This window comes from Alteromonas sp. IB21, from assembly GCF_016405965.1.
GTDB lineage: Bacteria > Pseudomonadota > Gammaproteobacteria > Enterobacterales > Alteromonadaceae > Alteromonas.
Window position 1 is genome coordinate 34,624 of record NZ_JAEFCD010000007.1, and the last position, 115,343, is coordinate 149,966.

The following is a 115,343-nucleotide window of genomic DNA, read 5'->3' on the forward strand; positions in this document are numbered from 1 at the left end:
GCACGCGCTAAAGCCGAGGCGGAAGCCCAAGCGAAGGCGCAAGCGGAAGAAGAAGCACGCGCTAAAGCCGAGGCGGAAGCCCAAGCGAAGGCGCAAGCGGAAGAAGAAGCGCGCGCTAAAGCCGAGGCAGAGGCACAAGCCAAGGCGCAAGCCGAAGAAGAGGCTCGCGCTAAAGCCGAGGCGGAAAACAAGCCAAAAGAAAAGAAATCCCTTTTTGCCCGCCTAAAGGAAAGTTTATCGCGCACGAAAGAAAATTTAGGCAGCGGGATTGTTAGCCTATTCAAAGGTAAGGCGATAGATGACGAGCTTTATGAAGATCTTGAAACGCAGCTTTTAGTGGCAGATGTGGGTATGGACACGACCCAGAAGATCATAAATCATCTTACCGACAGTGCCTCTCGAAAAGATCTCAAAGACGCGGAAGCCTTGTTAGAGATAATGAAGCAACAGATGTCAGGCATGTTGTCACAAGTCAATCAGCCCTTACCTGATGTAATGAAGGCCCATGATGCCAGTGAAGGCCCTTTTGTTATTTTAATGGTCGGGGTAAACGGTGTGGGTAAAACCACCACCATTGGAAAACTGGCTAAGCAGTTCCAGCAGGACGGTAAAAAGGTCATGCTTGCTGCAGGTGACACGTTCAGAGCGGCAGCGGTTGAGCAACTTCAAGTATGGGGTGAGCGTAACGATATCCCGGTTATTGCGCAGCACACAGGTGCTGACAGTGCATCGGTTCTTTATGACGCGCTTGAGGCTGCTAAATCTCGCGGTACCGATATATTAATTGCAGATACAGCAGGGCGCTTGCAGAATAAAAATAACTTGATGGAAGAGCTTAAGAAAGTGGTTCGCGTAATGAAAAAGATTAATCCAAACGCGCCTCACGAAGTTATGCTTACGTTAGATGCGGGTACCGGTCAAAACGCCATTAGCCAAGCCAAGTTGTTTAACGAAGCGGTAGGCTTGACGGGTATTACTCTAACTAAGTTAGACGGTACTGCTAAGGGTGGCGTTATCTTCTCTATTGCGGATAAATTTAATATTCCTATCAGGTATATCGGAGTGGGTGAGAGCATCGACGATTTGCGCCAGTTCGACGGACAAGAATTTATTGATGCACTGTTTAGCGAAATGGAAACACCGGAAAGCTAAAGCCAGTAAAGCGTTAGGGAAAAAGAATGATAAAGTTTGAGCAGGTAAGCAAAACCTATCCGGGCGGTCAGCGCGCGCTTAGCAAAGTGAACTTTCATATTGCGCCAGGCGAAATGGCCTTTTTAACCGGGCACTCCGGCGCAGGGAAAAGTACGCTGCTCAAACTTATAAGTCTTATGGAGCGCCCAACGGTGGGGCGCGTTCTCATCAACGGCCACGACCTTAATGCTATCACTCGCCGAGATATTGCCTATATTCGCCGAGACATTGGGATGATTTTTCAGAGCCATCAATTGTTGATGGATAAGTCAGTTTTTGACAATGTGGCTTTGCCTTTAGTCATTGAGGGGTATACCCACAAAGAAATACGCAAGCGCGTTGAAGCAGCTCTTGAGATGGTAGGACTTAGAGACAAAACTCGTTGTTTACCTATCACCCTATCAGGTGGGGAACAACAGCGCGTAGGGATAGCTCGCGCTGTTGTCAATAAACCTCCCTTACTTCTTGCCGATGAGCCAACGGGAAACCTTGACCCCAAATTGTCCATGGAAATTATTCGTCTCTTTGAGGACTTTAATCAGGCAGGTGTGTCAGTGTTAATTGCTACCCACGATCTAGGCCTTATTGCCCGAATGCGATACCGCACATTAACGCTCAAAAATGGACAAATGATAACCGATGGCCTGACTGACGGTCTTGATGATGGCGCAGCGGGTAGCGGTGAAGGAGCTTGGTCGTGAGTATATTATTCAAAGGGCGAGCGAAGGGCGCATCGTCAGCTAAGGTGGGCTTTCTTCAATCTATCGTCATGTTCTTCGTTAGCCACGTGCGTCAAGCGTTATCGAGCCTTGGCGAGCTTTGGCGCCAACCGCTAGCATCACTAATGACCATAGGTGTATTGGGTCTAAGTATAACCTTACCTAGTACCCTTTATATCATGGTTAAAAATACGGAAAAAATAACCGCAGGCTGGGATCAGGCTTCGGAAATTTCGCTATTCTTGAAACCCACTATGAGTGCCGCTAGTTCACAGCAATTGGTGGCTAGGCTAAATACATGGCCTGAAATAGACAGTGTTGTCTACATTCCTGCTGATGACGCGTTTAAAGAGTTTCAGCACTTATCAGGGCTAGGTGATGCGATTGCTTACCTAGAGAAAAATCCTCTGCCCGATGTAGTACTCGTCACGCCAGCTGAAAAATATGCATCGCCAACCGCTGCAAAAGCGTTGTTAGACAAGCTTCGCCAGCAGCGAGAGGTAGATATTGGTAAGCTTGATATTGAGTGGTTAGAGCGACTCTATGCAGTGATTGATATCGCCCGAGACCTTGTTACGTTAATTGGGCTTCTGCTTTTCATTGCAGTCGTGCTCATTATCGGCAACACCATCCGCCTCAATATACTCAACAAATACGACGAAATTGTGGTGATGAAGCTGGTAGGGGCCACCGACGCATTCATTCACCGCCCATTTTTATATACTGGGTTTTGGTATGGCCTGCTAGGCGGTCTCATGGCTTGGTTCGCTGTAATAATAATATTGTGGTGGATGGACAGCAGTATCACTACCTTCGCGGCTATGTATCAAAAAGAATTTAATATTACTGGTCTAACGGGAACCGCATTACTGACTATGCTGGGGTTATCTGTGCTTTTGGGTTTACTGGGCTCACTCATCTCAGTTCAGCGGCATGTGAGAGAAATAGAGCCCAAATAAATAGCCACTGTGCTAAATAAAAAATAGCTACTGTGCTATTGCCCTCGGGTAATGGGATGTGACTGCACTACGAACCCCGTTCCCCCATACAATTGCTTGGTTATAAAGCATGTGAAGCTGCTTCTGGTCGATATTAAGTAGTTTCGCTTGCTTTATTACGTTCATCCAAAGCGCACTTTCAAAAGCACGGACCAGGGTCATATAGCTAGCAATTTCAACGTTTTTACCGAGTAAGGCATCGTTCACTTCTTCTGAAAGCGGCAGTTGCTTCACTATGTCAGTCATGGATTGGTCAAGCAGCCCTTCAAGCAGCGAGAACAAGCCGACTAAGAAGGCTATAGGTGGATTATTTTTCATTCCTCGGCGCTCTGCCAGAAGATCAAAAAATTTGGCGCGAACCAGTGACATATGAATGATTTCAAGTGGCTTGTCGTCGCCTAAATTCGTCAAGCTTAATAAGGCAATAAATTTCTTAATCTCCACTTCACCCATATAATTGAGGGCGTGCCTGAGCGAGGTAATCTTATAGCGCTTGTTGATGGTAGGGTTATTAATAAATTTCAGTAGTAAAAAACTTAGCGTGGCATCGCGCTCAATAATCTGGCTAATACGATCAATGTCAAAGCTGTTGTTCGAACTTTCACCCATCAAATCGACAATGTTCATTTTCGACGCAGGTAATTGCTTCAAAATTCGCGCTTCTGGCTGAGAGAAAAAGTACCCTTGAAAAAAATCGAACCCTAAGTCGAGACATGTTGAGAAATTGTCTTGGGTGTCAACTTGCTCAGCCACTAACTGAACATTTGCATCGTGATAGCGTGGAATATGTTTCTCGATGGTTTCAAAACGGGCCTTCGAAACATCAACTTTGACGATGTCGATAAGAGGAAATATATCGTGTTTTGATGCCACCATCATGGGGTCGTCTATTGCCAACTTGAACCCCAGTTGCTTTATATGCTGGCACGCTTCAAATAGTCCGCTGGATGTGTCGGTTGGATCGGCGAGCTCAACAACAACAGATTCTGGATTCAACGTTGTGGGAAAGCGAGAAATGAGCGTATCAGAAGAAAAAGAAATAAATGATGTTTTCTCGCCGCTAATATCATCAAGGCCTAAAGGGTGAAAATGTTCAGATATAAACTTTGCTTTTTCTTCCTTATGTTCCGGATAAGCGCCCGCTTTACCATCTCTGAACAAAAGTTCGTAGGCAAATACGCTTTTGCTTTTATCTAAAATGGGCTGTCGAGCTATAAACGCGAACATAATTTCTTCCTGCTGAAATGAACTGACATCGTTGTTAACTTTAATTCTAATTTTGACCGAACAGACGTTTAGTCACTTTCTAGTCTATGATATGTATTCGTAATGTAACAACTATTCAATCATTAATTATCAACTATCGCCTAAGGCGAATCATTTAGCTATCGCCCAACGCTGATTGATGGATATGTTTAGCCCACTTTATTGCTTCGTTATAATAGCTGTGAAGAAGGCTTTGGCTGATATCGTATTTCGCGGCAAATTGTTGTATGCCCGTCCACTTTGCACGTTCGAACAACTGCGCCAACGTTAAGCAATTTCTAAGCATACCCGCGCCACCGCAAAGGGCATTTTTAACATCGTCACTAATTGGCACTTTACTAACTAAGTCATCTATACGCTGTTCCATCATGGCGTCTAGCAAGGACAACAGACCAGTAAGAAATCCTTTAAGCGGATTATCTGAATCTTTTAGCTGAGAAAATACTAGCTCGCAAAATTTAGCGCGAACTAGAGCCATCTGCAGTAGCTCAGTCGGTTGACCATCATTTAAATTGGCAAGCGCGAGCAGCGAAATAAACTTCTTCACTTCAATTTCACCCATAAATGTTAACGCGTGCTTAAGAGAAGTAATTTTATGCCGCTTGTTTACCATAGGGTTGTTGATAAAGCGCAAAAGTAAATACGTGAGGGAGGGATCGCGCTCAATAATTTTGTTTACTTCATCAAAGTTCAACTTTGCTTGGCTACTCAGCGCGAGTAACTCCATCATGGTAAGACTACTTGGGCCTAGCTTTCTGTGTTTAACAATCTCGGGCTTTGCTAAAAAGTAAACCTGAAAATAGTCGAAGCCCATGGCTTTGAACTGATTAAACTCTTCGTAAGTCTCAATTTTTTCAGCGACGAGTTTAATGTTCTTAGATTTGAAACGTTCCACTAACGTTGGGATTTCATTGTGAGCAATTTCGGTAATGTCGATTTTTACAATGCTGGTAAAGGGGATAAACGCTTCCCATTTCCCTTTCATGTCGTAATCATCTAGGGCGATAGGGTAGCCCAGTCCACGAATGTGCTTGCACGCAGAAACTAGCGCGTCGTCTACTTCAACCGTTTCTACAATCTCAATGACAACCTTATTCGCATCTAAAGAGGTAGGAAAGCGAAACATAAGGGTATCGCGGTGAAAGTTAATAAACGCTTTTTTGTCCCCGGTAATCTCTTCAATACCTAAGCTCAAGTGGGTTGAGGTCAGTATCTTCGAGGTGGCTTCATCGGGCGGGATGTCAGGAAAGCAATTTTCTTCGCCAATACGAAAAAGTAGTTCGTAAGCGTATACTTCTCGGTTTACATCGAATATGGGCTGTCTAGCGACGTAAGCAAACATCAAGGTCCTCTTTGCTTCACTTGCCTTACTTCTTTGCTTAGTATTTCCCTTTGAGCTTTACGTCCGTTTATTGGCACATTATCTGGAAAATGCGTTGCAGCAGTTGTAGTGCAAAATCGATTAATCCAACCTATTATCTTCAGTTTTCAAAAGGAAAAGCAAGAGATATGATACGAACAGCTTTAGTAAAAGAAAACGTTATTGATTCAGCGTTACGCTGCGAATAGATCATTAAGCGTCGAATTTCATATCACTGAGATTAGCTTTGCGTCTATATTTGGTAATTAACGTATAATACTATGATAGTTTACTGACGATTCAGACTAACTGCAGTCAAACAGGTGTGACTGCTTCGTTTAGTATTGTTCATTTACTTCGATTATTGCTTTGGCCAGCAGTTAATTTAATATTACTCGCCAGCCGTTTAGTGTGAAGCGGTATTCAGAACGTTAATTTGAACTTTTTTTAATAATCTAGGTCTTGATATTGTAGGAAGTGCCACCATACCTACACATCGGTAAAACTTCATATCTTAATTAGGTCTCGCGCAGCTTCGGTTACTTTGTTAATATGAAGCGGCAATAAATGAGGTGAACAATGAGCAACAATTTGCAATCTATGGCCCTGTCAGTGCCACACAGCGGTAGCATTGAAGGCTACATCCAAGCTGTAAGCAGCATTGATATGCTTAGCGCTGAGGAAGAGCGTGAGTTGGCAGTGCGCCTTCGCGAAGACGAAGACTTACAAGCCGCTCGAAAGCTAGTAATGTCACACCTTCGTTTTGTAGTGCACATTGCAAAATCTTACTCAGGTTATGGCTTACCACAAGCCGACTTAATTCAAGAAGGTAACATCGGTCTGATGAAAGCCGTTAAGCGCTTCGACCCAACAGTGGGTGTGCGTTTGGTTTCTTTCGCGGTACATTGGATCAAAGCAGAAATTCATGAGTTTGTACTTAAAAATTGGAGAATAGTGAAGGTTGCGACTACAAAAGCGCAGCGTAAATTGTTCTTTAACCTACGTAAGGCGAAAAAACGTCTAGGTTGGTTTACTCATGCTGAAGTACAAACCGTAGCAGATGAGCTTGGCGTTAGCACAAAAGAAGTGCTTCAAATGGAAGCGCGTATGAGCAGCCAAGATCAAGCGTTTGACTTAACTGCAGACGAAGATGAGACGGGTAATTTTGCGCCGGTTCAATTTTTGGAAGATAAGTCTTCTGATGTTGAAACTGATGTCATTAATAATGACTGGGATACAGCGGCAAGTAAGCGACTGTATTCAGCGATAAAAACGCTAGACGAGCGTAGTCAAGATATCATCGAGACGCGTTGGTTAGCAGACAACAAAATTACGCTACAAGACTTGGCTGATAAATATCAGGTGTCTGCAGAGCGTGTTCGCCAAATTGAAAAAAATGCGATGAAGAAACTACAAGCGGCCATGGTTGCGTAGTAGCAAACGTAATCAGCCTAAACGTTTGATAGACACGAATTGAAAAAGCGCCTTTTGAGGCGCTTTTTTATGAGGTAAAAAAAGTTAAAACATACAGCCTTACTTTTCTTCATCTTTAGCAACAGGAAGTACGTAAAATACCCCCTCAAACTCTGCAACCGGCGAATCTCCATCTAATATGGCAACGCTCAACTCAAAGCGCGCTTTATTATCATTCTCTAAAGGTTTGAATTTTCCCGATAGGGTTTCGATATTGCAGATTGCCCTTGGCTTCATAGTAATAGGTTTGTGGTAGTGAATGTCACCATCGCCCAAGACAATATCCCCATCTAACCCACGCTCTTTGAGCTGCAGGTAAATCATTCCCCATCCCGTAAGTGTGGCTAACGAGAATATACTGCCTGCGAACATAGTGCCGTGAATATTAATATTTTTATTTAGCGATGCGCGGGTTTCAAGTGTGCGCCCGGTGTATTGATAAAGCTTGATACCCATATGTTCAGTAATAGGGATCGTTTCCGACCATGTTTCTTGAAGTGTTTTGCACCACTTAGGATGAAGCACTAACGTATTATTTTCGGTAAACTTTTTCACCATCTGCTGGCGCTTTAACATGCCGAGTTCGTTGGGCGCTTCTCGTTCTATTTCAAAACCACAGGCGCTGAAAAAATCGATCGAAATTTCGCGGCTGTTTGTGACAGCCCGCTCTGCGCCAAGATCTTTTGCCACGTTTTCAAGCGCTGCCATCATCATTTGGCCCAACCCTTTCCGCAGATGTTTTGGATGAACGGCAATGTGTCTGATTTGTGCTTCTTCAGCCGTATTTAAATGTACACGACCACAGGCAACGACCTCTCCAGTGCGGTTGGTAATAATACGGTGCTCTGCGACTTGTTCATATTCGTCTTTCTCTGAACCTGGAGGGAAGTTCCACGGCTGGCGCAGGTGTTCCCACCGAAAATGAAAATAGGCTTCAAATTCGGCATCGCTTTTTGGCGTCACTACCTTATACACAATAAACCGGCCTTATTAAAAAAATGAAAGAGTATTTAAACGTAAGAATACGAACGGTACAAGTTTAATTGTATGAGCAGAATAAGGAGACCAGTACCTGTGTTTAGTTACCGTATTACTATACGTTGAATTGAAAAGTGACGGGCCCGTCGTTAATAAGACCAACCTGCATATCTGCCCCAAATTCGCCCGTGGCCACGGTCATGCCTTTATTTTTAAGCGTATTAACAAACTTTTTGTAAATGGCTTCACCATGCTCGGGAGGCGCGCCACGTGAAAAACCGGGTCTGTTGCCCTTTTGTGTATCTGCTACGAGAGTAAACTGGGATACGACTAAGAACTCACCGCCTACTTGCTCAATATTAAGGTTCATTTTCCCATCTTCATCATTGAACATGCGATAGCGACACAGTTTATTAGCAAGCTTTTCAATTTCTTCGTCACCATCTTTTTTTTCAACGCCTAACAGCACCAGCATGCCGTTACCAATTTCGCCAATCACTTCACCAGCTACAGTTACATTAGCCTCTGATACTCGTTGGATTAACCCTATCACTTAGATGACTCCTGAATAAAACGCGACATATCGCGGGTCGCGCGGCAGAGTGCATAGCCTATGCTTGGCTCTGACGTACTGTGCCCTGCATCGGGTATGATTTGTAACTGGCTTTGTGACCATGCTTTATGGAGAGTTTCCGCCGCTTCCGTTTTACAAATCATATCGTAACGACCGTGGATGATTGTGCCGGGAATATGGCTTATTTTACTAATGTTTTCAAGTATATAGTTTTCTTCTAAAAAGCATTTGTTGGAAAGGAAATGGCATTCCAGTGTGGCCAAGCAGGTAACCAGATGCATAGGGTAGTGGGTGGTGGAGTCACCAACGCCTGGTGGCAGTGAAAGACGTGAAAGACGCTCTTCCCACTGATACCATCGTTTAAGCGCGGCGTGACGAAGCACATCATTACTTGAACGAACCATTGCACTGTAAAAGTCACAAACGGCTTTTGACGTGACGGGCGTCGGGACATCTTTGATAAATCTTCGATAGTGTTCGGGAAACAATTGGGCTGCGCAACCGGAAGGTGATAAAAACCAGTCTCTATCTTCTTGCCTTGCAAGAAAAACGCCGCGAAGAATAAGCCCCGTCACATGAGCGGTGTATTTGAGCGCATACAGCAAGGCTAACGTAGAGCCCCAAGAGCCGCCAAACAAGAGGAGTTTTGGCACGTGAAGGTGTGTTCGTAAAGCCTCAATATCTTCAACATTTAACCATGTGTCGTTGTTAAGCGTATCTGCAATAGGTGTCGAGCGACCACAGCCTCTTTGCTCATAGCCAATTATGCGAAACTTATTACTGTCGAAGAAGCATTTATAATTAGGTGGTAAGCCGGCGCCAGGGCCACCGTGGATAAAGAGTACGGGGATACCGTCTGGGTTGCCACTTTGTTCAAAGTAAAGCGAGTGCCCATTTCCTACTTCGATAAATCCATTCTCATAGCAGGTAACATCGGGGTAAAGTCGTTTCATTTTGTTTCTGCGCGTTGTGTGAGTGCCTGTTTTAGTTTAGTTTATTGTTATACAAACGTTTGCGTGCTGACTGCTTCAACGCTGTTTTTGCTTAGATATTAAGTGTTAAACACAAAGTGTATACTATAGGACAAATGTCATTACGTGCTAGCTAATCATATTATAGTCATAAATGCGAGGATGTTTATATGGCGGGTCAAGGTTCGGGCGGTAATGTAATCGCCGCAATTTGTAATTTTTTTATTCCTGGTTTAGGTCATTTGGTTCAAGGTCGAATTTTAGGGGCCTTGTTTTACTTTGTGGCAGTTGGCGTTTGCTATGCGCTAGCAGCAACGGTTGTGCTTGCTATTGTGTTTTGGCCATTAGGTGCCATCTTACATCTAATCAGTATTATCAGCGCAGCGCGTTTTAGAGGTGGAGTCACCGCATGAAGTTAATTGCATCGGCATTGGTTGCTATGCTCGCCCTGAGTGGGTGTCAGTCTGCTTATTATGCAGCTTGGGAAAAGGTTGGCGTTGAAAAGCGCGACATTTTAGTTGACCGCGTAGAAAACGCAAAAGAGTCTCAGGAAGACGCGCAAGAGCAGTTTAGTTCAGCCCTTGAAGCGTTTAGCGCAGCTGTTGCATTTGATGGCGGTGAGCTAGAAGACGTCTATGATAGCCTTAACAGTCAGTACGAAGACAGTGTCGCTGCCTCAGAAGAGGTAACTGCGCGTATTAACAAGGTAGAGAGTGTGGCTGAAGCCTTGTTCGATGAATGGTCAGAAGAGCTAGAAAAATACGAAAATGCTTCGCTTAAGCGTGATAGCTCAGCAAAGCTTCGTGAAACACAGCGTCGCTATACCTCACTTATGAAAGCGATGCGTAAAGCAGAAAGTAAAATGCCCCCTGTGCTCAGCGCACTGCAAGACAATGTGTTGTACTTAAAGCACAACCTAAATGCCAGTGCGATTGGCGCACTTCAAGGTGAACTTTCTACGATTGAAAACAACGTTGCACAGCTCATAGGTCAAATGAACTCGGCTATAGCAGAGTCTGATGCTTTTATTGCATCAATGAAGAATTAGCTGTTAGCAGTGAATTGAAAAGAGGGAGCAATAGCTCCCTTTTTTGCAACCAAGGCGCACTGCTCATCGCCTTGTGTTTGTTTTAACGTGTTGAAAACATGTTTGCTACTCTGTTGGAACTTTGCGAGGCGCGTTCTCTGCTTTCTTGTTTTCAAAGGCTTCACCTAAACTGCAGGTGAACTCTGCGCCAAATAACACGATTATCCATGATAGATATACCCACAAAAAGAGAATGGGAACCACCGCTAGCGCGCCGTAAATGAGCTCATAGGATGGAAAGTTTGTGACGTAGAGTGCAAAGCCAGACTTCGTTATCTCAAAAGCGATAGTGGCAACAATAGCGCCCACAAAAGCATGTCGCGCATAAACTCGTCTGTTTGGGACAACCATGTACAAAATTGCAAAAGCCAGGAGGGCAGCGCCGCTAGGCACGAGACTTAATAAAAACGTTCCTAGCCCTGGTGTGTATTCTTCGGTAAATGCCGCGAGACCGGTTAAATACGAACTAACTACCACGCTTGAGCCAATAAGCATGGGGCCAAGGGTGATTACCATCCAATATATAGCGAAGGTATACACGATGGGCCTGTCACTTTGTGTGCGCCAAATTCTATTAAGCGTTTTGTCTACGTTTGAGATGAGCATGAGCGCAACGACTAAAAGCGACAAAATACCAATGGCGCTCATTTGAGAGGCATTTCCTACAAAGTCGGTCATGTATTTGTGGACTACATCGCTGGCAGTCGGTACGAAATTGCTAAAAACAAAGTGCTCAAGTTTACTTCGCACAGACGCAAAAGCGGGAAACGCAGACATGATGGTAAAGGTCACCATAATAAACGGCACCAAAGATAACAAAGTTACATAAGCCAAATGTCCTGCAGAGATAGTTATATTATCTTCTTTGCAGCGTTTTATGAAAATGCTGAAAAGATCTCTCATCTGAGGGGTAACATTGTTATATAAGGTTTTAACCTTGTCTAAATCCACTCAACTTCTCCTGACGATACCTTATAAAGATAGAGTATGTTGGGGCTCCATTTTGAAACCCATGGGTATCGATAGTTCATGACTTGTTATTTGAGATGGTAACTGGGGGCAGCCTCGCTGGCAAAAGTTTAATATAAACTTTATACAAAAAAGGCGCATTAGCTGCGCCTTCTCGTCTGAATGTTTCGTCCACTCAAGGTGACTATCTATGCGCATCGGTTTTACGCACCTGAACGCACACCCAGCATGTGACAGATAGCATAGCTGAGTTCACTGCGGTTCAATGTATAGAAGTGGAAGTGTTTTACCCCTTCTTTAGCCAGCACTTTAACCTGATCCATGGCAATGTTCGCACCAATAAGGTTACGAGTAGCTTGGTCATCAGCATCGAGGCCATCAAACATTTTGTGTAGCCAGCCAGGCACGTGTACGTTCGTGAAGCCTGCGAATTTTACCAAAGTTTGATAGTTGGTGACGGGCAAAATACCCGGTACTAAATCTAAATCTACGCCAGCGGCGGCTGCGCGGTCTCTGAACCGCAAAAAGACACTCGTATCGAAGAAAAACTGTGTGATGGCCTCAGTCGCGCCGGCCTCTGCTTTGCGTTTAAGATTGAGCAAGTCGAATTGGGCATTAGGCGCTTCGGGGTGCTTCTCAGGGTAAGCAGCAACAGAAATATCAAAATCGGCAACGTCTTTCAAAAGTGCAACTAAGTCAGAGGCATACATTTCTGTTTTTTCTACCCCTGGCGGTAAATCGCCTCGAAGCGCAACAATACGGCGAATACCTGAATCCCAGTAGTCTTTGGCAATTTGTTTAAGTTCATCGCGGCTGGCATCAACGCAGGTTAAATGGGGCACTGCGGCTACTCCGGTTTGCTGTTGAATACGCTTAACTACATCGTGCGTTCTGTCTCGCTCACCGCTATTTGCACCGTAAGTCACCGACATATAGCTAGGCTTTAGCGGTGCTAGACGTTCAACCGACTTCCACAGGGTTTGCTCCATGGCTTCCGTTTTAGGCGGAAAAAATTCAAAAGATACATCAATATCACGCAGTTCCGACAGGGACTGGTTTAATGCATCGATACCTTGTGCGTACGAAACCATGGTTTATTCTCTCAAAAGTATGTTCTTATGGACGTTTAGACGTCTAAATTAAAGAATATATGTCTAGACGTCAAGAGGTTTACACTGCTCAATTGACCTTTTCGTGAACTTGTTTAGAATTTCTGTTCATAATATAAAAAGAGTAGACCGAGTTAGCATAATGGCAGAATGGAATGGCAAATATATTCACCCCTACGCAGAGCATGGCAAAAAAAGCGAACAAGTAAAGAAAGTCACTGTCTCTATCCCGATTAATGTACTCAAAGCACTGACTGATGAGCGCACCCGCCGTCAAATAAACAATTTGCGTCACGCGACTAATTCGGAGTTACTTTGCGAAGCGTTTTTACATGCGTTTACTGGGCAGCCGTTGCCAAACGATGATGACTTGCGTAAAGACAATCCTAATCGTGTCCCGGCAGAAGCTAGACGTATTATGGAAGAGATGGGGATTGACCCAAGTTTCGAGAACAACGTAACCGAAGACGACTAATCGTTACCTTCTAATTAAAATATAAAAAGCGGCGCCCTTACTGTGAAATGATTTCGCAATAAAGGCGCCGCTTTTTGCTGCGTGTTATATCAGCAATTTACAGCCTGTGTTGAGAAGCTAAAACCTGCGCTTAGCAACCTTAGCAAAAGTTTATATTTTTATTCGCTTGCGCTCTCAGGCAAACGTGCCACACCAGACGCTATTGCTGCTTTAGAAACCGCAGTTGCAATGCGTTCACAAAGGCGAGGGTCCATCGGCTTCGGAATAATGTACTCTTTTCCAAACGTCAAGCTGTCGCTTTTGCTTGCCGCTAATACTTCCTCGGGAACAGGCTCTTTGGTAATACTGCGAAGGGCTTCTACGGCCGCCACTTTCATTTCATCGTTAATTGCCGTTGCGCGAACATCCAATGCGCCTCGGAAAATAAACGGGAAGCATAAAACATTATTCACCTGATTCGGATAGTCAGAGCGACCTGTGGCCATGATAAGGTCCTTGCGTACTTCATGAGCCAGTTCTGGTTTTATCTCGGGATCTGGGTTTGAACAGGCAAATACTATCGGGTTTTCAGCCATTAGCGCCAGTGTTTCTGGTGGCAAAACATCTGGACCTGATACGCCAACAAAAATATCTGCACCTTCCATTACGTCTTCTAGCGTCCGTTTATCCGTATTGTTCGCAAAGAGCTTTTTGTGTTCGGTTAAATCTTCGCGGCGGGTATGAATAACGCCTTTTCTGTCTAGCATGTAGATACGCTCGCGCTGAGCACCACATTTAATAAGCAGCTCCATACATGCGACCGCGGCTGCCCCTGCACCCATACATACAATTTTAGCGCTCTCGATATTTTTACCCTGAATCTCCAGTGCGTTAAGCATACCTGCTGCGGTTACAATAGCTGTACCGTGCTGATCGTCATGAAACACCGGGATTTTGCAACGCTTGATGAGTTCTTGCTCAATTTCAAAACACTCTGGCGCTTTAATATCTTCCAAGTTAATTCCACCGAAGGTGTCAGCAATGTTGGCCACAGTATTAATAAACTCTTCTGTAGTGCGATGCTTTACTTCAATGTCGATAGCATCAATCCCAGCAAAGCGCTTGAACAGTAGGGCTTTACCTTCCATTACCGGTTTAGATGCCAGCGGGCCAAGATTACCCAAGCCTAAAATAGCGGTGCCATTACTAATAACAGCAACGAGGTTACCTTTACCCGTATATTTATAGGCGTTGTCTGCATCTTCAGCTATTTCTCTTACAGGCTCTGCTACACCGGGGCTGTAGGCTAAGGCAAGATCATCGACACTATCGGCCGGTTTGGACAGCTCTACGCGGATTTTTCCCGGGGTGGGCTTAGCGTGGTAATCAAGTGCGCGTTGTCTAAAATCTGACATGTAAAATGGTATCCTTGAATGTAGGGTTCATCGGTGTTTTGCCCACGTTCTGTCGCTATTTTATTATTGTTGTCGGTATAGATAAATTAACGTGAGCGCAATGCAACCAAGCAGTTAAAAAACGTCTTAAAGTTAATTGCTAGCGCCAGAGTTAGTACTGAACGATTTGTATCGTACCAAAAAGCGCCAACAGGCTAATATGAGCTGTTATTCACAGTATTAATACTCACTATTGTTGGGCCGTTGGCAACTCTAACACAGCCAATCACTGTGTACATATCTGATCAGAATTCTCATTTACCAATGTAGGTGAGGCGTACTAATTAGACCAGTAAAATACCGCTATAATTGTCATTCATATTATTTATTTTGATGTCTCATTTCATTCGGTTGATCTATTGTATACGTTGGTGTTTTAACATGGCTTTGGTGAATGCGACTTAGAAGCGCGGTCATCTTAACGGTATCCAAGTATTCCCGATTATCCATCGTGAAAGCCATAAGTCTTCTTTAAGCGTCCAGGTTGTCTGTTAACATGACTCAAAGAATGTATGCGAATGTGGCACTGAGAGCTAATAAATGACAGAAAGAAAATTAATCACCGTTCTTACCGAGGTTTGTGAGACGGCGAAGCAGGAGGATAATGGCTTTGTTTGGTTAACTCATAACGGCCATTGGAGAACGCCACAGGTAGTGGCTGTGTTCAAGACTGAGCACGACAGAAAAAAAGCGCTAAGTAGCGGATGGGATACCTGGTTCATCAACCAAGTGAATATTGCTTTAGACTCAGTTAAGTCGGTGGCACGTGTCATTGATTTTGAAAGTGAAGAGGCGTGTAACAAAAGTAGTAATGGGGACTGGGAACAATATTTGTCGAAACGAACTCGTTTTCATTAATATGCAAGTGAACGAACTATGTACCTACTGTACCCGCTTTCGCTTTATCACAAGTACATAAAATGTGGGAACCGTGAGCGTGAATGCATTTATACGAGCAAAATAGACGTAATTTGAGCAATAAAAAAGCGCCATGGAGGCGCTTTTTCGAACTCGATATCAGGCTTACTTTTTGCCCAATGCACCGAAACGCTTCTTGAAGCGGTCAACACGACCACCAGTATCAACGTTACGTTGCTTACCAGTGTAGAAAGGGTGACATGAAGAACATACGTCTAGGTTGATGTCTTTACCAAGCGTAGAACGAATGTTCATTACGTTACCACATGAGCAAGTTGCTGTGATTTCTTCGTATTTAGGGTGGATATCTTGTTTCATTGGGTTACCTCACATAATAAGGCCGTATCGCTATACAACCCGAAGTCGCACACCATACGTTACTTAATTCAAATGATAAGTCGTTCAAAGAACAGCCTATCGCAAAAAGAGCGGCGTATAATAAAGGATGGGAGGGGCTTGATCAAGCGGTTTTTGATTACTTGCTAAACAAGGGCGCTGCACAAGAACGCTAACCAAAAAAACATTCCTTTTATGCTTAACAGTAAAGTATGTTTAAATATTTAGCTTTCAGGGCTAACGTACAGCTAGTACCACTTAATAGTGTATGTTCGCTACACAAGCAGTCTCAATGAGCGCTGTGAGAGTATTCAAATAAGGTAGAACGTTCGCAATGGCCTTTATCCAAGTTGCCGTGCCTGTGCCACTGCGCCAACTTTTCACATATACCCACGATAACGCACTCAGTGCGGGTGTGCGAGTAGTTGTGCCTTTTGGCCCACGCAAACTGGTGGGCGTAGTCGTTGAAACGCTACAGAAATCACAAAACGAAATTGAAAATAGCAACAAGCTTAAGGCCATCGAATCAGTATTAGATGATGACCCCATTATTGATGATGTACTGCTGAAAATGGCACAGTGGCTGTGGCAGTATTATCACCATGCGCCGGGTGAAGTATTACACGCTATGCTGCCGGTCTTATTGCGTAAAGGCGAGTCCGCATCGCCTGTCCCTCAGGATATGCTGAGGCTAACCAATGAAGGTAAAACTACTGCCGCTGATACTTTGTCCCGCGCGCCTAAACAGAAGGCATGTTTTACTGCTTTATCAAGCTGTGACATACCCGCGTCGCAAGCACGTAAACAATTTGGTGCCCCTGCAGTTAAATCCTTGATAGAAAAGTCTCTTGTTAAAATAGAAGAAGTCACACCAGAATTGAAAGTGGGTGGTTGGCTCTCTACTTTAGCGCTTTCTGAAAAACCGGTTCCCGCTACCGAGCAATCGGTCGCTATCGCGGCGCTAAATCGTCAGCACGGCAAGTTCGCAGTGAGCTTATTGGAGGGGGTGACTGGAAGCGGTAAAACAGAAGTATATCTGCAAGCTATTGAGCCTTTACTGCGCGAAGGGAAACAAGTGCTTATACTCGTGCCTGAAATTGGCTTAACGCCACAGACCGTATCTCGGTTTGAAAAGCGATTCGCCATAACAGTGGGTGTTTTACATTCTCAACTTTCTGATAAAGATCGACTGCACGTGTGGCAGCGAGCCAAGGCTGGTGAACTCGGTATCATCATAGGTACACGTTCGGCCATTTTTACTCCGCTAAATAACCCCGGCATGTTGATTGTGGATGAAGAGCATGATGAGTCGTTCAAGCAGCAAGATGGCTTGCGTTATCACGCGCGAGATCTTGCGGCCATGCGCGCTAAGCAGCACAATATTCCTCTTTTATTAGGCAGCGCCACTCCCGCGCTTGAAACGCTAAATAACGCATTAACTGGTCGCTATGCGCACTTGCAGTTGACCAAGCGCGCTGGTGGAGCGAGAAGTACTCACCAGCACGTTTTAGATGCCCGGGATCAACCGATTCATTATGGTATTTCGCAAGGCCTGTTAACCATCATGCGTCAACACATAAGCGCAGGTAATCAGGTATTGGTATTTGTGAATCGCAGGGGCTATGCGCCAGCACTGCTTTGTCATCACTGCGGTGAAACCGTAATGTGCAAACGCTGTGATCGCCCGTATACCGTTCATAAAGCGCAAAACCGATTACAATGTCACCACTGCGGCGGTATGCGTTCGATGCCGTCGAACTGCGAGGCGTGTCACCATCCTGAGCTTGTAACAGCAGGAACTGGAACAGAGCAGGTTGAACAAGGCCTTTCAAACCTATTTCCTGGCGTTAAACAAGTGCGCATCGATAGCGACACCGTGCGGGGAAAAGACAAGCTTCACCAAACTCTTGATGCAATAAACCGGCAAGAGTATCAGCTTTTGGTCGGCACTCAGATTTTGTCAAAAGGCCATCATTTTCCACATGTGACATTAGTCGCGGTTTTAGACTGCGATGGCGCTTTGTTTAGTGCTGATTTTAGAGCGCCAGAAAAGCTTGCTCAGCTTGTTACGCAGCTTGCGGGAAGGGCAGGGCGCGCAAGTAAACCGGGTGAAATGTGGCTGCAAACCCTAAATCCTCAACATCCGCTGTTACAAGACTTGGTGCACAATGGCTATGGGCATTTTGCCAGGCATGCACTTATGGAGCGAAAAGCGGCAGGGCTTCCTCCCTTTACGAGTCAATTTGTTGTTCGTGCTGAAGCTAGCGACAGCAGCTTGGCTTATCACTTCTTGCGAGAATGCAAACAGGTGTTTAATCAACAGCACGCCGTTGAAATAAACGGTCCGTTCCCTTGTTTGATTGAAAAGCGACAAGGCAGATTTCGATTTATGCTGGTTTGCAGTCATCAAAAGCGTGGGCCGCTTCACAATGCGCTACGTTTAGCACTGCCATTTTTACAGGCATTACCCCAAGCAATGAAAGTAAGATGGTCGATAGATATTGATCCTACCGATTTCAGTTAGCTTGTTGCGATGCAATACGTTAAAATTTCTGCTTAATGGAAGGTGTGGTAAGCACTTTCTTTAGCCAAATTTGAACCTTAGCCAAATTTGAACTACGACGTTTCCTTACGAATACGAACAACGATAACAAGTAGGAATATAGCCAACTATGGCCCAACGTGATTATGTCTCTCGTGGACGCTCTACCCAAAAAAAGAAGTCTTCAGCAAAAGGTCGAAAGCCTGCTGGAAACGCTCAGATGAACGGGGCGGTAGCCGCTAAACTCCCTATCATTCGACTTGTAGGTGTATTTGCCCTTGTGATTGGCTTCGGAGTGTTTTTGTGGTCAATCAAAGATAACGTTGAAGAAGATGTAGATACACAAGTATCGCGCCCCATTGCACCAACGGAAGAGTCATTGCCTGAATTGCCCGAAGAAGAGTGGGAATACATAAAAACCCTGCCAGGGTATGAAGTTGAAGTAGAAGTAAAAGAGCAGGAAAAATCCGATAAGCGCTATTTAATGCAGTGCGCCTCGTTTAGAACACGTGCTCAGGCCGAAGAGATGAAGGCTAAAATTGCGTTCCAAGGTTTAGAAGCTTTGATCAAACAGAGCTCTGGCAGCAATGGCGAATGGTTCCGCGTCATTTTAGGTCCTTACGAGTCTAAACGAGATGCGGAAAAAGCGAAGCACAGTCTACGTAAAGTAAATATTGCTACATGCCAAATTTGGTACTGGAATTTGTAAATATCGCGACACGTCAATGACACATTACGTCTGCAAATAGACGTATTACGGAATACAATGGGCGCTCTAATGAGCGCCTTCTTCATGGTGTCGTATCAGGTTGATACCTAGAAGGACAAACCATACTATCTGACCCAATCCAAAGATTGCAGTGGCTGCCTCAAAGAGGCTAATGTCAGATAAAAAAGAAAGACCCGTAAAAAGCGTTAATATTCCCGCTACACCAACGATTACGCCTAAACCATGCAATAGTTTTGCGAACAGACCACGCTTTATACCCATGTAGCTGATAAACAAAACCCAAATCGCGCCAAGCAGCTCTATGCCACCGCCAAGTGCATCCACGACGATTTCAACACTCTTCAATACCACTACTGCGTTTTCTTCATTCGCAATGGCGTAATTAGCAAGAAATGGCAGGCTCGTCAGAAAGATGAATGTACTAGCAAGAACAAACATAGCCCATATATTGCCTAGTGTGCTGTTGTAACGAGCAACATGAGGACAGACATTTTTATAAACGCTTAACAATGACTGGTTGAGTAAAAGTAAACTCAAGCTAAACACAATTCCAATAACGATGAAGCCCACAAAAAATGTATCGCGTTGAGCGATGAGTAAGTGCAGATGAGCCACGTCGGATGAATCGGTTGGCGGTTCAATGAGACCGATAAAAAGAACAAATCCAAATAGATAGGTCAGGGCACAAACTATTGCGGCTATGCCGCCAGCACGCTGTAGTGGCATGATACAACCCTAGAGAAGTTTATAATCAAACGTTATTACGCGATAGAATTTGTCTAGCGGCAACTATGATTTGTAACAACAGTTGTCACTATCGCAGAAGAATCAAGACGCTCTACATTGCCTCTGAAATTCGCCACTTGTCTTTTGTCTTACCCTTGAAATTAAAAAGCCTTCCCCCATCTACTTGTAATTGAATTTGAACGCTGCTGCCTTTGCTAAACTAAAAACGCGGCAGCGCCCAGATAAACGGGGAATTAACGTGACAACGATTGTATCTGTACGACGTGGGAATCAAGTGGTAATGGCCGGTGATGGACAGGTATCGCTGGGCAACACCGTAATGAAAGGTAATGCGCGCAAAGTGCGCCGTTTGTACCACGACAAGATTTTAGCGGGCTTTGCTGGTGGCACAGCCGACGCATTTACGCTTTTTGAACGCTTTGAAGCAAAGCTTGAAGCTCACCAAGGTCATTTAACCAAGGCGGCGGTAGAGCTCGCCAAAGACTGGCGAACTGACAGGGCGCTTCGCAAACTAGAGGCCCTGCTTGCCGTAGCAGACGAAACTGCATCGTTTATCATCACCGGTAACGGTGATGTTGTGCAGCCTGAACAAGATCTTATCGCTATTGGTTCAGGTGGTAACTACGCACAAGCCGCGGCTACTGCACTGCTTGAAAATACAGAGCTAAGCGCAAAAGAAATCGCGGAAAAAGCATTGACCATTGCAGGTGATATTTGCGTGTTCACTAACCATAGCCAAACGGTTGATGTACTGGATTACTAAGTAATAGCGTAACGCTGTTAGCGGCTCGCAGCCACAGCTTTGAAACTGGCATAGCGAGTACTTGTTAGATAAGGGTTTATTCATGTCTGAAATGACACCAAGAGAAATTGTTCACGAGTTAGACCGCCATATTATCGGTCAACAAGATGCCAAGCGTGCTGTATCTATTGCACTTCGAAATCGCTGGCGTCGTATGCAGCTTGAACCAGAGCTGCGTCAAGAAGTAACGCCTAAAAATATTTTGATGATTGGCCCTACGGGTGTGGGTAAAACTGAGATCGCTCGCCGTTTAGCAAAGCTTGCTAACGCGCCTTTTATCAAAGTTGAAGCAACAAAGTTCACCGAAGTGGGCTATGTAGGTAAAGAAGTAGAGACTATCATTCGTGATCTTGCCGATATTGCGGTGAAGATGACGAAAGAAAACGAAATGAAAAAAGTGAAATTCCGTGCAGAAGAAGCAGCGGAAGAGCGAATTTTAGACGTTTTATTGCCTCCACCAGAAGATGCATGGGGCAATAAAGAAAACGTTGAAGATCGCGGCACACGTCAAGCATTTCGTAAAAAGCTTCGCCAGGGCGATCTAGACGACAAAGAAATTGAAATTGATGTGGCACTTCCGCAGGTGGGCGTAGAAATTATGGCGCCTCCAGGTATGGAAGAAATGACCAACCAGCTTCAAGGCATGTTCCAAAACTTGTCGGGTTCGCAGAAGAAAAAGAAAAAGCTGAAAATTAAAGAAGCGTTCAAGTTGCTTATTGAAGAAGAGGCGGCTCGCCTTGTTAATCAAGAAGACTTGAAAGAAAAGGCCATTGAGTCGGTAGAGCAGCACGGTATCGTGTTTATCGACGAAATTGACAAAATTTGTAAGCGCGAAGGTAACTCATCTGCAGACGTTTCTCGCGAAGGTGTTCAGCGTGACCTGCTCCCGCTTGTGGAAGGCTCAACGGTATCAACTAAGCACGGCATGGTGAAAACTGACCATATCTTGTTTATTACCTCAGGCGCATTCCAAATGAGCAAGCCGTCGGACCTTATTCCAGAGCTTCAGGGTCGTCTACCTATTCGCGTTGAGCTATCGGCGCTTAAAGTCGATGACTTTAAACGCATTCTTACCGAGCCAAGTGCGTCGTTAACGCATCAGTACATTGCGCTAATGAAAACCGAGGGTGTTGATATTACATTCGATGATTCGGGTATACAGCGTATTGCAGAAGCGGCATGGCAGGTGAATGAGCGCACTGAAAACATTGGTGCCCGCCGTTTGCACACCGTGCTTGAGCGCCTTATGGAAGATATCTCGTTTGACGCTTCAGAAAAAAGCGGTGAGTCGTTTTTAATTGATGCAGACTACGTTAACAGCCATCTAGAAACCTTAGTGGATAACGAAGATCTGTCGCGCTTTATTTTGTAGTTTAACGCTAATTAGAAGTTTCCCCGTTAGTTGGTATCCCAATTAAAGGGGAGACTTTATAACCTCTTTTAATGTGCAAACCATTTCACCGAGCTGATAATACCAGTCCGCATAGATAATTACCCACTCAGCGAGAGTTAAAATGTTCGTAATCGCGGCGTGTTACCGCAGGTATAGTGGTTCTACATCAAGGTGACACAACAAAGAGTACGGACATTTTAAACTCGCCCTTCGGGAAGGTCTGGCAAGGTTCCTAGCTTCATTCTGGGAATTTGAAAGGGAACAGCCATTCCTGCATTCCCACTGTTCACTCTTATTGGTAGGTAAGGTTTCATGCCAATATCTGACTAACCTTAGAATATAAACCAGATTACTCTGTAAAAGAACAAAGCAGACGGCTTACAGAGGGGGTAATGTATTTTGGGCAGCTTTCAAAAGATCTTCCCATTCTTTTGGTGGATGACCAGATTTCACCATTTTTTCAAAAACTCTGTAAGCATCCGTCTTACTTCCATATGCACGTTTGTTTTTCTCGTCATTTACCCATGCATATACGATAACCTTAGACTCAAGATGGTAGCGGAAAAAAAGGCGATATTGCTGGAAAAACTTTGCACGGAACCAATGCTTATTGTCATCACCTAACGTGTTTCCTTGGCGAAAGTCAGCGTGAGTAGGATCATGCGGAATTAGTTCAAAGGTGAGTCTTTGAATAGCAGCTAAACGCTTAGCTGCATTTTTCTTAGTGTAATTCTTCGGATCTTTTTCCCGTAAAGCTTCAACCTGCGATTTGAGATTGAGATACTGCTCTATAAATAATGGGTGAGCGTATAGTGTCCATCCGTTTACAACAGCTGGTATCGTTTTCTGCAAACTTATACGTCCTCATCCAACAAAGGAGCATCGAGATCAATTTCGACACCATCTACCAATGCGTTAACGCTTAAACGCATGCTTTCTGATAAGGGCTCGATTTTTTCTGGATGGGCCTGAATATCATGCGCAATAAATGATAGAAATTCGCCAATAATAGGATCGCTCTCTTGCGCTTCTAATCGGGATATAACAACGCTACCATCAGACTGAATGGCATATTTAATTTTGTCTTTCTTACCCAAACATAATGCTTTACGGACAGAACTAGGCACTGTGGTTTGAAAACGTTCTGTAAGTGTTGATTCAGTTTCTAAAGCAACGCGTGGCATGACGACCTCTAAGTATTGCGGGTTTGCAAGCCTTGATTTTAGTACGGTATAACAGGTAATGCAAATGCATTACTTTGCGGTGACAGGTTATAAAATGCGTTAAATTAATTAAAGGTTGTAAAAGTACAAGGTGGACAGTCGCCTAAATTCGTTGACTTTTATCACCTAACTTAAGCTCAGACTCTAATCTACTAAGGGCTCATTTCATTTATTAGTCAAGTCTTCGCCAGTAATGCCACTAGCTTTTCGGTAACATCCAAGCCAGTATCGTTTTCAACTTTCAAAAAATAAGGGCTGGGGTTGGCTTCTAAAAAAAAGTACTTTCCTTTCGCACTTTTGCGCCAGTCTATCGCGCACCAGTGCATACCTAATGCTTTGCATATTTTGACAGCTAACTGCTGAACGTCGTTGGGGATTATGGTCACCGATACACTGGCATTATCGTCGTTCCTGTAATCTAATTCACTAGAGTCAATTTGTACGCTGAGCACGTCATTGCCCAGCACATAGCTTCGTATATTTACGCCGGCAATGTATTTTTGAAAGGTAACAGGGCGTTCACTGAGTAATGTGTTGAGTAAAGGGCGCATATTGGGTTGTTTATTCACGAATTGTGCAGTTCTTCCGCCGCGTACAGGCTTATAGATAACCTCGCGCATATTATTGCAAAACTGCGTGGCGACTTCAGGCGCATTGCCTACAAAGGTGTAGGGAATATGTGCACCTAGTTTGCCAGCAATACGCGATTGATAAGGTTTGCACTGGTGGCTTCGGACAGCGTCGATAGGGTTGACCCACTTAATGTCAGCATAACTGAACCAGCAAAGCAAAGTGCTGGCGCGTTCCTGCTCGGTCCAGCCGTAATGCTCAGCCGCGCGAGCGCGTTTATCCTGTGCTTTGCCATCTAAAGTTGCATCTTTGACCCCCTCGTCTGGTAACTCGCCCGGCAGGTATTCATGCCAGTAGGCAGCTTTGGTATTTGAAAAGGTCACTCTAGGCTGGTCACATAGCGACGATGAACTGAAATGAATTAATCCGTCATCAAAATCAGGGTCGTAACTGATGGTCCAGGTCGTGCCAAAATAACGTGTATTGGCAATATAAAAAGGTATATCACGTTGACGTAAGGCCTGTGCGATATGCTGAATTTGGGGGTCTTGTTCACTTCCTAATAATGCGACGTGCATCCGTGCTCCTTGCTTGAGTAAACATAATCAATGACAAATAATAAAAACAACACATGCATGCACATATACCGCTCAAGGCATACATATGTTGTTGAAGCATGTAGAGTGAGGGATTAAGACAAAATATCCGGAAGTTTGCCGCCGCCCTCTCCAATGGCTAAGGTAATGTAGACGGGCTCTTTAGGCTCAGGAACTATTACGGGAGGGCTTTCAATCAATCGTGCTCGCAAGCCTCCAGATACTTCAAAAAGCTGGTCTTCTGCAAGTTGCACAGGATGTCCCGCTGTAAGCTGTTTATGACTGAGTTGATGTTGATGGTTTTTCATAGTTTACGCTCCTTGTAGTGGCGTGTTGAGTAATAAGACAATGTCACCTAAAGTGATATCGCCTCTTGGTAAAGGGTTCTAAAGCAGCCTGCGATAAGCGCAGAACGATTGGATATATTGAGCTTTTTATAGATATTGGCGCAGTGAAACTTTACTGTCCGTTCACTGATGAATAACTCTGAGGCGATGACTTTGTTAGAGCAGCCTTCCATAATCTTGTGCGCGACCTGTAACTCTCGTTTAGATAAGCAGTCAATTGGGATCACGCTGCCATAAGCGGTAATACCACTGGCATCTATCTGCAAACGTTCAGCGGCTGTCATCAACACCGCAGGTTCTCTTATTTCATGGTTTTTCATTAGATTTCTCCGTGTTTACGTGATGTTGCGTCCCAAATACGTCAGCGGGAGAGCAGGGATGTAAGTTGCCGTTTGCCAGACGATAAACCTTGTCTGCCATGGCGATAGACTGTGGACGATGAGCCACAATAATTCGTGTCATATTTAAAGATTTGAGGTGATGATTTATTTGCGCTTCATTGGCCATGTCTAAATGGCTACTAGCTTCATCTAAAAACAGTATGTCTGGGTTTTGATAAAGGGCTCTGGCAAGGAGTAGTCGTTGCTTTTGGCCGCCGCTTAAGCTGCTGCCCATATCGCCGACGAGTGAGTGATATTGCATGGGCATTTTCATGATGTCTTCGTGAATACAAGCAAGGTGCGCCACATGAACCATTTTTTTAAAATCAGCCGCGTGTTCAAAGCAGCAGATGTTTTGCGCGATGGTGCCGCTTAAGCAAGTGTCTTCTTGCAGAACGGAAGCGATGACCGGGCGTTTGACGTTAGCATAATTCACGCTGCCCTCTGATAAAGGGTACAGCCCCATTAAACACTTAAAGAGCGTACTTTTTCCGCACCCGCTATCGCCAATAATGGCAACGATGTCGCCACATTCGACTGAAAGATTGATATGCCTGAATACCCATTCATTCGAGGCGCTATAGCGATACCCTAGAGAGTTAGCGTTTAGCGCTATGGTATTTGACGGTGTGCTTGATGAGAGCGCATCGGGGTAACTAAACGAACTAATAGTCTTTGCCAATAGTGTATTTGGCTTTGCCTGAGCAGGTGTTAACAAGATATCGCTGAGGCGCGTAAAGTGAACGCCTAGCATATTAAGCTCAATTACTTTGTTGACAACGCCGTCCAGCGCATTCACGAAGCGGGTTTTATACGCCATAAAGGCGAGCAGCATGCCGATTGAAAGCGTGCTTTCCATAACCAGGCTTGCACCAACATACACAACCACAAGGTTCTCAGCGCCAAATAACAGCTGGTTTGAGAGGGTGCTGCCGATATTAATTTTGCCAAGGGTAATATCTTTATTTAACGTAGCCACAAGCTTGTTCTGCCAGTGTCCGTGGCGCTGCACTTCTTGTCCGTAGACTCGAATAGGCAGTATAGCCCTAACGCTTTCCATAAAATGACTTTGCTCTGAAGCGGCAAGGGCGATACGTTCCGTTGTAAGTCGCTTGATTAGAGGCAAAAGCCCTAGCCGAATACACAAATACACAAGCATAATTGCGACGACCACAAGGGTGAGTTTTATCGAGTACAGCATCATTACTGCCAACGTGATGACGGCCATAAGCCCATCCAACAATGCGGTGACTAGGCCCGTGGTTAAGAATTCTCTAATGCTTGCCAGCGAGCCAAATCGAGATACCACATCACCGATATGGCGCTTATCGAAGTAGTCTAGGGGAAGTGAGAGTAAGTGCTTAAATACCGAAGCAGACATTTGAAGCTGAAGGCGAGAAGAGACCGATAATATAACCAGTTTCCGAACCCCGCTTGTAAAAGTCTCAACAATTAGAAGAAGGGCAAACCCAATAGCAAGGGCCTTTAACAGTGCTTCGTTGTTGTAAATCAGCACATCATCAACCACCGTTTGCATGTAATAAGGTGCGGCTAATGCAAATAGCTGTAGCACAACGGATAAGGCAAACAAGGTGATAAGATTGCGCTTGAACCCTGTTGTGCGCGTGAAAAATTGAGAAAGCCCAAGGCGAGGCACAGAGGTTTTGGGTGAAAACATGTCTGTGGGTGACACTTCAAGGGCAATGCCCGTTATGTATTTGGATGCTTCATCAAATGAGAGCTTTCTTTCCCCGAGAGCAGGGTCATGAATAGTTATCGCATTTCCTTTTACGTTGGTAAGCACAACGAAGTGATTCATATTCCAATGCAATATGGCAGGGCAGGCTAGCTGCGCCAGGTGTTCCATCTCAATCTTAATGGCACGGCTTTGAAACCCTAAGTCGCTTGCAACCCCCATAACATCCTTTAACGTACTACCTCTAAGCGAAACAGACATTGCGTGTCGCAGTGCGTTAAGGTCTCGTTTATCGCCGTAATATTGGGTAATCATTGCCATACATGCCAGTCCGCACTCGGCCGCCTCGCTCTGCAAAATAACCGGCACGCGCCGCTTTGTGTGAAGCGTGTTTGATGTGAGATTCATGGTAAAGCTAGCCATACTTACAGCTTCCCTGTGATGCTATAAAGCGGTTCCATTAACCACTCCATCAAGGTGCGTTGACTTAAATGCACATCGGCAGAGAAGGTCATACCGGCTTTAAGTGAGATGTTGTTGCCGTAAGCCAATATTTCGTTAGCGCTTAACTTCGCAGTGACCAGATACGCGGGTTCGTTAATTGATATCGGTATGTCGATAAGTTCGCCTGGCAGTATCAGGGAGGGGGAGATATTGGTGATTTCTCCAGTCTGCACGCCAAACTTTTGGTAGGGGAAAGCATCGTAGCGAATGTGAAGGGCTTGCCCCTTGCGCAAAAAGCCCGCTGAACGCACCGGTACCGCGATACGCGCCTGGATATCAGTATTGATAGGAAGCAACGTTAGCAAAGGGCGCGCACTGTCAACGGTGTAACCTTTCTTTACACGAAGGCCAGACACTTGCCCGCTGCGAGGCGCATAAATGGTTTCTTTTGCACTGCTCTTATGACTCACAATCTGCTGCTGAAGATCGCTCAGCGCGTTTTCCAAATTCGCTATCTCATTGGCCTGGCGCTTGGGTAGCGTTGCGATTTCATGGTGTAGCTTTGCAATATTGGTTTGTTCTAAACGTCTGTCTTTTTTAGCTAGCGTTAGCTGCTGTTCTGCGGTCAACCGCTGAAGGGTTTTGTTTTCAAAATCGGCACGGCTGATATGGCCTCTATTTAAGAGGGACTGTGCCGTTTCCCATTGATGAAAAGCCATGTTCCAATGTGTTTCAGAAAGCGCTACGATGGCGTCTAAATCATCTAATGTGCGTTCGGCCTTAGATAACTGGTCGCTTAAGCTTTCGACTTGAGCGAGGTGAAGAGCCTGCAGCCGGGTGATATTTTGTGACGTTCGCTCTCGTTTAGCTTCAAGTTCTTCAAGCAACTGAATGCTCACGGGGTTACCTGAAGCATCGCGATTGCCGTAATCAACCGTTATCAAGGGGGTACCTGCTTCTACTTGCTCCCCTTCTTGTACTAGTACATCAATCACTTTGCCTCGACGGGTATCAGAATAGAGCTTGAATACACCGTGGCTAGGCTCCAGCCATCCGTTCACCGAGGCCTTTCGGGCATAGCTCCCCATGTACAGGTAAATGATCACCGCAACTATCCAGACAACGAGCAAGAGAGCAATAGCGGTAAAAACGGGCTTGGGCGTCATTAAAAAACTGCCGTCGAGGGTGTTTGACTGTTCATCCACGGCTTCCTTTCTAAATAGTCCTGTTCTCATCGTCTATCCTTGTACTGAGGGTCTGGTTGATTGTTGTTGATGGTTAATAAGTTCTTTTTGTGTCCCGCAGAGAAAGGTATCTGGCTGCCGCTTCCTTACCGGCTATTCATCCGTGGCATCGCAATCCGTGATGCCTCCTTTGTTGTGCTACCGGATACCTAGTGGTCAACGTTACTGCGGTGACGATGTTCACTTTAGATGGGAGGCTAAGTAAATGAATTTTATGAGAGGTCTATATTTTCAGAGCACATGGTTTATTGAGGTTTGGCCCATTTTTAAATGTCCTTGGCTCAGTTTTAAAAGGTTGATATGACGCAATGAATCAGCAAGCTATCAAAAAGAAGTCATAGACGTGTACAAAGAATGTGCTATTAAAAAACAAAGGAATATGAAAATAACACGGTAAGAATAAATAGAAGGAAGTCTCATGTTTGTGCCAAGCATACTTTTGAAACAACTCTACACACGTGCAAGTCTAACTAAGACAGATAAAGGCCTCTCTTTTTCTCTAAAAAACAGATTAAAAGACGCAACCATCAAAGAGGTGAAATGGATATCTCTTGATGGTGAAAAGATTCCAGAGGACAAAATAACGCTGCAGCTTACAGCTGATAACTGTATATCCGTAGAAGCGCTGAACAAATCAGGCGGAGAACCCTTCGGTTTACGTCAAACCATTACCGTGCACTTAGACATTGACGAAGCACCTTGTCCTGAAAAGCGAAAGCTAGGCATTTGCTTTTCTGCTTCACCTTTCGGGAAGCTTAAATTTGAGGTGGAAGATAACATCACGGCGCCAGGACAACGCAGTGCGTTTATTCCCCGAGACGACATGGATGACTACGGTGAGAGCATTATAAAAACACGCCAAGAATATTTCGAAAGTGCGACAGGAAAGAAAATCGACCACGTGGGTAAGTACTCCATCGACCCACAAGCACTTAAAGGAAATATTGAGCATTTCATAGGTGTGGCGCAAGTTCCTATTGGTATTGCAGGGCCTTTGAAAATAAATGGAGAGCATGCACAAGGGGAGTTTGTCGTGCCGCTAGCGACTACCGAAGGTACATTGGTAGCATCATACAACCGCGGTATGAAATTACTCAATATGAGCGGTGGCGTAACGGCTACGGTAGTAGATGATGCTATGCAGCGAGCGCCGGTATTCATTTTTGAAAATGCCCGAGGCGCAAGAGACTTCGTTAAGTGGATAAAAAAGAATTTCGAAAAAATAAAGGAAGAAGCTGAAGCGACATCAAGTATTGCGAATCTTACCTATATCGATCATTTCTTGTCTAACAAATTCGCCTTTTTGCGGTTTAACTTTAAGACGGGTGATGCAGCGGGGCAGAACATGGTTGGCCGTGCTACTTTCGCTGCCTGCGGGTGGATCTTGGATCATTACGAAGGGATAGAGAACTTTTATCTCGAGTCAAACTTTGCCACTGATAAGAAAGCCTCTCAAATAAACATTATGCGTACCAGGGGCAAGCGCGTTACTGCGGAAGCAACAATTAAGCGGGAACATTTGTTAGAGGTGATGCGTGTAGAGCCTAAACAGATTGACTACCACGGCCGAGTTGCCGGTGTAGGTTCATTCTTGTCAGGCGTCAATAATACCGGGCTTCATTCCCCAAACGGTATTACGGCCATGTTCATTGCCACAGGGCAGGACGTAGCGAACGTGTCTGAATCGTCGGCAGCAATAATGTATTCCGAGTTAACTGAAGACGGAGACTTGTACGTCTCTATAACAATTCCATCTCTTATTGTGGCAACCTACGGCGGCGGCACGGGAATCGGTACGCAGCGTGAGTGTCTAGAACTTCTCGATTGCTATGGCCGTGATCGCGTGTACAAATTTGCGGAAATTGTAGCTTCGGTTGTACTCGCTGGGGAGATATCGTTGGCATCAGCGATAAGCTCATCGGACTGGGTATCGTCTCATGAGCAATACGGGCGAAACAGATAGCATGTGAGCTAGATTGTTTAGCATCGGCCAATAACCGTTAAAAGTATTGGCCGATGAATGCGCCTCGGTTTCGTTTCGCTACGGCCTGCATAAAGGCGCTAAAGCGCTGTGCGTTACCGTTACTTCGGCTAAAGCCAATGCCGTGTATACGAATGACAGGCTGCCCGTTGGTACCTTGGTTAGCCTGGGTGATTTGACCAACGATTTGATCCAAGTTAGTCCTTTGATAGTCATCACCAAATACGTAAAGGCTTACTCGGCCCTTGGTGTTCTTATATAGCTTTATGGCCTTTAAAATCCCCGCTTCGGGCTGACTTGCACCGCCTTTGAAGTTTTTCATTTGGTTCATCGCCGTATCGCGCATGGTTTTTCTATCATCTAACCATTGCCCAGCTTTACTTGAAAACATAAAGCTACCGTCTGCGGACATTATTTGAAACCCTTTCATTTTAGGGTGGTTCTTTAAAATGTCGTTCACTACTGTGATAACGCGATTCCACCCACTGCCGGAGGACATTGAGCCCGAATTATCGATAGCAAATATGACATATTCAGCGTCGGTGGGTATGCCTCCCACGTCATCATCAGGCGTATCGGTTGGGTTTGGTGTGTTTAGCATGGCAGTAGCTTGGCGAATCTCCTTACGTAAGGATGACGCCTTATCTCTTAGCTGGTCTATGGTTTGCTGCGCACGGGGAATAGACGAATCGAGATTATCTCTTTCTTCTGTAACTGAAGCGGTTTTGCTTTGTGCTGCTTTGAGTTCTTGCAGTTTGTCTGACAAGGCGCCTTTTAACGTTTCAACATCAATCTGGGCCTGTAGTACCTGATCAATCAGCACGCTCACGTTACTCGGGCCGCGCTCGGTATCCTCGGTGCCGTTTTTCGCCAGCAGCACAAGCATAACTACCGCGCCAAAGGCACAAGAAATGATGTCAAGAAAGGCAATGTTGAATACCTCAACAGGGGCACGCTGAATTTTCCTCACGGTTTCATTCTCACTATGGCCACTCCGGTGCTGGTGATAAGAAAGTGCCGCTGGTTGCTCGGGTCCACTCCCAGTACATCGGAGATGCGAATGGATCGCCTTCTATCGGCAGCAAAATGACGTTGTAGTGCACGCCTTTTTTAGCCCGTTTAACGGTTTCAACAAAAAGGGTCTGACGGCAGTCAGAAGAGATTGATTTTTTACTGCTAATAAAATTCTTACAGCTTAATGGCAACCCATCACCCAGCGTAGGTAAACCGTCGGTGACGATGTACACGTCGGTAATATTGGGGTTGGCTTTAAACAAAATGGCTAAGCCTTCTTGAAGATTAGTTCCACCATTTGGCACGACGCCTCCGAGGTCTTTTACGATAGCGTTCATCGAACCGCTGACCTTAGCGCTGTTCACATTGCGAAGCCCCAAGGTAGTTGCTGTATCTGAAAATGCTACTACCGTCACCCGTGATTCTAAAGGCACGCGCGCCAACATCCACTGCGCAACTCGTTTAGTGCGTATCCATTTGGGGGTAGAGACTTTTTGTCCATCACTCAATGCTAATTTGCCTAGAATATCCAGAAGATTGTCGCCCATCATTGAGGCACTTTTGTCGATGAGTAAGCCTATTTCGGCGCCCTCTATCTTCATGCCTGTAATATAGTTTTGTTCGCCTGTGCCCTGCATCTGAATATTGGCCGACTTTTCAACTTCTTTAGACAGTGCTGCAAGCTGATTTTCAAGATCAGCCACTACCGCCATTTCGGTAGACATGTCTTGCAGTAGCTTCGACTGATCCTGGGTGCTGTCAGCCTGCGCTTGTTCAGCGTCATCTTGCTTTGCCGACTCAAGCGCAATCTTGTCATTAACTTCGTCGAGCGACTTTTTAAGTTTTTGCTGTTCCTGTTCAGCGGCAGCAAGCTCTTGCTCTAATTTCTCTTTTTCTTCTGTGGGGGTAGGAGTGAAAGCTTTGAAATCCACCAGAATAAAAATAAGAATAACCGCGCCAAGGCCACAGGCCATAACGTCTAAGAAGGCTAGGTTAAATCCGTCTTCGGCTTTACGCACTTTAGGCATGGGTATAATCGCCTAATTAGTTGTGAAGGTGCGACAGCAAGTGATGTTCGCAAGACTCTTGTGTGCGAATAACCATTTTGTCCTGGCGGCCGTTCAAAAGGTGCATGAGCAGCATCAAGATAAGCGAGATAAACAGCGCCACAAGCGTCGAGTTAAAGGCAACGCCGAGAGAGGCTGTCATGCCCGCAATATCACCGTCTAGCGCGGCGTCTGCCTGTGCAAGAGCCGCACCGATACCTCGCACGGTGCCGACGAAGCCAATAGAGGGAATGGCCCAGATAATGTAGCGAATCACGTTGTTACCGCTTTCCAATTGCGCCGCGATGTTTTCCACCGATGCATGAATAGCGTCCGCGGCATGCTGCACATTCTGCGTATTCTTGAAACGTCTAATACAGTTTATCCATGTACTATAGGCTGGCGTATCGCTGTATGATGACGACGAAAGCTCATTCAACGCTTTATCTACGTCAAGGGGCGTGTCTTTGTTGTGTTCAGGGAGAAGATCACGTGAATAGATCTCTTCTTCATCAAGCAACTTCCAAAGCTTGTAGACCATTAGAAAAATACAGAACAACATCAGTGATATACAAACTTGTTGTTCGATATCTTTAAGGATTACCCAGATAGACGAGAGGGATGCCGTTCCCGCGGTTGCCATGACTTTCTCTGCTGCGGGGCGAATAACACCCGCAAATAGAAAATGGACCAAGGCGAAAATAAACAAAAATACCCCGCCGCTTACGAGAAAGCTGGGGTTCATTGACAATGTATTTTCTTTATTCATGGTGGGTCCTTGATACCTAAATATTGGTCGGGAAGTCTTGTGGCGAGTCTAGCGATACAAAGTAAGCGCTGGCCGTCCCCGCTATGCCTAAAAGCACAGCAATGATTAATAGTTTCTTTTTCATATTAGTTCTCGTATCTCGCTATGCGAAAGCCTATATCTTCAGCTGGTGCATTCTCACCGCTGCGTACACTAGCCCGAATATTCTTAAGTCTGCCTGTTAGATAAGACGCCCCTTTGACCACATGTTTCCCTTGTCCCACGGGGCCTAAATAGTCGGCGTAGGAACCTGACTGAGTCGATATTGCTACATCATAAATATCATGAACCCACTCGCGCACATTGCCGTCTAAATCAAAGAAACCACCACGTTCGGCGTTAAATGAGCCAACCGGTGCTTTATTTGCGAATCCGTCGTTATAGTCTTTCAATATGAAGGTTTGTTTGCCGCTGAGTGATGCGTCGGCGAAGTTTCCTTGCTTATCACGTAGACGATACTGATCACCCCATACGAATGTTGTGGGAGACGCCCGTCGATTTAATTTGGCTACAAATTCCCATTCGGCTTCTGTAGGCAAGCGGTAGCCCTTCGATGTGGTATCGACACCCGCTACTCGTCCATTTTTTATAGTATAAAAGGGTGTAAGCCCTTCTTTTTCGCTTAGCCAGTTCGTAAAGGCCGCGGCTTCATCCCAAGAAACATTACTGACTGGCAGTGCGCTACCGCCACCTTTTCCGGTAAAGGCGGCGAATTGGGCTTGGGTTATTTCATGCTTTGACACCCAGAACTTACGAGAGAAAGATACCTCTCGTTGAACTTCATTACGCTGGCGATCTTTTTCGTTAGAAGGAGATCCCATGGTGAAAGTTTTTGGCGTTATCAAGGCGAGTTGAATGCCCAGCGTAGTAGCGAAAAGCGGCTTGCCTTCACGGCGTCTTGCTTCAAATTCAGTTAGCATATCAGCATGAACGGTTACCGCTCGTTTTGCGCTGGGTGTTACAGTTTTAGTTACGCTGCGATAACCCTCGCGCTCAAAGGTAATGGTATGTGGTAGCGCTTGAAGGGTAAGGTTAAGTGGCGTCTGGCCCTGAGGTGCGCCGTTAACTGAAACCTTTGCATTGAGTGATGCAGTGATGTTTACTCGGCCCAGCTCTTTTTTAAGGTTAAAAGAAAGCGATTTATTTTCACCGGGTGCTAATTGTATTTTCTCACTTTGTGAGATGAACCCTGTCTTTTCATATTTAACAGTATGCAGAGAGCTAGCATCTACACGGGAGTTATTATCCACTGGTTTATTGTTTACGGTAAGCACGCCGCCTGGTGGCGTAGTAGATACTGATAGCTGTGCCTGAAGCGGCTTGAGATTATAGTTTCGCGACGGTGAAAGCCGTTTATTAGTCACTTCAATCACGTCTTTTAAGGGCTCTAGGCCCGATTTTGTCACTACTACCTCGTACTTGCCACCTTCAGTATCGAGGGTAAGGGGAGTTGTGCCAACGTCTTTACCGTCTAAGGCGACAGATGCACCGGAAGGGGTAGAGTTGATAGTGATCGCACCCTTAATCGGAGATAAGGGAATGACTTTTTCTATTTGCTGTGCGATATCAGCCTCAAACTGAACTTCACCTCTTTCAAAGTGCGGATGACTTGCGCTAACGGTATAGCTACCCTGAGCTAGCTCGGTAGTGAAGGTTTGTGATACCGACATTTTCTCGTTATTTAAATACCACGTGACCTCATTGAGCGAGGGAACTGTGGATACGGTAAGTTCTGCTGGCAGCGGCATTAGCGTAACATTAATTGTGCTTGGTGAAGTTTCATTAATGATGACGCTTGCAGCTTGATATTTAGGTGCTGATATTTGTACTTCCGCGTGGCTGCCAAACACATACAACTTTTCGCTGATGAATACCGCGGTGCCATTCGTCACCGCAAATTGCGGCGTAGCTGCGGCTCGTTCTGGAGAGACGACAAAAGCATAACCTTTTGTAAGAAATAGCCAGCTAAAATAGATAACAAGTACGGCAATGAGGCCTATAAGTGATGCGATAGCAACGCCCTTTCGTCGTTTTTTTCCTTTAGCAATGGCGTCGTCAATACTGCTCACAATATAGGCCCTTATACTTTTTCAGTGCAAACAATATGCACTGATGGGTTGTTGTCTGATGGTGATACTACAATTTCTTTAATCGTAGAGCGGTAACCTTCGCGGCTTCCTTCCACGCGGTATGTACCTGGTTTAAGTTGAATGGTCTTACGCTTTATCTCACCAACAACCCCAACGCCGAGTACCTTGATATAGGTGTCGTTATCAGAGGTGATAGTGACGGGGCGAGGTTGATTAATATTATCGACAATACCCTCTAGCGCCGTTATTTGTGCAAGGAGTTTGGCGCTTTTATTGGCATAGTTGCGAGCCTGTTCCATATCTTGCTGGGCAAGGTTTCTGACATTGTTATCAGATAGGCGCTCGGGTCTTTGTTGGTATGCCTCTAAACGCTTACTTGCATTTAAAATCCCATCGGCATCTTGTTTGGCTTGAAGTAGCGTTGGGCTGGCAGAAAAAGACGTGAGGCCCTTGCTTGCCAACATCTGCACGGTTTTCCATTCATCAGCGTCTGCGAATAACGTGACTTGGCTTTCAATTTTTTGCTGTTCGCTCCCCGCGATTAAAGACGCTAACTTTTTACTGATGATATCTAGCTCGCTGCTCGAAGAGTTAAGATTTTTAGCCTCATTAATACGTTGTGTTGCTGCAGTAAAATCTCGCGCCTCAATAGCCTTATTGGCGCTGGCAAGTAAAGCGTTGAAGCGGTTTTCACGTATCTGGCGTTCGATGGCATCGAGCGCTTGCTTCGCATCTTCTCGAAAGGGGTCAAGCGCGACAATTTCCGCATATGCATCACGCTGTTTTTGAATATTATTTTCCACACGACCAACGCGTGCTTGTTCGTAAGCGTCTTGCACGTCGCTGTATACATCAATACGTTGCTGCAATATCTTAGCTTTTTCGAAATCAGGGTTAGCGGTAAGCGACGCTTTGTTTAGGTTAAATGCTCCTGAAATATCATCTTTCCCAAAAGCAGCGAGCGCGCTTTCATAAGGCGCGGTATAGGCATTTTCGTATTCAGCGCTTAATGCTGAAACAGAGCCGTTAACCACTTCTAGCGCTGTTTCAACCTCGCTGAAGTTAGACGAGCTGTAGGCGTTAAATGCCTTGTTTAGTTCATCCTCAATCACATTTACTTTTTCTGAGAATTCTTTTGAATGTGTAACTCGCTGAACGAGCTCACTTACGCGCTGCTTGCTGTCACTGAGCGCCATTTGAAGAGCTTTTCGTTCTTCTGGGCTCAGGGAAGTTGATGAGGGGATTTCAGAAGGTTGGTGTACCGCTTCTGTCTCATCAATCGACGAATTAACATCCGGTGAAACGCTCGGCATAGAAGAAATAAGGACGACGCTTGCCATGCCAACAAAGAGTACTACTGCACAGCCAAGCAGTGCCTTTTTAATCAATGCTTTCTTCTTGGCTCTGCTTTGCTCTATTTGCTGTTCAACGCTTGGCATGCGTATTCCTTCGCTTTCTTATTTTATTGTGTAAATGAGTAGTGGTGGAACTCAACTTTGAAACAACGCAAGAAGATGACTACGCTTACAGCGCAGTCATCGGTGTTGCTTCCATATCATAAATATCTTTAAGGCGAGAGCGCAGCTGGTAATATTGCTCAGCTGCCGTGCCCTGTAGCTCGATACGCTGGTTATCAATTTCAACAATCTGATCAGCAACCTGAATATCAAGGTTTTGACCCATTTCGTCGAACAAGTCACGTTGGGCGTGAAGCTCTTTATTGGTTTGAATTGCTTGGCTTAGTGAGCCGATAGCAGCAATACCCGCACCTGCAGCAGCCACTTGCCCAACAGTAGAACTGGAGTTCGAGCCTAGCAGTACCGAGGCTACAGCAAACAAACCAGCAGTAACCTGTTTGGTGGTGCGCTCAGCTTCAAGCTCTCTGATTTTCTTGGCTTCGGGGAGCGTTTCTTTCTGGTATTTTCTATATGGCGCTTCTGTTGTTACCCAGAACGAATCGTACGTCTCTTGAAGGCTATCAATAAACTGTTCGTCTTTCGCTTGAATGGCGCGTACACGACGAAGCATAGGGTCGCTCTCGGAAGGTGCACTGACAAGCTCGATCTCGCCTTTTCGGCCCTGAGAGAGATACTGGCTAAACGATTCTGGGCTATACATTTGTGCGTAGCGTAAGTCAGAGACCATTTGTACTTCTTGCTTGTAAGCCTCTGACTTTTTAATTAGCAGGTCGTAAACAAACTTGGCAATTTGTTCGAACACTGGGCCATTCGGGTTTTCACCACGAGACATCGCATCGCGATACCAGCCTTCGCTTACGCGATACTCAAACTCTTCTTCACCCCATACGGTGTTCTTAGCGTCCATCACTCTTACGCCAATCTCTACGGTTTCAGTATCTGAATAATTGATTTTTCCAAGTACGTATACATCGGCAAGAGCAGATGCATCAGGCGTTACATTGATGCTGCCAAAGGACTTGATTTCGCCCAACGCTTCTTTGGTAGCAATGGCAAAACGGTTCGCTTCTAATCGGCGAACTTGTGGCCAGATGCCTTCTTCTTCTATCTCGTCGTAATCGATAGAGCCATCGCTGTCAGTTGGAAAACCTGGGTCGAATACCGGAATGGCGACATCCATATAGATTTCTGAGTTGTAGTTATAGCTATTTCTCTGTGCGCCTAAAGGCTGGCCAACCCCGGGTCCCACCATAGACGGACCAACACTAGAAACATTCGTTTGCGTGGAACCACAGCCGCCTAAAAGTATAAACGACGCCGTTGCGACCACTGTAAGCAGGGCCTTTGGTTTAAATGAAGACATTTCCTTTCCTTCCTCTGAGTTTATTAACAGCCGTATTGCTCTTTTAATGCTTGGAAGTGAGCCTTTTCGGTCTCATCTTTTGCTCCTTGCAAACCGGCAATTACGGCGTCACATACCGCTGAACTACCACCTTTCGCTTGTCCGCCAACGGATTGCTTTGAAGGATCAGAGCTTGATGTCGTAGTTTGTGTATTCGATGATGAATCTTGAGATTCGGTATTACTTTGCGAGTTAGATTGCCCTGCGCCTGCGCCAGAAGACGCGGTGACGGAGGTACTTCCTGTACCGCCACCTTGCCCTGTACCTTGGCCAGCTGCGTTAGCAACACTTTGTGCGCTTGATTGTGCAGCCGCGCCCATGCATTCTTCGCTTTGATTTAGCGCGCCGAAAAGAGAGTCGTCTAGCGCCTGAATTTTTTCTGCTTCGGTCATGGTTGACATATCTTGTTCACCAAAGTCGAGTACCGAGCAGTCTTGATAATAGGTAGGAGAGTCGCTTGTTTGTGCGTAAACAGGCGCTAAAGAAAATGTATAGAGTAATAAAGCAAAGGGCAAATAGTTCGGCATCGCCATTAAGTCCTTTTAATTTACAATATTTGAGACATGCATGAGACCTCATTCCTTATTTATATATAGCATCCTTTTATCTAAGACAAAACACAGATTTCAATTAAAATAAATGCTATGAGACAAAGAAGCCGATAAAACATAAGGTTTTATCGGCTTCTTAATTTAACGTTAGTCAACGAATGCTAGCGCTAATTAATGCTCCCAATGATAGTGGTGGGCTTTCGCTTCCACGTCATCTGCAGTTTGCTGCGGCATAAAGGTGGCATTGTCTTGTTCAAAGAAGAACGGCTTACGTTTTTCTTTGCTACCCACTTCGTTCATAGTGGCCGACTCGTAAACGCGGCCATTTAGCACCGTGTATTCTACGAATTCACTTTTTCGAATGTCGCTAAGTACATCGCCATCAATAACGACTAAATCGGCAAGCTTACCTTTTTCAATACTGCCAAGGTCTTTGCCCATTCCTAGGTGTTTCGCGCCATCAATCGTACCACCGCGCAGCGCTTCCCAAGGCGTAAAGCCGCCTTGTTCCATGATCCACAGTTCCCAGTGAGCAGCTAAGCCTTCGCGTTGCCCGTGCGCACCAATATGTACACTGACCCCATTATCTCGAAGTTCTTTGGCGTAGCTTGCTACGTTTTGATGGTTATACTGATTTTCTGGCGCGGTAGGTCGGCGAATAGCGCGTTTATCTAAAATGGTAGAAGGGGTATAGCGAAGAAGACGCGGGTTCTTCCACACTTCTGTTTTGTCGTACCAGTACTCTTCACCCATCATGCCGCCGTACGACACGACAAAGGTTGGCGTATAGCCAAACTCTGTGGCTTTCCATAGCTGAGTGACGTCGCTGTAGCCTTTCTCCACGGGAATACTGTGCTCAAGACCCGTGTGGCCGTCTACCAGCATAGTTAGGTTTTGTTGAAGCTTACCGCCTCCTTCTGGCACTACCATCATCTCTTGATTTTTTGCTGCCCACAGCACCTGCTGACGTTGATCACGTCGCGGCTGGTTGTAGCTTTTCACCGAGATAGCCCCGGCTTCTTTCAAGCGCTCCACATGGAAGTAAGCATCTTCATAATTGTTAATAATCGCTTTGTAACCTAGTCCTTCTGCACCGTATAAAATAGTGCCGGTGGAGTAGATACGTGGCGCAACAATATCGCCTTTACGTTGCAATTCAGCCGCAGCAAAAATTTCCGTTGTATCGTTTGATGGGTCGTGAATGGTCGTTACACCGAATGAAACATTCGAGTACTGACTCCAGTTTTGCTGAGGAATAATCTCATTGCGGCCCTGTGAACCGTGCGCGTGGGCATCAACAAGCCCTGGGATAATGGTTTTACCCGAGGTGTCTATTTGCATAGCATCTTCAGGAATGGTTACATCGCCGCGTTTGCCTACCGCTTCAATGCGATTGTCTTTAATGAGCACCACGCCATCTTCAATGACTTCTTGAGTATTGTCAGCATCGCGCATGGTAACTACTTTACCGCCAACCAACGCTTTGTAACCAGAAGGTTTATCGGCTTTAGTTGAAAACGACAAATCCATACCTTCAGCTACTGGCTCAGGTAAGGTTTCCGCTGCGCCATCAACAAAGGCAAAGGCTTCATCGAGTGAACGGCTAAATAGCGTTGGGCCGTTAAACCAGCTAAGGGTTTTGTTGTCAGGCGACCACGTAAGGTATTCACCTGCGCGGCTTGAAAGTTGAGTCACCGGCAGCGAGGTCATGTTCGGACCAACGGTAATGCGCTTGCCATTTTCTACAAACGGCGCCACGTAAGTTTTGAATTGGTAAACAAACGCAACCCATTTTTTATCATGAGAAAGTTTGTACTCACTTACCTTATCCGCACCGTAAAGATGCGTTCGCTTGTCGTTGCCTTTAAGATTAACGCTTGACAGTTGTGTTTCGTAGTACGCTTCGCCACCCGCTGATTCGGTGAAGTACACCCGGTCATCGTTACCCGCAAAATGCGCGTTATAGCCGCCTTCGGTCACTTTTTCTACCGTGTCTTCTTTAAGGTCCGCTACATAAATACCTGGCTCAACCGAGTATTTAGGGTCTAGTAAATAGCCGCCAGTAAATTTGCGGAAAACCACCTTTTCGCCATCAGCAGAGAACGAGGGCTCAATGTAGTGACCAGGCTGTTGGGTAATGATTTTTCCTTTACCACCGCGGGCAGATACCACGCGAACGGTGCCTAAATCTTGGTCATTCCAAGTGGTATACACAATCGACTTGCCGTCGTTAGAAAAACGCGGATAGTATTCGTCGTGATCGTTTTGTTTAGTTAAACGTTTAGTTTTGCCTGACTTCACGTCGCGCACATAAAGTTTACCTAACGCTTGAAAGAGTACGGTTTTACCGTTCGGCGACATTTGCGACCAGCGGATCATGCGAACGTCAAACTCATCAGGCGCGACATCAACGTCAAAGCGAAGCGCATCTGCGAATTTCACGGTACCTTCAACGGTCACGTCCATTGTACTGGTGGTTTTATCTTTCACGTCGATGGTGTGAAATTTACCGCCTGTCCAATATACGATTTTGCTGCTGTCTGGCATCCAGTCGAAGTAAGCAAAGTAGCCTTCCGAGCCAAAGCCTTCTTGCATATCTCGCTCAAGCTCCAACGTAAGCGGCGTTTCCACCCCTGTCTTTATGTCTTTAATGAAAAGCGCGGTTCTATCTTTAACGCGACGAATAAAAGCAATGTATTTTCCGTCTGGTGAAGGCGTGGGTACAACTGCTCCGCCTGTACCGCTAATATAGCGGCTCTCTTCGCCAGTTTCGCGATCGTAGCGAGTGATAGCAAAAATGCCTTCTAGCGGGTCGCGATTATATTCGAAACGGGCGCCCGGGACGGTATTTTCGGTGAAATATATGTACTTACCGTCATGAGAAAATACAGGGTCGGCAATGTTTTGCTGGTCCCGTTTTCCGCTGTTACGGGCTTTAATTTGAAGTCCGTCGCCACCTGATTTGTGATACATCCAAATCTCGCCCGCCGGAATACTGCGGCTAGACATAATGCCTTTGGTTACCACTAAATATTCGCCGTCGGGGCTCCATTTAGGTGAGTGTATGAGATTACTTTTTTCTTTGGTTATTTGGCGAAGGTTGCTGCCGTCAATATCCATAACCCACACGTTACTTAACCCATCTTGATCCGAGATAAACGCAATTTGCTTACCGTCAGGAGAAATGGAAGGGTGAATATTCCATGCGAAGTCTTGAGTAAGTGGCGTCGCATCGCCGCCTTTTATACTAACTTTGTAAAGATCACCGAGCATGTCGAAAACCATAAACTCGCCATTTGGCGCCACGTCTAAGCTAGACCACGTGGTTTCATTGGTTTTGATGGTAACTTCGTTTAATGCATAAGGCGGCTTGTTGACGTCCCACTTTTCAGATTCATTTTCTGTTTTTTCTTCACTGTCGTTTTGGGCATATGCAATAGGTGCTGCACTTAAGCCCAACGCGCTTACCAGCGCTATGGCTAGCAAGTTTTTCTTTGTTGTTATCATGATAATGTTTCCAAGTGCTTGTTATTTATTTTCTGTCGGCATCAGAGTACATGAACTCGCTTATTGTTTTGTACCCTTCATTTGTAAATTTAAGGTTAATCTTACTGCAAAGTGGGCGAGATTAATTTAGCTGATGCGATTGTAGGTATGATTTTAACGTTCAGTTATCCTTTCATCACTTTTCAATTCATCACTTTCAATGATGCTTGTCTATTACAGCAATAGCCGCTAATTTCGTAACAAGCTATTAACAACGAATTGTGTGGATATAACCGTGAGCAACGCTGAACAACAATTGCATTATTCTACTTGTACGCTTTGTGAAGCAATGTGTGGCATTGAAGTGGCGACGAAAGGCCGTCAAATACTGTCGATAAAAGGGGATAAAGATAACCCATTTAGCCAGGGGCACATTTGCCCGAAAGCCAGTGCGCTTAAAGACTTATATGATGATCCTGACCGTTTAAAGCGCCCTGTAAAAAGGGTAAGACGTGAAGGACAAGAAAGCGCCTGGGAAGACAGTACCTGGGAAGAGATCGGGTGGGATGAAGCCTTCGACTTAGTTGCTAACAACCTGCACCGCATTCAACAGGAAAATGGTAACAATGCGGTAGGTGTATATCTAGGAAATCCCAATGCGCACAACATGGGCTCTATTCTTTTTGGCCCCTATTTTTACCGCGCGCTGCAGACCCATAATCGTTACTCTGCCACCTCAGTCGATCAACTGCCGCATCATATTATCAGCCGCAGGCTTTTCGGCCATATGTCGCAAATTCCTATTCCTGACATCGACCACACGCAGCACTTTATGATTATTGGGGGTAATCCGCTGGCATCAAACGGCAGCATTATGACTGTGCCTAACGTTAAGACGCGCTTAAAAGGTATTCAAAAGCGGGGCGGAAAAGTTGTGGTTATCGACCCGAAAAGAAGCGAGACTGCAGACTTAAGCTGTGAGCATCATTTTATCCGCCCTGGCAGTGACGTATTACTCTTACTCGCTATGCTTAACGTATTGTTTGAAAAAGAGTTGAATAACGTAGATGCCTTAAAGCCTTACGCTGAAGATATAAGCGAAGTAGAAAAATACGTTAAGCCTTACTCGCCACTAAAAGTGAGTGAGCACACGGGGATCTCAGCCAGTGTGATTACTCAGCTTGTTACCGACTTTTGCGAAGCAGAGTCGGCTGCTTGTTATGGGAGAATGGGGGCGAGCGTGCAAGCGTTTGGTACGCTCACGCAATATCTAATTATGCTATTTAACATGCTCACCGGAAACTTAGATAAGCGTGGTGGCATGATGTTTACTCAGCCAGCGGCTGATACCCTGCCGGTGTCAGGCAAAGGCAGTATGGGTGATTTCACATCACGGGTGCGCGGACTCCCTGCCTTTGCTGGAGAGTATCCAGTAGCCTGTTTGGCAGAGGAAATCCTCACTCCAGGCGAGGGGCAAATTAAAGCAATGGTAATTGGCGCAGGTAACCCAGTGGTTACAACGCCAAATGCCGAGCAACTCGACCGCGCTTTTTCCACTCTCGAATTTACCGTAGCGGTTGATTTTTACATTACTGAAACCTCTCGCCATGCAGACATTATTCTTCCTCCGGTAACTGCTCTCGAACGGGATCATTACGATGTCGTTTTCCACAATTTTGCTGTACGAAATTTTGCTAAATACTCAGAAGCGGTAGTTGAAATAGACGAAGATCAGTTAACCGACTGGCAAATTTATCTGTCTTTGGCGCAGCGGCTAGATGCACTAAACGGAAAGAGCACGGCCCATTACCCATCGCTATGGGAAAAGCAGCCCAAAGGCGTGGTAGACGACCTCTTAAAAGGAGGGATATACGGGAAAAATGGACAGGGTGAAAATGCTGGGTATAAGCTGTCTTTAGAGACGTTAAAAGCGCATCCTCACGGTATCGATTTAGGGCCGCTGCAAAGCGCGCTACCACACGCAATTTTTCACGAAGACCAAAAAATACATTTAGACTTTGAATATTTTATGACGGACTTGAAAAGGGTTGATGCTCACTTTTTTAACGAGCAGAACCAGCCTAACTCGCTGGTGCTCATTGGCCGACGTCATATAAAAACCAATAACTCATGGCTTCACAATAGCCCGAGAATGGTAAAAGGTAACAATCGCTGCACTTTGCAGATAAATCCAGAAGACGCTGATAAACACGGTGTTAAAGATGGAGATGTAGTAACCGTAAGGTCTCGTGTGGGGCAGCTAAAAATAGAGACTGAAATTACAGATGCGATTATGCCCGGCGTAATTTCTATTCCGCATGGGTGGGGGCATGATAAGAAAGGTATTCAGCTATCGGTCGCAAGCCAGCACCCCGGCGTTAATACGAATATTCTTACCGATGATCTGCTGGTAGACGAGCTTTCTGGAAACGCGGTGTTAAATGGCGTGCCGGTGGAACTTGAAAAAGTAACTTAGGGGGCCGACAAACTAAAAAACCGGCTTTTGTTGTAAATCAAAAGCCGGTTTTGAAACCAAGGCAATGTTGAACGTCACATAGCTTTTACAAAAAATAGCTTTTACAAAAAGCGAGTGACGTGAGCTGATAGGTTGTGACCCGTTCTCTCGCTGTGCGAATAAGAAAAACTAAGTCATCGTAACAAACTCTTCACCACTGGTAGGGTGAATAGCCACACACGCATCAAAGTCAGCTTTAGTTGCCCCCATTTTTATGGCAACAGCAAAACCTTGCAGAATTTCATCCATGCCGTGACCAATTCCGTGTAGGCCCACTACTTTTTCATCTGTGCCTGCACACACCAGCTTCATCTTCGTCATCTGACGATGGCGGGTCACTGCGGTGTACATAGACGCAAAACTTGAGGTGTACACTTTGATGTTGTCCTCACCATACTGTTCAATGGCTTCAGGTTCTGTTAAACCAATCGTACCGATAGGCGGGTGGCTAAAGACAACCGTAGGGATGAGCGAGTAATCCATGTGTGCATCTTTTTGGCCGTTAAACAGGCGTTCACTGAGCAGACGCCCTGCTTTAATTGCCACAGGTGTAAGCTCGGCTTCACCGGTAATATCACCTACAGCGTAAACGTTTTTCGCTGTGGTATTTTGATATTTGTCCACTTTTACTGTGCCGTCATCACTAAGCTCAACGTCAGTGTTTTCAATATCAATGTTGTCGGTAGATGGCTTGCGGCCAATGGCCCAGATGAGGCAATCGGCTTTTATCACCTCGCCATTGGTCAAATGCACTGAAAGCTCACCGTCGTCAGCTTTTTCTACTTTTTCCACGCTGGCATGGTCGTGCAATTTACAGCCTTCAGCGTGGATCATATCTACCAAGGTTTCATGAATAATGGGGTCGAAATTTCTAAGCGGCGCATGTTTGCGAACGACCAAATGTGATTCAGTCCCTAGCGCGTGAAGTACGCCCGCTAATTCCACGCCTATGTAACCTGCACCAACAACGACGGCGCGCTTTGGCTGCTCTTTTAGAGCAAAGAAACCATCGGAATCAATACCGTACTCTGCACCTTCGATATCCGGAATAATTGGACGTCCGCCCACCGCAATAGTGATATGGTCAGCGGTATACTTTTCCCCGTTTACTTCCACGGTATGGTTATCGATAAACTTGGCAAAACCGCGAATTAGCGTCACATCATTTGCAGTGAGCACACGGTCGTAAGAGGCATGGATACGCTCGATGTAGGCTTGGCGGCTAGCAATAAGACTGTCCCAACTAAAATGATTTACCGACAAGTCAAACCCGTATTCTGGCGCATACCGGTGAATGGCTTCAGCAATCTGAGCCCCATACCACATGGCTTTTTTAGGTACGCAGCCGACGTTTACGCAGGTTCCGCCGATGTCCTTTGCTTCAATGATGGCGGCTTTTTTACCGTGTTTAGCCGCGCGATTGGCAGAGGCAATACCGCCACTACCACCACCAATGCAAATATAATCAAAATGTGTCATACAAAAAGCCTTTTTTGTGGGTTAGGCGAGCGCAAACCTCTATACATTTAATAGTTTTGATGAAGTTCGCCCGCGAAGCAACGTTAACGCCAATGCGTTTCATAGAGAATAGTATTCTAGAGACCGCAACTCGCTTCAAGGAATTTCAGCTAAATTATCAATGGGGATCTGTTTAGCGAATTAAAAGGCTGAGCGAGATAACCTTAAATTAGGTCAAAACCTCGCTCTACCTGGGCACCTGTTTTCTACTCTAGTCGTTTATAGGTGCAGAAAGAGGTTCTGGTTCTATTTGAATACTGAAAGCTTTACCACGCTCTTCTTCAAAGTGAATCAGTTTTTGTATCGTCGCGTCGCTCAGTACGTGACCTTCAGGAAGTATAAGAATATGGCTGTCGTTATAAAGATTTTGTGCCAATATCATTCCAGCTTTAAGCTGTGACGCTTTTAATGCCGTAGACAGTAATTTGGACGTTGTCACGTCCTCGGCTTCTAGAAGAAGGTCAAGAAATTCACCATCGTAGCGGGTGTTTCTGTGTTTTTTCATTTCTAGCTTAGCGTCACGAGGGCTCATCTCAATACCGCTCATACGACCGGTTACAAGGCGCCAGTAGTCGCGCGCTATGGCAAGTATACGAGCCCCTGCGGGAATTTCTTTGGCGACTTTATGGTATAGCCCCGAACCATTGTAGTGTTCAAATTGAAACTCAATAATATCTGAAACTTGGTTAAGTTCGTGAGCTGGCGCCAAAATCAGTGCGGCTTGTTTGGTTTGCGACAAATAATTTTGTTGCTGCTGATATTTAAGTTTAGAAAATGGAGCCTTAAAGTCTTCGACTGCCAGCCCTAAAAGCCCTAATTCACATATTAAACCCGCATAGCGAACGTGCTTTATTTCATCTTTTTCAAAGCGAGCGATACGCGCAATTTTTGAAGCAAGTTCGCTTACTTCAATAGCAAATTTGCCATCAATATTTGGGTTAATACTAATCACGTTAAAAAGCACCTGCTCCATCGCAATGTTGTGCTTTTCAATTTTGTTAAGCGCGGCTTTTATTTGGCGAGTGCGCTTTTGAATAACTTGTTCTAAGGAGGCATTAACATCTCTTAGTTTCTTATTTTGTAGTCGAGTGAGTTTTTGCAGGCGTAAATTTTCCGTTTTTAATTTTATCCGCTCTAGCCCTTCTTCAACGACCGCAATTAGCTCTTGATTATCCCATGGCTTTTGCAAATAACGGTGAATCTTGCCTTGGTTAACTGCTTTAATGGTCGACTCTATGTCCGCGTAGCCGGTGAGCACAACCCGAAACGTTTCGGGGTAATTAATTGCCACTTGCTCTAAAAGCTCTGCGCCAGACATCTGTGGCATTTTCATGTCAGAAATAACAACATGAACCTCGGTTTGACTCATTAGTTCCAAGGCTTTTGCACCGCTGTCAGCAAGAAGCAACGTAATATCCATAGTAAACAGCGCGCGTTTTATCGCACGGAGTATGTTGGGCTCGTCGTCGACAAATAGTACCGTGTAGGTTGTGGCTTTTGTGTTGGTCTCTGTCATAAATAATATTCCTTTTGCACGACACTATAACGCTTACTTGAAGTAAAGCGTGAAATCACTGATGACTTTCCCATTATTCGTGTTCTCCCTCACCGGTGTTGTTTGACGCATCAGAGTCAATAGGAAGCATAAGAGTAAACGTACTGCTTTCACCTTCAACGCTGGTTGCGGAAAGACAGCCACCGTGCTCTTGTGCAATACCGAATGAAATTGAAAGACCTAGCCCCGTGCCCTGACCTTCAGGTTTCGTCGTAAAAAACGGGTTGAAAAGTTTATCTAGGTGGCTAGCAGGAATACCACATCCGGAGTCTTCTACGCGCAGTTCAACGAAGTTGTTCACCGTGCAAGTGGTAATGGTAATCCTTCCGTTCTTACCCGTTGCTTCGATAGCCTGGCCAGCATTAATTAATAAGTTCGTAATCACTTGTGATATTTTGCCCACATTCATCAACACATCAGGCACTCTGCCTAGATGGGTCTCCACGGTACAAATATATTTCAATTGGTTATTAACCATGGCCAACGTGGTACGAACGCAGTCGTTAATGTTGTGCTTTTGCATTTTGTCGCTATCAACGCGCGAAAACAACTTAAGCCCTTTAACAATTTCAGCTACCCGATGAAGCCCCTCCTGCGAGTCAGCCAATAGTTCTGATATGTCTTCATTTATAAAAGCCATGTCTTGGTTGGCCAGCATTTTCTCAAGCTCGTTAAGCGCCGCGTTTTTCGCTTTATCGTCTTTCGCGTCAAGCGCTACATTTATTTGCGCAAAAATCATTTGATAGGTAGCAACATACTCACTTAACGTTGCTATATTGCTACCGACAAAGCCCACCGGATTGTTTATTTCGTGCGCTACTCCAGCTGCCAACTGACCCACTGAAGCCATTTTTTCCGCTTGTAGCAACTGAACTTGGGTCTCTTTTAAGTCTTTATTTGCTTCTTGTAATTGGAAGTTTTTCTGGTTTAGAAGGGAGGTTCTATCTTGGACCTTCTCTTCAAGCAACGTGTTAAGTTCTTTCAACTCGTCTTGTGCGCGCTGTCTTTGCTCATTTTCTTCTTTTAAGCGCTCAACCAATTGGTTAAATGCCTCGGCCAATTCACTTAATTCGTCTTTACCACGAACAGGTACAAACACTTCTTTGTAGTCATTGCTTTTGACCGCATCGCCTAAGTGCCTGGCACCCTCGTGTAGTTGACGGAGTTGAGACATGAGAAATGAACCAAGTAAGTATGAACAGAGCCCAACTAATATAAATTCGAGTAGCGCAAGGGTTATTGTCCAATTCTTAACCCGCGACACTGACTCTGTAACCGAGGCTATGTTCAACCCAATTTCTACATACCCGTAAAGCGTGTTGCCAACCATGATTGGAGCACTAGTATCATAAATACCATCGTCAGCTTCTGACACTGAATTATCTGCAATAAAATCACGGATGAGTGCGTCTTCTTTGCCTTTTTCTACGAATACATTACCTTCTTTATCCTTTACTCTTACATAAGAAATATTTGGATTGGTGAGGATTTCAGAGACATCGGCATCAAGTGATGCTAAGTCATAACTTAAAAACGCATTTTTAGTTGTAGAAACAAACAGGGACACTGAGGTATCTGCAGATTTTTTTACATTGCTATCGACGAGGTCATTCAATAGTTGAAAAACAGTAACGAGCAGTACTAACAGTAGTAAGGCTGTAATGGATGCTACCCCAGCTATTGTTTTTGTGCGTAATGAAAGCTTCATGCTCAGTCTACTCATAGGTGAGGTCTAGAAAGCGATGCAATTCCAAGGGTCCTTACATCGTCCCAATCCTTATCGTCTGACGCGGTAAAACCACTTAGCCCAATATTCTTCAAGAGCCATGATTTACTTGTGTCGTTAGATACTGCTATCAACGCATTAAGAATAGCTTGTCTATCGGCTTCTGCCATATTTGGATGGGTTGCGATAGGGTGAGGCGTGTAACCTTCGCTGGTCCAGAGGATACGTAAGTCCTTTCTTACATTCTCTGGCAATGTATCAAGAGTACGCAAGATTCCGCCACCTGCGTTGAAGAAGTCGCGTTGCACAGCCAGGTAAACGGAGTCGTGTGAGTTCACGTAGCGGGGGATAAAAGGTATGTTGCTATTGCGAAGATGTGCGCTCGTAATAATGGAGGCAGCGAAGGCTGCGGGGGCCGGGAATGCAATTTCAGAACCAGCTAAATCATCGATTGTTTTAATTGAACTATCTTTGTGAACGACAATCAAGCCACGTATTTTTGTGTCTCGCTGATGCGCAAGCGAGCGGTAGCCCGCCGATTCGTTGAAAACCACAAAATGGTAGGGGTTCATGTAAGCCACATCATACTTTCCCAACGCTAAGTCAGACTCAAATGTGGGAATGTCTTTGGCTGTCTTAAATTGAATATCAAGCCCGGTAAAATCGCTGACGTAATCAATTAAGGGCTGCCACTTCTCAGCCATTTTTTTGGCTGATTGCTGAGGCACAACGCCAAAAGTGATAGGGTCTGCACCTAGACAGAAACCGCTAAAAATTAGGCAGACTTTTAAAATCGCGCATCGTAAAACCAAACCCATACTCATTCCATGTAGGTAACAATTAAATCGACATAAACTGTTCTAACACAACAGTTAAATCATGATTAGAAAACGGCTTTTGAAGCGTTGCATCTGCACCGATATCTAGCGCACGCTCAAGACTGGAATCATCTAGAGCGGAGATAACAACTATTTTTAAATCCCTGAACTTACTCTGGTCTCGCGTAAATTCGATTACGCTGTAACCATCCATGCCGGGCATACTCAAATCAAGCGTCATAACTTTGGGTTCGTACTGACTTAGCATTATGCCCGCCTGGAAACCCCCTGTTGCAATATGGGAGTCAAAACCCGCACGTCTGGCGACACGCTGAATGGATTTAGCTACTGGCATTTCGTCGTCAACGATAAGAATTGACGACGACGCTATTCCTTTCAAGGCATCTGGAATAGGCATTTCATGACGCTCCAAAAACTCTACAAAGTCTTCAACTAGTACGCGATTATTACCGCGTCCAGGAAGCTTGAAACCTTTGAGCTTGCCGCTTTCTATCCACCGGATAACGGTACGGAGATTCACATCGCAGTAGGACGCTATCTCACCTGACGTCAACGTTTTCATATCTTTGCCTTGTTGTTTTATTAATCGAAATTATAGTATGAGAAGTAGGGTGAGACAAAGTAGACAAAAGGATGATATGTGACAATTGCGACAGAGGCCCTGTCTGCTAGCATACAATCCTAATGTGAAAAGCAAAGGCCTGATCCTTACCTTAACAATAGAAGTAGAAGCAAAGTAGATCAACATCAGGCTAAACAATGGCTTGCTTTTACTCCATGAAGCCCCATCATTATTTTATTAAAGTGTTAAGAGTGAAGAGATTATGACAACCCCTGCAATTGAGATGGTCGACGGCCTACCTATTTTTTCTGCTATTGAACCTGAATCAATCAAGCCTGCAATCGAAAAAGCAATCCAAGCATGTAAAAGTGAGATAGAAGAAGTTGTAGCATCGAAAGATTACTCTTATAAAAATCTCGTGTTGCGATTAGAGGAAGTAGACGACCGTTTAAGCAAAATGTTCTCACCCGTCTCGCATATGAATAGTGTGGTGAGTAGCGATGCACTTCGCGAAGCTCACGATGCCTGTTTACCATTATTATCCGAATACGGCACGTGGGTTGGTCAGCATGAGGGATTGTACAATGCTTACTCTGAGCTCAAAGCATCGGAAGAATTTGACACGCTGACCGAAGAGCAGCAGAAAGTTATTGAAAATGCCGTTCGCGATTTCACGCTTTCTGGTGTCGCGCTTCCAGAAGATAAAAAGAAACGTTTTGCGGATATTCAGGCAAAGCTTAGTGAGCTATCGTCGACATTTTCGAATAACGTGATGGATGCCACTATGGGGTGGACTAAGCACGTAACCGATGAAGCCGAGCTTGCCGGTATGCCGGAATCAGCGCTAGAAGCCGCGGCTCAAGCCGCGCATCAGAAAGATCTTCAGGGTTGGCTATTTACCTTAGATATACCTTCTTATCTTCCCGTTATGCTCTATGCAGACAATCGTGAACTGCGCGAAGAAATGTATCGCGCTTATTCTACTAAAGCGTCAGAGCAAGGCCCGAACGCAGGCAAATGGGATAATACCGATATCATTAAAGAAACCCTGATGCTTCGCACCGAACTCGCTGAACTACTGGGTTTTAATAGCTACGCGGAACGCTCCCTTGCGACTAAAATGGCAGACTCGACCGATCAGGTTATTGGGTTCTTGCGCGATTTGGCCGCGAAGTCTAAACCTCAGGCCGAGCGCGAGCTAGAAGACGTAAAAACGTACGCTAGTGAGAAACATGGAGTGACAGACTTAGCCGCGTGGGACTTACCTTATTACAGCGAAAAACTGAAGCAGGAAAAATACACTATTTCGGATGAAATGTTGCGCCCTTACTTTCCCGAAGACAAAGTCTTATCAGGTTTGTTTGAAGTAGTGCATCGTCTTTACGGCCTAAAAATCATAGAACAGCCTGGTATTGATACTTGGCACAAAGACGTTCGCTACTTCACCATTACAGACGATGCGGACGTAATGCGCGGTAGTTTTTATTTAGACTTATATGCTCGAGCCAAAAAGCGCGGCGGTGCTTGGATGGACGAGTGTCGCGTACGCCGTGAGAAGGTAGATGGTGAACTACAGCTTCCTGTTGCTTATCTCACTTGTAACTTCAATGCACCAGTGGGAGATAAGCCGGCGCTTTTCACTCACGATGAAGTGGTGACCATGTTCCATGAATTTGGCCACGGTATCCATCACATGCTTACTAAAATGCGTGTTGCGGGGGTTTCTGGTATCAATGGTGTTCCATGGGATGCGGTAGAGTTACCTAGCCAGTTTTTGGAAAACTGGTGCTGGGAAGAGGATGCGCTCAACTTTATCTCAGGGCATTACGAAACCGGTGAGCCTTTACCCGCTGATTTGTTAGAGCGCATGCTGGCGGCAAGAGACTATCAATCTGCAATGCAGATGGTGCGACAGCTTGAATTTAGTTTATTCGACTTCCTATTACACAGCGAAAAAGGCAGTGAAGTAGACGTTCAAGCCACACTAGACAAAGTTCGTGAAGAAGTTGCTGTTGTTATCCCACCTTCATTTAACCGCTTCCAGAATAGTTTTGGCCATATCTTCGCGGGTGGTTACGCTGCGGGTTACTACAGTTACAAATGGGCTGAGGTGCTCTCTGCAGACGCTTATAGCAAGTTTGAGGAAGACGGCATCTTTAACCGTGATACAGGCAAGGCGTTCTTAGAAAATATACTAGAAATGGGCGGCAGTAAGCCTCCGATGGACTTGTTTGTTGCTTTTAGAGGGCGTGAGCCTAAGGTCGATGCGCTGCTTCGCCATAGTGGTATCAAGGGCTAAACGGCTATGGCAGAGTCTCAGGCAGAGTCTTTTCAAACTATCTACCGCCGTGCGTGCGAACGCAAAGGCGGTGAAAGGGTGCTTGAAGCGATGCTTCGAGCGCCTCTTCCTAAGGCCAACGTTGAAAAAATACCAGATGACCGCTTTTTGGCAGCTATGACCAAGCAAGTTTTCAAGTCTGGCTTTGTTTGGCGTGTAATCGAGCAGAAGTGGCCCGACTTTGAAACCGTATTTTTTGGTTTTGACGTGGATAAAGTGTTGTTGATGCCCGATGAAATGCTAGAGCAAAAAGCTGCTGACAAACGCATTGTGAGAAATTACAAAAAGGTCACAACCGTTCGCGATAATGCCATGATGATTAAAGATGTCGCCCTCGAATACGGCAGCTTTGGTAAATTTGTGGCAAGCTTCGAGAAGGAACGTATCACAGATTTGTGGGAGTTCTTGAAAAAACGCGGCGCGCGGCTAGGAGGAAATACAGGTCCCTACATGCTTCGGGCGTTAGGTGTTGATACTTTCTTGTTTTCTCGCGATGTCGAGGATTACTTGAGAAAACACGATATTATTGACGGCGGATTGACGTCGAAGAGGTCGTTATCTGCGGCGAACGCAGCCTTCGCACAGTGGCATCGAGAAAGCGGACGCTCCCTTCAAGAAATTAGCATTATTGTGGCGTTTAGTTGGGGTACCAACAACAGGCCAGTTTAGAGGAGAAGGGCGCATTCAGCTTAGCGCACAACTCGGGCATAAAGCTTTTGCTTAGCAACACAATCCTATACACTTCAGCATTAAGAAAAATATTTAAACAACAGGACTGTCATGAGCGACAATCAGACTCCCGCCACGTACGTAGACTCAGCCAACGACAATGCAACCGAGCAAACAACACACTTCGGTTTTAAGCAGGTTGATAAAGGCCAAAAAGCATCATTGGTCGCTAATGTTTTTGACTCGGTAGCGGCGAAGTACGACGTCATGAACGACCTTATGTCGATGGGAGTTCACCGCTTGTGGAAACGCTTCACTATTGATTGTAGTGGTGTGCGTGCAGGCAACAAGGTATTAGACATTGCAGGCGGTACCGGCGACCTTACTGCAAAGTTCTCTCGCCTGGTAGGCCCGACGGGGCGTGTCACCCTTGCCGATATCAACCTGTCGATGCTGAAAGTAGGGCGCGACAAACTGCGCGACCGCGGCTTGGTTAGCAATATCGATTATGTTCAGGCAGATGCTGAAGCACTGCCGTTTCCCGACAATCACTTCGACGTGGTAACGATGGCATTTGGTTTGCGCAACGTAACAGAAAAGCAAAATGCGCTTAATTCAATCTATCGTGTACTTAAGCCGGGCGGTCGGTTATTAGTTCTTGAATTTTCAAAGCCAACTACCGAGCAGTTGAGCAAACTTTATGACATGTACTCGTTCCATATTCTGCCTAAAATGGGGCAGCTAGTGGCAAACGATGCAGAAAGCTACCAATACTTAGCGGAAAGTATCCGTATGCACCCTGATCAAGAAACGCTCAAAGGTATGTTCGAGCAAGCCGGTTTTGAGCAGTGCGATTATCAAAACCTCACCGGTGGGATTGTTGCGCTACATAGAGGGTATAAATTTTAATGCCTACATCCGCGCTTGTGGCCGCTGCTGCTGAATCGCTAATCAATAAGATCTTGTCTTTAGATGAAGATAGCGAGACGAGGTTAAAGCCCCTTCGTGATGCTAGGCTTACCGCATTTGTATCGCCGCTTCCCTACGGCATAACGCTGTCATTTTCTGATCGTATCGACGTGCTCACTGAGCAAGGAACTTTCGAGGAAGCAGTGGCGTCTTTAGGGCCAAAAGATTGTTGCATTAAAACATCACTCCAAACATTGCCCGAACTCAAAGAAACCAGTCAGCTTACTCGACTCATACAGCAAAAAGCGTTGGTATTAGAGGGCGAGTTAAAGGTAGCTCAACACGTTAGCGCGCTTTTTCAACAGCTCGATGTTGATGTTGAAGAGATACTGGCACAGAAAACCAATGACGTGGTTGCCCATCAAACTGTGAAAACAGTAACTGCAGTGCATGAAAAAACAATGAGAGCACTGGCATCCATAGGGCAGGTGTTAGGCAACGCCGTAGTAGAGGAAAAGCAGCTTGCTGCTCACAAGCTTGCAGTTATGCATTTTAGCGATGAAGTAAATGTGCTTCGTGATAGAACAGAAAGTGCAGATGCGCGGCTACGTCACTTAGAAGAAAAGTTAAAGTAAGATTCATAGAAACAGGCTCATAAATGCGTATTGTTAGGTTTTACCGAATTAACAAGGTACTGTTGGAACACGGTTTAGACGAGTTAATTCCAGCAAAGTGGTTGCCCTGGTACGCGCGAGCAATGCGCCATACTATTTTTTGGGTGAGAAATAAGCATAAAGGTAAATCTGCCGGAGAGCGTATCACCCTTGCTCTTCAAAACCTTGGACCGGTGTTTATCAAATTCGGTCAAATGATGTCTACCCGCCGTGACCTACTTCCTCCTGCCATCGCAAACGAACTCGCACGCTTACAAGATAAAGTGCCGCCGTTTTCATCAGATGCGGCACAAGACATTGTCAAGCAGGCATTGGGACTTTCCGATTTAAGCGAATTGTTTAGCGAGTTTGAAACAAAACCGTTAGCGTCCGCCTCTATCGCTCAAGTTCATGCGGCTAAACTCAAGCACAATAATGAAGACGTTGTGGTCAAAGTACTGCGACCAGATATACGCGATACCATAGTAGCCGATATGGAGCTATTGTTTAGCTTGGCTAGTGTACTGCAGCGTTGGCTCCCCGACGGTAAACGGTTACGCTCAGTAGAAGTGGTGGTGGAATACCGCAAAACCATTGTTGATGAACTCGATTTGTTGCGAGAATCAGCAAATGGTATTCAGCTAGGGCGCAATTTCGAAGGTTCCGATGCGCTATATGTACCGAAAATTTACAGCGACTACTGCCGCAGTAACGTGCTTGTCATGGAACGTATTTACGGCCTGCCTATTTCAAATATCGACGCCCTGCTCACACAAAATACCAACATGAAAAAATTGGCAGAACGGGGCGTAGAAGTATTTTTCACGCAAGTTTTTCGCGACAGTTTTTTCCATGCTGACATGCATCCGGGCAACATATTCGTATCTACGGAACACCCTGAAAACCCCAAATACATTGCTATCGATTTTGGCATTGTGGGCACCCTTAATCGCGAAGATAAACGGTACTTGGCCGAAAACTTTATCGCGTTCTTCAATCGCGACTACCGCAAGGTCGCGCAGCTTCATGCTGATTCAGGCTGGGTGCCGCAAGATACCAACATCGATGAATTTGAAATGGCCATTCGCACAGTATGCGAGCCTATCTTTCAAAAGCCCTTGGCTGAAATTTCTTTCGGCAACGTATTGTTACAGCTATTCAATACCGCGCGCCGTTTCAACATGGTTGTGCAACCCCAGCTTGTACTGCTGCAAAAAACCTTGCTCTATATCGAAGGGCTGGGTCGACAGCTTTATCCTCAGCTCGATTTATGGAAAACCGCGAAGCCGTTTCTCGAAAACTGGATGAAAGAGCAAATTGGCTTCACAGCGATGATGGGTAAAGTAAAAGATAATTTGCCGTTTTGGTCAGAAAAACTGCCCGAAATGCCTGACCTGCTTTATGACAGTTTGCAGCAGATGAAGCGCTTGCCCTTACAGCAACAAAGAGCGCATTTGGCGCTCCTTCAAGAGCAGAAAAAGACAACTCAGACCACTCATCTAAGCGTGGTGGGCGCGACCTTTATGCTAACAACAGTTATTCTGCCGACTTACGGTTTATCATGGTATTTCCCTGCATTTACTAGCTTGATAGGCGCAGTTTGCTGGTTCTTAGCTTGGCGCAAAGGGCTCTAGTTATTGTTACGTTGGGGTGAAATATTTATGAAATCCGTTGTTTAGTGATTAATTTGTATAGTAATCGTCCCGAAGAGTGTTATAGTGGTCTTGGCTCTTAGCCAATGTCTTTAAATAGACGCGATTTTGTATTATTTGCTATATGTTAAAACCGCTCGAGTTACCCTGTAATTTGTTGTAAGTTGTTTGTCCATTCGTAAGTAAGACCCAATACTCCGCCAATTTAAAGACTTTAAAGAAACTAAGTTACACGCGCTTATGCGCAATTTAATATGATATTTGAGGTCTATACGACATGTCTAAAGTTACAGGCACAGTTAAGTGGTTCAACGCTGATAAAGGTTACGGTTTTCTAACACAAGATAATGGCGGCAAGGACGTATTCGTTCATTTCCGTGCAATTATCTCTGACGGTTACAAAACGCTTCCAGAAGGTCAGCGAGTAGAATTTGAAGTTGAAGAAGGTCAAAAAGGTCTTCAAGCTGCTAACGTGCAAGCTATCTAAGAATTCAAAAACGGCGGTCATCAGACCGCCGTTTTTCTTTCAGCAACATGCTGAAAAAACCTCATTATCCCCGATCTATATATTTTCAAGATTAATAATCACGTAATTCATCGCCCCTCACTTTTATAATATAGAAACACTGCTACCAAAATTTGCGTCTCGATAGGCTTTAATGCTTTACTCACCGTATTAGCTAACTTCCTCAAAGTTACTTTTCACGGAGAGCACAATGGGAATTATCGTTTTCTTACGAGTTTCACTGTTAATTTCACTTTTCGTCTTTACCGCGCAGTCTGCTAACGCGGAACCGCAGTCCCAACCTGAGCCTGTGCAGCACAGTGATGGGAATATACTAGCTGTCGTTTTAGGTCAAAACGTTACCCGCACCGATGCGATGCCTAATGAAAAAGAGCAAAAAGAAATAAAAGAGCAGGCTAAGGAAGATTATGAAGACATGCTTGATTATGTTGTTCGTGTAAATGCTTCTACCAAAATTTATGAATTAGTTTTAGAAGACTACGCGTCAAAAAAGGTAATTGAGCTTAACCAAACTCTCGTCACTAAATTTACGGAAAAGTTTGCCAGCCAGGTATCTGAGCAAAAAAGTAGTAAGCCTATTGAAGAAATAGCGCGAAAGCAGGTTATGCAATACCAAACTGAAAAGGCCCTGTTCGAAGAGTTTGGTGGGCGGGTTGTATTTCGTCAGTCTAACCCGCAAATGCCAATTGATGCATATAAGGCCTTGCTCACTCGCTATCGTCAAAATAATCAATTACAGATAGTCGATGAAGCGCTAAAAGAGGCATTTTGGGATGTTTTTACTCCTCCATTTCAATATGAAATCGCACCGGAAAACGTGGATTTCGCTCAGCCATGGTGGTTGTAGTGTATTTAAAAAGCGAACTATACGAAGCCAGTTAACGTGGTGGCTAAGTTAATCCTCATCATAAGAGCAACTTATCTTTATGCGTAATGACAAAAGCACAAGTATCGACGGTATCGATAAAGCCATTTTAGGGTTAGTTCAAAATGATGCAGAGACGCCCGTTGCAGAAATTGCAGATCAAGTAGGACTAACAGTAACGCCTTGCTGGCGCCGCATTCAGAAGCTTGAAGAAAAGGGAATTATTTCAAAGCGTGTTGCCTTGTTACAAGCAAGGCAGCTTGGCCTTACCATGACTGTTTTTGTGCAAGTGAAGGCAGGTCGGCACGATGGAAAATGGCTTGCTTCGTTTGCTAAGCACGCAGCTTCTTTCGATGAAGTGGTCGAGTGCTACAGGATGTCCGGGGAGTACGATTACTTACTTAAAGTACTGGTTACGGACATGGATTGCTTCGATCATTTTTACAAGCGGCTTGTTAACGGCATCGAGTTCTCAGATGTCACATCGAGCTTCGCGATGGAACAGATAAAATACACGACGGCAGTGCCGCTGAATCATCTATAGCCGATGGAGATTGCTAATAAACGGTAATAGGCAAAGGCAAAATTAAAGCATAGATAGATGCACGAAACCCAGAGTAATAAGTGCTTCCGTTATAGTTTTAGTAGATAAAAAAAAGGGGCCGGTTTAACGGGCCCCCTATGCATTAATGATTTTGGTCTTCAACGTGCTGTTCGGCGAATATCTTGGATTTCTTTTTGATTTTACATCCTAAGATACGCTGCGCATTCTTTCTGCCGATGTAATGAGCTACCGGGTAGGGGTGCGCGCGCTTGAAGAACCGTGAGATTGAATGGAATACATTTTCCATAATTTGGCTCCTTCTATTAAAAATTACCCCAAATAAAATATAGTAATGTTACAGTTTGATGTCAATACTTATCTTCGTGAAAGGACCCCTGGATAATGCAGAGCGGTCTCTTTACGCAGATTTCAATAAATCAAACAGTTACCACTTATTTTTATACTTTAGTTGAAGAAAAGGATCAGCTTTTACGCTTTTAGCTAAAATATTTGAGGACAATAAATGAAAACACGTGAAGAGAGGCTATAAAAGGTTTGGTCGATAATACAGCTGGAAAGAAAGTGAACACCACTGTTTTAGGTGATGCCCACTATTGCTTTAACTTATAAAACTAACAAGGAGTTGTGTTACTAATAAGCACACGGGCTTCAGTAGTAAGAAAGCTTTTCTGATTTACCCGAAAAAATCTTATACACCATGGCCGTGTAAGCCAGAATAATAGGTACAACAATGACCACGCCCACAAGCAAAAAGCGTAGAGAGCTTGCGTCACTGAGTGCATCCATCACCGTCATCTGTCCAGGAATAATAAACGGATAGTAGCTTATGCCGAATGCGGCGAAGCAAAGCAAGAATACGAGTAGGGCAATAAAGAACGGAAGCCATTCGCCTTTACCTCGCGCGTCGGGCAGTTTCTTAAGCAACACACCACAAAGTGCTAGAAGCGCGAAACACGCTACTGGGATCGCGAAAAGCACATAACCCCAAGGGGCAGACAACCATAGGTCTCGCACGTCATCGTGTAAGGTTAGGTTAGCGATACTTACCGCGACAATCCCAACAGCTAGTACCCCTAAACCTCTGCGCGCCCAGTAATACGCTTTCTGCTGAAGCTCACCTTCAGTTTTTAATATTAGCCAGCACGAGCCAATAAATGCGTAGGCAGCGGTGACACCAAAAGCAGAAAGTAGTGCAAAACCTTGCGCCCATAAGTCAGTGCGAAGCCCCGTTACGTAAATGCCTAACATATACCCTTGCGCCAATGTGGTAAGCAACGAACCGTACTTGAACACCAAGTCCCATTTGCGCTTTTGAACTTGCACAACTTTGGCTCTGAAGTCGAAAGCTACCCCGCGAAGTATTAGCCCTAACAGCATAAATGTCGCTGGTAAGTACAAGGTTTGTAACACTTCACTGTGTGCCTCTGGAAAAGCAATAAGCAGCAGCCCGATTGCCAGAACCAACCAAGTTTCATTTGCATCCCAGTAGGGCCCAATAGAAGCAATCATGTCGTCGCGAAAGGCTTCTGTTCTTGGTGGAATCAATACACCCACACCCAAGTCGTAGCCATCAAGAATGGCATAAAGTAAAACCGATAAGCCAAGTAGCCCTACATAGATATTGCCGAGCATTTCTGCTGATACATTCTCAAACATGTTTGCTCTCCTTAAACCGTGCTTGGATCGGGATCGCTGAGCTGCATTTTAGCTTTTGCAACTTCCCGTTCCTCTGTTGTGATCTCTTCTATTTCAACGGCTCTTCTGCACATAAGCATCAATGTTCCCATGTATGCTATCAATAGCACCGTATAAATAACTAAATACAGGGTAAACGAGAGTGCTATGTTTCCTGGGGGAAGCTGCGTTACTGCGTCAGCGGTTTTCAGCACGCCACTCACCAAATAAGGCTGTCTTCCGATTTCGGTTACATACCAGCCTGCAAGGGTAGCTATCCAACCGCTAAATGCCATACCCGCAAAAGTTCGTTTAAGCCATAACGGGAAATCTTTTTTACGTAGTAGGTACAGGCTGCCTATCCATGAAACCGCGAGCATCAGCATTCCCATACCTACCATTACCCTAAAGCCGTAAAATACCGGTGCAACGGGAGGATGTTCTCCTTCGAATTCATTTAGCCCTTTAATTTCGCCTTTAAGTTCATGGGTAAGTATTAAGCTTGCGCCGTAAGGGATAGGAATTTCAAAATGGTTTTCTTTACTTTCCTCATCAGGTATGGCGAAAAGTAACAAAGGTGCACCTTCGGTGGTTTCCCAAAGGCCCTCCATTGCCGCTACTTTTTGCGGCTGGTGTTCTAGGGTATTTAAACCGTGCATGTCGCCAGCGAATATCTGCAGCGGTATTAAAACAGCAGCAGTATAAGTGGCTGTTTTGAGGGCGAGCTTGGGTGCTAATTTATCGTCGCCTTTAAGCATGCGATAGGCAGACAAGCCTGCGATTAAGAAGCTTGCAGTCAACCCCGATGCTAGCATCATATGTACAAAGCGGTAGGGGAAAGAAGGGTTAAAAATAATTTCCTTCCAGTTAGTGGCATACACCACACCGTCGACCACTTCGAAACCCTGCGGCGTTTGCATCCAGCTATTGAGCGCCAATATCCAGAAAGCAGAGGTTGTAGTGCCAAGCGCAACGATGAGAGTAGAAGCCGTATGCAGCCAGTTGGGAACACGGCGTATCCCAAATAGCATGATTCCCAAGAAAGTGGCTTCTAGGAAAAAGGCAGTAAGCACCTCGTAACCTAATAACGGTCCAGCGACGTTGCCTACTTTTTCCATAAACCCAGGCCAATTGGTGCCGAACTGGAACGACATAGTCACACCGCTTACCACACCAAGTGCAAAGCTAAGTGCAAAAACACGTACCCAAAAACGGTACATGCGCATCCATACAGGATGCCCTGAAGTGTTTGAACGCAGTTTGAAATAAAATAAAAACCATCCCATTGCCATGGTGATAGTTGGAAACAAGATATGAAAGCTAATATTTAGCGCAAATTGTAAACGAGACAGAAAGAATGCATCCACAGAAGGCCCCCTTAGTTAACGCTGTTTTTTCCCGGAAGTAGCTTATCCTTAAGCTCAAGCATACGACCTACGCCAGAACCCAACTTCATTAAAGTGTTAAGCTTTTCAGGTCCAAGATTTTGAAGTTCTTGTGACCATGCCGTAATTGATTCGAGTAAATCGTGAATTTCGTTCAGTTTGTGTTGAGCGTTTGCTTCTTTTTCATTGGCAGGCGCGTCGAGCAAAAGGTCCCGCAGCAAGCTCATGGTGGGGTCTATTTCGCGCTTCCTACGCTCTTCAAAGACCCGATTAGCAAGTGTCCAGATATCACCCGCTGGAATAAAGAACTCTTTTCTTTCGCCTGGTACTAAGTGTTGTTTTACTAAGCGCCAAGATTGGAGTTCTTTTAAACCCATACTGGTATTGCCTCTGGAAATATTGAGGGCGTCAGCAATTTCCTGCGCTGAAATGGGCTCCTCATTCAACACGATCAACGCAAGAATTTGCCCCACGGTTCTGTTGAACCCCCAGCGACTTCCCATTTCCCCAAAATGCATAACTGCAGAAGTAATTAGCGGCGTCATTTTCATTTTAATATTCCAGAAGTTTCAGAAATTACTGAAAGTTTATTGTTCTAAATCAAAAAACACAAGATTAATTTGGGTTTGTGAGTGATTTTTAATGGAATATTTAATGAAAATTAATTAGGAGGGGGGAGCGATATAACATGACCTTTAGTGTGTAAATTGTTATCGTTGTACTGATTATTTATCCACTACGAAAGTTCGCTTTCCCAATTTCTCGGCCAAGGCAATGGAACACATTACAGATATAAAGACAGCGCAGCTTCAAAATTGTGAAGATGAAGCCATTCACTTAATCGAAAGTGTTCAAAGCTTTGGATACGTTATAGCGATAGACCCCGAATCAAAAAAAATCCAAGTGGTCAGCGAAAATATCAATGACTTGTTTAAGGTTGAGATCACTCCCAATCACACTCTCATTACCGAACTCATTGATATCCCTTCTCAGGAAGCGCCAACTTTCCAAACCATCTACGAAACCGTAAAAGGCGGAAATACTCGCCGCGCATATCAGTGGAAATTTGCCAAAAATGCCCTTTGGCTTGATAGTTGGGAAAAAGAAGGTAGTGGGGTAGTGTTTGACTCAAATGGCTTGCTTGTCATCGAATTAGAGCCAACACCTCAGCTAAGCTATGAAGCTGCTCAGCAATGGGTGCCTATGGACGTAGATTTACGTACTTTGTTACCTGACGTTGATGGCTGTAAGTCAATCAACGATGTTGCAGACGCTATTGCTCAGGTATTTAAAAAATATATTGGTTTCAGTTCCGTCATGGTTTATCAATTTGATAAAGATTATTGCGGAGAAGTCATCGGGGAAGCAACGGCCGCTTCTTCGCGGTCTTTCAAAGGGTTAAAGTTCCCTGCATCTGATATACCGAGCCAAGCACGTGAGTTGTATTTAAAAAATAGAGTACGCTGTGTGTTTGATGTAGAAGAGAAGCCGATTGGCTTACAACCTTCTGTAAAAGAGTCGGGCAGGCCTGAAGTTGATCTATCAATGTCGATGGTTCGCTCGGTTTCTCCCGTTCATATCACCTATTTGAAAAATATGGGTATCCGCTCATCGTTTTCTGTTTCCCTAGTATTTGAAGGCAAGCTGTGGGGCCTTCTGGCTTGTCACAATAATGAGCCCAAGTATATTGATCAGAAAAAGCGGTTGGTATGTGAGTCACTAGGTCACCTATACGCCTGGCAACTGCACACTAAAGGATTGCACGAAAAGAAAGAGCAGTTTCAAATTCGCCAGCGCAAGCTCAACGGCATCATTCATCAGCTTACAAGCTATCACAATCCATTAGAAGCTATTACTCAAAAAGAAGCTGGGTTATTAGACGTAGCCAATGCATCAGGAATGGCTGTTATTACGCCGTTCGATAAATACCTAGTGGGCAGAACACCGCCTGAAAAAACGTTATCACGGCTACTCGACAAACTGGTTATTGCCAATTCGGAAGAATCTATAGCTATCAATAAGCTGGGAAATGAAGTCACTGATGAGTGTGACCTAAACGGAATTCGAGGCATGTATATATCATGTGTGTCGGCTAAGTTAGGCTATTACACCGTATGGTTCAGAGAGCCTAAAGATAAAACCATACGCTGGGCAGGCGAAGAAGCCGCCAAAAAAGATATTGGTAAATCACTCACGCCTCGTAACTCGTTTGATATGTACTTACAAAGCGTTTCTGATGAGTCAGTAGAGTGGACAGAAGATGATCAGCTAATCATCGAAGGTTTTGACCACTTATTTATTCCCTACGCGCTAAGTCTGAAAGCATCTCTAGATAAACAAATTAGTAAGCTCGAAGAATTAGATAAGGCCAAAGATCAATTCTTGGCGAGTATCTCTCATGAGCTTCGCTCGCCACTCAATTCTATCGTTGGCTGGACCGATTTGGCGTTAATGGATGTGAAGAATGTTGATAGGATGACTGATGCTTTGGGGGTTATAAAACGTGCTGCGTCAACTCAGGCGGCATTGATAAATGACATCCTAGACCTATCACGCATCATTTCAGGCACTATGAAACTCAGTATCCATTCGTTGAATATTGCCTCGTCGATTTCAGAAGTGGCAAAGTCTTTTGAGGCTGGGTTTGCAAGCAAGAATATTAAACTCTCCATAAATTGCGAAGACGAATACACCCAAATATTAGGTGATAATTTACGGATAAAGCAGGTTATTAATAACCTGTTAAGCAACGCCCTTAAGTTCACGTCAAAAGGCGGCACAGTGCATGTTCGCGGTAAGCGAGAGCATTCTAACTATTTATTTCGTGTCAAAGACAACGGTAAGGGAATGACACAGGAACAGATAGCCCGAGTATTTGAACGTTTTTACCAGGGTAAAAACGAGCACAATAAACACGGTCTTGGGTTAGGGCTGTCAATTGTGAAAAGTTTAGTGGAAATGCATGGTGGCGAAATATACGCTGAAAGTGATGGGCTAAATTCCGGTACTACATTTTTTGTTTCGTTGCCCATTGCGCCGCTTAGCTTGCACGATGATATTATCGAAACCAAAAACCCGGAAATTAGTGATTTGACCGCGTCTCTGCGACTCGATGGCTTGCGTATATTGGTCGCGGAAGATGAACAAGATGCGAGAGACTTCATCAAGCTATTCTTAGAATCAAATGGCGCCCGTGTCAACGTAGCGAAAAATGGTTTGCTGGCCTGGAAAGCATTGAATGATATGCCAGAGGCATTCGACCTATTGCTGTCGGATATTGGCATGCCGGAGATGGATGGGCTGGGGCTAGTCACTAAAATTCGTGCTAGTGAGGTTGCAGAAATAGCCAAACTCAATGCGGTCGCGTTAACGGCATATGCCTATACGTCAGATAGGGTAAAAGCGCTTAAAGCAGGCTTCAATAACTATGTTTCTAAACCGGTAGATGGTGAAGAACTACTGACTATTTTGGAAATGTACTTGCCGGTAAATGTTCATTAGAACAGTGGCGTATACACGCCGATCAGGCTTCTGACTAGCGCAGTCTATCGAGCATGGAAACTGACACATAAACACTACCAGCGACGAAGCAGGCGCTGGTAAGTCGTTTTATCGAGTAGCGACGCCCTGGGCGCAGAAGCATTATCGAGTACAAGTGATGCCTGCGCATCCTCCAACGAGTCGTGAGCTTTGCCATCAATATAAAACTTACTGTTTTTCGACGTAGGCTTTCCGTCGAGAGAGTAAGCAGTAGCCAAGCTATCAGATGAACGTGTTATATCACTATGACCGATGAAATCAGCAGAACCATCGCCGTCAACATCTTTCGTTAACCAAGGCAATGAAAGCGGGGCGTTAAACGCTCCATCATTCTGCATTGTAGACACAGTATCATCAAACCGTTCAATCATGGTTTTTGCACCGTCGAGATCTTTTCTGACCGCTAGTTGAAAGCCAGTTTGTGCTAGCGGTTTGGCCGAGTAATGCAGCGTTTCTTCATTGTCATTAGCCAATAAAATATTGAGCTCACGTGCGAGCAGTTCTGTGGTCAACAAAAACGGCGCACGGTCATCAGCGAGCTGACGAAAGGCATCAAACGTACTTGGGTTTCGCGACCATTTTATCTCTTTGAGTGTTCTGAACATGGGGGTGTTTGCAAAGCGATTTTCAATGGCAACGCGATTATCTTTAAGGTGGGGAAATAGCTTTACGCTCTCTACGTCTGCGTCTTTACTTACCGCGTATAAGTAGGCGGGCAGATAAACGTCAGACAACAGCAGATGGCTACTATCTTCGCCTAAGTTTACGTAAGCAAATTCACCATCTAACTTACCCGTTAGAACTGAACTGCCTAAGAAGGCATCCCGCATAACGCGCAGCTCTACGTCCAGTCCTGCTTTTTGAAACACGTTTTCCAGTAAGCGATTAATACGAGCAGGCTCACCGTCGTCACTTATGTAAGTCTCGAAGGATGACGCGCCAAGCGTGGTCGCCGCTGCGTGAAGCTGTAAAACACTGCAGCAGTAAAGTGCAAGACTAATGCCCAAGAATAGAGAGCGATGAGTTAAAATCGAAAGCGGGAAAGCGAGACATCTTGCCAAAAGTGGACTCCGTACTGCAACCATGCGTTCTTTACACTCTAATCCACTTAGCCGTTTAATTCCAATAAACTCGCCATTTGCAGAATTAACAAAATGTAAGCGACATCAATGTATTGCATATTGTGCCGCTCACTTAGTATGTGAGTTTAGTAGTACGTTAAGTTAGCGTTTAACTATTCAAAAACCGGGTAGCCCCAACCGAATGAGTATGGGGCTAACAATATCAGGTCTACTCGCCGAAACTACCAGCGGGACCTGGATAGACCACTACACTCTCTATGTCATCGTTGTTAACGCTGGCAACACCAAAGAAGTAGTTGTCTATAACCACATTCTCAAGCGTCGCTTCTGTTACGTTGCCCACGTATTTGCTGTATTCCCAATTTGGTGCATCAGTATGACGCCAGTATATTTTATACCCTTTTAACTGCGGGTTTTGTTCGGTATCTAACGCATCCCATTTAAGGGTAGTAGAAGGCTGCACAGCGCCAGCAATTTCCACATTTGCGGGTGGGTTTGGTGCCCATGCCATGGCCGCAAGCGATACTGCATTTAGCCCCGTGAGTTTGGCTGCATAATCGAAGTTCACGCCGTCAAGTGTGTCGCCGTAGGCAATACCGTCTTCAACGCGCAGATCCTGGTGCTGCCGGGTGTAGTTTTCGTTGGTTTCCATAATGCGAATACCCGGATAACCCAAATCGTTAAACGGACGATGGTGGCCGCCACGACCAAATCGGTCTAAGCGATAAATCACCATGGTATCTAAGTTCTCAATATACTTATCGGCAATTTTATCAATGTAGCGGGCAAGGTTACGGCTTGGCGAGTCAACTTCGCCACCCGTGAAGCGACGCATGCGCGCTTCTTTTTCTGTTTCAGTTACGCGAGTGCCTTCAGCAAAAATACGGGCAGTGGTGTTGTTAATAACACCGTTAACGCCTTCGATATTGCCAATCATGTCGTTATTTAGCACGGCTTTAATTCGCCAGCCGTCTTCTTTAGCTTGCTTCGCCATAATGCGCCCGCCAAATAAACCTTGTTCTTCGCCGGCTAGCGCAGCATAAACAATGCTGCCGTTAAACTTATATTTTGATAAAACCCGTGCAGCTTCAAGGGTACCCGCAACACCAGAAGCATTGTCATTTGCTCCCGGTGAGTCAGACGTGAAGTCCATTACATCAGACACCCGCGAGTCGATATCGCCAGACATGATCACGTAGCGATCTGGATCGGTCGTACCGCGCTGAATAGCAATGACGCTTACCACTTCAACTGGGTCCGGAATACGCTTTTCACTGCTGATTACCTCTGACTGATAATACACCTCTAAACAGCCACCGCACGCGGCGGAAATTTTATCAAACTCAGATTTTATCCAGCGTCGCGCTGCACCAATGCCGCGGGTGTCAGATTCGGTTTCAGAAAGGGTGTGGCGAGTACCAAAGTTAACTAATTTGGTAATGTCTTGTTCAATGTTTTCGGCAGAGACGTTTTTGGCTATATCGTAAAGCCCTTGTTGCTGTTCGGTTTGGGCGTGAACTATGAAAGAAACAGCGCTACTTAACAATGCGGTAGATGCCAGAAGATTTGTGGCTTTAGTTCTTATCTTAGACTGTGGGGATTGGTTTTTTATCATTATTCTCTCCAGTGTTTATCTTTTCACCATAACGAATACGTGACAAAGCTACAATTGGAGTAAACGCGTATAATGGTTGGTTATCGCAAGCAATAGATAATAAACGTTAAGTAAGCATAAATGGGGGATTAAGACGAGCGCTAAAAGACAAAAAAAGCCGGCGTCTGCCGGCTTATAGAATATCAGCATTGCATGAGTGTTTAGATAAACGCAAACGCGTCGCCAAACAGGTTCTCTACTTTCAAACCGCGCTGAGTAAAGTCATCGCGCACGACCTTCGCCATTTCAAAACGGCCGGCAACGTATACCTGAACGTTCGAGAAGTCAGCGTGGTCAGCCATCACCGCGTGATGCACCCAACCGGTTCTGCCTTTCCATTCGTCGCAAGCAAACTCAACAACTGGCACAAACGTGAAGTGCTCGTTAGCTTCAGCTAGTGCAGTTAGCTTATCGGCTAAATACAAGTCCGATGCGTGCTTTCCACCCCAATAAAGGGTAACTGGCGTTTTGTCGCCGCTATTCAGCTGCTCTTGCAGAATTGAATAGGTATACGAGAAGCCTGTACCGCCAGCAATAAGCACCATAGGCAGGCCGTTGCTTTGCAAAAAGGCATTGCCATTACCCACATTTACTGTGACTTCGCCATCAGCGCGCATACGCTCTAGCACTTCGCCCGCATAGCTATTGCCAAGCTCTGCACCAATATGCAGTTCTATGCGGTTGTTATCAAACGCGGCGTTAGCAATAGAGAATGGGCGCATATCTTTTTCGCCCATTACCACCATAGCGTACTGACCTGCCTTAAATTCAACAGGGCTTTCTGGCGTTAATTCAACTTTTTGTACCACTTCGGTTAAAGGCGTGATGCTTGCAACCTTACACTTAATTTCTGACATGTATTCTCTTCTAACCTTCTTGCTTAGCGTGTCGCCTTTGCATGCGCTTTAGGAAAAGCGCACGCTTTAACACAAAATAAATAGCGCATAAAATAGTCGCTACATAATACCAAGACTGTCCCAAATATCATCAACCCGTTTTTTTACGTCTTCGTCCATCACGATCGGTACGCCCCATTCGCGGTCGGTCTCGCCAGGCATTTTGTTGGTGGCATCCATTCCCATTTTCGAGCCGAGCCCCGAAACAGGCGATGCAAAATCTAAATAATCGATTGGCGTATTTTCTATCATTACCGTATCGCGGGCGGGGTCCATACGGGTAGTAATGGCCCAAATAACATCGTTCCAGTCACGCGCGTTAACGTCGTCATCGCACACTATCACAAATTTGGTGTACATGAACTGACGCAAGAACGACCATACCCCCATCATCACCCGTTTCGCATGTCCAGGATACTGTTTCTTCATAGTAACCACCGCCATGCGATAGGAACAGCCTTCAGGTGGTAAGTAGAAATCCACTATTTCAGGGAACTGCTTTTGCAAAATAGGCACAAACACTTCGTTTAGTGCCACCCCTAAAATAGCTGGCTCGTCTGGCGGACGACCGGTATAGGTTGAATGATAAATAGGGTCTTTACGGTGGGTAATATGGGTAACGGTAAACACGGGGAAGTCATCCACTTCATTATAATACCCGGTGTGATCGCCGTAAGGGCCTTCCGGTGCGGTTTCGTCTTGCGCAATATAGCCTTCAAGCACAATCTCTGCGCTGGCAGGTACCTGCAAATCGTTACTGATAGACTTAACCACTTCGGTTTTATCACCGCGAAGTAAGCCGGCAAAAGCATATTCAGATAAGGTGTCGGGCACAGGGGTAACCGCACCTAATATGGTAGCAGGGTCGGCGCCAAGGGCGACAGATACAGGGTAGGGTTCGCCCGGGTGGGTTTGACACCACTCGCGAAAATCAAGGGCGCCACCGCGGTGTGATAACCAGCGCATTATGAGTTTGTTTTTACCGATAACTTGCTGACGGTAAATTCCCAAATTCTGACGTTTCTTGTGCGGTCCTTTGGTTACGCTCAATCCCCACGTGACCAAAGGTGCGGCATCACCGGGCCAACAGCGCTGCACAGGTATTTTTGATAAATCTACATCATCACCCGTTAACACCACTTCCTGACACGGCGCTTTTTTTAGAACTTTGGCAGGCATGTTTAGCACTTGCTTAAATACCGGCAGTTTTTCCCAAAGATCTTTCAGACCTTTCGGCGGCTCTGGCTCTTTCAAGTAAGCCAAAAGCTTACCGACTTCACGAAGGGCTTCAACCGAGTCTTGCCCCATGCCCAAAGCGACACGCTCAGGTGTACCAAACAAGTTGGCCAGTACAGGCATGTCGTGATTTTTGGGGTTTTCAAATAGCAGGGCAGGGCCACCGGCACGCAAGGTACGGTCTGCGATTTCCGTCATTTCTAAGTCGGTATCTATAGGCTGGCTAATGCGAACTAGTTGGCCCTTGGCTTCTAATTGGCGAATGAAGTCACGTAAATCTTTGTATTTCATCAGTGCAGGTGTATCCACGAATGTAATTTATGGCAAGAATATACTATTTAGCATTAAAGTCCGATCAGTAAGCGCTGCTAATCTGTGATTAAACCTTTTACAGACAAAATAACCTTTACAGAGGCACTCTTTCTGTGTGATATAAGAAAACGTTAAAACATTTAACAAACCTAGGTTCTGTCTGTCTAAACTGTACGAAACAAATACATTTTCTGATAAACAGGCCTACCTTTTGCCTAAGGTGGTTACATGAGCTCATTCGATCAGGACATGCTAGACGAATTAAACTTACTGCTTAAGTTCCCTGCAGACAGTCTACTCCAGGGCCTTAAAATTCATCACGACGCTAGTCAAACAATGGTCAACGCAGCATCAAGGCTGTATTCAAAAGGGTTGATCACCCAACCCGATGGCGGTTATCTCACCGATTTAGGTATCGATCTTGCCGATCACGCCCGTCATATCCAATCAGCGTTATGCCCTAGAAAAAGCAGCCATTAGAGGTTTTAGATAAGGCAAAAGGTTCTTCTTGAAAAGCCTAACGCCCTATGAAAGTGTTTATTACTAAGTGACCTACACAGAATTTTGTAAAGAAAGGCATGTCTTAGTTAAGATAATCCATTATAAGCCGATAGCTTAACTAAGGCACTGCATTCAACAAATACACTTTTGCTATGAAACGTTTTTTATTGACCTCTTTATTCATTTGCACCTCAGCGACAGGTTTATCTGCTTATGCGCTTGAAGGTGAAACTATTGAAGAGCTGCGCGCTGTCCAGCTATACAGTCAAGACGCACTCATCGATATGATAAACGCCAATACGCATTTAGATAAAGTAGTGGAAGACAGGTGCCAGCTTGTGCAAGACATTGAAGCGCGCGCCGATGTTCTTAAGATCCCCGCTTATCAGTTCCTATGGGGCGATATGCTGGCATGGGGCGTGTGCGTTGACGCAGCGCCGTCGCGGGGCATAGGTTATATGGAAGATGCTGCCAACCAAGGTTTGCCCGCAGCCCTTGAACAGCTTGGGCGATATTATGCAAAAGGCACGTTAGTACAACAAGATAAGTCTCGCGCCGTGGTGTATTTACGCGAAGCAGCTGCACTTAAAAATCTAAAAGCGCAAATTCGATTGGTTGAGTTGTTTTTAGAAGGCTACGGTAGCCCTTACGATTACGAAGATGCGTATCATTGGCTGTATAACTCGGTTACAAACGATAAAAAACAGCATCAACAAATTTCATCTTATTTAGTGCGCTTGGAAAAGCTAATGCACCCGAAAGCGGTTCGCCAAGCTAAACGCCCGATGGATAGTTAGACCTGTCACTCACGCTAAACTTTTAGGTATTTAATTAAAAGTTTGTGCATAGCTTTTGTGAACCCACGGAAAATACTGAGCAACCACTAATCACGGTATGAAGGCTTTATGCACTATCGTTTTCGCCACCCGGTAAGCATGGGGCGAATCAGCTGAACATTCCCTACATACTGTACTAACAACACTGCAGCAATATGCACCAAAACGCAGGCATAAAGCACATCGGCCATAATACTGTGTGCCCATTCCAGCGTACTGTTGCCGAACATGGCATCTATCTCTTCCATCATAAAACCAGTAATACCTAATCCCAGCATAAGAGCTATTACGGCAAATACCATAAGCCAGCCGAAAGGGTTGTGGCCATGGCTAGTTGGAATTTGCCTTTGTTTTAAGTGTTGAACATGGTCTAAAAAGGTTTGCTTATCTAACGATATGTTTGAAAAACTGGCGTATGAAGTGTTTTCGCTTTTGTACGTGCCGGATTTGTTTGAGTAAAACCCCCACACAACGCGCGAGATTATGAGTGCTAGTGCAATATAACCCGCTATTTCATGATAAAGCCGGCCCGGCTCTACAATAAAGTAGTTGGTAATAAAAGCAGCAACAATACCCCAGTGACAAACGCGCACAACCCAATCCCAAACATAAATATCTGAAGGCGTGTCTTTTGTTGTACTCATAATATGGCTTACTCTGTTTAAAACAAAAAACGCTGCAGTATCCCTGCAGCGTTTTTATCAAGCATTAAAGAAAACGATATGTTTGTCGTTTATTAAAAACTTAGTGTTTTTCTTCTTTAACAATGCTGCCATCTACAGGGTTGAAGTAAATTTCTACTTTGTTTTCTTCTTTATCAAAGCCATAGATTTCGTAGCAGTTGCCGTCTGTTACTTTAAACTCGTTAATTTTGTAGCCTTGCGCTAGCAGTTGCGCCTGAAACGCATCTTGGTTTTGCCATTCAGCTTCCGGTGCAGTAGTACATTGCGTAGTGCCGTGCTCAGCACTACACGCGCTTAATAACGCCGCCGCGCTAATCGCTGTTACCGTCATTAGTTTTTTCATTGCAGTCTCCATTTCGCTTTTTAGTTAAAAGTTATTTCTGTCCTACGTGGATTGAGTGTACTTAGTTTGCTCTATGATTCAAAGTGGCGTTTTTTGCTATGTCATTTATCGCGGCTTAGATTTTCTTATTGTCGATAAATAAAGCCTTCACGATATAGTGATAAAAAGTAGAGCAGTAAAGAACTATCGTTAGCGCGAGAAGTGACTTTCCTTTTTATGAAGGGTAAGCGAGAGTTCGAACCCACAGACACTTGCATATTTGAGTAAAGTCTTCCAACTAGGGTTGCTATTCTCTTTTTCCAATCGGCTAATATTACTCTTGTGTGTTTGCATTTTTTGCGCAAGTTGCTCCTGAGTTAGCCCTGCCTCTTTCCTCATAGATATCAGCTGCTCGATAAGTATGAACTCGCTTTCGAGGCGATCATATTCTTTTTTTACTTCTGGATTTTTAAATGCTTCTTGCTTTAAGTTTTGTAAAGTCATAGCGAGGTCACCTCTTTCATTCTCAGTTTAGCTATTCGCAGTATTTCTTTTGGTGTTTTTTGAGACTTTTTTACGAAAGCATATAAAACATGTACTTTTCGCCGGCTGTCATAACAAAATATCCCCCTGCCAATCCCTTCTTTTGCTTTCGCTCTCAATTCGAATAATCCGTGACTTAAAGGCTGAGTGTGCGGGGCACCTAAATTCGGTCCATGTTTTTCCATAAGCTCGAGTAATCTTATGAAGCGTGCCTGTATTCCTGGTGGCATAGTCAATACTTGCTCGTCTACGTCCTTATAAAATTCGACTTTCCATTCCATTATAATTCTAATCGAGTTGTCATAAATGATAACTTTCGTTGCGCATTAATTCAACAAAATTTATATAACCCGTTACTGCGTAACAACTGAATTTTGGTATAGAGCGAGGCAAGAAGTAGCTGTCACAAAATTGCCTCCAACTTGTCATGTATGGTTCATCGAACCGTCTCAAACGGGCTCTACATTCATGTGCTTCTGTATTCACAAATAATAAGCAATGTCGCCAATCTGTCGGCGAAATGCTTATAAAAAACACAAAATACCCAATAAGCACAAGAAAGGAATGATTTGATGCGTCCTCTGTACCCACGATCTGTTTACCCACGCACTTTGCTAGCGACAACCATTGCTTTAGCACTATCAAGCGCGGCAATGGCACAAGAAGTAGCGCCTGATACAGCAAACGAGAATGATTATATAGAAGAGATTACGGTAACCGCGCAAATGCGCGAGCAGTCTGTCATGGATGTGCCAGTGACCATGGATGTCATTGGTAGCGAGTTCTTAGAGCGCACCAATATCATGGAACTTGATGAGCTTTCTCGTATATTGCCAAACGTTCAAATTCAAGAGCAAGCGGTAAGCTTACCGTCGTTCAACATTCGCGGTGTAACCGACGATGTGTCATCAGTATCGGCGACGCCTCGCATCTCGGTATATCAAGATGGCTTTGATATCAGCAAGAAAACCGTAGCCAGTGTCGCGCTTTACGATATTGCTCGCGTTGAAGTGTTAAAAGGCCCTCAGCCGACGCTTTTCGGTGTGGCGGCTGCAAACGGTGCGGTAAGCATTCACTCAAACCTACCGACCTTCGAACAAGAAGGCAAAGTGCAGGTTGGCTATAACTCAGAGCAAGGCCAAGAACTTGAGTTTATGTATAACCAGCCTATTAACGACAACCACAGTTTTCGTATAGCTGGGCTTTACCGTGAAATGGACGGCATTGTAGAAAACAATGCCTGTAGCGCAGATTCTTACTACGGTAATGCAAACATGTATAACCACCTAGGCGAAGAGGTACCGTGCAATAGTGAAGATCTTCAAGGTGTATCGGTGCAAGCACTTCGCGCAACCTGGCGAGCGAATTACGATCAGCTTGAGGTAATTGCGCGAGCAGCAATGGAATATAATGACCAGCCGGGTATTGCGTTTAAATCTGGGTCTATCGCGCCTAACGGCGGAGACACCAGCCCATTTACCGCAGCAGAGTTTAGTTTAGGTGGTGAGCTTGGCATTGAGCGTACCCTTCAAGCCTATGACTTAACCGTTAACTACGACTTCAACCAAATGCTAAGTTTGCACGCCGACGCTTACTATAAAGATGTAGAGGTAAGCGAAGGGTTTGACGCTGACGGTTCTGCTTTGCGTATTCAAGATGCTTACTTTGATAACGACGCCACGCTTCAAGGCGCGTCTATGCGTTTAGTGTATGACTCGGGTGATAAACTAGCTGCATTCGTTGGCGCGTCCATCACCCAAGACGATTCGATTTTGCCATACTATGTAATGGTAGACCCGTTTGTACGCGGTACGTTTGATGCCGTAAAAGCACAGCTTGAGGCCACTTCAAACATTCCACTTAATCAAAATATCGCGACCGACGCGTCGCTAGAAGACATTGAAGCACTGCGCGCTATGCTGGTATCACAGCTATTTAACGCCGATGGCTCTCCTATTTCCAACCCTGCGCTACCGCCTATCTTCATACAAGGGCCGTTCATATTTGAAGCCGAGCTAGACATTGCCTCTTATGTCGCCGAAGTATCTTACTTTGTTACCGACGATATCAATGTAATCGCCGGTGTACGCTACATTGATGAAACCCGCTATACCCGTAATACCTTTACTACCGCAGACGGCGCTTTTACCTTCGATGCCGAGCGCGACTTTGACGATACCCTGCCGCGCTTCGCTGTAAGCTATGACCTTAATAATAACTTGAACTTGTATGTAAACTACGCCCGAGGCCGCCGTTCGCCGGTTGTGGATGCTAACGCAGGTGGTGTGAACGTCACCAATGCAGAGATCGTAGATAGCTACGACTTAGGTGTTAAATATCAAAGCGCCAACTTCTTGTTCTCGGGAGCTATCTTTACCTATGAGTACAGTGACTATCAGCAAAGCTTTACCGACCCTGAAACCCTTCAATCAATTACCGTGACGGTAGGCGATTCGACCATGTCGGGCATAGAAGGTATGGCGACGTACAACTACAGCGAAACACTAACACTAACTGCAAGCTTAGGTTTCTTAGATGCAGAATTTGCCAACGACACCGCTGATGGTTCGCCATTTGAATACGGCGGTAACAAGTTCCGTTTAGCACCTGAGGTAAGCGGTGCAATTAACATCAATAAGGTGTTCAACATGAATAACTTCGACGTTGATGTTAACTGGCTCACCAGTTTCCAGTCTGAAGTGTTCTTTGAAAGCAGCAATTACCCTGGTCTTTCTCAAGATACCTACTCACTCACTGATGTGTCGGTAAAACTGCTTCAAGACAACAGCAAGTTTGCCTACGAGTTTTACGTGAACAATCTGTTTGATAAAGAATTTCTCATTGATGCGGGTAACACAGGTGGTGGTTTAGGTATTCCGACCTTTGTTCGCGGCATGCCACGCATTGCCGGTGTGCGTCTTTATTACGAGTTCTAAGAGTCGATGGGAATAGGGCCTCTTCCCACCAACTACCACCGCACTTAGCTCCCTGCGTTGGCCACCTTTAAAGAGAAACGTGTATAGACTCTAGCCTATACACGTTAACCATGGCCGAAAGAGTTACGAGTTAAGCTCAAAACTATGCGTGTTAACCACTTTCCCAGTCTTCGTCAAAATAGCATCAACGTAGTGCCACGTGGCTTTTGCACTATTTTCGCTAATGGTTAGTGTCATAAAACCGCGCTGATGAAGATTACAGTATTGCAAGTCTTCAATAAGAAGCGGAAGGTCGTCGGCTAGGGTTTCTGCTGCGTTATCATCCATGCCTAGATAATGCTCCATGCCTGGCGATGTTACACCCGGGGTAGCAAGCTCAACACCCACTTCCGTACCGTCTTTAAGCGTTAATTTATTATGCCACGCGTTATGAGTGTCACCTGCAAGGGCAATAACTGGCTTGCCGATAGATTTAAGCTGCATAAGCACGTGCTCCCGTTCAACGGGGTAGCCATCCCACGCGTCTAAATTATATGGCATTACCGTATTAATAAGGGCAAGCTCTTGTTCACTTAGCGTATCGCCTTGCATTTGCTTACGCTTAATATTCGCCAGCTTGTGTACGTGTGCAGGAATATCTTTACGTTCAACGCCGTTAAAAATAGACACAGGGAATAGCATGCGGCCAATTAATAGCTGTTGCCCCAGCACTTGCCATTTAGCCTGGCTTTGCTTCATAGAGGTATGTAGCCAATTGCGCTGGGTTTCACCTAAAAGACCGCGATTAGGATTACTGATATCTTTCATGAAGCCTGCTTGGTCAAAAGCTTTAGTTTCAGCGTCGCGATAGTTGCCGTATTCAAGCTGCTTATCCCGGGCTAAAACGCGAGTATCAAGCATATATAAATCAAGCAGATTGCCGAAGGTAAACTGGCGGTAGATTTCTAAACGTTCAGTGCCAAATGGCGGGCGAATAGGCAGCCACTCATAATAGGCTTGCACTGCCGCAGCGCGACGTTCATAAAAATCACCTTCGTCTGCTTGGTGATTTTCCGCACCGTCTTTGTAAGTGTCGTTAGTAATTTCGTGATCGTCCCAAACCACAATAAAAGGCTTGTTTTGATGCAGCGCAAGCAACCCTTCGTCGGTGCGATACAACGCGTAGCGGTTTCGGTAGTCGGTTAGCGTATAAAGCTCGGTATCGTTATCTGGCGCATAGGTTCTGCCAATCTCTTTGGCGTGTTCGGTGGCATAGCCTTTTCCATCGTACTCATATATGTAGTCGCCCAAATGCAGCACATAATCCATGTTGTCATCTTTGGCGGCTTCCATATAGGGCGTGAAAAAGCCGGCAGGGTAGTTAGAGCAAGAAAATACGCCGAATGTGACCATAGAAACGTCTGCTTTCGGCAATGTACGAGTTTCGCCAACAGGGCTCACATTATTCGCACTTTTGAAGCGATAAAAGTATTTGCTAGCAGGCTGAAGACCTTTTACATCTACTTTTACGGTAAAGTCATGTGTCGCTTTAGCCTCAACGATTCCGCTACTTACCACGTCGGTAAATGCTGCATCGCTTGCCATTTCCCACAAAATATCGGCTTTAACTAAAGCCGAGCTTGATGTAGGAACCGCGCGAGTCCAAATGATCACTGCATCTTTTAACGGGTCGCCACTGGCCACGCCGTGGGTAAAATCCGCTTTAGTTTGAGGCTGGCTGTTTGCTGACGTGCTAACTGTACAGCCCGCTAGCCCAGTAGATACTGCCACGCTCGCGCCCGCGAATGACGACAGCCTAATAAACGTTCTTCTATCCATATGCCTGCTCTTTATAAGGTTGGTAGGGTAAATAGTGATGTATTTTTTGTTGAACATTCATGCAACAAAAATGAAAACCCATTTTTATACTGATCGTTTGTGACATCGAGATGTCAGGCACAGATTCCTTAATTACTCCCAATGTTTTACCGTAAATACTGTTATACTGTGCAGCAAATAACCACATGAACCAAATTTGGTAAGTGTGTCTAACAATCTATGAATCAAAATTTCTTGTACGTATTTTTTAAGGCGTACCACAATAAGAAAGTATTGAACAAATAAAGTAAGTGTTAGGAGCAAGTTAGTTGAGATGTCAGACGACGAGTTGTTTGAATATTAACTAGCAGAGCAAAGCCCGTCAGCGGCAGGTTAAGGCTTACTGAGTAAACAAAATAAAAGGTAATTTATAAATACATGAGTGACGATCCGCATTATCAGCGCGAGAAAGAGAAGTACGACAATCCGGTGGCCAGCCGGGAATATTTAATGAGTTTATTAAAAGAACACGACAATCCGTTGTCGTTTCTTGATATCTGTAACTTGGTGAACGCGTTCGACGAAGAAGCGCGAATAGGTATACAGCGCCGCCTACGTGCTATGGAGCGCGAGGGGCAAGTACAGTTCACCAAGCAGAAGAAATACATACTTCAAAACCGTGATGAAATAATTAAAGGCCGTATTATCGGCCACAGAGATGGTTTTGGCTTTCTGCGTCCGGAAGATAAAAGTGGTGACTTATTCATAAGTGCTGGGCAAATGAATTTGTTCCTTCACGATGATGTTGTAGAGGCGCGAGTGAGCGGTACCGACCGTCGCGGTAGAAAAGAAGCCTTTATTACACAAGTCTTAGAACCTCGTAGCGAACCCATTGTTGGCCGTTACTTTGTAGAGCAAGGTTTTGGCATGGTTGTGCCAGATGACAGCCGCCTTCAGCACGAAATTGTCATTCCGCCCGAAAGTACACAGGGTGCCCGCATGGGGCAGGTGGTGGTGGTAGAACTTACCCAGCGCCCTCGTCGCAAAATGAACCCCGTCGGAAAAATTGTTGAAGTACTTGGTGAGCACATGGCACCAGGTATGGAAATCGAAATGGCCCTTCGCACTTTTGATATTCCGCATCAGTGGCCAAACGGCGTAACCAAGCAGGTGGAAAAACTCACCGATCAAGTGCCAGATGAAGCCAAAGAAGGGCGTATCGATTTACGCCAGCTTCCTCTTGTTACTATTGATGGTGAAGACGCCCGCGATTTTGATGACGCAGTATATTGCGAGCCACTTGATGACGGTGGCTGGCAGCTTTGGGTGGCCATTGCTGATGTGAGTTACTATGTACGCAATGGCACCGCCCTTGATGATGAAGCGCAACAGCGCGGAAACTCAGTTTATTTCCCCGACCAAGTTATTCCTATGTTGCCAGAGGTCTTGTCGAACGGGCTGTGCTCATTAAACCCAGAAGTTGACCGGCTTTGTATGGTGTGTGAAATGACCATCAGCGCCCAGGGTAATCTGGAAGAGTTTCAGTTCTATGAAGCAGTGATGAACTCTCATGCCCGTCTTACCTATAATAAGGTATGGGGTATTCTTCAAGGTGATAAAGAGCTGCATCAGCGCTATGAACCCCATGTGCCTCACCTTCGTAACCTGCACGATTTATACCGCGCACTCAAAAAAGCCCGCGCTAAACGTGGTGCCATTGAATTTGAAACCCAAGAAGTGAAATTCGTGTTCAATGCACAGCGCAAAATTGAAAATATCGTGCCCTTGGTGCGTAACGACGCACACAAGCTGATTGAAGAATGCATGATCATGGCCAACGTGAGTGCGGCCTTAACGCTAGAAAAGCACGAAGCGCCCGCGCTTTATCGTGTTCACGATAAGCCCGATGCTGACAGGCTAACGGCATTCACTAGCTATTTGAGTGAAATAGGCATTCCTCATCGCATTGTTGAAGATGCAGAGCCAGCAGCGTTTACCGATGTTGTGCTAAAAACGCGCGGTCGGGTAGACGAAGAGCTTATACAAACCATGCTGCTGCGCTCTATGAAACAAGCGGTTTACGACGGTGAAAACGTCGGGCACTTTGGTTTGGCCCTCGACGCTTATGCTCACTTTACCTCACCTATTCGTCGCTACCCTGATTTAGTGGTGCATCGCGCGTTAAAAGGCATTATCGCTAAGCAGAAAGGTAAAAAGGCGGTAAGCGGTGCTAAAAACTACACGGTAGAAGAAATTGAACAGCTCGGCGAGCAGTGTTCTATGACCGAACGCCGTGCCGATGATGCAACCCGCGATGTGGCAGACTGGCTCAAGTGTGAGTTTATGCTCGATCACGTAGGCGATACCTTTGAAGGTGTGGTGAGCTCGGTGACAAACTTCGGCTTATTCGTTCGCTTAACGGAATATCATATCGACGGGTTAGTGCACATTACGTCACTCGATGACGACTACTATCATTACGACGAAGTAAAACAGGCCTTAGTAGGCGAGTCGGGCCATGGCCAGTTCAGGTTAGGTGACACCGTAGAAGTCACGGTAGCTGCGGTTAATCTTGATGAAAGAAAGATTGATTTATTGCTCGATAAGTCTATGCTGCGCTCCGCAAAAGGCAAGAAGGTCAAAGTGAAATCAGCGAAAAAAGCTGCTGATAAACCTACTCGCTTTGATAATAAGTCTCGCTCTGACAAAGGCTCGCGCTCTGACAAGAAAGGCAGCAAGGGTAAAGGCGGGTCAAACCCGTCTAGTCGTAGCGGTGGAAAGTCGTCAAGTTGCGGTGGCGCAAAAGGCGGTAGCAGCGGCAAAACATTGTCATTGAATAATAGAGGTAAGCGTTAAATGGCGCAGCAAGAATGGTTATACGGGTTACATGCTATGCAGTCGGTACTTGAAAAAGAGCCAGAGCGTGTAATGGAAGTGTGGGTGCTAAAAGGGCGTAACGATGAGCGCTTAACCAACATTGTTAACCAAGCACGACGTTTTGGCATTTCGGTTCAATTTAGTCAACGCAAAGCGCTAGACGATAAAGTGAATGGCGAACAGCACCAAGGTGTCGTGGCAAAGGCGAAGCCTGCCCGTGTACTAGATGAAGCCGACTTAGATAAGATTCTGGCAAACGAGGCGCAGCCGCTTATTCTCGTATTAGATGGTATCACTGACCCACATAACCTAGGCGCTTGTTTGCGTACCGCGGATGGCGCAGGTGTACACGCGGTTGTGGTACCCAAAGATAATTCAGCAAGCCTGAACGGTACGGTGAGAAAAGTGGCCTGTGGTGCAGCGGAAGTCGTGCCCCTCATTCAAATCACAAACTTGGCTAGAACGTTAAAGCATCTTCAAGATAAGGGCCTGTGGATTATAGGCACAGCAGGTGAGACCGACAAAACCCTTTATGATGTCGATCTGAAAGGCCCCACCGCACTGGTAATGGGCGCCGAAGGCAAAGGTATGCGTCGACTTACAAAAGAAACCTGTGATGAACTGGTTAAGTTACCCATGGCTGGTAGCGTAACGAGTTTGAACGTGTCGGTGGCTACTGGTATTTGTTTATACGAGATAGTCAGGCAGCGCAGTTTGTAGGGCTACATGAATGCGGTTGTGCCGATAGTAAAGCGCAAGAGCATTTAAAAAAATATTTGGAAGGCGCGCAGAACGAGTTTTTGCGCGCCTTTTTTGTTTCTGCTTTTTTCAATAAAAAAATCACTCACCTAACGCGAAAGGTATAGTTTTTAGGCTTGCTGAGTAGTTTTTAATATTTTGTTACATTTCAAATTGTAAAATAAATGTTAATTATAGAATTTCATTCCTAATATAGATTTGCTCGCAACGTATGACTTACGTGGCTTTGAAAAGAGATGCGTGTTTTTACTCCATGTTCAAAGGTATGAAAAATACTCACCAAGGTTGAGGTAACATACTCAACTCTTTGATTAGCCGCTTAATATGAGCTCTGTGAATAAGCTTATCTAATCGCTTATTTGCATACCTGACAAACGGGTAGGTCGTTGCAACGCAGTTGCGTCGGTTGTCATGGATGAGCTTTTCGTATGAGGTAATGGTTATACCTGTATGTCATTTAATAACAAATAGCTTCAAAAGCACCGGACAAAAAAGTGCTGAAGTTAATAAGACAGATAAAACAGGAAATAAATTTTGAACTCAAAGTTTAATAAGAAACACACATGTCTAACCGCAGCTGCACTAGCTGTATCACTTGGCTTAATGGGTAATTCTGCAATGGCTGCCGGCGAAGGCTTGGTAAAAGTCAAAGAGAAACCACAAACCGTAAAACAAGCACTAGGTAAACGCTTGACTGTCGACCGTTTAGTAACGGCGGAGCAACAGCGCTATATCGTCAAATTTAAAGATGAGATGACCAGTGAAACGGTTGAGGTAAATGCATTAACTGGTAAAGGGCAAAGCACAATTGCTAAGTCAAAAGGTAAAAAACCTTTCGATATCGCGTCTGCTAAATCTGAAGTAATTAAAGCTGGCGGTGCAATTAAAAAAGAGCTCAAAAAGCACAAAATGGTTGCGGCCACTATGAGCAAGTCTGCACTAAACAAGCTTCGCAACAATCCTAACGTAGAAAGTATTGAGGTTGACGTACGTCGTAAGCCAATGGCGCAAACAACTCCTTACGGCTACACCATGGTACAGGCCAACCAGTTTGGACAGTCAGACACTACTGCTCGTAAAGTATGTATCATCGACACAGGTTATAACCTGGGCCATCCGGATTTACCGGGCACAAACGATGGTGTAACAGGTCAGGCAAACAACAGTGCAGTAGGTAACTGGTATAACGACGGCAACGGGCACGGTACTCACGTAGCGGGAACGATTGCGGCATACGATAACAATGAAGGTGTGGTTGGTGTATACCCGGGTGTTAACATGCACATCGTTAAAATCTTTAACGATAACGGCCAGTGGACCTATGCGTCAGATCTTATCGATGCCATCACTCAGTGTCAGGAAGCAGGCTCAAATGTGGTTAACATGAGCTTAGGTGGCGGCAGTTCTTCTACTACTGAGCGCAACGCTATGCAAAGCTTCACCGATGCAGGCATGCTGTTAGTCGCGGCGGCAGGTAACGACGGAAACAGTGCAAAGTCTTATCCAGCGTCATACGATTCGGTTATGTCGGTAGCGGCGGTAGACTCAAATGAAAATCGCGCAAGTTACAGTCAATACAACGATCAAGTAGAAATCGCGGCGCCGGGCAGTGCGGTGCAATCGACCTACCCAACCAATACGTACGCAGCACTTAGCGGTACTTCAATGGCTACACCGCATGTTGCTGGCGGTGCAGCGTTGGTGTGGAGCTATTTCCCGCAGTGTACAAACAATGAAATTAGAAGTGCACTTAATGCTACCGCAGAAGATAAAGGTAGCGCAGGTCGCGACAATTTTTATGGTTACGGTTTAATGCAGCTTGCTGACGCTTATAGCTATCTTAATACTAACGGTTGTGCCGGAGGTGGTACTGGCGGGGGTGGCGGTGCCGAGCCAGGCGTAGAGCCAGTGTCAGGCCAGCTAACTAACCTGTCTGGAACACGCAGAAACTGGGATCGTTACACATGGACTATTCCAGAAGGCGTCACGCGAATGACAATTCAAACCGCTGGTGGTTCTGGCGATGCAGACCTTTACGTGAAATTTGGCTCTCAACCAGAGACCAATAGTTTCGATTGCCGCCCTTATCAAAGCGGTAACAACGAAGTATGCACCTTTGATGCGCCAGCATCCGGAACATGGCATATCGGTATCCGTGCCTATTCTTCTTACAGTGGTGTAACCCTTTCGTACTCTTACGAGTAACGGCTTCGGTCTCCCTAAAAACAACGTTCAAGCCTGCTTTTGCAGGCTTTTTTCGTTCATCTAAACGGTCATTTGCCTTCTGTTTTTTTACCTAACACGTTCAAGGTTTAATAAAGAAATGTCAGCTTTGCAAAGATAGCGTAAAGCCAAGAACTAATCTCATCTAACACAGCCATATCGCTGTATTGTGCGTGCCCATCAAAGCACTACAACTGTGCCGATTCCCTCGAACACTGGCATTTATCCAACAAAAGAAAAATTTTAAAGGACATTCAATTTATGCAATTGACCTCTCAATCTTTGCTTACTGGAACTTGGTTCCGCGCATTGGCAACAGGATTCGTTGCCCTTGTGGGGCTAACTGCGTGTGGTGGCTCAGACAGCACTAGCTCAGATTACTCTTATGCTTACCTTCAGTTTTACAATGCGTCGCCCAACGGTGCGAATGTGGAAATGCGCGAAGTAGATGGTGACAGCTTTGGTTCAGCGCAGTTTGGTGACACAACCTCAATGTTCTCTATGGAGGATGGTGAGTTAGAGCTCGAGTTCATACGCACAGATGCTAACGATCAGGAAGTGTATATTGATACTGTAACCGTAGATCTTAAAGACGGCTACAAAACTATCGTGGTGATGAGCGGAGACTTTAGCTCTCCAGTATTTACTACTTATTCATATTCTCGCGAAACAATGGAAGACCATTTTCGCCTGTTCGGTCTATCAGTAGCAGTAGATGGTGCATCTTATGACTTTTACATGAGTGAGTCTGGTGACCCATTTGAAGCTGCTAACTTTCTTGGTACGGTAACAACCTCAGATATGCTTGAGTTTGAATACTGGGATAAAGATGACGACAGTGACTATTTTGATGAAGGTGAATACACGATTTATCTTACCGAGCCTGGCAGTGATGAAGTCGTGTTCGAGTCGCAAACCCTTGATTTCGTCTATGAGACTGAATATGTCATGACCCTTCGTGATGTAAGCGGTGCAATCCAGGACGGTCTTGTTGTTGACACCATATTAAATTCTTCAACAGTGACGGCGCTCACCGATGTGGAAGCCGATTCTCAGTATCGTATCTACAACTCAACCAACCTTGATACCCCGCTTCAAGTCACCTTTGGCGGCAATACCGACGAAGAAGACGTAAGCTTCACATTAGCAGCAGGTGAATTATCAGAGTTCAGTGCAATTCGCTACGGCGATTACCGCGTAACGGTCACCGACCCCTCTGGTGTCGTATCTGGGCTAAGCAACAAACTTATCACGCTCAATCAAGGTGAAAGTAAGGCGATTTTAATTTACGACACCAACGAAACACTTGGGGCTGCAACATTCGCAGAAAGTGGCTTGCCTCAGGCATACGATAAAACCGTAAACTTTATCAACCTTGTGAGTGACTTTGACGATGTTGATTTTTATCTAGTACGCAACGATGAAACCATCGACACTGCAGAATACGATGTACAAAATCTAGAATTTGCAGAGAGCACCAGCGAAGTTCTGCCCTCTGATTATTATGAAGTTATTGCGGTCTACGAAGATGGCAATGAAGAGCAAGTGCTGCTTGATAGAACGGCCCTGTTTGGTTTTACCGAAGAAGAAAATTACATCATGACGGTCGAACCTGCAGATACCCCTACTGGCTATGAAATAAACATTCTTTATTAATGAGTTAGTGCCAATATTAGACTAATTGATAAGGTTTGAAACTTTAAATTATTGAAATCTCTTTTACGTTTAAAAGGTCGACACTTCAAAGCGTCGGCCTTTTTCGTTGCTGTCTTTGGCTGGGAAGCAAATGAGTATCATCAAAGAGTTACAAACAATCTCAAACGACCACACTATGTCCCTGGACGAAAAGCTCGATAACTTGTTGTCCATAGGAACCAAGATTCTTGAGCTTGAAACAGGGATTGTAAGCAATATTAGAGGCGACCGGTACAGCGTCATGTGTGCAGTAACGCCGGATAACAGTATACCGGTGAACAGCGAATTTGCGCTGCTAGATACCTACTGTGCTGACGTTGTAAATGCACAGTCTCACATCGCATATCACGACATTAATTGTGAGCCGGGTGCATCGCACCCTTGCTTTGCCAAATATACGCTTAAAAGCTATATAGCAGCGCCAGTTACCGTATCAGGGGAGTTCTTTGGTACTGTAAACTTTTCTTCGCTAGCGCCTAGACCCAAGCCTTTTACGACCATTGAAGTGGACTACTTGTTGTTGCTTGCATCTTGGATAGGTAATGAGCTTGAGCGTCAACAGGTAATGGAAAATATCAACGCGCAAAAAGCGATATTGGCTGAGCGCAATTCATTGCTTAATCAAGTGACGAATCTAGCTGGTGTGGGCACATGGGAGCTTAACCTTGAGACACAGGCGCTAAGTTGGTCAGGCGCCCTGAAGCGTATGTTGCATATGCATGGAGAAAAAATTCTCAAACCCGAAGATGTGGCTAACTTGATAACGGACGAAAATCAACGGAAAGAATACGTAGCGCGCTTTGCACATATGATAAAAACAGGCCAAGACTTTGCGTACGAATTAGAGGTACGTACTGATGCCGGTGAGCCTCGCTGGCTGGAAAGCAGAGCACACCCCATTATGGAAAATGGACGCTGTACAAAAGTGATAGGGGCGACGATAGATATCACTCAGATTCATCTTGATAAGGCCGTGTTACAACAAAAGTCGGACTTAGCAGAAAATGCTTTAAAAACACGCAGTGAGTTTCTGGACAAAATTAGTCACGAGATACGAACGCCCATTCACGGTGTGCTAGGGATGCTAGAAGCGCTGATGGGAACGTCCCTCAGTAACAAACAGCTTGAGCTTGCTTCGATTGCATCAAAGAGTGCAGATTCACTGCTTAAGATTGTTAACGACATACTCGACTTTTCTAAAATTGACTCAGGCGACATTCCTTTTGAAGAAGCGCCTACGGATTTAGCGTTAACGATTGATGAGCAAATTCCCATGTTCTCGCGTCTCGCTAAGCAAAAGGGGCTAGAATTAATCGCAAATACAGAGGACCTCAAAGGAAAGATATTTATTGCTGATAAGTTACGGTTGGGGCAGATTCTTCTCAACCTCCTTAACAATGCGATTAAATTCACTAAAGAAGGTAAAGTTACTGTCGACACCAGCTGCATCCGTTATGGTAAGGGAAGGTTCCGCGTAAAAATCGTGGTAACAGATACCGGAATTGGTATAAGCGAACAGCAGCAAAAAGTAATATTCTCCCCTTTTATGCAAGCAGAGAACTCGGCGCAAAGCCGTTATGGCGGAACAGGTTTAGGCTTATCTCTGGTGAGTAAAATCGCAGACCATTACCAAGGTAACGTTGAAGTGAGTAGCCATATAGGAGTAGGTGCCCGGTTTACTGTGACCTTGATGCTAGATGACGCTACTACAGGGGCTAAAATCGAAAAGGCGTACGCTAGCAAAAACCTCTATATTCCCACGCGACAAGAACTTAGTGGGTTAAAAGCACTCATAGTAGAAGACAATGAAATCAACCAATTGGTGATAAAGGAGCAGCTCAAAGAAGTTGGGCTGCCTAGTGATCTAGACGTTAATGGAAAAGAGGGCGTTGAAAAAGTAAAACGCGCATTTGCTGAAAAATCACCTTATGCAATTATTTTTATGGACTGCCACATGCCGGTAATGGATGGTTTAGAGGCGACGCGACAAATACGGGAATTGGGAGAACACGCGCAACACATTCCCATTATTGCGTTGACGGCTAACGTATTAACAGGAGATAAGGAAAAGTGCTTGAAATCCGGTATGAATGACTTCATATCTAAGCCTGTTGGTGTAAGTCGTTTAAAAGAATGTGTGTTCAGACATCTGAGTAGTCAAATGCAAAGCAACGTATCCGCGCTAAAAGATCCTGCTTGATAACCTATGACGTGGTTATCAGCCTCGGCTTTTAGTCGGGGCTTTTTTATTGTTCGCATAGTCTAAAAATAATTCAATTTACCGCTATCACTTCAAAAATTTTTCTGTTATTATTTCGCGCCCTTTTTATGGGGGTATGTACATAAAAGCAACGATATCCAGTTGTTTTTTAGCAGCACTAACGACTCGGGAGAGTCTTAATTTAAGAGCGGAGCACTAACATGATCCAAATGCAAACTAACCTGGACGTTGCAGACAACAGCGGCGCTCGCAGGGTTCAGTGTATTAAGGTTCTTGGTGGCTCGCATCGCCGTTATGCAGGTATCGGTGACATCATCAAAGTTACTGTTAAGGAAGCAATTCCTCGCGGTAAAGTTAAAAAAGGTGACGTACTGAACGCAGTGGTGGTGCGTACTAGAAAAGGCGTTCGTCGTGCAGATGGTTCTACCATCCGTTTTGACGGTAACGCGGCTGTTATGCTTAATGCAAACAAGCAACCAATTGGTACGCGTATCTTTGGCCCGGTTACCCGTGAGTTGAGAAGTGAAAACTTCATGAAAATCATCTCATTGGCCCCAGAGGTACTATAAGGAGTCACGATAATGGCTAATAAAATTCGTCGTGATGATGAAGTAGTCGTATTAGCGGGTAAAGACAAAGGCAAACAAGGCAAAGTCCTTAAAGTGCTTATTGCTGATAACCGTGTAATTGTAGAAGGTGTAAATCTTGTCAAGAAGCACACTAAGCCAAACCCACAATTGGGCGTAGCTGGTGGCATCGTTGAGAAAGAAGCTTCTATTCACGTTTCTAATGTTGCGATTGTTAACCCGGCAACGGGCAAAGCAGATCGCGTTGGTTTCCGTTTCGAAGACGAAAAGAAAGTACGTTTCTTTAAGTCTAACGGCGAACTTGTTTAATTATATTGGAGAGTACGATGGCGAAACTGCATGATTTCTATAAAGAAACAGTAGTAGCTGAACTTGCTAAGCAGTTCGGATACAAAAGCGTCATGCAAGTCCCTCGGATTGAAAAAATCACTCTAAACATGGGTTTAGGTGAAGCAGTTGCTGACAAAAAGGTACTTGAGAATGCTCAAGCTGACATGACGGCTATCGCCGGTCAGAAGCCTGTAGTCACAGTTGCAAGAAAATCAGTAGCGGGCTTTAAAATCCGTGAAGGTTATCCGATTGGCTGTAAAGTAACCCTACGCGGCGAGCGTATGTGGGAATTCCTTGAGCGTTTGATTTCAATCGCTATTCCACGTGTTCGCGATTTCCGTGGTTTGAATCCTAAATCATTCGACGGACGTGGTAACTACAGCATGGGCGTGCGTGAGCAAATCATTTTCCCTGAAATCGATTTCGATAAAGTGGATAAGGTTCGCGGTATGGATATCACTATCACTACCAGTGCGAATACAAATGAAGAAGCACGTGCTCTGCTGGACGCGTTTAACTTCCCATTCAAAAAGTAGGGGTGTAGGGTTATGGCAAAAGAATCAATGAAGGCACGCGAAGCTAAGCGTACTAAGCTAGTCGCTAAGTATGCTGAGAAGCGCGCCGCACTTAAAGCGATTATCAGCGATGTTAACGTTTCTGAAGAAGAGCGTTGGGATGCTGTTCTGAAGCTACAACAACTGCCACGTGACTCTAGTGCGTCACGTCAACGCAACCGTTGCCGTGTAACTGGTCGTCCACATGGTTACCTACGCAAATTCGGTCTTAGCCGTATCAAGCTTCGTGAAGCAGCGATGCGCGGTGAAGTCCCTGGCCTTAAGAAAGCCAGCTGGTAAGGAGTAGCTGATAATGAGTATGCAAGATCCTATCGCGGATATGTTTACCCGCATCCGTAACGGCCAGATGGCACAGAAAGTTTCTGTGACTATGCCTTCTTCAAAACTTCGCGTTGCAATTTGTGAAGTATTGAAAGCAGAAGGTTATATCACTGACTTCGCTGCTTCTGGTGACGTTAAGCCTGTTTTAGAAGTTACGCTTAAGTACTTCGAAGGCAAGCAAGTAATTGACACAATTGAACGTGTAAGCCGTCCTGGTCTGCGCATCTATAAGAAAAAAGATGAGCTTCCAAAGGTTATGGGTGGTTTAGGCGTAGCTATCGTGTCGACTTCTAAAGGTGTGATGACTGACCGTGCAGCGCGTAACGCTGGCATGGGCGGTGAGATCATCGGTTATGTAGCATAACGGAGGAGTTGAAATGTCACGTATAGCAAAAGCCCCAGTAGACGTTGTATCAGGTGTAGAAGTTTCTATCTCTGGTCAAGAAGTTACTGTTAAAGGTAGTAAAGGCACTTTGACCCGCGTTTTCAACGACGCTGTAGAAGTTGCACAGGAAGAGAACCAACTTAAAGCACTTCCACGTGAAGGTTTTGCTGATAGCTGGGCTCAAGCAGGTACTGCTCGCTCAATCCTAAATGCAATGGTTCAAGGTGTTTCACAAGGTTTTGAGAAAAAACTTACCCTATTAGGTGTTGGTTACCGTGCAGCAGCACAGGGTAACACGCTAAACCTAACGTTAGGTTTCTCTCATCCTGTAGCATACCAAATGCCTGAAGGCATTACGGTTGAAACTCCTAGCCAAACTGAAATCGTCGTTAAAGGCGCCGATAAGCAGGTGGTTGGTCAGGTTGCGGCGAACATTCGCGGATACCGTCCACCAGAGCCTTACAAAGGTAAAGGTGTTCGTTACGCTGACGAAAACGTACGTCGTAAAGAAGCTAAGAAAAAGTAGGTGGGTGATACGATGGATAAGAAAACAGCTCGCATTCGTCGCGCTACTCGCGCACGTGCAAAAATTCGTGAACTGGCCGCGCATCGCTTGGTAGTTAACCGTACACCTCGCCACATTTACGCTCAGTTAATCGCTCCTTGCGGTTCTGAAGTGTTGGCTGCAGCTTCAACTGTTGAGAAAGATCTTGCAAAAGGTCTTAAGTCTACAGGTAACGCTGAAGCAGCGACGGTAGTCGGTAAAGCAATCGCAGAGCGCGCGCTTGAGAAAGGCATTAAAGCAGTGGCTTTCGATCGAAGTGGTTTCCAATACCACGGCCGCGTTAAAGCATTAGCTGATGCAGCTCGCGAAGCTGGTCTTCAGTTCTAGGAGTTTATAATGGCTAAACAAGATGTTCAAAATGGTGAATTTCTAGAGAAATTGATCGCTGTAAACCGCGTATCTAAAGTGGTTAAAGGTGGTCGAATCTTTAGTTTCACTGCATTGACAGTAGTGGGTGACGGTAACGGTCGCGTTGGTTTTGGTTACGGTAAGGCACGTGAAGTACCTGCTGCTATCCAAAAAGCAATGGAAAAGGCACGTCGCAACATGGTTGACGTAGACCTTAACGGTCACACGTTACAGCACCCGATTAAAGGTCGTCACTCTGGCTCTAAAGTTTACATGCAGCCAGCATCTGAAGGTACCGGTATTATTGCCGGTGGTGCGATGCGTGCAGTACTTGAAGTAGCTGGTGTACAAAACGTACTTTCAAAATGTTACGGCTCTACAAACCCAATCAACGTAGTACGTGCAACAATCAACGCGCTGACAGAAATGAACAGCCCGGCGAAAGTTGCTGCGAAGCGTGGATTGTCTGTAGAAGAAATTTTGGGGTAATCAGACATGGCAACGATTAAAGTAAAGCAAACGAAAAGTGCAATTGGCCGCTTGCCAAAGCACAAAGCTACGCTTAAAGGTTTAGGCCTTCGTAAAATCAACCATGTTCGTGAACTGGAAGATACCCCAGCCGTTCGTGGCATGATCAACCGTGTACATTACATGGTTGAGATAGTGGAGGAGTAAGACATGCGTTTAAATACAATTTCTCCAGCCGAAGGTTCAAAGCCTACTGGTAAGCGTTCTGGTCGTGGTATCGGCTCAGGTCTTGGTAAAACGAGTGGCCACGGTCACAAAGGTCAAAAAAGCCGTTCAGGTGGCCGCGTTAAGCCAGGATTCGAAGGTGGTCAGATGCCATTACAGCGTCGCCTTCCTAAGTTCGGTTTCACTTCACGCAAGAGCTTTGTTACTGATCAAGTAACGCTTGCGGAAATCGCGAAGGTTGATGGTGATACTGCGTCTCTTGAGACTTTAAAAGCAGCTGGACTTATTAAGAAAGAAATCCAGTTCGTTAAAGTTGTAAAGAGCGGTGAAGTTTCACGCGCTGTTACAGTAAGCGGGTTAAAGGTTACTAAAGGCGCTAAAGAAGCGATTGAAGCTGCTGGCGGTAAAGTAGAGGAATAAGCTAGATGGCTAAACCAGGATTGGATTCAGGCGCTAAAAGCGGCTTGAGTGAGCTTAAGGCAAGATTGTTGTTCGTACTTGGTGCGATTGTTGTATTCAGACTAGGTTCATACGTTCCTATCCCTGGCATCGATCCAGCGGTACTTGCTGACTTGTTCGAGCAACAAAAAGGCACCATTGTAGAAATGTTCAACATGTTCTCCGGTGGTGCGCTTGAGCGTGCATCCGTTCTGGCTTTGGGCATTATGCCATACATTACTGCATCCATTATTATGCAGTTGCTCTCGGTGGTTCACCCGCCGATGGTGGAGCTTAAAAAAGAAGGCGAAGCAGGCCGTCGTAAAATTAGTCAGTACACGCGTTATTTAACGCTTGTATTGGCTATCTTCCAATCTATTGGAATTTCGACTGGTTTGCCCAACCTGATTAATGGATTGGTGATAAACCCTGGCTTCGGATTCTACTTTACGGCAGTAGTGAGCCTGGTCACAGGAACTATGTTCCTTATGTGGTTAGGTGAGCAAATTACCGAACGAGGTATTGGTAACGGTATCTCTATATTGATTTTTGCTGGTATTGTTGCCGGTCTGCCAACAGCGATTGGTCAGACAGCGGAACAAGCAAGGCAGGGCGACATTAATTTGTTGTTCCTACTGTTGATTGGCGTAATTGTCATTGCTCTTACATACCTAGTTGTATTTGTAGAGCGCGGACAGCGCAGAATTGTGGTAAACTACGCAAAACGTCAGCAAGGCCGTCAGGTTTTTGCTGCGCAAAGCACCCATTTACCGCTAAAAGTCAACATTGCTGGTGTAATTCCACCAATCTTTGCTTCTAGCATTATTCTGTTCCCGGGTACTATCGCAGGATGGTTCGGACAGAATGAATCAACAGCGTGGTTGCAAGATGTAGCGCTTATGCTATCTCCTGGTCAACCGCTGTACGTGATGTTGTACGCAGCTGCGATTATCTTCTTCTGCTTCTTCTACACGGCGTTGGTATTCAACCCGCGTGATACAGCAGACAACTTGAAGAAATCTGGCGCGTTCATCCCAGGCATCCGCCCGGGTGAGCAAACGTCACGATACATTGACAAGGTAATGACTCGCCTTACACTGGCTGGCGCACTGTACATAACCTTTATTTGTTTAGTGCCTGAATTCATGCTAATTGCTTGGAATGTGCCGTTCTACTTCGGTGGTACGTCGCTTCTCATTATCGTAGTAGTTATCATGGACTTTATGGCACAAGTTCAGACGCATTTGATGTCTAGTCAATATGAGTCTGTGCTGAAGAAAGCTAACCTTAAAGGCTACGGCCGATAAGTTAGCCCCTTAATATTGATAGAAAGGGGAAAGATGTAATGAAAGTTCGTGCATCAGTAAAAAAGATTTGCCGTAACTGTAAAGTTATCAAGCGCAACGGTGTTGTGCGCGTAATTTGCAGTTCTGACCCAAAGCATAAGCAGCGTCAGGGCTAATCAAAGCGGTACAGAATATTTGCAAGACTAAGAAAGCAGAACCTGAATTGTACTTATCAGGTTCTGCTAGTTTTGTTTAAAGTATTTTGAACCTTAATTTGCAATTTAGTCGACGGATAAGTATCCTATCGGGCTTTTTAGGTCGTCGACAAATAAACAAGAGGAGTGCTGTTAATGGCCCGTATCGCTGGCATTAACATTCCTGAGCACAAGCATGCTGTAATCGCTATCCAAGCGATCTATGGCGTTGGTCCCACACGTGCGAAAAGCATTTGTGCGGGTGCTGGTGTTGCAGAAAATACAAAAATCAAAGAGCTAGACGAAGCTACTATTGATAAGCTTCGTGACGAAGTGGCTAAATTCACCGTTGAAGGTGATTTACGCCGTGAAGTCTCTATGAGCATCAAACGTTTGATGGACCTGGGTTGCTTCCGTGGTATTCGCCACCGTCGTAGCTTGCCTCTACGTGGTCAGCGCACTAAAACTAATGCGCGTACCCGTAAAGGTCCTCGTAAGCCAATTAAGAAGTAAACGGGGAGTAAGTTATGGCTAAAGCACCAGCTCGTAGCACGCGTAAGCGCGCTAAACGTCAGGTTGCAGACGGTATGGCTCATATCCATGCGTCTTTCAACAACACAATTGTGACTATTACAGACCGTTCAGGCAATGCACTAGCATGGGCGACATCTGGTGGTTCAGGTTTCCGTGGTTCACGTAAATCTACCCCATTTGCTGCACAGGTAGCTGCTGAGCGTGCAGGTGTTGCTGCACAAGAATACGGTCTTAAGAACCTTGAAGTATTCGTTAAAGGTCCAGGTCCAGGCCGTGAGTCTGCGATCCGTGCTCTTAACGCTACAGGTTATAAGATCACAAACATTACCGATGTGACCCCTATTCCTCACAACGGTTGTCGTCCACCGAAAAAACGTCGCGTTTAATCGACGGACAGTTGGAGAAAGATCATGGCAAGATATTTGGGTCCAAAACTCAAACTTAGCCGTCGCGAAGGAACTGACCTGTTCCTAAAAAGCGGCGTTCGCGCAATCGATTCTAAATGTAAGATCGATACAGCGCCTGGTCAGCACGGTGCCCGTCGTGGCCGTCTGTCTGACTACGGTGTTCAGCTGCGTGAAAAACAAAAAGTTCGTCGTATGTACGGCGTTCTGGAAAAGCAATTCCGCAACTACTATAAAGAAGCTGCACGTCTAAAAGGCAACACAGGTGAAAACTTGTTACAGCTTTTAGAACAGCGTCTTGATAACGTAGTTTACCGTATGGGTTTCGCTAGCACACGCGCTGAAGCACGTCAGCTAGTTAGCCACAAGGCGATCATGGTAAATGGTCAAGTTGTGAACATCCCATCGTTTAACGTTTCTGCCGAAGACGTGGTTTCTGTTCGTGAAAAAGCTAAGAAGCAAGCGCGTATCGTAGCTGCTTTGGAACTGGCTGACCAACGTGAGAAGCCAACCTGGATTGAAGTAGACAGCAGCAAAATGGAAGGCACTTTCAAGCGCATTCCTGAAAGAACTGATTTGTCTGCGGAAATTAACGAACAGTTGATCGTCGAACTTTACTCTAAGTAAAGCTAACTAAAGAGGAAGCATTGTGGGTTCTGTGACTGAATTCCTAAAACCGAGATTAGTTGAGATCGAAAACGTTTCTCCTACTCGTGCCAAAGTAACTTTGGAACCACTAGAGCGTGGCTTTGGCCACACTCTAGGTAACGCCCTACGTCGTATCTTACTGTCATCTATGCCAGGATGTGCAGTTACCGAAGTAGAAATTGATGGCGTTCTTCACGAGTACAGCACCAAAGAAGGTGTACAGGAAGACGTTATCGAAATCTTGCTAAATCTAAAAGGTTTAGCGGTTCGCCTTGAAGGTAAGACTGAGGCAACCCTAACTCTAGTGAAATCTGGCGCTGGCCCTGTTGTTGCTGGTGATATTCAGCATGATGGCGACGTAGAAATTACAAACCCTGAGCACTTAATTTGTACTTTAACTGGCGAAACTGAAATCAGTATGCGCATTAAAGTAGAAATGGGCCGTGGTTATGTACCCGCTTCTACCCGTCGCTCCTCTGAAGAAGATGATCGTCCAATTGGTCGTTTGTTAGTTGACGCTTCATACAGCCCAGTTGAACGTATTGCTTACACTGTTGAGTCTGCTCGTGTTGAACAACGCACAGACTTAGACAAGCTAATCATCGACATGGAAACGAACGGTACTTTGGATCCTGAAGAAGCGATCCGCCGTTCTGCAACCATCCTAGCTGAACAGCTTGATGCATTCGTAGACCTACGTGATGTATCTGAGCCAGTAGCGAAGGAAGAGAAGCCAGAATTCGATCCGATTCTGCTTCGTCCAGTTGATGACCTAGAGTTAACAGTACGTTCTGCAAACTGTTTGAAAGCAGAAGCTATCCAGTACATTGGTGACCTGGTACAGCGCACTGAGGTTGAGCTACTTAAAACGCCTAACCTTGGTAAGAAATCGCTAACTGAAATCAAAGATGTTCTAGCATCTCGTGGTCTTTCTCTAGGTATGCGCCTAGAAAACTGGCCGCCAGAGAGCATCGCTGAAAAAGATTAATCAGGTTTTTATCAAACTGATTTGTAGAGAAGGATAAAACTATGCGCCATCGTAAGAGTGGTCGTCAGTTGAATCGCAACAGCAGCCATCGTCAAGCTATGTTCAAAAACATGGCCGGTTCTTTGGTCAAGCACGAAGTGATCAAAACTACGTTACCAAAAGCGAAAGAATTACGTCGCGTAATCGAGCCTCTAATCACTATGGCTAAAGAGGACAGCGTTGCAAACCGCCGTCTAGCTTTTGCCCGCACTGGTGACAAAGAGGTTGTAGGTAAACTATTCAACGAGCTTGGTCCTCGTTACGAAGCTCGCCCAGGCGGTTACACACGCATTCTTAAATGCGGTTTCCGTGCTGGCGACAATGCCCCAATGGCATATGTTGAGCTAGTTGACCGTCCAGTTGTAGAAGCTGAAGAAGAAGCAGTAGAAGCAACTGAAGAGTAATTAATACTCGATTAGAAAAAGGGGCCTGAGTGAAAACTCGGGCCCTTTTTTTTACCCAAAGAATAATGGGGTCAGAGTTGTGACTCTGACCCCATTGTGTTTATGAGTAAATAACTTGACTTTGTTGTACGCTTTGACGTACGTTAAAGGTTGTTTGGGAGGAGATGTTATGAGTACATTATCAGCAACCGAGGCAAGGGCTAACTTGTATCGAGTAATAGATGAAACGGCTGAATCTCACGAACCCGTTCTAATTACTAGTAAGCGAAATAACGCAGTATTACTTTCTGAAAGTGATTGGAACGCAATTCAAGAAACCTTGTACTTATTATCAGTGCCAGGAATGCGTGAGTCTATTAAGGCAGGAATGGAAGAAGAGATAGGCGATTGTGCAGAGGAGTTGGATTGGTGACATGGAAGGTCGTTTACACGAAGCAAGCGCAGAAAGATGCGCAAAAATTAGCAAGTAGTAATTTAAAAAGAAAAGTAAAAACACTTCTACAAATAATCTCTACTAACCCTTATCAAATACCTCCCCCCTACGAAAAGCTTGTTGGTGACTTAGAAGGTGCGTATTCGAGACGTATCAATATCCAACATAGGTTAGTTTATCAAGTCCTTGAGGATATTCAGACAGTAAAAGTTTTGCGTATGTGGACGCATTACGAATAATTGCGCCATACGCTCATATCAACTAACCGTAAGGGGAAGTTAAATGTACGTGCTTGAGACAGTCAGTCGTGCAGCCTTTCGAACCTCGGTCTGAAAAACAGGTCTCAAAAACCTTTGACTCAATAGAAGTTCATTTTTTGCTAATGGTCGGGTTGGCTCATTGTTTGCTGCTTGTTTGAAGTAATCACGTATTACGCTTATTTGAACTTTATATGTAACTGAGTTTTTTCATAGCAAGGAAGTTTATGTTAACCGTTTCATCTTTCACGCAGTCGCTTTCATCAACCCCTTTGTTCAGTAAATCTTTATCTACTGCTTACGAACGGTTAAGTTCCGGGCTAAGGATAAATAAAGCTGCAGATGACAGTGCGGGGTTACAGATATCAAATAGACTTGCATCAGAAAAAAATGCCCATACTCAGCTCAACCGAAACCTGAACGACGGAATAAGTTATGCGCAAGTTGCGGAAGGAGGGCTGCAAGAGTCTGCCGCCGTAATGCAGAGAATGCGGCAACTCGCGGTTCAATCTCAAAATGGCATACATTCTGAAAGCGATCGAAAAGCGTTAGATAAGGAATTCCAAGCTTTAAAATTGGAGTTGAATGCAATTGCGTACGGTACTGAAATTTTTAATAGGTTACCTCTTGTAGGAGATGCAGATTTACTTGACGATAGTGTTCCTCTATTGAGCGATTTCTTAACACAAGGAGTGTCGAGAAACGTTGTTAGTGGTTTGCGTTCGATAGCTTATATTCCAGCTGGGTCAAGCAATGTCCAGGTAAATATTAATGACAACGGGGCTAACGATGATATTCAAGTATTTACAACTAGTGGTAAGCACCTTGCTGGTACCCCAATCACTAATAGTACGTGGACCAGCCACCCTAATAATATCTCTTCAGTTGGCGATTTAGAATCTCGTTTTTTCCTCACATCAAATGGTTATAGAGCTGATGCTAGCTATGATGACAGTGATTTGCTCACTAGCGGGAGTGCAGTTATAGACGGTAATTCCATTACATTCAGTGGTGATCAAAATGGAGCTACTCCCTCAAACTTGAACGAAACACTGACCATTTCAAGTAACTCAGAACCATTAATAATTTCTGTTATCGGAAATGGTGCATTTGACGTTACCGCTACATGGAGTTCACTAGGCGGAAGGGACAGTAGGGCTTTTAGTTTAGGTCAGGTAAATATAACCGCTACAAACAAATTAGGCGATGGGACTCAATTTATAGAGTTAGCAAAAACCCCAGCGACATTAGGTGATTTAGGCTTGAGTTCTGCCTCAGTAAGTAGTGAACAAAGCGCCGGTGAAGCCCTAAGCGAGATAGATAAAGCTCTCGAAACAGTGAGTGAAAGCAGAGCATTCTATGGTGCTAAAATAAATCAGATGTCGTCTGCTCAAAATGTTAATGCTATTGGCGAAGAAAACATAAACGCAGCTTATTCAAGAATTACAGATGCTGATTTTGCTAGCGAGACTGCAAGACTTACTCAAAGTCAAATAATAGAACAGGCCAGCGTATCGGTTTTAATGCAAGCCAGATCAAGTGATGAGCAGGTATTAGGTCTGCTAAATCAAACTTTCAGCTAAATAAATAGTTTGTGGTCTTTGACCTTCACCCCTGAAAGCGCAAACCCCTCAAAAGAGGGGTTGAAAATCGTTATGAAAAACTAAGTAAACTTAACGGCTAAGTTTTTTCCTGCGAGTGATTGAAGCAATGAGTATTAGAATTAACCAAGCGCCGGTACTGCCGCCTCCACTCTCACCGTTACTTCTAGGCGTATCGTCATCTCCACCATTCGTAGGAGCATCATTAGCTTGGATATAAACAGTTGCAGATGCAATCTCGCCAATTTGAGTATTGTCGTCTATAGCACTAATAGAAAGGGTGAAACTCTCCTGACTCTCCTCTAGTGAGTCATTAACTACAGCTACCGACACGGTTTTTACCGATTCTCCCTCGGAAAATATAAGAGTAACAGGGGTAAACGAGACGTCGCTTGAAGACGCAGAGCCGTACTCAAGCGTAACTTCAGCTTTAAGTTCGCCAATAAGCCCTTCAGTGCGCAATACTGTAACTTCAATAGTACCAGCGTCTTCTTCCACTGAATAAGACTGTTGCTCAAAACTGAGTTTGCCAGTTGGTAAAACTTCTTCGTCATTGTCTAGGATTGTTACTGCTATAGTATCCGGCGATGAAACAACGGCTTCCATTTCACTACTTAATGTTAGATAAAACGTTTCAGACGATTCTTGTTCTGTGTCATCCTCAATAGAGACCTGAACTCGCTTGGTTTCTTCACCCGGCTGAAAACTTATCTCTTGAGCTTCGAATGAAAAGTCATTCTCTGTCGCTGTTCCAAAAGAAGGTGACACCGTTACGGTTCTTGTACCCTCTAAACCACCTGCTCTAACGAGTGTCACCTCAACACTGCCATTTGATTCGTCAACTTCCATCTCAGACTGTGAGAAACTAATGGTCCCAGTAGGCTCACTATCATTATCTTCAATGTAAACTGAAACAAAGTCGTTTTGACTTAAAAGCGCACTTGGTATGCCGTCAAGCTCAAGCTCTAAGTTCTCTAAACTCTCGAATATATCGTCGTCAATAATGGTTAAATCAATTGAGAAAGAGGTAAGGCCGGCCGGAAAAACAAAGCTAGAGCTAGGCAACTGGGCATCAACATCAAGTGTTGCCGTTCCAAAGCCTCTGTGAATTATTGAAAACGGTACATCCTCATTATAAGGGGCACTTCTAACCAATATTAACGTTACGGCTCCAACATCTTCAGTAACATTAAACAAACTGTTTTGAAAACCAATTCTAGCATCTGATGACTCATCATCTTTTATTTCCAATGTCAACGAAGCATATTCTGGGTCGACAATAGTGTTTTCAGCATTCTCTAGTCGCAGACTTATGAATTTTGAACCCGTTTCTAATGAGTCATTGTTTACCGAAACCGTTACATTTAAAAACGCATCAGTTGCGTCGAAAGATAACAGAGACTCCTTAAGCTCGTAGGTTCCTTCAGAATTCTCCGATAATGGCACAGAGGTGACTTCAACAGAAAATGGTCCTGTTAAGCCTGTGGGACGATTTACAACAATGTCCATAGAACCATCACGCTCATTCGCTGATTGGTAGAGCGTTTCCCACTTCACTGATGGAGTTCCGCTATTACCATCCTCGTCTTGGAAATCTCCACCGTCTAATTCATCGAGTAATTTAATCGTAATTTCAGAAGTTCCTAGTATTTCGGTATTCATAGGCTCTGACAGTTTTATTGTAAAAGATTCTTCACCTTCTAATTTATAGTCATCGTAAACTGTCACTGTTAAACGTGCAAAGCTACTTCCTGGGGGAAATACGAGTAAGTCGGTATCTACCTCGAAATCATCGCCTCTTGTCGCGCCCTCCTCAGTCACACTTACACTTACTGTGCTTTCTACTGAACTATCTCCTAATCTCTCAACAATGGCAGTGTAATGACTTTCGTAATTATCTCTATCTTCATAAATGGAAATGTTACCTGTGCTATCAATGTCAAATGACACAGCAGACGATACTCTATCGTCTATCGTTGGGTTCGTATTGACAGACAGTTCATCTCTGTTAGAAATACCGTCTCCATCGTAGTCACTTGAATCATCTTCAGCGGAGCACGAGCTATTAGTATAGAAACCAAATAGCGGAATATTCTTTAAATAATCTACTTGCCAACAATAAAGCTCTACGTCGAATCTTGGGTACAACGAGAAGTACTCTAGTCGATAAAATTTGAAAAAAGGCGTTAAATCATTGCTAACCACCTCACCCAGATACAGCGAACTTAGCGTCTTCTTATGGTTTTCTATATCCTTTAATGTCTCACTGTCTACCCCTAATAGCGAAAGGCTTTTGAGTTCCCCCATGTTATTGATAATAGACCAGTCGGACCCGTAGCCATTTGAACCAGCTCTGAAGGCAACTACATTCTCAAGATTGTTAAGCATTGAAACATTACCAGTTTCAATGCTTTCAATGTTCAATACCTCAAGGCTAGATAAATTTTCTATGGGAGAAACGTCATCAATAGGATTAAACGAAACGTTCAATTCTTTAAGATTACTTAGTAATGAAACCGGCTGGATATTGGTAAGGTTATTTTGGCCAACATAGAGAGATGTTAACTCACTCAATGACCCTAAGCCTACTAGGCTGTTAAGTTCATTATCTGTTACGTCTAAGTGCTTTAATTTCGGAAAGTTATGTATTCCTTCTAGAGACTCTATGTTCGAAGAACGCAAATCTAGAGACTCCAATAATGGCCAGTTAGCATTATTAGGTATTAACGTTAAAGAGCCTGAACGAATATCAAGCGAGAGTAGTTTGGCGTTATTAGCGATGCTATCCAAGCTCTGCAAATCGGCACTAATATAAAGGTCTTCCAGCTGTATCAGAGCGCTTAAATCCGGCAATGTAGTTAACGTTTCGCTGCTTAACCACAATCTTTGTAAGTTAACTAAAGATGCTAAAGCTTGTGCTTGCGTATTATCAAAATTGCTTCCTCTAATGTATAAACGTTGCAGTGAGCCAAGGCGTTCTAAAAACGAAAAGTCACTTGCGTTACTTCCGAAAAGAGAAAGAGACGCTAAATTAGGCAACTGCTGCAAGCGCGATAGATCTTCCGTAACTACCTTGCTGAGGTAGAGAGTCTCAAGTGAGTCGAAGTTTTCTAATCCTTCTAAAGAAGATACTTCATCAAAGCAGCTGAGAAATCTAATCTCATTTGCGAAACGAGTTCGTTCGTTCACTCTATATGATATACATTGTTTCAACGTGGGGTCTGTTATGTTTGCTAGCGCGTCTTCGATTGAAATTATGCTTGATTTAGTTTCTGAATAGTTAGCCACAACGTGTCTTACAGCGTTAACAGCATGAACAGCATCTGCGCCAAAATTTTCATCCTCTCTCGGTAATCCGCAGGGCAATTCTCCACACAAGTTAGACGGATTTGAGAAGAAGGGGACTTCGTATGCATCACGCGTTTCATAGGCCATTATAGTCGCAAAGCCTATGTTATTTGGGATGGGTATCCTGTAACCAACGCCAGAAGGAAAATCTCCACCTTCTTCGCCTTGTGGTCTAGAATGGCCTAACCCCAAGTTATGGCCTAGCTCATGTGCAAATGTACTACCGCTGTAATTGATATCTGTTTGGCTATACATAGAGCCATAGCTACTTCTCTTTATGTGTGCCGGCTTCCAAGCTATCCCAGCGGAGGAATCACCTTCATTTTGAGGGGTTAAAAGTGCAACGGCATCAGCACCTAACTCTATGCGTAAGCGAGCGATATCTTCGAACGGGGCTACGCCTGCTGTAATATCATCAAGTCCATCACCGCCATCGGTATAAGGATATTCAACAATTTGGATGCCTTTAATTTGCACTTTAGCCAGAATTCCCGAGGCTTCAAATGCTTCGTTTGTATAGGCTACAAAATGGTCAATCTTGGCATTTACATCGTCTACTACTTCTTCACAGTTTTGTGAATAAACAATTAACATATCAATGGTAACAATATCGCTTCCGTTTTCAGATGCGTGGTATTTAGACGCTTGCTTTGCGTCAAGCGGTTTTAAAGTTTCATCTAAAGGAGCGCTTTCACCGTCTTTAGGCTGTGTTGCTATGTTTTCGTTTAACTCGTTATAGAATAGTTGTTGTTTGTTTGAAACGTCATCGATATACGGAATTGACTCTATAAAATCGTGGTCAAAAGAAATGCCAGTGCGCTGGTTTAACTCTTTTTGTTTATAAAAAAGTAGCGCGTCTTCTACGCCTGAAGCCGAATATGCGCCTTTATCTGTAATCAGCTCCATATACACTCCCTTTTCGCCTACCGTTATCATAGAGCTGACGGGTATTCCGTCTATAAATGAACGAATAGTGATATGCTTAGAGCCAAGATTGCCCGAGCTAGTTTTGATCACCTTGCCCTTCACTATTGTGTCTGGAAGTTTAATCAATACACTCTCATCAGGAGTCAAAGCTGTAAGAGTAGCCCTGTCAATTTTGGTTTCACTATAAAGACTTGATATTTCATCTGGGATGCTTTGGGAGCGAAGAGCGTCTGGGCTAGGTAATGCTTGCTCTGTAAAGTCGAAGGTATGCGTTTTCGCTTCGGCAAAAAGGCTAGCGCTTAATAGCGCTGCTACAACGGCGGTTTTTTTCATACTAGTAATCCCTTACTTGGACAGGTTTAATTTTTCCTTACAAATAAAGATATTACAAAGCCGCTGTTTGTCTATCGAAAAGTTTGTATTTTTTTCGATATGAAAGTATTGAGTTTAAAACTTATCCGCGTCGTCAGTATGGTACTCGACAACAAGCCGAAACTGAATCAGACTGTTTCAAAAGGCTTTGCTTCTTGTGATGGTGAAAGACGAAAAGTAAGTATCAGGATGATGTGTTTGGCAATGTTAAATACGACAACCGCGTCTGTTAAATTCTTTGAAAAAAAGTTTGGCATCGTTATTTTTAAACATGTATCAACTCATACTCATCGCTCTAAAATTATACTCAATCGTCTAGGTCGGTATCTGATTTAACGTTTTCTTATTTAATGAAATCGTGTTTAATGAAACGAAAGCAAGTAAAACAGTACTTACCATTTACAAGGAAGCAAATATGAGTGAAATCAAACCAAGCGTAACAACTCTAGAATCTGAGGCAGAAGTTCAACAAACACAAGTTTTTAACTCTGCACCAACCGGATTTAAAATTCTGAACAAGTTCATTAGCCTGACTTTATTGTGTTATCTGGCAAGCCATTTCTTACCATTTTTTGTCGTTTCACTTTTCGGCGAAACGTCAAGTTCAAGCGCGGCCGATATGATGTCAGGTGGGCAAATGGTATTTATGCTGTTTTATATAACCTTAGGGGTCTTGTCTGCGACTACAGGTGTTTTTCCTCTGGCTTCAAAAATAGTTGTTTGCCTAATTCTTATTGTTGATGGAAAGGGGTTGTATGATGTTGTTAGTGAAGCATCAGAAGCAAGTGATATGATGCGAATGATGGGCATCGACTTAACAAGCTCTGAAGGCTTACAGCAGGCTTTACAGTTTTTGGGAATAGGTGCGTATCTCTATGTTGCTAGTTTGATAATGATGGTTATTGCGCTATGTAGAAGTTTGGAAAAACGCAATCGCCCAGCATTTTCAGATGAAGAACTGCAAGATTCTGAAAAGCTGAAGGAAAAAGCGAAAGCTTGGTCTAAGCAAACTGGTAATCAATTCGAAGCATATATTGAACTAATGAATATCCAATTCGCTCAAATTAAAGCTGCATTAAATGAACATGACGCAAACTCCGCAGTTAGTGGCTTTTCAAGCGGCATTGAGCAAGTGAAAAAAGCGGCTGAAAAGAAGGATGCCAGTTCGGGAGCTGATGGAGTATATGGCGCTTTGAAAAATGGCGTAAGCTATGTTTTCGGGTACACGAAAACCGTGTGGAATACTAATAATACTGGTAAGGCCTTGGTAGTGATATCTGCTGTGATTATTTTTAATGTAGTTTTTTAGATAAACAAAAATTTGTAAAGCACCCTTTACGTTTAAGCCACTAAGTGTGGCTTTTTGTTTTTTACAAGTAATCGTCGGTAATAGACGGCTGCAGAAACCTAACAAATTCGTCTCCAAATTTATCGGCGCGAATCATTCGTTAGTTTTTAATCGTTGTGAAACAAACTAAGGGCCTATAGCTGCCAATTACTAAAACTTCAGCTGTAATTCAATATAACTTTGCCATTTAAACGTAATACAAAGGTTTGTATACTGAACGTCTAAAGTATATATGACAGGACGTGGGCATAGAACCCGCACATCAAGGATATTACAAATGAAACCAGTAGTATTAGCTGGCGGCTCAGGTAGCCGCTTGTGGCCAAAATCTCGAGCAGCACTTCCAAAGCAGTTTCTGTCTCTCACATCAGATAGCACAATGCTGCAAGACACAATTACCCGTTTAAAAGGTACGCCAGCTCAGAATCCAATTTTCATTTGTAACGACGCCCATCGCTTTCTAGTGGCGGAACAGCTTCGCCAAAAAGATATCCATCATGGCGGTATTCTTCTAGAACCAGTTGGCCGGAATACAGCACCAGCAATAGCGCTAGCAGCACTTCATGCAACAATTCACGGCGATGATCCAGTGCTACTGGTACTAGCTGCCGACCACCTTATTCAAAACAACCAAGCTTTCCATACTGCTATCGAAAAAGCAGAAAAGCTGGCAGAACAGGGCAAACTAGTAACGTTCGGTATTGTGCCAGACCAGCCGCATACGGGGTATGGTTATATCAAAGCTGGAGAGCAAGTGGGCGATGGTTTTGAAGTGGCGCAATTTGTAGAAAAACCAGCATTAGAAACCGCAAAAGAATACGTAGAGTCTGGAAGCTACTTCTGGAATAGCGGCATGTTTATGTTTAAAGCCAGTCGCTATTTAGAAGAACTCGCTAAATACAACCCGGAAATGCTGGATGTATGTAAACGGGCCATCGACAGCGAAACGCCAGACTTAGATTTTATCCGCGTAGACCACGATATATTCGCAACCTGCCCAGACGATTCTATCGATTACACTGTAATGGAAAAAACCGACAGTGCAGCCATGGTTCCATTAGACGCAGGTTGGAGCGATGTTGGTAGTTGGTCGTCGTTATGGGAAACGGCTGAGAAAGACGAAAACGGCAACGCCACTGTAGGTGATACTATTTTAGAAAACACCAAGAACAGTTACGTGAATGCTGAGCAACGTTTGGTCTCTGTAATTGGTTTAGAAGATGTAATAGTTGTAGAAACCAAAGATGCCGTTATGGTGGCTCATAAGGACGATGCACAAAGCATTAAATCCGTAGTGAATAAACTTAAAGCAGAGCATCGCCCAGAATTTGAATTCCACCGTGAAGTATTCCGCCCATGGGGAAGCTATGACTCAATCGACAGTGGTGCTCGCTTTCAAGTTAAGCGCATTACAGTCAAACCCGGTGAAAAGCTTTCAGTGCAAATGCACCACCACCGAGCCGAACACTGGATTGTGGTATCGGGCAGTGCCAATGTCACCATTGACGATAAAACCACATTAGTTACTGAGAATCAGTCAGTCTATATTCCAATAGGTGCGGTTCATGCGCTAGAAAACCCGGGTAAAATACCGCTAGAACTTATTGAGGTTCAATCTGGTGCTTATTTAGGCGAGGATGATATTGTGAGATTCTCAGACAGATATGGTCGAGTTGAGAAAAAGTAACAATTGCAGATAGAAAAATGCCAGTCATAAACCTGACTAGCTTTTTAGTTGTTACAGAAAAGCATGAGTGGAGTTTCACCACTCATGCTTTAAAAAAATGACTGCTATTAATCTACCGATGTGACTTTATCTGCTATCCAGCTTGATTCGGCACTGATGGCTTCTTTAATTAGCGTTTCGCTTCTATCAATTTCAAACCCTTCCAGCAGTTCAGTAGCGCTGCCGCTCGTCGCGTCATTAGCGGTTAAACCCAATACCGTGTTAAGCGGTGCCGCCAACGGAATGTCGGTGGTTTTACTGCCAAAGAAGAGGCGCGTGTAGCTGCCATCTGACGACTGTTTAACTACCCAAGTTCCCGAAGCAGGACGTCGAATAGCGATATCGGCTTTGCCGTCACCATCGTAATCAGCCACAACAGGAATATCATCACTGAGTGAACCGAAGAAGGTGCGCTCAATAACGCCATCAGTAGAGCGTTTCACGAACCAGAATCCGCTATCAGGGCGGCGAATAGCAATATCGGCTTTGCCGTCACCGTCATAGTCGGCGGGTACTGGAATATCGGTAGATTGAGAGCCAAAGAAGATGCGGTCTATCTCACCAGTACTTGAATACTTAATAATAAACTGCCCAGCATCTTGTCTGCGTACCGCAATATCCGCTTTACCATCACCATCGTAATCGGCCACGGCAGGAATATCAGACGTACTAGTACCAAAGGTTTCACGCATAATGTCACCGGTGGAGCTGTACTTAATAAACCACTGTCCGCTAGAAGGGCGGCGAATGGCAATATCATCAACACCATCACCGTCGTAATCGGCAATAACCGGAATGTCTTCATCTTGAGAGCCGAAGAAAATACGGTTAATACTGTCGTCAGACGACGTACGGGAAATAAACTGTTTTACAGAAGGACGCCGAATAGCAAGGTCGGTTGTGCCATCCCCATCGAAGTCACCGGCAAGAGGAATGTCACTGCCTAGTGAACCAAAGAACGCACGCATAATGGTACCATCAGACGAGCGAGCTACAAGAAACTGGCCAATCTCAGGGCGGCGAATAACAATATCTGAAATGCCATCGCCGTCGTAATCAAACGCAGTACGCGCTTCTTTATCAACTGGCACTGGTGAAGTGTCTTCACCATCAGGAATGCCATCGTTATCGGAGTCACTGTCGTTAGGGTAACTACCAAGGGTGAACTCCTCAAAGTTGGTAAGGCCATCGCCATCTAGGTCTTCATCACGGTCGGCGCTATTTAAGTGATTCAGCGAGAACGACTCTTCATAGTAATCCGGCATGCCGTCGTTATCATCATCGGTATCAGGACCATCTTCAATACCGTCGCCGTCAGCATCACCGCCAAATCCGCTATTAGCGTAAATATCTTCGAATTGACTTAAATCTTTTAATTTAATGTAGTTTATTCTGGGGCGAATAAAAAAAGGAAACTTGCCTGGGTCAGATTTTAGTTCAGCAATACTGTACTCAAGCACGACTGTGTTACCTGCGTTATCTGACGAAAGCACCTCCCACATTCGGTCTCGAGACGTGTAATATCCATTGTCAGACCGGTAAGAGAGTGTAACTTGCCTAGTATCAACAGACCATGTCCAATCAGACGGAGGTAAATATAAGGAATCGCCTTCCTCACTCTCTATGCAAGTAACGCCACGCTGCAAAGAGTTATCGCTGTTGAATATGTAGCCGAATATATTGAAGCAAACTAAATCAGGGTCGTTAGCGCTAATGACGTCACGTCCATTTATCACACTGTTTTGCATGAATGGGAATTGTGTTGAAATGCCGCGAATGAACCTTTCATCAGATACATTCTCTTTAGCAATGATACTAGCGACGGGGGGATGGTTTATTCTTTCTACCACCACACCATTGTTATCTACAATTTCTCTTATCTCTATAAACCCTAGGTAGGTACCGCGTTCTTGCGCTGTAATATTAATTTTAGCTCTGTAGAAAGAATCACCATTTTCACTGGCGCCAATAATACCCCATGTATAATAAAGCTCACCTTCTTCTCTTATAACGTTGTAAGTGGTGTTTGTCGCTTTAGAAGTGCCACTGGTTACTGTATTTTCACTGTCCATTGAAAAGTCGAGTAAATCGTATAGCCAAGTCACTTCATCTTCAGTACCAAAATTTGTTGATATACTGCTAATAAAAGGAACAGCCCAGTTACCTTGCATCAACTCTTGGGTATTGAACGCATCAAATTTTGCAGCTTCTACAATGTTTTTGGACGATGTCTGATCAGTAACCGTGCTTTTTTCTATTTCAGTAGGCCCTTGCCATCCACCTTCTAAGTTGGTGTAGATACCTTCTGGAATTAAAAGTATTTCCTGATATGTAACATTGCTTTCGAACAGCTCATCACCTTCCGAAGTAATTTCAATTTGTTCAAAAACATAATTGACTTCGAAAAAGGGTCCCGACAGCAAACCTTGTTCACTGGCTTTTTGAAGTTGAGATGCAACCAAGCTTCCCCAGTTACTTTCAAACTCTTGACTGTAAATATCAAATTGCTGAAACGAGGAGGAGTCGAGATTGTTGGCATTAGGGGTGGCTGTAAGTTTATCGCCAGAAATAGTCAAACTTATTATATCTGATCGAGCTGGACCTGAACTTGCGCCGTAGAACTGCTGGTTTTGAACAAGTGTCCACTGTTGGTTTTCGTTCTTGACAAAAATCCACCTTACTTCAGGCAGGGCCCCTTCTATTGGCTGTATCCCCACATAAACAGTGTCATTTTCATCAAAAAGTGAATTAAGATCTTCTGAATATGCAAGTGAGGATGTGCATGTAGTTAAAAATAAGATGGTAGTGAGTCTTGCAACAAATTGAGCTAAACAAGACATCAAACTTTTCCCTTTCATAGTATTACCTTAAATAATAGAAATTGAGCTGCTGTATTTTTCTACTAGAGGTCAGCGACTATTTAATGAATAAATCTCGCTGAAGTTATTGTGAAGAAGGGAGGAAAGCAAAACTACGCTGTAAGTGAACTTCTTTATTCGAGTACTGCTGCATCCCTGCGCACACAAGCATCAAGAGTAGAGGGAGAACAAAAAATAGTCAATGCTGTTGATGCATCTTTAATTATGTTGAGCCATTACTTTCTCAATGCTTGATTGAAAAAGTAATGGCATCGGACTTATAAATTTATCTAGTCGATGGTTGGAACATCGACTGATTTCCAGCTTTGATGAGGAGTAAGCTGTTCTTTAAATAACTTCATACTGTCGTCTTTCAGCAATTTATCAAAGCTATCTGCCTCTACTTCTTTGTAATTAAGTGAAGATTGCTCCGTCATTTGCAGCAGCGATGACAAAGGCGCGGCAAGAGGGATATCGCTAGATTCACTTCCAAAATAAAGGCGCGTGTAACTACCATCTGAACTTTGTTTCACAATCCAGCTTCCAGTAGACGGGCGGCGAATCGCAATATCCGTAATACCATCGCCGTCATAATCAGCAATTACTGGAATGTCATCTGATTGAGAGCCAAAGAAGACTCGCTGAATAACGCTGTCTGATGAACGTTTAATAAACCAAAAACCGCTATCAGGTCGACGAATGGCAATGTCAGCTTTTCCGTCGCCGTCATAGTCCCCCACAACAGGGATGTCTGTTGCCAATGAGCCAAACCCTATTCTGTCTATCGCGTTGCTAGATGAGAATTTAATGATAAATTGACCTGCGCTTTTACGGCGTACGGCAATATCTGCTTTTCCGTCTCCGTCGTAGTCCGCCACCACTGGCGTATCTGATACATCCAACCCAAAGGTTTCACGAATAATAGCACCTGTACTGCTGTGTTTAATAAACCACTGACCGGTTGAGGGGCGGCGAATAGCAATATCATCAATACCGTCACCGTCGTAATCTGCAATAACTGGAATATCTTCATCGCGAGAGCCGAAGAAAATTCGGTTTATTTTATCGTCAGAAGTAGTGCGTGAAATGAACTGTTTAACAGCGGTGCGACGAATAGCGATATCGGTTACTCCATCTCCGTCGAAATCCCCAGCTAAGGGAATGTCGTTTGCCATAGAACCGAAATAAGCGCGCATAATCGTGTTGTCCGAAGAACGTGCCACAATAAACTGACCTATTCCTGGTCTGCGTATAACAATATCCGACTTGCCGTCACCGTCGTAGTCGTATGGAGTTAATTTAGGCTTGTCGTTATCGACAATATCAATAACAGAATACGAGGGATTACCCACTGCGCTGTAATCATCGCTATCTATGCTAATTTCGAACGTTTCGATAAGTTCATCAATGGCATCGTCAACAATTTTAATTTCAACTACTTTACGGGCTTCGTTAGGGGCAAAACGAATAGGCCTATCAAAGCTCACATAATCTTTTTCGCTTGTTGTCGTGTCACGAAACCAAAGCTTTACCTCACGAGCACCTGTTAGGTCGCCAGTTCTCACTAACGCGAATTCAAGAACGCTCCCTTCAACCGTAACCAGATTTAGTTCCTCTGTTGTAACTATGCCTGTTTCAAATGCACTTTCATCGTCAATAATTGATACTCGATGAGAATTAATACTTCCTAAGAACTGGTTGTTAACATCTAAGCGCACTATAAAGCTCTCTGTACCTTCAATAAGATCATCACGCAAAATGCTAACACTTATTGTTTTTCTGTCCTCACCAGGTGCAAATAAAACACTCTCTGAGTAATCGCTGAAATCTTCATTATTGGCGCTATCACTTTCCATTCTATAGTTCACAGTAAGCGTGCCAGAAAGGTCACCCTCGCGAACGATATCAACGTAATGAATATTCGAGCCATTGTAAGATACACTTCGAGGCTCATAAGCTGTGCTGTTTCGGCTCGCAAACGATACTTTACCCGTTTCCTCTCCGGGCGCATCGTTATCATATAAATTGATGCTAGTGCTCCATTTGTCGCCAATCAAATCACGTGAGAGCCCTTCTATACTAATTTGCGCATATTCAAAATATGCCTCGTCAAAACTGTCATCAATAACTCTCACATTAATAACTTTCTGCTTTTCATGAGGTAAAAACGTTACAGACGAAGATGAGAGAACAATATCCTCACCAAAGGTTAGATCCCCAGAGATCTTATTGATTGAAAATTGTCTTGTTTCAGTGTCATTACCCTCTCGTTTAAGTACTAACTCAAACGAACCGTCACCTTCATTAACGTCGTGCCAATACTGTTCGAATTCAATTCGTCGCCCTTCGGATTCATCATCGGCTATCTCGAGGGTTAGTGAGCCAAATGCATCATCAATGACTACGCCTTCAGGGTTCAAAAGGCGTAATGCTAAATATTTTGAGCCACTGTAAGTGGCATCGTCTCTAAAGCTAGCTGTTACGGTTTGGAAGTTATCGTTACTATCGAAACTTATGACTTTTTTATCCAGCGTTATGCTGTTTTCACTTTCTGCAGTTAATGGAACCGCCTCAACTTCCACGCTGAATGCTTGATTTAAGCCAGCAGGGCGATTTAGCATTAACGTTATTTGTTCTGCCGATTCATCTACAGAGGTGTAAGATGATTCCCAGCCTATTACTGCATTCTCGCCAGGCTCTATGATGTCGCTTCCGTCAATATTGTCTTTTATTTCAATCGTAAGCGTAGTGTTGGTTCCTAACTGCGCACCGCTTGCATTAGAAAGTTCTACGTAAAATGATTCTGTGCCTTCTTTTAAATCGTCTGCTTTTACATAAAAATTAAAAGATACGGCGTTATCGCCAGGATAAAAGCTCTCATATGCAGAATAAAATGAATAGTCGTAAAAATCAGCCGTGTCGTAAAAATCGGTCAATGTTACCGACGACGAAGACAAAGAATTGCCTTTTCTTCTTAGAACTCCAGTATACATAACGCCAGTTGCTTGCTCATAGTATGATAGTGACGATTCTAAAAATTCAATGGTAGCCGGTTGGTTATCATTTTCTGTAGGGTTACTTTGCCTATTAAGCTCATCAATGTTGCTAATGCCATCGCCATCATAATCATTACTATCATCAGAGGTATCGCACCCTTCAGAGCCATAACCTTCTCTGACATAGCTATTATATCTGGGCAAAGTTTCTAAGTAATCTTGCTGCCAGCAATAAAAATCTGGCCCTCTGGAAGCAGCGTATATGGTCAAGTTCTGTAGTCGATAAAACTCAAAGAGTTCACTTAGGTCTGAAGCATTTACTTCGTCTAAGCTTAAATTCTGTATAGAGCCTGATAAGTTTGAAATGGCGCTTAAATCTGAAGCGTCAATTTCAGTTAAATTCAGTTCGCGTAAAAAAGAAAGAGAACTGACAAAAGACCAGTCTTGCTCTATGCCGTAGCTACCCGCAGTAAGTTCTGTCAAATAGGAGAGTTCGCTCAGTACTTCTATGTTTTCAACCGGGTTATTAGCAATGTTAATTCGCGTTAAATTTGGGAAGTCTCTAACAGCGCTAATATCTGTAATATCATTTCCACTAACGTTTAGTTCTGTTAACCCTTTCAAAGCGCTAAGCTCGTCAATAGAAGTTAACCCCATCGACTGAAGCGAAAGCTGCTTGAGGGTTTCTAAGCCATTTACTTGAGAAAGCGACTCAAGCATTACATTTGACAAATATAAAGACTCAAGTAAAGGCCAAGAAAAAGCGGTAGGAAATGTCGCACTGGCTGAGTCAATCTCTAAATGCTTCAAGTTTCTGTTTTGGGTGATGCCATTTAAGGATTCTATCGGCGCCCTTATGGTTAGCTCTTCTAATAGCGCAATAGAGGAAAAGTCTGGCAGATTAGTAAGGGCGTTGCTTGAAATTGATAGTGTGGTCAAACTAGACAAGTTAGATAGCAATATTGCACTTTCGTTATCCAATGCATCTGAACGAAGCGATAGCGTTTTAAGGCTTTGTAAACTTTCTAGAGGGCCAAGGTTAGATGTTAGAATTTCATTCAGCGTAAGGCTGTTCAGATTTCTCAATGCAGAAAGGGCTGAAATATCATTAACATGCGCTTGACTAAGGTGTACGCTTTGTAGCCCAGTAAATTGCTCTAAACCTGTTAAGCTATTTAATTCATTATAGCAGTAAATACGTTTAACCTGATGCGCAAACACAACCGAACTGTCTGTCGCATCAGCGAGACAATTAGCAAGGTTGGGATCTGAAACAGCGTTCAGTGCGTTTTCGATAGCAATACTTTGACCATCGGTTTTGCCGTAATTTGCAACGATGTGCCTTACCGCGTTTACTGCATAAGTTGCATCTGCGCCATAATTTTCGTCATGTTTAGAAACGCCACATGGAAATTCTCCACACAACTTTGTTGGGTTAGAAAATAGCGGGGCTCTATTGTAAGCACCTTGAGTGCCGTACGCCATTATAGTGTTGAACCCAGCGTTATTAGTTACAGGTATACGAAAGCCTACACCGTAATCGAAGTCAGCCCCTTTATCGCCCTGCTGGCGAGAGTGGCCCAACCCTAAATTATGCCCTAGTTCGTGAACGAAAGTAGAGGCCCCAGCGTCAACATCAGTTTGGCTATACATCCTGTCAGCTGAAGACGAGTTTAAATGCCCCAGCAAATAAGCTATACCAGATGAATAATCATTTTCTGACTGGGGTATTAACAGCGCTACTGCGTCGGCGCCGTTTTCATTTTTGAGCTGTTCAACGTTCTCAAATGGCGGCGTTCCTGAGCTAATTGCATTTAGCGCTACACTACCAATATTGTACGGATAATCTACCTCTAGCTTTCCTTTAAAACGCACTTGAACGTAAATGTCGGAATCTTCGAATACTTGGTTAGCATACGCGATAAGGTGATCTATGCGGGTGTCTATATCATTTATCACATCACGTACGTTACTCGAGTATACAAAAAATATTTCAATAACCGCGATATCGTTGTTCTCGGATACAGACGTGTTAGCGTTAACTTCAGCTCGCTGTTTATCTATGTTACCTACAAACTGCTTTGCATTGACACCTAAAGGAGCGACAGTACGTTCTGAAAGGCTAAGCACAGGCTCAGGTGCTATTGCATCATTGAACGACTTCACCCGCATGCTATTAAGCACGTCGGGTTTATGCATTAGCACGCTATCTTTATCGCCCATAGCGGTGTAGTAGCCTTGTTCAGTGCTAATATCCATAAATACATCGGTGTCTCCAATCGTAATTAAGGAAGAGACCGGTATGCC

The 115,343-nt window shown here is 44.7% G+C and carries 98 protein-coding genes (1 of these 98 running past the window's edge); 53 read left to right on the forward strand and 45 right to left on the reverse strand.

The annotated features are described in order from the left end of the window. The 3 genes from ftsY to ftsX all read left to right on the forward strand — a co-directional run. The coding region (gene ftsY, locus JC525_RS06635; protein WP_233095033.1) for a signal recognition particle-docking protein FtsY at positions 1 to 1,152 on the forward strand (1,152 nt) is incomplete at its 5' end. 26 nt (positions 1,153 to 1,178) lie between these two features. Next, on the forward strand, positions 1,179 to 1,892 hold the full coding sequence (gene ftsE / locus JC525_RS06640) for a cell division ATP-binding protein FtsE (RefSeq protein ID WP_198815125.1): 714 nt from the start codon (positions 1,179 to 1,181) through the stop codon (positions 1,890 to 1,892). Next, positions 1,889 to 2,869 (forward strand): permease-like cell division protein FtsX, encoded by a 981-nt coding sequence (ftsX, locus tag JC525_RS06645; RefSeq protein ID WP_198815126.1) that lies wholly within the window; start codon positions 1,889 to 1,891, stop codon positions 2,867 to 2,869. Before ftsE ends, ftsX begins: the two co-directional genes overlap by 4 nt. A 27-nt stretch (positions 2,870 to 2,896) precedes the next feature. Here the strand turns inward: ftsX and JC525_RS06650 are convergent, their stop codons facing one another. Both JC525_RS06650 and JC525_RS06655 read right to left on the reverse strand, forming a co-directional pair. After that, positions 2,897 to 4,135: an EAL and HDOD domain-containing protein gene (locus JC525_RS06650; RefSeq protein WP_198815127.1), complete on the reverse strand. Its 1,239-nt coding sequence runs from the start codon at positions 4,133 to 4,135 to the stop codon at positions 2,897 to 2,899. Between the two features lie 154 nt (positions 4,136 to 4,289). Continuing rightward, positions 4,290 to 5,516, reverse strand: a complete 1,227-nt coding sequence (locus JC525_RS06655; protein WP_198815128.1) for an EAL and HDOD domain-containing protein — start codon at positions 5,514 to 5,516, stop codon at positions 4,290 to 4,292. 597 nt (positions 5,517 to 6,113) lie between these two features. Here JC525_RS06655 and rpoH point away from each other — a divergent pair. Then, the gene (rpoH, locus tag JC525_RS06660; protein ID WP_105932186.1) at positions 6,114 to 6,968 is read left to right on the forward strand and encodes an RNA polymerase sigma factor RpoH; all 855 of its coding nucleotides are present in this window, start codon (positions 6,114 to 6,116) and stop codon (positions 6,966 to 6,968) included. 99 nt (positions 6,969 to 7,067) lie between these two features. Here the strand turns inward: rpoH and JC525_RS06665 are convergent, their stop codons facing one another. The 3 genes from JC525_RS06665 to pip all read right to left on the reverse strand — a co-directional run bounded on the left by JC525_RS06665 (position 7,068) and on the right by pip (position 9,512). Then, a complete protein-coding gene (locus JC525_RS06665) occupies positions 7,068 to 7,982 on the reverse strand; it encodes a bifunctional GNAT family N-acetyltransferase/hotdog fold thioesterase (RefSeq protein WP_198815129.1) in 915 nt (304 codons plus the stop codon). Between the two features lie 118 nt (positions 7,983 to 8,100). Further along, positions 8,101 to 8,538: a D-aminoacyl-tRNA deacylase gene (dtd, locus tag JC525_RS06670; RefSeq protein WP_198815130.1), complete on the reverse strand. Its 438-nt coding sequence runs from the start codon at positions 8,536 to 8,538 to the stop codon at positions 8,101 to 8,103. Continuing rightward, the gene (gene pip, locus JC525_RS06675) at positions 8,535 to 9,512 is read right to left on the reverse strand and encodes a prolyl aminopeptidase (RefSeq protein ID WP_198815131.1); all 978 of its coding nucleotides are present in this window, start codon (positions 9,510 to 9,512) and stop codon (positions 8,535 to 8,537) included. The genes dtd and pip overlap by 4 nt, the downstream gene beginning before the upstream one ends. Before the next feature lie 188 nt (positions 9,513 to 9,700). Here pip and JC525_RS06680 point away from each other — a divergent pair, with 188 nt between their 5' ends. Both JC525_RS06680 and JC525_RS06685 read left to right on the forward strand, forming a co-directional pair. After that, positions 9,701 to 9,943: a hypothetical protein gene (locus JC525_RS06680; protein ID WP_105932190.1), complete on the forward strand. Its 243-nt coding sequence runs from the start codon at positions 9,701 to 9,703 to the stop codon at positions 9,941 to 9,943. Further along, positions 9,940 to 10,578 carry a DUF2959 domain-containing protein gene (locus JC525_RS06685; RefSeq protein ID WP_198815132.1) on the forward strand — a complete coding sequence of 213 codons (639 nt, stop codon included), beginning with the start codon at positions 9,940 to 9,942 and terminating at the stop codon, positions 10,576 to 10,578. Before JC525_RS06680 ends, JC525_RS06685 begins: the two co-directional genes overlap by 4 nt. A 105-nt stretch (positions 10,579 to 10,683) precedes the next feature. On the opposite strand, the gene JC525_RS06690 is transcribed toward JC525_RS06685, so the two are convergent. After that, the gene (locus JC525_RS06690; protein ID WP_198815133.1) at positions 10,684 to 11,568 is read right to left on the reverse strand and encodes a virulence factor BrkB family protein; all 885 of its coding nucleotides are present in this window, start codon (positions 11,566 to 11,568) and stop codon (positions 10,684 to 10,686) included. A gap of 221 nt (positions 11,569 to 11,789) precedes the next feature. Beyond that, entirely contained in the window at positions 11,790 to 12,677 is an 888-nt protein-coding gene (gene metF / locus JC525_RS06695) for a methylenetetrahydrofolate reductase (protein WP_105932193.1), read from the reverse strand. A gap of 160 nt (positions 12,678 to 12,837) precedes the next feature. On the opposite strand from metF, the gene metJ reads away from it, so the two are divergent. After that, a complete protein-coding gene (gene metJ, locus JC525_RS06700) occupies positions 12,838 to 13,170 on the forward strand; it encodes a met regulon transcriptional regulator MetJ (RefSeq protein ID WP_105932194.1) in 333 nt (110 codons plus the stop codon). Positions 13,171 to 13,328: 158 nt separating this feature from the next. Here the strand turns inward: metJ and JC525_RS06705 are convergent, their stop codons facing one another. Further along, positions 13,329 to 14,564 (reverse strand): malic enzyme-like NAD(P)-binding protein, encoded by a 1,236-nt coding sequence (locus tag JC525_RS06705; protein WP_198815134.1) that lies wholly within the window; start codon positions 14,562 to 14,564, stop codon positions 13,329 to 13,331. Positions 14,565 to 15,143: 579 nt separating this feature from the next. Between JC525_RS06705 and JC525_RS06710 the strand changes: the two genes are divergently transcribed. Further along, complete coding sequence (locus tag JC525_RS06710; RefSeq protein ID WP_198815135.1) at positions 15,144 to 15,461, forward strand: hypothetical protein; 318 nt, start codon at positions 15,144 to 15,146, stop codon at positions 15,459 to 15,461. A 165-nt stretch (positions 15,462 to 15,626) separates the two neighbouring features. Here JC525_RS06710 and rpmE read toward each other — a convergent pair whose 3' ends face one another. Then, complete coding sequence (rpmE, locus tag JC525_RS06715; RefSeq protein ID WP_014950975.1) at positions 15,627 to 15,839, reverse strand: 50S ribosomal protein L31; 213 nt, start codon at positions 15,837 to 15,839, stop codon at positions 15,627 to 15,629. A 352-nt stretch (positions 15,840 to 16,191) separates the two neighbouring features. Between rpmE and priA the strand changes: the two genes are divergently transcribed. Further along, a complete protein-coding gene (gene priA / locus JC525_RS06720) occupies positions 16,192 to 18,381 on the forward strand; it encodes a primosomal protein N' (protein ID WP_198815136.1) in 2,190 nt (729 codons plus the stop codon). Between the two features lie 148 nt (positions 18,382 to 18,529). Beyond that, a complete protein-coding gene (locus JC525_RS06725) occupies positions 18,530 to 19,108 on the forward strand; it encodes an SPOR domain-containing protein (protein WP_198815137.1) in 579 nt (192 codons plus the stop codon). Between the two features lie 66 nt (positions 19,109 to 19,174). Here JC525_RS06725 and JC525_RS06730 read toward each other — a convergent pair whose 3' ends face one another. Next, complete coding sequence (locus tag JC525_RS06730) at positions 19,175 to 19,855, reverse strand: DUF4386 family protein (RefSeq protein ID WP_198815138.1); 681 nt, start codon at positions 19,853 to 19,855, stop codon at positions 19,175 to 19,177. Between the two features lie 259 nt (positions 19,856 to 20,114). Between JC525_RS06730 and hslV the strand changes: the two genes are divergently transcribed. Beyond that, positions 20,115 to 20,639, forward strand: coding sequence for an ATP-dependent protease subunit HslV (gene hslV / locus JC525_RS06735; protein ID WP_014950969.1), 525 nt, complete (start codon positions 20,115 to 20,117; stop codon positions 20,637 to 20,639). A gap of 82 nt (positions 20,640 to 20,721) precedes the next feature. Further along, positions 20,722 to 22,050 carry an HslU--HslV peptidase ATPase subunit gene (gene hslU / locus JC525_RS06740; RefSeq protein WP_198815139.1) on the forward strand — a complete coding sequence of 443 codons (1,329 nt, stop codon included), beginning with the start codon at positions 20,722 to 20,724 and terminating at the stop codon, positions 22,048 to 22,050. A 399-nt stretch (positions 22,051 to 22,449) separates the two neighbouring features. Here hslU and JC525_RS06745 read toward each other — a convergent pair whose 3' ends face one another. The 7 genes from JC525_RS06745 to JC525_RS06775 form a co-directional block, all read right to left on the reverse strand. Then, entirely contained in the window at positions 22,450 to 22,923 is a 474-nt protein-coding gene (locus JC525_RS06745) for a type II toxin-antitoxin system YhaV family toxin (RefSeq protein ID WP_198815140.1), read from the reverse strand. Positions 22,924 to 22,925: 2 nt separating this feature from the next. Then, positions 22,926 to 23,255 carry a type II toxin-antitoxin system PrlF family antitoxin gene (locus JC525_RS06750; RefSeq protein ID WP_198815141.1) on the reverse strand — a complete coding sequence of 110 codons (330 nt, stop codon included), beginning with the start codon at positions 23,253 to 23,255 and terminating at the stop codon, positions 22,926 to 22,928. A 215-nt stretch (positions 23,256 to 23,470) separates the two neighbouring features. Beyond that, complete coding sequence (locus tag JC525_RS06755) at positions 23,471 to 24,442, reverse strand: ATP-grasp domain-containing protein (protein ID WP_198815142.1); 972 nt, start codon at positions 24,440 to 24,442, stop codon at positions 23,471 to 23,473. 113 nt (positions 24,443 to 24,555) lie between these two features. Further along, entirely contained in the window at positions 24,556 to 24,768 is a 213-nt protein-coding gene (locus JC525_RS06760) for a hypothetical protein (protein WP_198815143.1), read from the reverse strand. A gap of 47 nt (positions 24,769 to 24,815) precedes the next feature. Next, positions 24,816 to 25,127 carry a helix-turn-helix domain-containing protein gene (locus JC525_RS06765; protein WP_198815144.1) on the reverse strand — a complete coding sequence of 104 codons (312 nt, stop codon included), beginning with the start codon at positions 25,125 to 25,127 and terminating at the stop codon, positions 24,816 to 24,818. Continuing rightward, on the reverse strand, positions 25,114 to 27,306 hold the full coding sequence (locus JC525_RS06770) for a peptidase domain-containing ABC transporter (protein ID WP_198815145.1): 2,193 nt from the start codon (positions 27,304 to 27,306) through the stop codon (positions 25,114 to 25,116). The genes JC525_RS06765 and JC525_RS06770 overlap by 14 nt, the downstream gene beginning before the upstream one ends. Before the next feature lie 2 nt (positions 27,307 to 27,308). Beyond that, positions 27,309 to 28,562: an HlyD family secretion protein gene (locus tag JC525_RS06775; RefSeq protein ID WP_198815146.1), complete on the reverse strand. Its 1,254-nt coding sequence runs from the start codon at positions 28,560 to 28,562 to the stop codon at positions 27,309 to 27,311. A gap of 427 nt (positions 28,563 to 28,989) precedes the next feature. Here JC525_RS06775 and JC525_RS06780 point away from each other — a divergent pair, with 427 nt between their 5' ends. Further along, a complete protein-coding gene (locus JC525_RS06780; protein ID WP_198815147.1) occupies positions 28,990 to 30,534 on the forward strand; it encodes a hydroxymethylglutaryl-CoA reductase in 1,545 nt (514 codons plus the stop codon). A 37-nt stretch (positions 30,535 to 30,571) separates the two neighbouring features. Here JC525_RS06780 and JC525_RS06785 read toward each other — a convergent pair whose 3' ends face one another. The 8 genes from JC525_RS06785 to JC525_RS06820 all read right to left on the reverse strand — a co-directional run bounded on the left by JC525_RS06785 (position 30,572) and on the right by JC525_RS06820 (position 42,388). Further along, entirely contained in the window at positions 30,572 to 31,522 is a 951-nt protein-coding gene (locus JC525_RS06785; protein WP_198815148.1) for a VWA domain-containing protein, read from the reverse strand. A 13-nt stretch (positions 31,523 to 31,535) separates the two neighbouring features. Continuing rightward, positions 31,536 to 32,594 carry a vWA domain-containing protein gene (locus JC525_RS06790; protein WP_198815149.1) on the reverse strand — a complete coding sequence of 353 codons (1,059 nt, stop codon included), beginning with the start codon at positions 32,592 to 32,594 and terminating at the stop codon, positions 31,536 to 31,538. Positions 32,595 to 32,610: 16 nt separating this feature from the next. Beyond that, positions 32,611 to 33,381 carry a MotA/TolQ/ExbB proton channel family protein gene (locus JC525_RS06795; protein WP_120963320.1) on the reverse strand — a complete coding sequence of 257 codons (771 nt, stop codon included), beginning with the start codon at positions 33,379 to 33,381 and terminating at the stop codon, positions 32,611 to 32,613. Positions 33,382 to 33,506: 125 nt separating this feature from the next. After that, complete coding sequence (locus JC525_RS06800) at positions 33,507 to 35,489, reverse strand: SUMF1/EgtB/PvdO family nonheme iron enzyme (RefSeq protein WP_198815150.1); 1,983 nt, start codon at positions 35,487 to 35,489, stop codon at positions 33,507 to 33,509. Positions 35,490 to 35,500: 11 nt separating this feature from the next. After that, complete coding sequence (locus JC525_RS06805) at positions 35,501 to 36,949, reverse strand: hypothetical protein (protein ID WP_198815151.1); 1,449 nt, start codon at positions 36,947 to 36,949, stop codon at positions 35,501 to 35,503. Positions 36,950 to 37,034: 85 nt separating this feature from the next. After that, the gene (locus JC525_RS06810) at positions 37,035 to 38,291 is read right to left on the reverse strand and encodes a hypothetical protein (protein ID WP_198815152.1); all 1,257 of its coding nucleotides are present in this window, start codon (positions 38,289 to 38,291) and stop codon (positions 37,035 to 37,037) included. Between the two features lie 23 nt (positions 38,292 to 38,314). Beyond that, complete coding sequence (locus JC525_RS06815; protein WP_198815153.1) at positions 38,315 to 38,857, reverse strand: hypothetical protein; 543 nt, start codon at positions 38,855 to 38,857, stop codon at positions 38,315 to 38,317. Between the two features lie 195 nt (positions 38,858 to 39,052). Continuing rightward, positions 39,053 to 42,388 carry an amidohydrolase family protein gene (locus JC525_RS06820; protein WP_198815154.1) on the reverse strand — a complete coding sequence of 1,112 codons (3,336 nt, stop codon included), beginning with the start codon at positions 42,386 to 42,388 and terminating at the stop codon, positions 39,053 to 39,055. A gap of 274 nt (positions 42,389 to 42,662) precedes the next feature. On the opposite strand from JC525_RS06820, the gene JC525_RS06825 reads away from it, so the two are divergent. Further along, the gene (locus tag JC525_RS06825; protein WP_198815155.1) at positions 42,663 to 44,843 is read left to right on the forward strand and encodes a molybdopterin oxidoreductase family protein; all 2,181 of its coding nucleotides are present in this window, start codon (positions 42,663 to 42,665) and stop codon (positions 44,841 to 44,843) included. 168 nt (positions 44,844 to 45,011) lie between these two features. Here JC525_RS06825 and gorA read toward each other — a convergent pair whose 3' ends face one another. The 5 genes from gorA to JC525_RS06850 form a co-directional block, all read right to left on the reverse strand. Beyond that, complete coding sequence (gene gorA / locus JC525_RS06830) at positions 45,012 to 46,361, reverse strand: glutathione-disulfide reductase (RefSeq protein WP_198815156.1); 1,350 nt, start codon at positions 46,359 to 46,361, stop codon at positions 45,012 to 45,014. 250 nt (positions 46,362 to 46,611) lie between these two features. Continuing rightward, positions 46,612 to 47,916, reverse strand: coding sequence for a response regulator (locus JC525_RS06835; protein WP_198815157.1), 1,305 nt, complete (start codon positions 47,914 to 47,916; stop codon positions 46,612 to 46,614). 73 nt (positions 47,917 to 47,989) lie between these two features. Next, the gene (locus JC525_RS06840; protein ID WP_198815158.1) at positions 47,990 to 49,663 is read right to left on the reverse strand and encodes an ATP-binding protein; all 1,674 of its coding nucleotides are present in this window, start codon (positions 49,661 to 49,663) and stop codon (positions 47,990 to 47,992) included. 11 nt (positions 49,664 to 49,674) lie between these two features. Then, positions 49,675 to 50,499 carry a phosphate/phosphite/phosphonate ABC transporter substrate-binding protein gene (locus JC525_RS06845; protein WP_198815159.1) on the reverse strand — a complete coding sequence of 275 codons (825 nt, stop codon included), beginning with the start codon at positions 50,497 to 50,499 and terminating at the stop codon, positions 49,675 to 49,677. 22 nt (positions 50,500 to 50,521) lie between these two features. After that, positions 50,522 to 51,082: a response regulator gene (locus JC525_RS06850; protein ID WP_198815160.1), complete on the reverse strand. Its 561-nt coding sequence runs from the start codon at positions 51,080 to 51,082 to the stop codon at positions 50,522 to 50,524. A gap of 262 nt (positions 51,083 to 51,344) precedes the next feature. Here JC525_RS06850 and prlC point away from each other — a divergent pair, with 262 nt between their 5' ends. From prlC to JC525_RS06890, 8 genes are all read left to right on the forward strand, one after another. Next, positions 51,345 to 53,381: an oligopeptidase A gene (gene prlC, locus JC525_RS06855; RefSeq protein WP_198815161.1), complete on the forward strand. Its 2,037-nt coding sequence runs from the start codon at positions 51,345 to 51,347 to the stop codon at positions 53,379 to 53,381. 6 nt (positions 53,382 to 53,387) lie between these two features. Beyond that, positions 53,388 to 54,089 carry a DNA-3-methyladenine glycosylase I gene (locus JC525_RS06860; protein ID WP_198815162.1) on the forward strand — a complete coding sequence of 234 codons (702 nt, stop codon included), beginning with the start codon at positions 53,388 to 53,390 and terminating at the stop codon, positions 54,087 to 54,089. A 111-nt stretch (positions 54,090 to 54,200) separates the two neighbouring features. Further along, the gene (gene ubiE / locus JC525_RS06865) at positions 54,201 to 54,998 is read left to right on the forward strand and encodes a bifunctional demethylmenaquinone methyltransferase/2-methoxy-6-polyprenyl-1,4-benzoquinol methylase UbiE (protein WP_198815163.1); all 798 of its coding nucleotides are present in this window, start codon (positions 54,201 to 54,203) and stop codon (positions 54,996 to 54,998) included. After that, entirely contained in the window at positions 54,998 to 55,633 is a 636-nt protein-coding gene (locus JC525_RS06870) for a ubiquinone biosynthesis accessory factor UbiJ (protein ID WP_198815164.1), read from the forward strand. Before ubiE ends, JC525_RS06870 begins: the two co-directional genes overlap by 1 nt. 23 nt (positions 55,634 to 55,656) lie before the next feature. Continuing rightward, positions 55,657 to 57,285, forward strand: a complete 1,629-nt coding sequence (gene ubiB / locus JC525_RS06875; protein ID WP_198815165.1) for a ubiquinone biosynthesis regulatory protein kinase UbiB — start codon at positions 55,657 to 55,659, stop codon at positions 57,283 to 57,285. A gap of 295 nt (positions 57,286 to 57,580) precedes the next feature. After that, a complete protein-coding gene (cspE, locus tag JC525_RS06880; protein ID WP_012519905.1) occupies positions 57,581 to 57,790 on the forward strand; it encodes a transcription antiterminator/RNA stability regulator CspE in 210 nt (69 codons plus the stop codon). A gap of 229 nt (positions 57,791 to 58,019) precedes the next feature. Then, positions 58,020 to 58,676: a hypothetical protein gene (locus JC525_RS06885; protein ID WP_198815166.1), complete on the forward strand. Its 657-nt coding sequence runs from the start codon at positions 58,020 to 58,022 to the stop codon at positions 58,674 to 58,676. A 79-nt stretch (positions 58,677 to 58,755) separates the two neighbouring features. Then, on the forward strand, positions 58,756 to 59,238 hold the full coding sequence (locus JC525_RS06890; RefSeq protein WP_198815167.1) for an Lrp/AsnC family transcriptional regulator: 483 nt from the start codon (positions 58,756 to 58,758) through the stop codon (positions 59,236 to 59,238). A gap of 669 nt (positions 59,239 to 59,907) precedes the next feature. Here JC525_RS06890 and JC525_RS06895 read toward each other — a convergent pair. From JC525_RS06895 to JC525_RS06905, 3 genes are read right to left on the reverse strand one after another with little or no spacing between them, the layout of a single operon-like run. Further along, a complete protein-coding gene (locus JC525_RS06895) occupies positions 59,908 to 60,915 on the reverse strand; it encodes a cytochrome d ubiquinol oxidase subunit II (RefSeq protein ID WP_198815168.1) in 1,008 nt (335 codons plus the stop codon). 11 nt (positions 60,916 to 60,926) lie between these two features. Then, positions 60,927 to 62,300: a cytochrome ubiquinol oxidase subunit I gene (locus JC525_RS06900; protein ID WP_198815169.1), complete on the reverse strand. Its 1,374-nt coding sequence runs from the start codon at positions 62,298 to 62,300 to the stop codon at positions 60,927 to 60,929. Positions 62,301 to 62,311: 11 nt separating this feature from the next. Then, the gene (locus JC525_RS06905) at positions 62,312 to 62,869 is read right to left on the reverse strand and encodes a GbsR/MarR family transcriptional regulator (protein WP_120963335.1); all 558 of its coding nucleotides are present in this window, start codon (positions 62,867 to 62,869) and stop codon (positions 62,312 to 62,314) included. Positions 62,870 to 63,092: 223 nt separating this feature from the next. Between JC525_RS06905 and JC525_RS06910 the strand changes: the two genes are divergently transcribed. Then, positions 63,093 to 65,819, forward strand: coding sequence for an ATP-binding protein (locus tag JC525_RS06910; RefSeq protein WP_198815170.1), 2,727 nt, complete (start codon positions 63,093 to 63,095; stop codon positions 65,817 to 65,819). A gap of 74 nt (positions 65,820 to 65,893) precedes the next feature. Here the strand turns inward: JC525_RS06910 and JC525_RS06915 are convergent, their stop codons facing one another. The 4 genes from JC525_RS06915 to ubiD all read right to left on the reverse strand — a co-directional run bounded on the left by JC525_RS06915 (position 65,894) and on the right by ubiD (position 71,017). After that, positions 65,894 to 66,919: a substrate-binding periplasmic protein gene (locus JC525_RS06915; protein ID WP_198815171.1), complete on the reverse strand. Its 1,026-nt coding sequence runs from the start codon at positions 66,917 to 66,919 to the stop codon at positions 65,894 to 65,896. Between the two features lie 229 nt (positions 66,920 to 67,148). Further along, positions 67,149 to 68,555, reverse strand: a complete 1,407-nt coding sequence (locus JC525_RS06920) for a M28 family metallopeptidase (RefSeq protein WP_198815172.1) — start codon at positions 68,553 to 68,555, stop codon at positions 67,149 to 67,151. 200 nt (positions 68,556 to 68,755) lie between these two features. Next, the gene (gene fre, locus JC525_RS06925; RefSeq protein ID WP_198815173.1) at positions 68,756 to 69,451 is read right to left on the reverse strand and encodes an NAD(P)H-flavin reductase; all 696 of its coding nucleotides are present in this window, start codon (positions 69,449 to 69,451) and stop codon (positions 68,756 to 68,758) included. 99 nt (positions 69,452 to 69,550) lie between these two features. Further along, positions 69,551 to 71,017, reverse strand: a complete 1,467-nt coding sequence (gene ubiD / locus JC525_RS06930) for a 4-hydroxy-3-polyprenylbenzoate decarboxylase (protein WP_198815174.1) — start codon at positions 71,015 to 71,017, stop codon at positions 69,551 to 69,553. 249 nt (positions 71,018 to 71,266) lie between these two features. On the opposite strand from ubiD, the gene JC525_RS06935 reads away from it, so the two are divergent. Together JC525_RS06935 and JC525_RS06940 are read left to right on the forward strand one after the other, a co-directional pair. Then, on the forward strand, positions 71,267 to 71,518 hold the full coding sequence (locus tag JC525_RS06935; protein ID WP_120963341.1) for a TIGR02647 family protein: 252 nt from the start codon (positions 71,267 to 71,269) through the stop codon (positions 71,516 to 71,518). A 173-nt stretch (positions 71,519 to 71,691) separates the two neighbouring features. Further along, complete coding sequence (locus JC525_RS06940; protein ID WP_198815175.1) at positions 71,692 to 72,336, forward strand: tetratricopeptide repeat protein; 645 nt, start codon at positions 71,692 to 71,694, stop codon at positions 72,334 to 72,336. 113 nt (positions 72,337 to 72,449) lie between these two features. Here JC525_RS06940 and JC525_RS06945 read toward each other — a convergent pair whose 3' ends face one another. The 4 genes from JC525_RS06945 to JC525_RS06960 all read right to left on the reverse strand — a co-directional run bounded on the left by JC525_RS06945 (position 72,450) and on the right by JC525_RS06960 (position 74,204). Continuing rightward, positions 72,450 to 73,019, reverse strand: a complete 570-nt coding sequence (locus JC525_RS06945) for a cytochrome b/b6 domain-containing protein (RefSeq protein ID WP_198815176.1) — start codon at positions 73,017 to 73,019, stop codon at positions 72,450 to 72,452. Positions 73,020 to 73,119: 100 nt separating this feature from the next. Beyond that, positions 73,120 to 73,401 carry a PepSY domain-containing protein gene (locus JC525_RS06950; protein WP_198815177.1) on the reverse strand — a complete coding sequence of 94 codons (282 nt, stop codon included), beginning with the start codon at positions 73,399 to 73,401 and terminating at the stop codon, positions 73,120 to 73,122. A 189-nt stretch (positions 73,402 to 73,590) separates the two neighbouring features. Further along, on the reverse strand, positions 73,591 to 73,884 hold the full coding sequence (locus JC525_RS06955) for a helix-turn-helix domain-containing protein (RefSeq protein WP_198815178.1): 294 nt from the start codon (positions 73,882 to 73,884) through the stop codon (positions 73,591 to 73,593). Next, positions 73,881 to 74,204 carry a type II toxin-antitoxin system RelE/ParE family toxin gene (locus tag JC525_RS06960; protein ID WP_198815179.1) on the reverse strand — a complete coding sequence of 108 codons (324 nt, stop codon included), beginning with the start codon at positions 74,202 to 74,204 and terminating at the stop codon, positions 73,881 to 73,883. Before JC525_RS06960 ends, JC525_RS06955 begins: the two co-directional genes overlap by 4 nt. A gap of 291 nt (positions 74,205 to 74,495) precedes the next feature. Between JC525_RS06960 and JC525_RS06965 the strand changes: the two genes are divergently transcribed. Beyond that, positions 74,496 to 76,859 (forward strand): TonB-dependent receptor, encoded by a 2,364-nt coding sequence (locus tag JC525_RS06965; protein WP_198815180.1) that lies wholly within the window; start codon positions 74,496 to 74,498, stop codon positions 76,857 to 76,859. A 123-nt stretch (positions 76,860 to 76,982) separates the two neighbouring features. On the opposite strand, the gene JC525_RS06970 is transcribed toward JC525_RS06965, so the two are convergent. Continuing rightward, positions 76,983 to 78,677: an alkaline phosphatase D family protein gene (locus tag JC525_RS06970; RefSeq protein ID WP_198815181.1), complete on the reverse strand. Its 1,695-nt coding sequence runs from the start codon at positions 78,675 to 78,677 to the stop codon at positions 76,983 to 76,985. Positions 78,678 to 79,094: 417 nt separating this feature from the next. Between JC525_RS06970 and rnr the strand changes: the two genes are divergently transcribed. The 25 genes from rnr to JC525_RS20100 all read left to right on the forward strand — a co-directional run bounded on the left by rnr (position 79,095) and on the right by JC525_RS20100 (position 99,443). Further along, positions 79,095 to 81,512 carry a ribonuclease R gene (rnr, locus tag JC525_RS06975; RefSeq protein ID WP_198815182.1) on the forward strand — a complete coding sequence of 806 codons (2,418 nt, stop codon included), beginning with the start codon at positions 79,095 to 79,097 and terminating at the stop codon, positions 81,510 to 81,512. Continuing rightward, positions 81,513 to 82,253 carry a 23S rRNA (guanosine(2251)-2'-O)-methyltransferase RlmB gene (rlmB, locus tag JC525_RS06980; RefSeq protein ID WP_198815183.1) on the forward strand — a complete coding sequence of 247 codons (741 nt, stop codon included), beginning with the start codon at positions 81,513 to 81,515 and terminating at the stop codon, positions 82,251 to 82,253. Positions 82,254 to 82,826: 573 nt separating this feature from the next. Further along, the gene (locus tag JC525_RS06985; RefSeq protein ID WP_198815184.1) at positions 82,827 to 84,497 is read left to right on the forward strand and encodes a S8 family serine peptidase; all 1,671 of its coding nucleotides are present in this window, start codon (positions 82,827 to 82,829) and stop codon (positions 84,495 to 84,497) included. A gap of 279 nt (positions 84,498 to 84,776) precedes the next feature. After that, a complete protein-coding gene (locus JC525_RS06990; protein ID WP_198815185.1) occupies positions 84,777 to 86,171 on the forward strand; it encodes a DUF4397 domain-containing protein in 1,395 nt (464 codons plus the stop codon). A gap of 130 nt (positions 86,172 to 86,301) precedes the next feature. Next, entirely contained in the window at positions 86,302 to 88,410 is a 2,109-nt protein-coding gene (locus JC525_RS06995; RefSeq protein WP_198815186.1) for a GAF domain-containing hybrid sensor histidine kinase/response regulator, read from the forward strand. A gap of 221 nt (positions 88,411 to 88,631) precedes the next feature. After that, a complete protein-coding gene (gene rplN, locus JC525_RS07000) occupies positions 88,632 to 89,000 on the forward strand; it encodes a 50S ribosomal protein L14 (protein ID WP_012519228.1) in 369 nt (122 codons plus the stop codon). A 12-nt stretch (positions 89,001 to 89,012) separates the two neighbouring features. Continuing rightward, positions 89,013 to 89,327: a 50S ribosomal protein L24 gene (rplX, locus tag JC525_RS07005; RefSeq protein ID WP_014950912.1), complete on the forward strand. Its 315-nt coding sequence runs from the start codon at positions 89,013 to 89,015 to the stop codon at positions 89,325 to 89,327. Positions 89,328 to 89,344: 17 nt separating this feature from the next. After that, on the forward strand, positions 89,345 to 89,884 hold the full coding sequence (gene rplE / locus JC525_RS07010; protein WP_014950911.1) for a 50S ribosomal protein L5: 540 nt from the start codon (positions 89,345 to 89,347) through the stop codon (positions 89,882 to 89,884). 12 nt (positions 89,885 to 89,896) lie between these two features. Then, complete coding sequence (rpsN, locus tag JC525_RS07015) at positions 89,897 to 90,202, forward strand: 30S ribosomal protein S14 (protein WP_105932243.1); 306 nt, start codon at positions 89,897 to 89,899, stop codon at positions 90,200 to 90,202. Between the two features lie 13 nt (positions 90,203 to 90,215). Then, a complete protein-coding gene (rpsH, locus tag JC525_RS07020) occupies positions 90,216 to 90,608 on the forward strand; it encodes a 30S ribosomal protein S8 (protein WP_012519224.1) in 393 nt (130 codons plus the stop codon). A 13-nt stretch (positions 90,609 to 90,621) separates the two neighbouring features. Continuing rightward, positions 90,622 to 91,155 (forward strand): 50S ribosomal protein L6, encoded by a 534-nt coding sequence (gene rplF, locus JC525_RS07025; protein ID WP_105932245.1) that lies wholly within the window; start codon positions 90,622 to 90,624, stop codon positions 91,153 to 91,155. A 12-nt stretch (positions 91,156 to 91,167) separates the two neighbouring features. Continuing rightward, positions 91,168 to 91,521 carry a 50S ribosomal protein L18 gene (gene rplR / locus JC525_RS07030; protein WP_105932260.1) on the forward strand — a complete coding sequence of 118 codons (354 nt, stop codon included), beginning with the start codon at positions 91,168 to 91,170 and terminating at the stop codon, positions 91,519 to 91,521. A 9-nt stretch (positions 91,522 to 91,530) separates the two neighbouring features. Continuing rightward, entirely contained in the window at positions 91,531 to 92,031 is a 501-nt protein-coding gene (rpsE, locus tag JC525_RS07035; protein ID WP_012519221.1) for a 30S ribosomal protein S5, read from the forward strand. A 6-nt stretch (positions 92,032 to 92,037) separates the two neighbouring features. Further along, the gene (gene rpmD / locus JC525_RS07040) at positions 92,038 to 92,217 is read left to right on the forward strand and encodes a 50S ribosomal protein L30 (protein WP_012519220.1); all 180 of its coding nucleotides are present in this window, start codon (positions 92,038 to 92,040) and stop codon (positions 92,215 to 92,217) included. Between the two features lie 3 nt (positions 92,218 to 92,220). Then, a complete protein-coding gene (gene rplO, locus JC525_RS07045; RefSeq protein ID WP_198815187.1) occupies positions 92,221 to 92,655 on the forward strand; it encodes a 50S ribosomal protein L15 in 435 nt (144 codons plus the stop codon). A gap of 5 nt (positions 92,656 to 92,660) precedes the next feature. Further along, a complete protein-coding gene (gene secY, locus JC525_RS07050; protein WP_014977524.1) occupies positions 92,661 to 93,980 on the forward strand; it encodes a preprotein translocase subunit SecY in 1,320 nt (439 codons plus the stop codon). A 38-nt stretch (positions 93,981 to 94,018) separates the two neighbouring features. Further along, the gene (gene rpmJ, locus JC525_RS07055) at positions 94,019 to 94,135 is read left to right on the forward strand and encodes a 50S ribosomal protein L36 (protein WP_012519217.1); all 117 of its coding nucleotides are present in this window, start codon (positions 94,019 to 94,021) and stop codon (positions 94,133 to 94,135) included. 174 nt (positions 94,136 to 94,309) lie between these two features. Next, on the forward strand, positions 94,310 to 94,666 hold the full coding sequence (rpsM, locus tag JC525_RS07060; protein WP_012519216.1) for a 30S ribosomal protein S13: 357 nt from the start codon (positions 94,310 to 94,312) through the stop codon (positions 94,664 to 94,666). Positions 94,667 to 94,680: 14 nt separating this feature from the next. Then, a complete protein-coding gene (gene rpsK / locus JC525_RS07065; RefSeq protein WP_012519215.1) occupies positions 94,681 to 95,073 on the forward strand; it encodes a 30S ribosomal protein S11 in 393 nt (130 codons plus the stop codon). A gap of 24 nt (positions 95,074 to 95,097) precedes the next feature. Beyond that, positions 95,098 to 95,718 (forward strand): 30S ribosomal protein S4, encoded by a 621-nt coding sequence (gene rpsD, locus JC525_RS07070; RefSeq protein ID WP_198815188.1) that lies wholly within the window; start codon positions 95,098 to 95,100, stop codon positions 95,716 to 95,718. A gap of 19 nt (positions 95,719 to 95,737) precedes the next feature. Continuing rightward, positions 95,738 to 96,727 (forward strand): DNA-directed RNA polymerase subunit alpha, encoded by a 990-nt coding sequence (locus JC525_RS07075; RefSeq protein WP_198815206.1) that lies wholly within the window; start codon positions 95,738 to 95,740, stop codon positions 96,725 to 96,727. A gap of 41 nt (positions 96,728 to 96,768) precedes the next feature. Continuing rightward, complete coding sequence (rplQ, locus tag JC525_RS07080) at positions 96,769 to 97,170, forward strand: 50S ribosomal protein L17 (protein WP_012519212.1); 402 nt, start codon at positions 96,769 to 96,771, stop codon at positions 97,168 to 97,170. A gap of 169 nt (positions 97,171 to 97,339) precedes the next feature. Continuing rightward, positions 97,340 to 97,582, forward strand: coding sequence for a type II toxin-antitoxin system Phd/YefM family antitoxin (locus JC525_RS07085; protein WP_014980433.1), 243 nt, complete (start codon positions 97,340 to 97,342; stop codon positions 97,580 to 97,582). Next, on the forward strand, positions 97,579 to 97,842 hold the full coding sequence (locus tag JC525_RS07090) for a Txe/YoeB family addiction module toxin (RefSeq protein WP_198815207.1): 264 nt from the start codon (positions 97,579 to 97,581) through the stop codon (positions 97,840 to 97,842). The genes JC525_RS07085 and JC525_RS07090 overlap by 4 nt, the downstream gene beginning before the upstream one ends. A 245-nt stretch (positions 97,843 to 98,087) precedes the next feature. Continuing rightward, positions 98,088 to 99,443, forward strand: coding sequence for a flagellin N-terminal helical domain-containing protein (locus JC525_RS20100; protein WP_198815189.1), 1,356 nt, complete (start codon positions 98,088 to 98,090; stop codon positions 99,441 to 99,443). 90 nt (positions 99,444 to 99,533) lie between these two features. Here the strand turns inward: JC525_RS20100 and JC525_RS07100 are convergent, their stop codons facing one another. After that, a complete protein-coding gene (locus JC525_RS07100; RefSeq protein WP_198815190.1) occupies positions 99,534 to 104,069 on the reverse strand; it encodes a Calx-beta domain-containing protein in 4,536 nt (1,511 codons plus the stop codon). Between the two features lie 454 nt (positions 104,070 to 104,523). Between JC525_RS07100 and JC525_RS07105 the strand changes: the two genes are divergently transcribed. Then, positions 104,524 to 105,417 (forward strand): hypothetical protein, encoded by an 894-nt coding sequence (locus JC525_RS07105; RefSeq protein WP_198815191.1) that lies wholly within the window; start codon positions 104,524 to 104,526, stop codon positions 105,415 to 105,417. A gap of 316 nt (positions 105,418 to 105,733) precedes the next feature. Continuing rightward, the gene (locus tag JC525_RS07110; protein WP_198815192.1) at positions 105,734 to 107,143 is read left to right on the forward strand and encodes a mannose-1-phosphate guanylyltransferase/mannose-6-phosphate isomerase; all 1,410 of its coding nucleotides are present in this window, start codon (positions 105,734 to 105,736) and stop codon (positions 107,141 to 107,143) included. Positions 107,144 to 107,250: 107 nt separating this feature from the next. Here JC525_RS07110 and JC525_RS07115 read toward each other — a convergent pair whose 3' ends face one another. Next, entirely contained in the window at positions 107,251 to 110,040 is a 2,790-nt protein-coding gene (locus JC525_RS07115; RefSeq protein WP_198815193.1) for an FG-GAP repeat domain-containing protein, read from the reverse strand. A 290-nt stretch (positions 110,041 to 110,330) separates the two neighbouring features. Beyond that, positions 110,331 to 115,343, reverse strand: the 3' portion of a protein-coding gene (locus JC525_RS07120) for a Calx-beta domain-containing protein (RefSeq protein ID WP_198815194.1). The gene runs 321 nt beyond the window's last position; the window shows 5,013 of its 5,334 coding nt (coding positions 322–5,334); its start codon lies beyond the right edge, outside the window — the gene reads right to left on this strand; its stop codon occupies positions 110,331 to 110,333.

Bases quoted from the DNA above. Each gene is read 5' to 3' on its own strand.
- ftsE (WP_198815125.1), top strand. From the start codon at position 1,179: ATGATAAAGTTTGAGCAGGTAAGCAAAACCTATCCGGGCGGTCAGCGC.
- JC525_RS06650 (WP_198815127.1), bottom strand. From the start codon at position 4,135: ATGTTCGCGTTTATAGCTCGACAGCCCATTTTAGATAAAAGCAAAAGC.
- JC525_RS06655 (WP_198815128.1), bottom strand. From the start codon at position 5,516: ATGTTTGCTTACGTCGCTAGACAGCCCATATTCGATGTAAACCGAGAA.
- rpoH (WP_105932186.1), top strand. From the start codon at position 6,114: ATGAGCAACAATTTGCAATCTATGGCCCTGTCAGTGCCACACAGCGGT.
- pip (WP_198815131.1), bottom strand. From the start codon at position 9,512: ATGAAACGACTTTACCCCGATGTTACCTGCTATGAGAATGGATTTATC.
- JC525_RS06680 (WP_105932190.1), top strand. From the start codon at position 9,701: ATGGCGGGTCAAGGTTCGGGCGGTAATGTAATCGCCGCAATTTGTAAT.
- JC525_RS06685 (WP_198815132.1), top strand. From the start codon at position 9,940: ATGAAGTTAATTGCATCGGCATTGGTTGCTATGCTCGCCCTGAGTGGG.
- metF (WP_105932193.1), bottom strand. From the start codon at position 12,677: ATGGTTTCGTACGCACAAGGTATCGATGCATTAAACCAGTCCCTGTCG.
- metJ (WP_105932194.1), top strand. From the start codon at position 12,838: ATGGCAGAATGGAATGGCAAATATATTCACCCCTACGCAGAGCATGGC.
- JC525_RS06705 (WP_198815134.1), bottom strand. From the start codon at position 14,564: ATGTCAGATTTTAGACAACGCGCACTTGATTACCACGCTAAGCCCACC.
- JC525_RS06710 (WP_198815135.1), top strand. From the start codon at position 15,144: ATGACAGAAAGAAAATTAATCACCGTTCTTACCGAGGTTTGTGAGACG.
- rpmE (WP_014950975.1), bottom strand. From the start codon at position 15,839: ATGAAACAAGATATCCACCCTAAATACGAAGAAATCACAGCAACTTGC.
- priA (WP_198815136.1), top strand. From the start codon at position 16,192: ATGGCCTTTATCCAAGTTGCCGTGCCTGTGCCACTGCGCCAACTTTTC.
- JC525_RS06725 (WP_198815137.1), top strand. From the start codon at position 18,530: ATGGCCCAACGTGATTATGTCTCTCGTGGACGCTCTACCCAAAAAAAG.
- JC525_RS06730 (WP_198815138.1), bottom strand. From the start codon at position 19,855: ATGCCACTACAGCGTGCTGGCGGCATAGCCGCAATAGTTTGTGCCCTG.
- hslU (WP_198815139.1), top strand. From the start codon at position 20,722: ATGTCTGAAATGACACCAAGAGAAATTGTTCACGAGTTAGACCGCCAT.
- JC525_RS06750 (WP_198815141.1), bottom strand. From the start codon at position 23,255: ATGCCACGCGTTGCTTTAGAAACTGAATCAACACTTACAGAACGTTTT.
- JC525_RS06755 (WP_198815142.1), bottom strand. From the start codon at position 24,442: ATGCACGTCGCATTATTAGGAAGTGAACAAGACCCCCAAATTCAGCAT.
- JC525_RS06760 (WP_198815143.1), bottom strand. From the start codon at position 24,768: ATGAAAAACCATCAACATCAACTCAGTCATAAACAGCTTACAGCGGGA.
- JC525_RS06765 (WP_198815144.1), bottom strand. From the start codon at position 25,127: ATGAAAAACCATGAAATAAGAGAACCTGCGGTGTTGATGACAGCCGCT.
- JC525_RS06770 (WP_198815145.1), bottom strand. From the start codon at position 27,306: ATGGCTAGCTTTACCATGAATCTCACATCAAACACGCTTCACACAAAG.
- JC525_RS06775 (WP_198815146.1), bottom strand. From the start codon at position 28,562: ATGAGAACAGGACTATTTAGAAAGGAAGCCGTGGATGAACAGTCAAAC.
- JC525_RS06780 (WP_198815147.1), top strand. From the start codon at position 28,990: ATGTTTGTGCCAAGCATACTTTTGAAACAACTCTACACACGTGCAAGT.
- JC525_RS06790 (WP_198815149.1), bottom strand. From the start codon at position 32,594: ATGCCTAAAGTGCGTAAAGCCGAAGACGGATTTAACCTAGCCTTCTTA.
- JC525_RS06795 (WP_120963320.1), bottom strand. From the start codon at position 33,381: ATGAATAAAGAAAATACATTGTCAATGAACCCCAGCTTTCTCGTAAGC.
- JC525_RS06805 (WP_198815151.1), bottom strand. From the start codon at position 36,949: ATGCCAAGCGTTGAACAGCAAATAGAGCAAAGCAGAGCCAAGAAGAAA.
- JC525_RS06810 (WP_198815152.1), bottom strand. From the start codon at position 38,291: ATGTCTTCATTTAAACCAAAGGCCCTGCTTACAGTGGTCGCAACGGCG.
- JC525_RS06815 (WP_198815153.1), bottom strand. From the start codon at position 38,857: ATGCCGAACTATTTGCCCTTTGCTTTATTACTCTATACATTTTCTTTA.
- JC525_RS06820 (WP_198815154.1), bottom strand. From the start codon at position 42,388: ATGATAACAACAAAGAAAAACTTGCTAGCCATAGCGCTGGTAAGCGCG.
- gorA (WP_198815156.1), bottom strand. From the start codon at position 46,361: ATGACACATTTTGATTATATTTGCATTGGTGGTGGTAGTGGCGGTATT.
- JC525_RS06835 (WP_198815157.1), bottom strand. From the start codon at position 47,916: ATGACAGAGACCAACACAAAAGCCACAACCTACACGGTACTATTTGTC.
- JC525_RS06840 (WP_198815158.1), bottom strand. From the start codon at position 49,663: ATGAAGCTTTCATTACGCACAAAAACAATAGCTGGGGTAGCATCCATT.
- JC525_RS06845 (WP_198815159.1), bottom strand. From the start codon at position 50,499: ATGGGTTTGGTTTTACGATGCGCGATTTTAAAAGTCTGCCTAATTTTT.
- JC525_RS06850 (WP_198815160.1), bottom strand. From the start codon at position 51,082: ATGAAAACGTTGACGTCAGGTGAGATAGCGTCCTACTGCGATGTGAAT.
- prlC (WP_198815161.1), top strand. From the start codon at position 51,345: ATGACAACCCCTGCAATTGAGATGGTCGACGGCCTACCTATTTTTTCT.
- JC525_RS06860 (WP_198815162.1), top strand. From the start codon at position 53,388: ATGGCAGAGTCTCAGGCAGAGTCTTTTCAAACTATCTACCGCCGTGCG.
- ubiE (WP_198815163.1), top strand. From the start codon at position 54,201: ATGAGCGACAATCAGACTCCCGCCACGTACGTAGACTCAGCCAACGAC.
- JC525_RS06870 (WP_198815164.1), top strand. From the start codon at position 54,998: ATGCCTACATCCGCGCTTGTGGCCGCTGCTGCTGAATCGCTAATCAAT.
- ubiB (WP_198815165.1), top strand. From the start codon at position 55,657: ATGCGTATTGTTAGGTTTTACCGAATTAACAAGGTACTGTTGGAACAC.
- cspE (WP_012519905.1), top strand. From the start codon at position 57,581: ATGTCTAAAGTTACAGGCACAGTTAAGTGGTTCAACGCTGATAAAGGT.
- JC525_RS06885 (WP_198815166.1), top strand. From the start codon at position 58,020: ATGGGAATTATCGTTTTCTTACGAGTTTCACTGTTAATTTCACTTTTC.
- JC525_RS06890 (WP_198815167.1), top strand. From the start codon at position 58,756: ATGCGTAATGACAAAAGCACAAGTATCGACGGTATCGATAAAGCCATT.
- JC525_RS06895 (WP_198815168.1), bottom strand. From the start codon at position 60,915: ATGTTTGAGAATGTATCAGCAGAAATGCTCGGCAATATCTATGTAGGG.
- JC525_RS06905 (WP_120963335.1), bottom strand. From the start codon at position 62,869: ATGAAAATGACGCCGCTAATTACTTCTGCAGTTATGCATTTTGGGGAA.
- JC525_RS06910 (WP_198815170.1), top strand. From the start codon at position 63,093: ATGGAACACATTACAGATATAAAGACAGCGCAGCTTCAAAATTGTGAA.
- JC525_RS06920 (WP_198815172.1), bottom strand. From the start codon at position 68,555: ATGATAAAAAACCAATCCCCACAGTCTAAGATAAGAACTAAAGCCACA.
- fre (WP_198815173.1), bottom strand. From the start codon at position 69,451: ATGTCAGAAATTAAGTGTAAGGTTGCAAGCATCACGCCTTTAACCGAA.
- ubiD (WP_198815174.1), bottom strand. From the start codon at position 71,017: ATGAAATACAAAGATTTACGTGACTTCATTCGCCAATTAGAAGCCAAG.
- JC525_RS06935 (WP_120963341.1), top strand. From the start codon at position 71,267: ATGAGCTCATTCGATCAGGACATGCTAGACGAATTAAACTTACTGCTT.
- JC525_RS06940 (WP_198815175.1), top strand. From the start codon at position 71,692: ATGAAACGTTTTTTATTGACCTCTTTATTCATTTGCACCTCAGCGACA.
- JC525_RS06945 (WP_198815176.1), bottom strand. From the start codon at position 73,019: ATGAGTACAACAAAAGACACGCCTTCAGATATTTATGTTTGGGATTGG.
- JC525_RS06950 (WP_198815177.1), bottom strand. From the start codon at position 73,401: ATGAAAAAACTAATGACGGTAACAGCGATTAGCGCGGCGGCGTTATTA.
- JC525_RS06955 (WP_198815178.1), bottom strand. From the start codon at position 73,884: ATGACTTTACAAAACTTAAAGCAAGAAGCATTTAAAAATCCAGAAGTA.
- JC525_RS06960 (WP_198815179.1), bottom strand. From the start codon at position 74,204: ATGGAATGGAAAGTCGAATTTTATAAGGACGTAGACGAGCAAGTATTG.
- JC525_RS06965 (WP_198815180.1), top strand. From the start codon at position 74,496: ATGCGTCCTCTGTACCCACGATCTGTTTACCCACGCACTTTGCTAGCG.
- JC525_RS06970 (WP_198815181.1), bottom strand. From the start codon at position 78,677: ATGGATAGAAGAACGTTTATTAGGCTGTCGTCATTCGCGGGCGCGAGC.
- rnr (WP_198815182.1), top strand. From the start codon at position 79,095: ATGAGTGACGATCCGCATTATCAGCGCGAGAAAGAGAAGTACGACAAT.
- rlmB (WP_198815183.1), top strand. From the start codon at position 81,513: ATGGCGCAGCAAGAATGGTTATACGGGTTACATGCTATGCAGTCGGTA.
- JC525_RS06990 (WP_198815185.1), top strand. From the start codon at position 84,777: ATGCAATTGACCTCTCAATCTTTGCTTACTGGAACTTGGTTCCGCGCA.
- JC525_RS06995 (WP_198815186.1), top strand. From the start codon at position 86,302: ATGAGTATCATCAAAGAGTTACAAACAATCTCAAACGACCACACTATG.
- rplN (WP_012519228.1), top strand. From the start codon at position 88,632: ATGATCCAAATGCAAACTAACCTGGACGTTGCAGACAACAGCGGCGCT.
- rplX (WP_014950912.1), top strand. From the start codon at position 89,013: ATGGCTAATAAAATTCGTCGTGATGATGAAGTAGTCGTATTAGCGGGT.
- rplE (WP_014950911.1), top strand. From the start codon at position 89,345: ATGGCGAAACTGCATGATTTCTATAAAGAAACAGTAGTAGCTGAACTT.
- rpsN (WP_105932243.1), top strand. From the start codon at position 89,897: ATGGCAAAAGAATCAATGAAGGCACGCGAAGCTAAGCGTACTAAGCTA.
- rpsH (WP_012519224.1), top strand. From the start codon at position 90,216: ATGAGTATGCAAGATCCTATCGCGGATATGTTTACCCGCATCCGTAAC.
- rplF (WP_105932245.1), top strand. From the start codon at position 90,622: ATGTCACGTATAGCAAAAGCCCCAGTAGACGTTGTATCAGGTGTAGAA.
- rplR (WP_105932260.1), top strand. From the start codon at position 91,168: ATGGATAAGAAAACAGCTCGCATTCGTCGCGCTACTCGCGCACGTGCA.
- rpsE (WP_012519221.1), top strand. From the start codon at position 91,531: ATGGCTAAACAAGATGTTCAAAATGGTGAATTTCTAGAGAAATTGATC.
- rpmD (WP_012519220.1), top strand. From the start codon at position 92,038: ATGGCAACGATTAAAGTAAAGCAAACGAAAAGTGCAATTGGCCGCTTG.
- rplO (WP_198815187.1), top strand. From the start codon at position 92,221: ATGCGTTTAAATACAATTTCTCCAGCCGAAGGTTCAAAGCCTACTGGT.
- secY (WP_014977524.1), top strand. From the start codon at position 92,661: ATGGCTAAACCAGGATTGGATTCAGGCGCTAAAAGCGGCTTGAGTGAG.
- rpmJ (WP_012519217.1), top strand. From the start codon at position 94,019: ATGAAAGTTCGTGCATCAGTAAAAAAGATTTGCCGTAACTGTAAAGTT.
- rpsM (WP_012519216.1), top strand. From the start codon at position 94,310: ATGGCCCGTATCGCTGGCATTAACATTCCTGAGCACAAGCATGCTGTA.
- rpsK (WP_012519215.1), top strand. From the start codon at position 94,681: ATGGCTAAAGCACCAGCTCGTAGCACGCGTAAGCGCGCTAAACGTCAG.
- rpsD (WP_198815188.1), top strand. From the start codon at position 95,098: ATGGCAAGATATTTGGGTCCAAAACTCAAACTTAGCCGTCGCGAAGGA.
- rplQ (WP_012519212.1), top strand. From the start codon at position 96,769: ATGCGCCATCGTAAGAGTGGTCGTCAGTTGAATCGCAACAGCAGCCAT.
- JC525_RS07085 (WP_014980433.1), top strand. From the start codon at position 97,340: ATGAGTACATTATCAGCAACCGAGGCAAGGGCTAACTTGTATCGAGTA.
- JC525_RS20100 (WP_198815189.1), top strand. From the start codon at position 98,088: ATGTTAACCGTTTCATCTTTCACGCAGTCGCTTTCATCAACCCCTTTG.
- JC525_RS07100 (WP_198815190.1), bottom strand. From the start codon at position 104,069: ATGAAAAAAACCGCCGTTGTAGCAGCGCTATTAAGCGCTAGCCTTTTT.
- JC525_RS07105 (WP_198815191.1), top strand. From the start codon at position 104,524: ATGAGTGAAATCAAACCAAGCGTAACAACTCTAGAATCTGAGGCAGAA.
- JC525_RS07110 (WP_198815192.1), top strand. From the start codon at position 105,734: ATGAAACCAGTAGTATTAGCTGGCGGCTCAGGTAGCCGCTTGTGGCCA.
- JC525_RS07115 (WP_198815193.1), bottom strand. From the start codon at position 110,040: ATGAAAGGGAAAAGTTTGATGTCTTGTTTAGCTCAATTTGTTGCAAGA.